110 protein-coding genes, 1 tRNA gene, 1 other RNA gene and 1 pseudogene (1 of these 113 running past the window's edge) are annotated in these 115,343 nt (G+C 46.8%); 78 read left to right on the forward strand and 35 right to left on the reverse strand.

Going from position 1 to position 115,343, the window contains the following annotated elements:
- On the reverse strand, nt 1–197 hold a 197-nt coding region (locus QUB66_RS01330), incomplete at its 3' end, for a hypothetical protein (RefSeq protein WP_332971189.1).
- On the opposite strand from QUB66_RS01330, the gene QUB66_RS01335 reads away from it, so the two are divergent.
- The 12 genes from QUB66_RS01335 to QUB66_RS01390 all read left to right on the forward strand — a co-directional run bounded on the left by QUB66_RS01335 (nt 197) and on the right by QUB66_RS01390 (nt 13,569).
- Nucleotides 197–586 (forward strand): transposase, encoded by a 390-nt coding sequence (locus QUB66_RS01335; protein ID WP_332971191.1) that lies wholly within the window; start codon nt 197–199, stop codon nt 584–586. The two genes, QUB66_RS01330 and QUB66_RS01335, sit on opposite strands and share 1 nt — an antisense overlap.
- Nucleotides 587–1,013: 427 nt before the next feature.
- Nucleotides 1,014–2,087 (forward strand): class 1 fructose-bisphosphatase, encoded by a 1,074-nt coding sequence (gene fbp / locus QUB66_RS01340; protein WP_265238686.1) that lies wholly within the window; start codon nt 1,014–1,016, stop codon nt 2,085–2,087.
- 203 nt (nt 2,088–2,290) lie between these two features.
- On the forward strand, nt 2,291–3,442 hold the full coding sequence (tal, locus tag QUB66_RS01345; protein ID WP_265238688.1) for a transaldolase: 1,152 nt from the start codon (nt 2,291–2,293) through the stop codon (nt 3,440–3,442).
- 471 nt (nt 3,443–3,913) lie between these two features.
- Nucleotides 3,914–4,744 (forward strand): hypothetical protein, encoded by an 831-nt coding sequence (locus QUB66_RS01350; RefSeq protein WP_332970477.1) that lies wholly within the window; start codon nt 3,914–3,916, stop codon nt 4,742–4,744.
- A 3-nt stretch (nt 4,745–4,747) separates the two neighbouring features.
- Nucleotides 4,748–6,277, forward strand: coding sequence for a glucose-6-phosphate dehydrogenase (gene zwf, locus QUB66_RS01355; protein WP_265238692.1), 1,530 nt, complete (start codon nt 4,748–4,750; stop codon nt 6,275–6,277).
- Nucleotides 6,278–6,781: 504 nt separating this feature from the next.
- Nucleotides 6,782–8,146 carry a glucose-6-phosphate dehydrogenase assembly protein OpcA gene (opcA, locus tag QUB66_RS01360; RefSeq protein WP_265238694.1) on the forward strand — a complete coding sequence of 455 codons (1,365 nt, stop codon included), beginning with the start codon at nt 6,782–6,784 and terminating at the stop codon, nt 8,144–8,146.
- A gap of 381 nt (nt 8,147–8,527) precedes the next feature.
- A complete protein-coding gene (locus QUB66_RS01365) occupies nt 8,528–10,045 on the forward strand; it encodes a cobyrinate a,c-diamide synthase (protein ID WP_332970479.1) in 1,518 nt (505 codons plus the stop codon).
- Between the two features lie 217 nt (nt 10,046–10,262).
- Nucleotides 10,263–10,754 carry an ureidoglycolate lyase gene (locus tag QUB66_RS01370; protein ID WP_332970480.1) on the forward strand — a complete coding sequence of 164 codons (492 nt, stop codon included), beginning with the start codon at nt 10,263–10,265 and terminating at the stop codon, nt 10,752–10,754.
- Between the two features lie 40 nt (nt 10,755–10,794).
- Nucleotides 10,795–11,247, forward strand: coding sequence for a hypothetical protein (locus QUB66_RS01375; protein ID WP_332970481.1), 453 nt, complete (start codon nt 10,795–10,797; stop codon nt 11,245–11,247).
- A gap of 96 nt (nt 11,248–11,343) precedes the next feature.
- Nucleotides 11,344–11,796, forward strand: a complete 453-nt coding sequence (locus QUB66_RS01380; protein ID WP_332970482.1) for a KGK domain-containing protein — start codon at nt 11,344–11,346, stop codon at nt 11,794–11,796.
- Nucleotides 11,797–11,915: 119 nt separating this feature from the next.
- Nucleotides 11,916–12,092 (forward strand): DUF4089 domain-containing protein, encoded by a 177-nt coding sequence (locus QUB66_RS01385; protein ID WP_332970491.1) that lies wholly within the window; start codon nt 11,916–11,918, stop codon nt 12,090–12,092.
- Between the two features lie 13 nt (nt 12,093–12,105).
- Nucleotides 12,106–13,569, forward strand: a complete 1,464-nt coding sequence (locus QUB66_RS01390; protein WP_332970483.1) for an AtzE family amidohydrolase — start codon at nt 12,106–12,108, stop codon at nt 13,567–13,569.
- Between the two features lie 8 nt (nt 13,570–13,577).
- Here the strand turns inward: QUB66_RS01390 and rpsU are convergent, their stop codons facing one another.
- The 4 genes from rpsU to QUB66_RS01410 form a co-directional block, all read right to left on the reverse strand.
- Nucleotides 13,578–13,772, reverse strand: coding sequence for a 30S ribosomal protein S21 (gene rpsU / locus QUB66_RS01395; protein WP_006632476.1), 195 nt, complete (start codon nt 13,770–13,772; stop codon nt 13,578–13,580).
- A gap of 189 nt (nt 13,773–13,961) precedes the next feature.
- Nucleotides 13,962–15,081, reverse strand: a protein-coding gene (gene prfB / locus QUB66_RS01400) for a peptide chain release factor 2 (protein ID WP_332970484.1) whose coding sequence is annotated in 2 segments (ribosomal slippage) — nt 13,962–15,008 and nt 15,010–15,081 — 1,119 coding nt in all. Because the reading frame shifts where the segments join, the coding sequence is not laid out codon by codon here.
- A gap of 119 nt (nt 15,082–15,200) precedes the next feature.
- Nucleotides 15,201–16,784 carry a tetratricopeptide repeat protein gene (locus QUB66_RS01405; RefSeq protein WP_332970486.1) on the reverse strand — a complete coding sequence of 528 codons (1,584 nt, stop codon included), beginning with the start codon at nt 16,782–16,784 and terminating at the stop codon, nt 15,201–15,203.
- A gap of 235 nt (nt 16,785–17,019) precedes the next feature.
- Nucleotides 17,020–17,748, reverse strand: coding sequence for a Bax inhibitor-1/YccA family protein (locus QUB66_RS01410; protein WP_265238711.1), 729 nt, complete (start codon nt 17,746–17,748; stop codon nt 17,020–17,022).
- 161 nt (nt 17,749–17,909) lie between these two features.
- Here QUB66_RS01410 and QUB66_RS01415 point away from each other — a divergent pair, with 161 nt between their 5' ends.
- Nucleotides 17,910–18,086 (forward strand): hypothetical protein, encoded by a 177-nt coding sequence (locus QUB66_RS01415; protein ID WP_265238712.1) that lies wholly within the window; start codon nt 17,910–17,912, stop codon nt 18,084–18,086.
- 235 nt (nt 18,087–18,321) lie between these two features.
- Nucleotides 18,322–18,645: a PEP-CTERM sorting domain-containing protein gene (locus tag QUB66_RS01420; RefSeq protein WP_265238713.1), complete on the forward strand. Its 324-nt coding sequence runs from the start codon at nt 18,322–18,324 to the stop codon at nt 18,643–18,645.
- Between the two features lie 167 nt (nt 18,646–18,812).
- Here QUB66_RS01420 and bchD read toward each other — a convergent pair whose 3' ends face one another.
- Nucleotides 18,813–20,984 (reverse strand): magnesium chelatase ATPase subunit D, encoded by a 2,172-nt coding sequence (bchD, locus tag QUB66_RS01425; protein ID WP_265238715.1) that lies wholly within the window; start codon nt 20,982–20,984, stop codon nt 18,813–18,815.
- A 34-nt stretch (nt 20,985–21,018) separates the two neighbouring features.
- Entirely contained in the window at nt 21,019–22,419 is a 1,401-nt protein-coding gene (locus QUB66_RS01430) for a sensor histidine kinase (protein WP_321161642.1), read from the reverse strand.
- Nucleotides 22,420–22,510: 91 nt separating this feature from the next.
- Here QUB66_RS01430 and QUB66_RS01435 point away from each other — a divergent pair, with 91 nt between their 5' ends.
- A complete protein-coding gene (locus QUB66_RS01435) occupies nt 22,511–23,848 on the forward strand; it encodes an ArsB/NhaD family transporter (protein WP_332970490.1) in 1,338 nt (445 codons plus the stop codon).
- A gap of 210 nt (nt 23,849–24,058) precedes the next feature.
- Nucleotides 24,059–24,865 (forward strand): annotated as a pseudogene (locus QUB66_RS01440) (IS5 family transposase); the annotation flags it as partial.
- Nucleotides 24,866–24,907: 42 nt separating this feature from the next.
- Here QUB66_RS01440 and QUB66_RS01445 read toward each other — a convergent pair.
- The 3 genes from QUB66_RS01445 to purD are packed head-to-tail and all read right to left on the reverse strand — an operon-like array spanning nt 24,908 to nt 28,696.
- Nucleotides 24,908–27,079: a HAMP domain-containing sensor histidine kinase gene (locus QUB66_RS01445; protein ID WP_265235250.1), complete on the reverse strand. Its 2,172-nt coding sequence runs from the start codon at nt 27,077–27,079 to the stop codon at nt 24,908–24,910.
- Nucleotides 27,080–27,114: 35 nt separating this feature from the next.
- Complete coding sequence (locus QUB66_RS01450) at nt 27,115–27,357, reverse strand: hypothetical protein (protein WP_332967893.1); 243 nt, start codon at nt 27,355–27,357, stop codon at nt 27,115–27,117.
- 58 nt (nt 27,358–27,415) lie between these two features.
- Nucleotides 27,416–28,696: a phosphoribosylamine--glycine ligase gene (gene purD, locus QUB66_RS01455; RefSeq protein WP_332967891.1), complete on the reverse strand. Its 1,281-nt coding sequence runs from the start codon at nt 28,694–28,696 to the stop codon at nt 27,416–27,418.
- Nucleotides 28,697–29,034: 338 nt separating this feature from the next.
- Here purD and QUB66_RS01460 point away from each other — a divergent pair, with 338 nt between their 5' ends.
- The 3 genes from QUB66_RS01460 to QUB66_RS01470 all read left to right on the forward strand — a co-directional run bounded on the left by QUB66_RS01460 (nt 29,035) and on the right by QUB66_RS01470 (nt 31,214).
- Entirely contained in the window at nt 29,035–30,333 is a 1,299-nt protein-coding gene (locus QUB66_RS01460; RefSeq protein WP_332967889.1) for a 5-(carboxyamino)imidazole ribonucleotide synthase, read from the forward strand.
- Nucleotides 30,334–30,383: 50 nt separating this feature from the next.
- A non-coding RNA gene (gene ssrS, locus QUB66_RS01465) (6S RNA) lies at nt 30,384–30,571 on the forward strand.
- A gap of 460 nt (nt 30,572–31,031) precedes the next feature.
- Nucleotides 31,032–31,214, forward strand: coding sequence for a hypothetical protein (locus tag QUB66_RS01470; RefSeq protein ID WP_265235253.1), 183 nt, complete (start codon nt 31,032–31,034; stop codon nt 31,212–31,214).
- Nucleotides 31,215–31,262: 48 nt separating this feature from the next.
- Here QUB66_RS01470 and QUB66_RS01475 read toward each other — a convergent pair whose 3' ends face one another.
- Nucleotides 31,263–31,469, reverse strand: coding sequence for a hypothetical protein (locus QUB66_RS01475; RefSeq protein ID WP_265235265.1), 207 nt, complete (start codon nt 31,467–31,469; stop codon nt 31,263–31,265).
- Between QUB66_RS01475 and rpmI the strand changes: the two genes are divergently transcribed.
- The 6 genes from rpmI (at nt 31,414) to QUB66_RS01505 (ending at nt 36,264) form a co-directional block, all read left to right on the forward strand.
- Complete coding sequence (gene rpmI / locus QUB66_RS01480) at nt 31,414–31,611, forward strand: 50S ribosomal protein L35 (protein ID WP_096830688.1); 198 nt, start codon at nt 31,414–31,416, stop codon at nt 31,609–31,611. The two genes, QUB66_RS01475 and rpmI, sit on opposite strands and share 56 nt — an antisense overlap.
- Before the next feature lie 19 nt (nt 31,612–31,630).
- Complete coding sequence (rplT, locus tag QUB66_RS01485) at nt 31,631–31,987, forward strand: 50S ribosomal protein L20 (protein WP_265235254.1); 357 nt, start codon at nt 31,631–31,633, stop codon at nt 31,985–31,987.
- Between the two features lie 271 nt (nt 31,988–32,258).
- On the forward strand, nt 32,259–32,789 hold the full coding sequence (locus tag QUB66_RS01490; RefSeq protein ID WP_265235255.1) for a tetratricopeptide repeat protein: 531 nt from the start codon (nt 32,259–32,261) through the stop codon (nt 32,787–32,789).
- A gap of 234 nt (nt 32,790–33,023) precedes the next feature.
- Nucleotides 33,024–33,401, forward strand: a complete 378-nt coding sequence (locus tag QUB66_RS01495) for a response regulator (protein ID WP_265235256.1) — start codon at nt 33,024–33,026, stop codon at nt 33,399–33,401.
- Nucleotides 33,398–34,006, forward strand: coding sequence for a chemotaxis protein CheC (locus tag QUB66_RS01500; RefSeq protein WP_265235257.1), 609 nt, complete (start codon nt 33,398–33,400; stop codon nt 34,004–34,006). The genes QUB66_RS01495 and QUB66_RS01500 overlap by 4 nt, the downstream gene beginning before the upstream one ends.
- Nucleotides 34,003–36,264, forward strand: a complete 2,262-nt coding sequence (locus QUB66_RS01505) for a sensor domain-containing diguanylate cyclase (protein WP_332967885.1) — start codon at nt 34,003–34,005, stop codon at nt 36,262–36,264. Before QUB66_RS01500 ends, QUB66_RS01505 begins: the two co-directional genes overlap by 4 nt.
- Nucleotides 36,265–36,733: 469 nt before the next feature.
- Here the strand turns inward: QUB66_RS01505 and QUB66_RS01510 are convergent, their stop codons facing one another.
- Together QUB66_RS01510 and holA are read right to left on the reverse strand one after the other, a co-directional pair.
- Nucleotides 36,734–37,807, reverse strand: coding sequence for a hypothetical protein (locus tag QUB66_RS01510; protein WP_332967883.1), 1,074 nt, complete (start codon nt 37,805–37,807; stop codon nt 36,734–36,736).
- A gap of 234 nt (nt 37,808–38,041) precedes the next feature.
- Complete coding sequence (gene holA / locus QUB66_RS01515; protein WP_332967882.1) at nt 38,042–39,019, reverse strand: DNA polymerase III subunit delta; 978 nt, start codon at nt 39,017–39,019, stop codon at nt 38,042–38,044.
- A 176-nt stretch (nt 39,020–39,195) separates the two neighbouring features.
- Between holA and QUB66_RS01520 the strand changes: the two genes are divergently transcribed.
- The 3 genes from QUB66_RS01520 to cbiE are packed head-to-tail and all read left to right on the forward strand — an operon-like array spanning nt 39,196 to nt 41,637.
- Entirely contained in the window at nt 39,196–39,936 is a 741-nt protein-coding gene (locus tag QUB66_RS01520; protein WP_265235264.1) for a DUF1868 domain-containing protein, read from the forward strand.
- Nucleotides 39,926–40,321 carry a hypothetical protein gene (locus tag QUB66_RS01525; protein WP_332967880.1) on the forward strand — a complete coding sequence of 132 codons (396 nt, stop codon included), beginning with the start codon at nt 39,926–39,928 and terminating at the stop codon, nt 40,319–40,321. Before QUB66_RS01520 ends, QUB66_RS01525 begins: the two co-directional genes overlap by 11 nt.
- 14 nt (nt 40,322–40,335) lie before the next feature.
- Entirely contained in the window at nt 40,336–41,637 is a 1,302-nt protein-coding gene (gene cbiE / locus QUB66_RS01530) for a precorrin-6y C5,15-methyltransferase (decarboxylating) subunit CbiE (RefSeq protein WP_332967878.1), read from the forward strand.
- Between the two features lie 178 nt (nt 41,638–41,815).
- On the opposite strand, the gene QUB66_RS01535 is transcribed toward cbiE, so the two are convergent.
- The 4 genes from QUB66_RS01535 to QUB66_RS01550 all read right to left on the reverse strand — a co-directional run bounded on the left by QUB66_RS01535 (nt 41,816) and on the right by QUB66_RS01550 (nt 45,953).
- Complete coding sequence (locus tag QUB66_RS01535; RefSeq protein WP_265239973.1) at nt 41,816–42,685, reverse strand: CPBP family intramembrane glutamic endopeptidase; 870 nt, start codon at nt 42,683–42,685, stop codon at nt 41,816–41,818.
- A 110-nt stretch (nt 42,686–42,795) separates the two neighbouring features.
- Entirely contained in the window at nt 42,796–43,836 is a 1,041-nt protein-coding gene (gene lpxD, locus QUB66_RS01540; RefSeq protein WP_332967877.1) for a UDP-3-O-(3-hydroxymyristoyl)glucosamine N-acyltransferase, read from the reverse strand.
- 296 nt (nt 43,837–44,132) lie between these two features.
- Nucleotides 44,133–44,447, reverse strand: coding sequence for a YkvA family protein (locus QUB66_RS01545; protein WP_332967876.1), 315 nt, complete (start codon nt 44,445–44,447; stop codon nt 44,133–44,135).
- Nucleotides 44,448–44,837: 390 nt separating this feature from the next.
- Complete coding sequence (locus QUB66_RS01550; RefSeq protein WP_332967874.1) at nt 44,838–45,953, reverse strand: SPFH domain-containing protein; 1,116 nt, start codon at nt 45,951–45,953, stop codon at nt 44,838–44,840.
- A gap of 275 nt (nt 45,954–46,228) precedes the next feature.
- Between QUB66_RS01550 and QUB66_RS01555 the strand changes: the two genes are divergently transcribed.
- Nucleotides 46,229–46,708, forward strand: a complete 480-nt coding sequence (locus tag QUB66_RS01555; protein ID WP_332967872.1) for a hypothetical protein — start codon at nt 46,229–46,231, stop codon at nt 46,706–46,708.
- 1 nt (nt 46,709) lies between these two features.
- Nucleotides 46,710–47,150 (forward strand): DUF7689 domain-containing protein, encoded by a 441-nt coding sequence (locus QUB66_RS01560; protein WP_332967871.1) that lies wholly within the window; start codon nt 46,710–46,712, stop codon nt 47,148–47,150.
- Nucleotides 47,151–47,242: 92 nt separating this feature from the next.
- On the opposite strand, the gene QUB66_RS01565 is transcribed toward QUB66_RS01560, so the two are convergent.
- Nucleotides 47,243–47,626 (reverse strand): hypothetical protein, encoded by a 384-nt coding sequence (locus tag QUB66_RS01565; protein ID WP_332967870.1) that lies wholly within the window; start codon nt 47,624–47,626, stop codon nt 47,243–47,245.
- Between the two features lie 161 nt (nt 47,627–47,787).
- Between QUB66_RS01565 and QUB66_RS01570 the strand changes: the two genes are divergently transcribed.
- Nucleotides 47,788–51,885, forward strand: coding sequence for an ATP-binding protein (locus tag QUB66_RS01570; RefSeq protein WP_332967869.1), 4,098 nt, complete (start codon nt 47,788–47,790; stop codon nt 51,883–51,885).
- 71 nt (nt 51,886–51,956) lie between these two features.
- Here QUB66_RS01570 and QUB66_RS01575 read toward each other — a convergent pair whose 3' ends face one another.
- Nucleotides 51,957–52,265: a type II toxin-antitoxin system RelE/ParE family toxin gene (locus QUB66_RS01575; RefSeq protein WP_332967867.1), complete on the reverse strand. Its 309-nt coding sequence runs from the start codon at nt 52,263–52,265 to the stop codon at nt 51,957–51,959.
- On the reverse strand, nt 52,262–52,471 hold the full coding sequence (locus tag QUB66_RS01580) for an addiction module protein (protein WP_332967865.1): 210 nt from the start codon (nt 52,469–52,471) through the stop codon (nt 52,262–52,264). The genes QUB66_RS01575 and QUB66_RS01580 overlap by 4 nt, the downstream gene beginning before the upstream one ends.
- A 186-nt stretch (nt 52,472–52,657) precedes the next feature.
- Between QUB66_RS01580 and QUB66_RS01585 the strand changes: the two genes are divergently transcribed.
- Nucleotides 52,658–53,461, forward strand: a complete 804-nt coding sequence (locus QUB66_RS01585) for a DUF4058 family protein (protein WP_332967863.1) — start codon at nt 52,658–52,660, stop codon at nt 53,459–53,461.
- 74 nt (nt 53,462–53,535) lie between these two features.
- On the opposite strand, the gene rlmD is transcribed toward QUB66_RS01585, so the two are convergent.
- Nucleotides 53,536–54,981 carry a 23S rRNA (uracil(1939)-C(5))-methyltransferase RlmD gene (gene rlmD, locus QUB66_RS01590; protein ID WP_332967862.1) on the reverse strand — a complete coding sequence of 482 codons (1,446 nt, stop codon included), beginning with the start codon at nt 54,979–54,981 and terminating at the stop codon, nt 53,536–53,538.
- Nucleotides 54,982–55,426: 445 nt separating this feature from the next.
- Here rlmD and QUB66_RS01595 point away from each other — a divergent pair, with 445 nt between their 5' ends.
- Nucleotides 55,427–55,912, forward strand: a complete 486-nt coding sequence (locus QUB66_RS01595; RefSeq protein ID WP_265239960.1) for an allophycocyanin subunit alpha-B — start codon at nt 55,427–55,429, stop codon at nt 55,910–55,912.
- Between the two features lie 251 nt (nt 55,913–56,163).
- Here QUB66_RS01595 and QUB66_RS01600 read toward each other — a convergent pair whose 3' ends face one another.
- The gene (locus QUB66_RS01600) at nt 56,164–56,565 is read right to left on the reverse strand and encodes a hypothetical protein (protein WP_265239959.1); all 402 of its coding nucleotides are present in this window, start codon (nt 56,563–56,565) and stop codon (nt 56,164–56,166) included.
- A gap of 182 nt (nt 56,566–56,747) precedes the next feature.
- Between QUB66_RS01600 and QUB66_RS01605 the strand changes: the two genes are divergently transcribed.
- Nucleotides 56,748–57,149 carry a helix-turn-helix domain-containing protein gene (locus QUB66_RS01605; protein WP_265239958.1) on the forward strand — a complete coding sequence of 134 codons (402 nt, stop codon included), beginning with the start codon at nt 56,748–56,750 and terminating at the stop codon, nt 57,147–57,149.
- Between the two features lie 33 nt (nt 57,150–57,182).
- Here QUB66_RS01605 and QUB66_RS01610 read toward each other — a convergent pair whose 3' ends face one another.
- The 3 genes from QUB66_RS01610 to QUB66_RS01620 all read right to left on the reverse strand — a co-directional run bounded on the left by QUB66_RS01610 (nt 57,183) and on the right by QUB66_RS01620 (nt 59,510).
- The gene (locus tag QUB66_RS01610; RefSeq protein WP_265239957.1) at nt 57,183–57,995 is read right to left on the reverse strand and encodes a nucleotidyltransferase family protein; all 813 of its coding nucleotides are present in this window, start codon (nt 57,993–57,995) and stop codon (nt 57,183–57,185) included.
- An 87-nt stretch (nt 57,996–58,082) separates the two neighbouring features.
- Entirely contained in the window at nt 58,083–58,913 is an 831-nt protein-coding gene (gene mazG, locus QUB66_RS01615) for a nucleoside triphosphate pyrophosphohydrolase (RefSeq protein WP_332967858.1), read from the reverse strand.
- Between the two features lie 6 nt (nt 58,914–58,919).
- Nucleotides 58,920–59,510 (reverse strand): metal-binding protein, encoded by a 591-nt coding sequence (locus tag QUB66_RS01620; protein WP_265239955.1) that lies wholly within the window; start codon nt 59,508–59,510, stop codon nt 58,920–58,922.
- 71 nt (nt 59,511–59,581) lie between these two features.
- Between QUB66_RS01620 and QUB66_RS01625 the strand changes: the two genes are divergently transcribed.
- The 4 genes from QUB66_RS01625 (at nt 59,582) to ygfZ (ending at nt 61,559) form a co-directional block, all read left to right on the forward strand.
- Nucleotides 59,582–59,653, forward strand: a tRNA-Val gene (locus QUB66_RS01625).
- Nucleotides 59,654–59,764: 111 nt separating this feature from the next.
- On the forward strand, nt 59,765–59,896 hold the full coding sequence (locus tag QUB66_RS01630) for a hypothetical protein (RefSeq protein ID WP_332967856.1): 132 nt from the start codon (nt 59,765–59,767) through the stop codon (nt 59,894–59,896).
- Nucleotides 59,897–59,919: 23 nt separating this feature from the next.
- The gene (locus tag QUB66_RS01635) at nt 59,920–60,303 is read left to right on the forward strand and encodes a hypothetical protein (protein WP_332967855.1); all 384 of its coding nucleotides are present in this window, start codon (nt 59,920–59,922) and stop codon (nt 60,301–60,303) included.
- 203 nt (nt 60,304–60,506) lie between these two features.
- Nucleotides 60,507–61,559: a CAF17-like 4Fe-4S cluster assembly/insertion protein YgfZ gene (ygfZ, locus tag QUB66_RS01640; protein ID WP_332967853.1), complete on the forward strand. Its 1,053-nt coding sequence runs from the start codon at nt 60,507–60,509 to the stop codon at nt 61,557–61,559.
- Nucleotides 61,560–61,838: 279 nt separating this feature from the next.
- Here the strand turns inward: ygfZ and QUB66_RS01645 are convergent, their stop codons facing one another.
- Entirely contained in the window at nt 61,839–62,657 is an 819-nt protein-coding gene (locus tag QUB66_RS01645; RefSeq protein WP_265239951.1) for an FkbM family methyltransferase, read from the reverse strand.
- A 207-nt stretch (nt 62,658–62,864) separates the two neighbouring features.
- Nucleotides 62,865–63,368, reverse strand: a complete 504-nt coding sequence (locus tag QUB66_RS01650) for a hypothetical protein (RefSeq protein ID WP_265239950.1) — start codon at nt 63,366–63,368, stop codon at nt 62,865–62,867.
- 312 nt (nt 63,369–63,680) lie between these two features.
- Between QUB66_RS01650 and QUB66_RS01655 the strand changes: the two genes are divergently transcribed.
- The 5 genes from QUB66_RS01655 (at nt 63,681) to QUB66_RS01675 (ending at nt 69,256) form a co-directional block, all read left to right on the forward strand.
- A complete protein-coding gene (locus tag QUB66_RS01655) occupies nt 63,681–63,923 on the forward strand; it encodes a hypothetical protein (protein WP_265239949.1) in 243 nt (80 codons plus the stop codon).
- 130 nt (nt 63,924–64,053) lie between these two features.
- On the forward strand, nt 64,054–65,136 hold the full coding sequence (locus QUB66_RS01660) for an ATP-dependent 6-phosphofructokinase (protein WP_265239978.1): 1,083 nt from the start codon (nt 64,054–64,056) through the stop codon (nt 65,134–65,136).
- A gap of 251 nt (nt 65,137–65,387) precedes the next feature.
- Nucleotides 65,388–66,836: a YcjF family protein gene (locus QUB66_RS01665; protein WP_265239948.1), complete on the forward strand. Its 1,449-nt coding sequence runs from the start codon at nt 65,388–65,390 to the stop codon at nt 66,834–66,836.
- 321 nt (nt 66,837–67,157) lie between these two features.
- Complete coding sequence (locus QUB66_RS01670) at nt 67,158–68,612, forward strand: GTP-binding protein (RefSeq protein ID WP_332967851.1); 1,455 nt, start codon at nt 67,158–67,160, stop codon at nt 68,610–68,612.
- Complete coding sequence (locus QUB66_RS01675; RefSeq protein ID WP_332967849.1) at nt 68,609–69,256, forward strand: type I restriction endonuclease subunit R; 648 nt, start codon at nt 68,609–68,611, stop codon at nt 69,254–69,256. Before QUB66_RS01670 ends, QUB66_RS01675 begins: the two co-directional genes overlap by 4 nt.
- A gap of 97 nt (nt 69,257–69,353) precedes the next feature.
- Here QUB66_RS01675 and QUB66_RS01680 read toward each other — a convergent pair whose 3' ends face one another.
- Together QUB66_RS01680 and QUB66_RS01685 are read right to left on the reverse strand one after the other, a co-directional pair.
- Nucleotides 69,354–70,043 carry a hypothetical protein gene (locus QUB66_RS01680; protein ID WP_265239945.1) on the reverse strand — a complete coding sequence of 230 codons (690 nt, stop codon included), beginning with the start codon at nt 70,041–70,043 and terminating at the stop codon, nt 69,354–69,356.
- A 142-nt stretch (nt 70,044–70,185) separates the two neighbouring features.
- Entirely contained in the window at nt 70,186–71,049 is an 864-nt protein-coding gene (locus QUB66_RS01685; protein WP_265239944.1) for a TlyA family RNA methyltransferase, read from the reverse strand.
- A gap of 295 nt (nt 71,050–71,344) precedes the next feature.
- Here QUB66_RS01685 and QUB66_RS01690 point away from each other — a divergent pair, with 295 nt between their 5' ends.
- Nucleotides 71,345–71,554, forward strand: coding sequence for a hypothetical protein (locus QUB66_RS01690; protein WP_265239943.1), 210 nt, complete (start codon nt 71,345–71,347; stop codon nt 71,552–71,554).
- Nucleotides 71,555–71,667: 113 nt separating this feature from the next.
- On the opposite strand, the gene apcB is transcribed toward QUB66_RS01690, so the two are convergent.
- Complete coding sequence (apcB, locus tag QUB66_RS01695) at nt 71,668–72,177, reverse strand: allophycocyanin subunit beta (RefSeq protein ID WP_265239942.1); 510 nt, start codon at nt 72,175–72,177, stop codon at nt 71,668–71,670.
- Between the two features lie 357 nt (nt 72,178–72,534).
- Between apcB and glnA the strand changes: the two genes are divergently transcribed.
- The 30 genes from glnA (at nt 72,535) to QUB66_RS01845 (ending at nt 107,328) form a co-directional block, all read left to right on the forward strand.
- Nucleotides 72,535–73,956 carry a type I glutamate--ammonia ligase gene (gene glnA / locus QUB66_RS01700; RefSeq protein WP_265239941.1) on the forward strand — a complete coding sequence of 474 codons (1,422 nt, stop codon included), beginning with the start codon at nt 72,535–72,537 and terminating at the stop codon, nt 73,954–73,956.
- A 1,108-nt stretch (nt 73,957–75,064) separates the two neighbouring features.
- The gene (locus QUB66_RS01705; protein ID WP_332967847.1) at nt 75,065–76,357 is read left to right on the forward strand and encodes a glycosyltransferase family 1 protein; all 1,293 of its coding nucleotides are present in this window, start codon (nt 75,065–75,067) and stop codon (nt 76,355–76,357) included.
- A gap of 106 nt (nt 76,358–76,463) precedes the next feature.
- Complete coding sequence (gene glf / locus QUB66_RS01710) at nt 76,464–77,690, forward strand: UDP-galactopyranose mutase (RefSeq protein WP_265239939.1); 1,227 nt, start codon at nt 76,464–76,466, stop codon at nt 77,688–77,690.
- Between the two features lie 129 nt (nt 77,691–77,819).
- Nucleotides 77,820–78,176, forward strand: a complete 357-nt coding sequence (locus QUB66_RS01715) for an STAS domain-containing protein (RefSeq protein ID WP_332967846.1) — start codon at nt 77,820–77,822, stop codon at nt 78,174–78,176.
- Nucleotides 78,177–78,494: 318 nt separating this feature from the next.
- A complete protein-coding gene (locus QUB66_RS01720) occupies nt 78,495–80,378 on the forward strand; it encodes a glycoside hydrolase family 2 protein (protein ID WP_265239937.1) in 1,884 nt (627 codons plus the stop codon).
- 148 nt (nt 80,379–80,526) lie between these two features.
- A complete protein-coding gene (locus QUB66_RS01725) occupies nt 80,527–81,648 on the forward strand; it encodes a beta-glucosidase (protein WP_332967845.1) in 1,122 nt (373 codons plus the stop codon).
- Nucleotides 81,649–81,787: 139 nt separating this feature from the next.
- Entirely contained in the window at nt 81,788–84,103 is a 2,316-nt protein-coding gene (locus QUB66_RS01730) for an NACHT domain-containing protein (protein ID WP_332967843.1), read from the forward strand.
- Nucleotides 84,104–84,468: 365 nt separating this feature from the next.
- Nucleotides 84,469–84,675, forward strand: a complete 207-nt coding sequence (locus QUB66_RS01735) for a hypothetical protein (RefSeq protein WP_265239934.1) — start codon at nt 84,469–84,471, stop codon at nt 84,673–84,675.
- 55 nt (nt 84,676–84,730) lie between these two features.
- Nucleotides 84,731–85,057, forward strand: a complete 327-nt coding sequence (locus tag QUB66_RS01740; RefSeq protein WP_332967842.1) for a hypothetical protein — start codon at nt 84,731–84,733, stop codon at nt 85,055–85,057.
- 347 nt (nt 85,058–85,404) lie between these two features.
- Complete coding sequence (locus tag QUB66_RS01745; protein ID WP_332967841.1) at nt 85,405–85,995, forward strand: transposase; 591 nt, start codon at nt 85,405–85,407, stop codon at nt 85,993–85,995.
- A gap of 73 nt (nt 85,996–86,068) precedes the next feature.
- A complete protein-coding gene (locus QUB66_RS01750) occupies nt 86,069–86,425 on the forward strand; it encodes a cupin domain-containing protein (RefSeq protein WP_265239931.1) in 357 nt (118 codons plus the stop codon).
- A 116-nt stretch (nt 86,426–86,541) separates the two neighbouring features.
- Nucleotides 86,542–86,994 carry a pyridoxamine 5'-phosphate oxidase family protein gene (locus QUB66_RS01755; protein ID WP_265239930.1) on the forward strand — a complete coding sequence of 151 codons (453 nt, stop codon included), beginning with the start codon at nt 86,542–86,544 and terminating at the stop codon, nt 86,992–86,994.
- A gap of 208 nt (nt 86,995–87,202) precedes the next feature.
- Nucleotides 87,203–87,667 carry a rhodanese-like domain-containing protein gene (locus QUB66_RS01760; protein ID WP_332967839.1) on the forward strand — a complete coding sequence of 155 codons (465 nt, stop codon included), beginning with the start codon at nt 87,203–87,205 and terminating at the stop codon, nt 87,665–87,667.
- An 89-nt stretch (nt 87,668–87,756) separates the two neighbouring features.
- Nucleotides 87,757–88,299, forward strand: a complete 543-nt coding sequence (locus tag QUB66_RS01765) for a DUF3122 domain-containing protein (protein WP_265239928.1) — start codon at nt 87,757–87,759, stop codon at nt 88,297–88,299.
- A 245-nt stretch (nt 88,300–88,544) separates the two neighbouring features.
- Nucleotides 88,545–91,061, forward strand: a complete 2,517-nt coding sequence (mgtA, locus tag QUB66_RS01770) for a magnesium-translocating P-type ATPase (protein ID WP_332967836.1) — start codon at nt 88,545–88,547, stop codon at nt 91,059–91,061.
- Nucleotides 91,062–91,565: 504 nt separating this feature from the next.
- Nucleotides 91,566–91,826 carry a rhodanese-like domain-containing protein gene (locus tag QUB66_RS01775; protein WP_265239977.1) on the forward strand — a complete coding sequence of 87 codons (261 nt, stop codon included), beginning with the start codon at nt 91,566–91,568 and terminating at the stop codon, nt 91,824–91,826.
- A 13-nt stretch (nt 91,827–91,839) separates the two neighbouring features.
- On the forward strand, nt 91,840–94,224 hold the full coding sequence (locus QUB66_RS01780) for a phosphoketolase family protein (protein ID WP_332967835.1): 2,385 nt from the start codon (nt 91,840–91,842) through the stop codon (nt 94,222–94,224).
- Between the two features lie 107 nt (nt 94,225–94,331).
- Nucleotides 94,332–94,805, forward strand: a complete 474-nt coding sequence (locus QUB66_RS01785) for an HPF/RaiA family ribosome-associated protein (RefSeq protein WP_332967834.1) — start codon at nt 94,332–94,334, stop codon at nt 94,803–94,805.
- Between the two features lie 135 nt (nt 94,806–94,940).
- Complete coding sequence (locus QUB66_RS01790; protein ID WP_332967832.1) at nt 94,941–95,345, forward strand: hypothetical protein; 405 nt, start codon at nt 94,941–94,943, stop codon at nt 95,343–95,345.
- Between the two features lie 132 nt (nt 95,346–95,477).
- The gene (locus QUB66_RS01795; protein WP_332967830.1) at nt 95,478–95,840 is read left to right on the forward strand and encodes an STAS/SEC14 domain-containing protein; all 363 of its coding nucleotides are present in this window, start codon (nt 95,478–95,480) and stop codon (nt 95,838–95,840) included.
- A gap of 39 nt (nt 95,841–95,879) precedes the next feature.
- Nucleotides 95,880–96,908: a class I fructose-bisphosphate aldolase gene (locus QUB66_RS01800; RefSeq protein WP_332967829.1), complete on the forward strand. Its 1,029-nt coding sequence runs from the start codon at nt 95,880–95,882 to the stop codon at nt 96,906–96,908.
- Nucleotides 96,905–99,880, forward strand: coding sequence for a beta-phosphoglucomutase (gene pgmB, locus QUB66_RS01805; RefSeq protein WP_332967828.1), 2,976 nt, complete (start codon nt 96,905–96,907; stop codon nt 99,878–99,880). The genes QUB66_RS01800 and pgmB overlap by 4 nt, the downstream gene beginning before the upstream one ends.
- A 71-nt stretch (nt 99,881–99,951) precedes the next feature.
- On the forward strand, nt 99,952–100,479 hold the full coding sequence (locus tag QUB66_RS01810) for a rhodanese-like domain-containing protein (RefSeq protein ID WP_332967827.1): 528 nt from the start codon (nt 99,952–99,954) through the stop codon (nt 100,477–100,479).
- 77 nt (nt 100,480–100,556) lie between these two features.
- The gene (locus tag QUB66_RS01815) at nt 100,557–101,090 is read left to right on the forward strand and encodes a DUF3122 domain-containing protein (protein ID WP_332967825.1); all 534 of its coding nucleotides are present in this window, start codon (nt 100,557–100,559) and stop codon (nt 101,088–101,090) included.
- A gap of 168 nt (nt 101,091–101,258) precedes the next feature.
- On the forward strand, nt 101,259–101,933 hold the full coding sequence (locus tag QUB66_RS01820) for a c-type cytochrome (RefSeq protein WP_332967824.1): 675 nt from the start codon (nt 101,259–101,261) through the stop codon (nt 101,931–101,933).
- Nucleotides 101,934–101,951: 18 nt separating this feature from the next.
- Nucleotides 101,952–102,884: a polyphosphate kinase 2 family protein gene (locus tag QUB66_RS01825; RefSeq protein ID WP_332967823.1), complete on the forward strand. Its 933-nt coding sequence runs from the start codon at nt 101,952–101,954 to the stop codon at nt 102,882–102,884.
- Between the two features lie 291 nt (nt 102,885–103,175).
- Nucleotides 103,176–105,674 carry a plasma-membrane proton-efflux P-type ATPase gene (locus QUB66_RS01830; protein ID WP_332967822.1) on the forward strand — a complete coding sequence of 833 codons (2,499 nt, stop codon included), beginning with the start codon at nt 103,176–103,178 and terminating at the stop codon, nt 105,672–105,674.
- 262 nt (nt 105,675–105,936) lie between these two features.
- A complete protein-coding gene (locus QUB66_RS01835) occupies nt 105,937–106,206 on the forward strand; it encodes a cation transporting ATPase C-terminal domain-containing protein (protein ID WP_332967821.1) in 270 nt (89 codons plus the stop codon).
- A gap of 48 nt (nt 106,207–106,254) precedes the next feature.
- The gene (locus QUB66_RS01840) at nt 106,255–106,926 is read left to right on the forward strand and encodes a glutathione S-transferase (protein ID WP_332967820.1); all 672 of its coding nucleotides are present in this window, start codon (nt 106,255–106,257) and stop codon (nt 106,924–106,926) included.
- Nucleotides 106,927–107,085: 159 nt separating this feature from the next.
- Nucleotides 107,086–107,328 (forward strand): hypothetical protein, encoded by a 243-nt coding sequence (locus QUB66_RS01845; RefSeq protein ID WP_332967819.1) that lies wholly within the window; start codon nt 107,086–107,088, stop codon nt 107,326–107,328.
- Between the two features lie 162 nt (nt 107,329–107,490).
- On the opposite strand, the gene mrdA is transcribed toward QUB66_RS01845, so the two are convergent.
- From mrdA to QUB66_RS01865, 4 genes are all read right to left on the reverse strand, one after another.
- Nucleotides 107,491–109,320: a penicillin-binding protein 2 gene (gene mrdA, locus QUB66_RS01850; protein WP_265233104.1), complete on the reverse strand. Its 1,830-nt coding sequence runs from the start codon at nt 109,318–109,320 to the stop codon at nt 107,491–107,493.
- 275 nt (nt 109,321–109,595) lie between these two features.
- The gene (locus QUB66_RS01855; protein WP_332966336.1) at nt 109,596–110,915 is read right to left on the reverse strand and encodes an RNA-guided endonuclease InsQ/TnpB family protein; all 1,320 of its coding nucleotides are present in this window, start codon (nt 110,913–110,915) and stop codon (nt 109,596–109,598) included.
- Nucleotides 110,916–111,611: 696 nt separating this feature from the next.
- Nucleotides 111,612–111,797, reverse strand: coding sequence for a hypothetical protein (locus QUB66_RS01860; protein ID WP_332966335.1), 186 nt, complete (start codon nt 111,795–111,797; stop codon nt 111,612–111,614).
- A 19-nt stretch (nt 111,798–111,816) separates the two neighbouring features.
- Nucleotides 111,817–112,170 (reverse strand): hypothetical protein, encoded by a 354-nt coding sequence (locus QUB66_RS01865; protein WP_332966333.1) that lies wholly within the window; start codon nt 112,168–112,170, stop codon nt 111,817–111,819.
- A 4-nt stretch (nt 112,171–112,174) separates the two neighbouring features.
- Between QUB66_RS01865 and QUB66_RS01870 the strand changes: the two genes are divergently transcribed.
- Both QUB66_RS01870 and cysE read left to right on the forward strand, forming a co-directional pair.
- Nucleotides 112,175–112,402, forward strand: a complete 228-nt coding sequence (locus QUB66_RS01870) for a hypothetical protein (RefSeq protein ID WP_332966332.1) — start codon at nt 112,175–112,177, stop codon at nt 112,400–112,402.
- 278 nt (nt 112,403–112,680) lie between these two features.
- Complete coding sequence (gene cysE / locus QUB66_RS01875; RefSeq protein WP_265233108.1) at nt 112,681–113,475, forward strand: serine O-acetyltransferase; 795 nt, start codon at nt 112,681–112,683, stop codon at nt 113,473–113,475.
- A 161-nt stretch (nt 113,476–113,636) separates the two neighbouring features.
- On the opposite strand, the gene QUB66_RS01880 is transcribed toward cysE, so the two are convergent.
- Nucleotides 113,637–114,218, reverse strand: a complete 582-nt coding sequence (locus tag QUB66_RS01880; RefSeq protein WP_265233109.1) for an Npun_F5749 family FMN-dependent PPOX-type flavoprotein — start codon at nt 114,216–114,218, stop codon at nt 113,637–113,639.
- On the opposite strand from QUB66_RS01880, the gene QUB66_RS01885 reads away from it, so the two are divergent.
- Both QUB66_RS01885 and QUB66_RS01890 read left to right on the forward strand, forming a co-directional pair.
- Entirely contained in the window at nt 114,169–114,318 is a 150-nt protein-coding gene (locus tag QUB66_RS01885; RefSeq protein WP_332966331.1) for a hypothetical protein, read from the forward strand. The genes QUB66_RS01880 and QUB66_RS01885 overlap by 50 nt on opposite strands.
- Nucleotides 114,319–114,322: 4 nt before the next feature.
- A protein-coding gene (locus QUB66_RS01890; protein ID WP_332966329.1) for a tocopherol cyclase family protein crosses the window boundary here: on the forward strand, nt 114,323–115,343 show its 5' portion. The gene runs 98 nt beyond the window's last position; only the first 1,021 of its 1,119 coding nucleotides appear in the window; its start codon is at nt 114,323–114,325; the stop codon falls past the right edge of the window.

Consider the following 115,343-nt stretch of genomic DNA (forward strand, 5'->3'; position numbering starts at 1 on the left):
CTATTTGGTATTTTATCCATCATTACAACTATGTTTTGAGCCAATGAATATCTAATCACTACATATTTATCACTACCCAAAAATGATTCATGAGGAATTAAATTAGGCGAGAATTGAGCAAAAAAAGGCAGCATCATCGCTAAAAGCGAAAGAAAGAGCAAAATTATTGGATAGTTTAAAAGGAAGTAAATATACATTGTTAAAAGCAGAAAGTGACTTATCTAGCGAACAAGAAATAAAATTAAAACAAGTAAAAGATGCTTCACAAAGAGTAGGAGCTATGCACACTTTAAAAGAAGAGCTTCACTCTTTATTTGAAAATAATAATTTTGCTAACGGGATATTAGAATTAACAGATTGGTTAAAAAAGGCACAACCATACTATAAAAAGAGTGTAGAAACAATCAAAAGATGGTTTGGAGAGATTGTGGGGTATTTTGAAGAAAGAACAACTAATGGGATAGTAGAGGGAATTAATACTAAATTAAAGCTATTAAAAAGGTGTGGCTTTGGATTTAGAAATTTAAGAAGTTTTGAAATACGGGCATTACTTTTTTGGCATTTTCCTGAAAAATTAGCACAATAAGTACGGAAGAGCCGGTTTTTAGACGATTTATTTATTGATCAATAGTTTTAGTTTATTGATAAGAGTTAACGAAAAATCAAGGATTTAAAAAATAAATTTCCATGACTTTCCGTCATTTGATTTCCAACTCGACTTGTGTGTACACGGTAGGTCTAAAGCCAGGGGCCCGGCGGGCTCGTCTTTCGGTCAGAAACTTTTTTTTGCCACTCCAAAACTTTTCAAGGTGTGGTTTGTCCAGATTTATTGGGTTTTGGGTAAGTTTTTCAGAGCGGATCTAAAATTCCCGTAAAGTTCCACCCCCTTTCGCAAAACCCTTCCTAAGATAGAAGTTAGGGACGATCGACCTAAAAGCCGATTCAGGAGCAAGTGTGAAGCACCTGAAAAATCCCAAACGAGCGAGCCACAAGACAGGGAGGACATCAAAATCATGGTAAACGCGCCAACAGGGGAAACCCGTATCGGCCAGACCGAACAGGTACAATCCTTAGACCGCGATTGCACAACTCTATCCCGTCACGTACTCCAGCAACTCAAGAGCTTTTCAGCAGATGCTCAGGATCTCAGCGCTCTGATGAATCGCGTCGGCTTGGCTGCTAAGCTGATCGCGCGCCGACTCAGCAGAGCCGGGTTAATGGCAGATACTTTAGGGTTTACAGGGGCTGTGAACGTGCAGGGAGAATCCGTCAAAAAGATGGATGTCTATGCTAATGAAGTGTTTATCTCGGTATTCCAGCAAAGCGGACTTGTCTGTCGCTTGGCTTCCGAGGAAATGGAAAAACCCTATTACATTCCTGAAAACTGTCCGATCGGACGCTACAGTCTGCTCTACGACCCCATAGATGGTTCTTCCAATCTTGACATCAATCTCGATGTCGGCTCAATATTCAGCATCCGCAAGCAAGAGGGGGACGATGCAGACGGTTCTGCCTCCGACTTGCTGCAACACGGACACAAACAAATCGGCGCCGGCTACGTACTCTACGGCCCCAGTACCATACTGGTTTATTCGATCGGGCAGGGCGTTCATTCCTTTACCCTCGACCCCAGTTTGGGCGAGTTTATTCTAGCCACCGAAAATATACAAGTTCCCTCACGCGGCCCGATTTACAGCGTTAATGAAGGCAACTTCTGGCAGTGGAAGGAATCTTTGAGGGACTACATTCGCTACGTGCACCGCAGCGAAGGTTATACCGCCCGCTACGGCGGGGCTTTGGTGGGAGATTTCCACCGGATTTTATTCCAGGGAGGCGTGTTTTTGTACCCCGGAACGGTGAAACAACCCGAAGGCAAATTGCGTTTGCTCTACGAATCGGCTCCTTTGGCGTTTTTGATCGAGCAAGCCGGCGGGCGCGCCAGTACCGGCACTCAAGACATCTTAGACGTAGTGCCGACCAAACTGCACGAGCGATCGCCCTTGATTATCGGCAGTAAAGAAAATGTCGCGATGGTCGAGTCTTTTATTCAAGATCGATCGCGCAATTCTCGCACAGTCGAATCATAGACTTGCATTGCTTTCAGTCGCCGGATCGTCCAATTATCTGCGTTTATCTGTGTTTAAGTAATCGCACAGAATTAATTACATACAGCTTCTTTACGGAGGAAGGCTTGTAGCCAAAATTTTGTGTAATTAATTGTGTTCCACTACTTATCTGCCTTTAATCTGCGGTTGTCTCAATCAAATATCAAATAGTAGGAGCGAAAGTAATGACGAAAACAACAACGAATCACCTGTTAGAAATCAAAGAAATTGGCCAAAGTATCTGGATGGACAATTTGACTCGCGATCTGATCGAGTCCGGCGAACTCAAACAGATGATTGAAAGTCGGGGACTGCGCGGGATTACATCTAATCCGGCGATTTTCGAGAAAGCGATCGCGGGTAATGTAATTTACGACGCGGATATCGAAGCGGGCATCCGGGCGGGCAAATCTGTGATGGAGATTTACGAATCTCTGGTATTTGAAGATATCCGCAACGCTTGCGACATCTTCGCCCCAGTTTACGCAGAGTCGAAGGGTTTGGACGGTTACATCAGTATTGAAGTGCCACCGACGATCGCCAATGACACAAAAAGCACGATTAGCGAAGCCATGCGCTATTACAAAGCCCTCGGCAAACAAAACGTGATGATCAAGATTCCCGGAACCGCTGAAGGGTTGCCGGCAGTGGAGCGAGTCATCAGCGAAGGGATTAATGTTAACGTGACTTTGCTGTTCTCGGTTGACAGCTACGTCGAAACCTTCTGGGCTTACATTCGCGGTTTGGAAGCGCGGGCGGCTAAAGGTTTGGATGTGAGCAATGTTGCTTCTGTTGCCAGTTTCTTCTTGAGCCGGATCGACAGTAACATTGATGGCAAGATTGACGAGAAACTCAAAAACGTTACCGATATTTCCACCAAAGCCAAACTGGAAGCGGTGAAGGGGAAAGTGGCGATCGCCAATGCGAAGGTAGCTTACCAGAAGTATAAGGAGATCGTCGCGAGCGATCGTTGGCAAGCTTTAGCAGCCAAAGGAGCCAAAGTCCAGCGCTTGCTGTGGGCTTCCACCAGCACCAAAAACCCCAACTACAGCGATGTGATGTATGTCGATGAATTAATCGGCCCCGACACGGTTAACACTTTGCCACCGAACACTGTGGAAGCTTGTTTCGATCACTGCGATGTCGCGCCCAGGATTGAGAACAATGTTGAAGAAGCTTACACCCTGCTCGAAAGTCTCAAAGATCGCGACATCGACATCAACTTGGACGAAGTGATGGCAGACTTGCTCCTGGACGGGATCGAGAAATTTGTCAGCCCCTTCCAATCCCTGATGGATTCCTTGGAAGAGAAAGTGAAGAAGCTCGCACCCGTGTAGTGAGCGGGTTTGTATCGGTGAGGGCAGAAACTCTCAGGAGTTTGAATAGATAATCATTTTGCCTTCTAACTGCTGAGATTTAAATCCTCTCTAGGAAAAATGAGCGCAATTGCGCTCATTTTTCCCCGAAAGAAAAATCTTTCTGTCCTATAGCAGGAATCTCGACAGATATATAACTCGAATTTTCCATCTGCAACCGCTGAGGTATGACTGTGAGGGGAGCGCAAAATTTGTCAGCCAACTCCAATCCTGATGGATTCCTTGGAAGAGAAGGTGCAAAAATTGTCACCAGTCTCCTAGAGACATATCTGTATCCTGAAAGGCAGAAGCATTTAGGAGTCAGAATAGATAATCATTTTACCTCCTGACTGCTGAGATTTAAATCCTCTCTAGGAAAAATCTTTTCTGTCCTTGATCTGGAATTTAGCCAGAGATACAACTCGAATTCTTCATCTCCAACCGCTGAGGCATATGCAGACTACCAATACGCTAATAGAGAGTGAGTATGGAACAGACCAACTTGATGTCGCTGAACGGGCGCGACTTCAAGAACTGGAATCCATTGTAGAAAATGGACTTCAGATATTTTATGAAGTGGGGAAAGCCCTTGACGAGATTCGCGAACTCAAACTCTACAGGGAAACCCACAAAAGTTTTGAGGGTTATTGCCGGGAAAGGTGGGCGATAGCCAGACGGACAGCCGATCAGTTTATTGGTGCGGCCCGGGTTATAGAAAATTTGAGCGCAATTGCGCTCAAAATTCCAACAAAAGAAAATCAAGTGCGTCCCTTGGCGGGACTCCCGCCAGAATTACAAATCCAAATCTGGCAAGAGGCGGTAGAATCATCGCCCAATGGTATGCCAACTGGTGCAGCCGTTAAACGTTTGGTGGAACAGCGATTTCCATCTCTAGGAAGCGATCAAACTCCCAAGGATAGTGCTTCAGAATTGGAGAAATTGCGATCGGACAATCAGCGCCTCAGACAGCAAATCCGAGATCAAAACAAAGAAAGGGATAGGCGTGCTGCTGCGGTGGCTTTAGAGTTGGAGCAATTGCGAGCCGAAAACAGGCAACTAAAAGCTGAACTACGACAACGCGATCGAGATTGGGAAGTCCGACTGGCTACTGAAAGGGTTAAAATTCGGGCGGAAGTTATAGCGGAACTCAGAGAGGAAATCCGGGCGGAAGTCAAAGCCGAATATGAAGGGCAGATTAACTCTCTGACTCAGCAATTAGCAGAAATGACGGCAAACTATCACGCGGTATTGGCAAGATTAACAGCACTAGAACAAGGAAAGTAAATAATGGTAGCGATACTTGAAAATCCACTGCGGGTCGGTTTGCGAAAAGAACGGGTGCCGGAACCACAAATTCTGGTAATCTTCGGAGCTTCTGGGGATCTCACCCAGCGCAAACTGGTACCAGCAATTTATCAGATGAAGCGCGATCGACGTTTACCACCGGAAACTACCGTCGTGGGAGTAGCCCGCCGCCCTTGGAGTCACGATTACTTCCGAGAGCAAATGCGCGAAGGCATTGAAGAATTTGGTGGCGGTATTGGCGATGAGGAATTGTGGCAAGATTTCGCTAAAGGTTTGTACTACTGTCCGGGCGACATTGACAACCCCGAAAGCTATCAAAAACTCAAAACTTTCTTAGCGGAACTCGACGAAGAAAGGAAAACTCGCGGCAATCATATATTTTATCTGTCGGTTTCCCCGAACTTTTTCCCAGAAGCAATTCGACAACTGGGGGAGGCTCAAATGCTGGCCGATCCAGTAAAACACCGCTTGGTAATTGAAAAACCCTTCGGCCGCGACTTGAGTTCGGCAAAAGCTCTCAACCGTGTGGTGCAGAAGGTTTGCCAAGAACAGCAAGTTTACCGGATCGACCACTATTTGGGTAAAGAAACGGTTCAGAATTTAATGGTGTTCCGGTTTGCCAACGCGATTTTTGAACCCCTGTGGAACCGGCAATTTGTCGATCACGTACAAATTACCGTTGCAGAAACAGTGGGCGTAGAAGACCGGGCGGGTTACTACGAATCCTCTGGGGCGTTGCGGGATATGCTGCAAAACCACTTGATGCAGATTTTCTGTTTGACGGCGATGGAACCGCCGAACTCCCTCGATGCTGACAGCATCCGCACCGAAAAAATGAAAGTTCTGCAAGCAACTCGCTTGGCAGATTTGAATAACTTGGAGTTTTCGGCGATTCGCGGTCAATATTCCGCAGGGTGGATGAAAGGCAAACCAGTTCCCGGATATCACGAAGAACCGGGGGTTGCTCCCAATTCGACAACGCCGACTTTTGTGGCGATGAAGTTTATGATTGACAACTGGCGCTGGCAGGGAGTGCCTTTCTACCTGCGTACCGGTAAGCGGTTGCCGAAAAAAGTTAGCGAAATTGCGATTCAGTTTCGGGAAGTGCCACTGTTAATTTTTCAGTCTGCCGCCCAACAAACTGCTCCTAACGTTTTGACGATGCGGGTGCATCCCAACGAGGGAATTTCGCTGAGGTTTGAGGCGAAAATGCCGGGGCCGGATTTGCGGACGCGGACTGTGGATATGGATTTCAGTTACGGTTCTTCCTTTGGGGTGACATCTTCGGATGCTTACGATCGCCTTTTGATTGATTGTATGCTGGGCGACCAAACTTTGTTTACTCGTTCTGATGAAGTAGAAGAAGCTTGGCGGGTGGTAACTCCGGCGCTGATGGCTTGGGAATCGTCCAACGATCAAGGTTTGGTGCCTAAATACGAAGCGGGTACTTGGGAACCGACGGAGGCAGAACTGCTAATTAACAGAGACGGCCGCAAGTGGCGACGACTTTAAGAGTAAGAGTCATTAGTCAGCAGTCATTAGTCATTGGTCAGTTGTCAGTTGTCAGTTGTCATTAGCTAGAAGTAAAGAGTAAGAGTCATTAGTCAGCAGTCAGCAGTCATTAGCTAGGAGTAAAGAGTCATTAGTCAGCAGTCAGTAGTCATTAGTTAGTAATTGGTGATTTAGAATCAATTACTAACTAATAGATCTCTTGCAAAAATCCGAAAATACCCTGAAACCATCTGCGTCAATCGGTGTTTATCTGCCCGATATCTGCGGTTGCTCTATGACTAGAAGATTTTTGCAATCTTGTCTAATGACCAATGACCACCCTTCGGCTTCGCGATCGGGCAAGATGACCAATGACTAATGACCAATGATTAATGACTAATGACCAATGACCAATGACTAATGACCAATGACCAATGACCAATGACCAATGACTAATGACCAATGACCAATGACCAATGACTAATGACCAATGACCAATGACTAATAAGAAAGGAGACAAAATTTATGACGATGACACCGATGAAAGCTCCGCCTTTGGTTTCGCTGCAAAATCCTAAAGATGTGTCGATCGACCAAATAGAGGCAGAACTGAGTCAAATCTGGGAAAGTTACAAAGAAGCTGGGTCAAAGGGCGATTTTCCGATCGCGACTAGGGCAACAACTTTTACTTTTGTAGTCTACGAACCGGAAGAAACTCAGCATTTATTAGCGGATCTAGGATTTTACGAAGGGCCGATTGACGGTATTAGCGGGCCGATGACGGCATCTAGCATCAGGGCTGCTCAAAAATCTTACGGAATGCCGAGAACTGGCAAGCCTAGCGCTGAATTGCTGGCGACTTTGCGGGAAGAAGTGGCTCACAAAAATGCCAAGGGAGAGCTTTTGGGTTCGACTGGCTTGGGTTCGGCGGGTTCGGGGGTTGCGGACGCGATCGTAGCTGCGAATCCCTGCCGGATTATTGCTCTGTGTCCGACGGCGGGGGAAGACACGGGCGTGCAGGCTCAAGTAGCTGCTTATTGTCCGGTTCACAAGCGCGACAGCGGCAATCTGATCTGCTGCGAGTATATTACGCTCCGGGGTACGGAAGCTGCTCTGGAACGGGTGAGCGCGATCGTGACGGCGCTGACGATCTCGGATTTGCCGACGCTGCTGTGGTGGAAAGCTCATCCCGATGCCGATCGAGGTTTGTTCCAGCGGCTGGCGGAAACTAGCAGTTCTGTGATTATCGACTCTAGCAGCTTTGCTGAGGAGGAGGCAGAGTTGCTGTTGATGCAAAGTTTAATAGAGGAAGGAATTCCGATCGCCGATCTGAATTGGCGCAGGCTGGCGGCGTGGCAGGAATTGGCTGCGGAGGCTTTCGATCCGCCGGAACGTCGGGCGGCAATTCAAGAGATCGATCGAGTGACAATCGATTATGAAAAGGGCAATTCTAGTCAAGCACTGATGTATTTGGGCTGGCTGGCGAGCCGGCTTGGGTGGCGTCCGGTTGCTTTCAAACAGGAAGAGGGCGACTATCAAATCAAGCGAATTAAATTTGCGGGTGCCGACGAACGTGTTGTAGAAGCTGAGTTAGCGGCGATTCCAACTGCTGATACAGGCGATGTACCCGGCGATTTGATTGCTCTGCGTCTGAATTCTACGAACGAAAACGCTGACTGCGGTACGGTTCTGTGTTCCGAAACCGGCGGCTGTATGCGGATGGAAACGAAAGGTGGTGCTCAGACCGCTCGATTTAACCAAGTGACTCCTCTGTTTGACCAGGTGACGGAACAGTTGCTCGGCCAGCACTTGAAGAGTTGGGGCCGGGATGTGCTTTATCAGGAAAGTTTGGCGGTGACGGCCCGGATGCTGAAATTGGCTAAGCGGTAAAGAGAAGGAAGAAGGAAGAAGGAAGAAGGAAGAGGGATTGAGTTAATATTCAGTGGGGTAGGCAATGTCTGCCCTACTTTTATTCTTCTCTTTTCTTCCTACCCTACCCTTCGGGAACCCCTGCGGGGAACGGGAACGGCTTCGCCGAACGCGCTCTTCGCGTCTTCGCGGTTCGTTAAATAGTTATTATTTGAGCGGTTCGAGAGCAATACTCATAACTTTATCAACTGTCTATTTTTATGAGGAAAGATTGCATAAATCTTTGATTGATACAGAAACCGCAGATGCAAGGCAGATTAACACAGATAAACGCAGATAATTTTATGATTGAAAAGTGATTTTAGCAATCTTATCTATTATTTATTGTAACTAAGTAGAACTATGAGTTTAGTAATTGCTGGCGAACGCAGCGGTGTGGGAAAGACTACTGTTACGATCGCCATTTTAGCTTATTTAATCCGCCGCGGCTTGAATGTGCAATCTTTTAAGGTGGGCCCGGACTACATCGATCCGATGTTTCATGCTTTTGTGACTGGCCGCCCTTGTCGAAATTTAGACCCGGTTTTAACGTCTGAATCTTATGTGCAACAGTGTTTTTTCCGTCACGTTCAAGATGTCGATTGCGCTTTGGTTGAAGGGGTAATGGGTTTATTTGATGGGGTGTCTCAAAAGAAGGAAGAAGGAAGAGGGAAGAAGGAAGAAGGAAGAGGGAAGATGGAAGAAGAACAAAAATATGCTATTTCTTTTGCTTCTACGGCTCATGTTGCTTGTTTGCTGAATTTGCCGGTATTGTTTGTGATAGATTGCAGCCGGCTGTCTGGTTCTGTGGCTGCGATCGCCCACGGTTTTCGTTCTTTTAACCCAAATCTTAATTTCGCTGGCTTGGTGTTGAATCGGGTGGCTAGCGATCGACATTTGGAGTTGCTTACAGATGCTCTAAAACCGCTCAATTTACCGATTTTAGGGGTTTTGCGTAGGGATGAGGCTGTTACTATTCCCGATCGCCATTTAGGCCTGATTCCGGCTGAGGAGTTGCCGAATCTTCGGGCTGCGATCGATAAATTGGCGGATTTGGCTGCTGTTAGTTTTGACTGGGAGCAACTTTTGCCTTTGTTGGCTGCGACTCCTATCGGGGGGGGTGAGGGGTCTGAGCAACTTTCGGGTAGATACAGTCTCCCTTACGATATTATAACTAAAAAAGATGATGTTGTCAACTGTTTGGGAAAACAATTTGGAGTGAGGATTGCGGTTGCGCGCGATCGGGCTTTTAATTTTTACTATCAGGACAATCTTGATTTATTGGCAGAATTGGGTGCCGAATTGGTCTTTTGGAGTCCGTTGGATGACTCGGTTTTTCCTGACAACGTGCAAGGGTTGTATTTTGGTGGCGGTTTTCCCGAAGTGTTTGCTGAGGAATTGAGCAATAATGTTTTAATTCGGGATGCTGTCAGAAGTGCGATTTTTGCGGGAATGCCGACTTATGCGGAGTGTGGCGGTTTGATGTATTTGTGCGATTCTATTGTAGGCTTCGATGGGAATTCTTGGCAAGGGGTGGGTGTTTTGCCTGCTGCTGCTGCGATGGGAAAGCGGTTGACGCTTGGATACCGAGAAACTGTGGCCGTGAGGGATAGTTCGGCGTTAGTTGTAGGGGATGTGGTTTGGGGACATGAGTTTCATCGATCGCACTTAACTGTAGAACCGACTAATCCAGTTTATCACAGTTGGAGGTACGGCAAGCGGGGGGAAGTTGAGCAGGTTGGTGAGGGTTGGGGGGTTTATCAAGTTCATGCTTCTTATTTGCATTTGCATTGGGGGGCGAGGCCTGATATTCCGGCTCGGTTTTTGCAGCGGTGTGCTGAGTTTGATTGTAATGCTATTTTGGGCGAGAAGGTGAATTAGATTTTTTTAACCACAGAGGGCGCAGAGGGCGCAGAGAGGGGATATAGAGGGGTATTTGTATTATGCTTTTGATGGGATGAGCGAGGTGATGTTGGGATTGTAATGCTATTTTGGGCGAGAAGGCGAATTAGATTTTTAACCACAGAGGGCGCAGAGGGCGCAGAGAGGGGATATAGAGGGGTATTTGTATTATGCTTTTGATGAGATGTTGGGATTTATGACTACATTAGTTTCGGTTAAGCAATTGTCGGCACAATGGATAACATCGGAGAATTTTCGGAGTTATGGTCAAGTTATTTCTGCGAGTTTTGATGGTAAGTTTTTTGATGATGAGGATGCTCGGTTAAATTTAAGCAATGGTATGCCTAGATTTTACATTATGCGGTTGCATGAGAACGGTCGCAAGTTTGGTAAAATTACTCGGCACGTTGAATGTACTCAGTGTTTGGGCGCGCTGGATGGGAAGAGTTGGTTGATGGCTGTTGCGCCTCCTGGGGATAGCGATAAACCGAGTTTGGAGGATATTGTTGCTTTTCGGATTCCGGGTAGTTGTTTTATTAAGTTAGATGTGGGAACTTGGCACGCTGGGCCTTATTTTGATGCGGATTTTGTGGATTTTTATAATCTGGAATTGAGCGATACTAATGTGGTCGATCATTTTAGTTTTGATTTTGTGAAGCATTACAATCTGGAATTTGAGATTGTCTAAATCCCAAAACAGCACCTAAAAATCTTTAGGTAATCAAGTTATGAAAATTCGTTGCATTGCTAAAACGGGTGAATGTCTCCCTGAAAATTATATAGATCCGCCACGCGGCTACACTCCAAAAGTCGAGTTACCACTAACAATAGACAAGGAATATGTTGTTTATGCTATCCGAGAATGGAAAGGAACTGTTTGGTATTATATCTGCGATGGTAATTACAGCTATTATCCCATCCATAATCCTGCACCGATGTTTGAAGTGGTTGACAGCAGAGTTTCTAAGTATTGGCGGTTTGAACTTTCGCCCAATGGATTGTTAATGATAGCGTTTGAAGAGTGGTTGACTGATCCTTATTTTTATGATAAGCTGACGGATCAGGAAGAGGCAGAGGTTGAGATTTTTGATAAGGTTAAGGAATTAATGGATGCTGAAGATTTTGATTTGCCTCCGCTGGATGTCGCTGTTGAGAAGTTGCGGGAAACTGTCAGTGTTTGAGTTGGGCAAAGAGTGCAGGTAAATTTAGTCTTTTTGGCTTGACTCACATACCTTTAAATGGTATCAGATAGGAAGCAGCAGAAATTTGTTTAAAAAATGAACAAAAAACTTGAATCCAATAATAACTATGAGATACTAGACGGCGATGATGTTTTGTTATTCGATAAAGCTACTTTTCTGGTACGCAGGTTTGAAGAGCTAGTCACTAGCCAGTTTATTGAGATACTCGATCTTATTGCAATAAGGGAATCTCGGGGGAAATCAATAATTAATTGGATGAAAGAGCTACGGATCAACGAAGAAATAATAATTAATGCAGGAGATGTAAACTGGAACTCCCCTCAAGAAGGAATAGATTGTCAAGTTCTCAAAATTGGTTATAAGGGTTGGCAAAAAGGAAGGCTTCAAATAAAAGTCAATGAAAATTTTCAGTCTGGGAAAACTCAGGTATGTATAAAGTTTTGTCCTGATGAACCAGCAAAGCAAACATCACCTTTAGATGATATCAGACAATCCGAGGAATACAAAAAACTGAGCAATAATAACTGACTGCCCGATCGCGATTACAATACAATAATCGATCGCACTTATATCTGAAGCTTAGATTTTTAACCGCAGATGAGGGCGGATGTACGCGGATGTACGCTGATGTTTTTTGGGAGGGACTCATGGTAAATATAGAAGAATATGTCGATCGCACATCCGAAATGATAAACTTACCCATCAAACCCGAACATCGGCCTGGTGTTGTGGTAAACTTCGAGAGGATAGCTGCGATCGCCCAACTCGTTACAGAATTTCCTTTACCCCCAGAAATCGAAGCTGCACCAGTGTTTCAACCTTGATTTTTAACCGCAGATGAACGCAGATGAAGCCCAATTTTTAGCAAAAGCGGATGCAGTCGCCACAGCATCGGCGGTTAAAAGTGGTAAAATTACAGCGACAGCGGTTGTGAATGCTGCTTTAGAACGAATTGCCGATCGAGGTAAAACACTCAATTGCTTTACGGCAATTACCGCAGAAAGTGCGATCGCAGCAGCCGAAAAGATAGATAATGCGATCGCACGCCACGAAAACCCAGGCCCCTTAGCAGGCGTTCCCTTCGCAGTCAAAAATTTGTTCGATGTCGGTGGAATTACGACCCTAGCCGGGTCAAAAATCAACGCTGACAACCCTCCCGCTACTCAGGACGCGGCCGCGGTCGCCCGACTCAAACAAGCTGGTGCAATCCTTGTAGGTACGCTCAACATGGATGAGTACGCCTACGGTTTTGTTACCGAAAACAGTCACTACGGCGCGACTCGCAATCCCCGCGATACTGCGCGCATCGCCGGCGGTTCTAGTGGGGGTTCCGCAGCAGCAGTCGCCGCCGGTTTAGTACCTTTCAGCCTCGGTTCTGATACTAATGGTTCCATCCGCGTCCCCGCTGCTTTGTGCGGTGTGTTTGGGTTTAAGCCTACTTACGGCCGTTTATCAAGGGCTGGCACTTATTTGTTTTCGAGTAGTTTGGATTGTGTGGGGCCGTTTGGGCGATCGCTCCGAGACATGGCGCTACTGTACGATATCCTACAAGGCCCGGACGATCGCGATCCTGTTTGCACCCAGCGCCCGCCAGAACTTTGTTCGCCACAGTTAGATATAGGAATTCAAGGATTGCGAATTGCGGTTGCTGATGGGTATTTCGCGACAGGGGCCGAACCGGAAGCTTTGGATGCTGTAGAAATAGTTGCTAAGGCCTTGACAAATGCCTTAAAATGTGGTATGAAAGCAGAAAAAACAACAACAAACCCCCCAAAAATTGGAGGGCTTGCAACTGTCAGCATACCGGAATCCGATCGCGCGAGGGCGGCAGCGTTTATAATTACGGCTTGCGAGGGTGGAAACTTGCATTTAGAGAATTTGCGATCGCGCCCTCAAGACTTTGATCCGGCCACGCGCGATCGTTTTTTGGCTGGAACCCTGATTCCTGGGACGTGGTACGTGCAAGCGCAGAGATTTAGACAGTGGTATCGCGATCGAATTCGCGCCATATTCCAACATACAGATATCATTCTCGCACCCGCAACCCCGATCGCCGCTCCTGAAATTGGTGTCGAGAAAATGGTCATCGCCGGACAAGAAATATTAGTGCGTCCCAATCTAGGACTGTTCACCCAACCCTTATCATTTATAGGCTTACCCGTTCTTTGCGTGCCCGTACAGCGGCCCGGCGCTTTGCCCTTGGGGGTACAAATTATCGGTGCCCCCTACAGCGAAGCGGTGATTCTCCGAGTCGCTGCGGTACTAGAATCGCAAGGCATTATATCTGCCGAATCAATTTAGTGCTATTTCTAGGGTTTGTTGTTGCGGTGGAAGCGTCTCTTAGTCCTTCTGGCTATAGCTTTGCGCTTCTGCTTTTCGAGGGGGGTTTCAAAGTGGCGGTGTTTTCTCATGTCGGGGAAAATTCCCGCTTTGGAAACTTGTCGCTTAAACCGTCGTAGGGCTGACTCAATCCCTTCATTTTCGCCGATTACAACTTGGGTCATTCTTTCTCCTTAATGTTTGTTAGATCAAGTTTTATCATATCAAGCTTTCTGGCAACGCGACCTATTGGATGTCGGGCGATCGACCAAAACCTCAAAATTATACCAAATCCGCTGCTACCGGCACTCTTAATTTTTTAGTCCGCGGAGGCGGACTTGGTATGTGTAGCCGCGAATTCTATTCGCCCGGTTCTAATCGGTTTGGGCGATTAACTGATTTTCCTGCCGCAGGTAAGCTTGAATAAACGAATCTAATTCGCCATTCATCACATCTGCGATAGCGGTGGTTTCCACCCCAGTCCGCAAATCCTTGACCATTTGGTATGGGTGAAACACGTAATTCCGAATTTGCTGGCCCCAAGCCGCCTCTACCATGTCGCCCCGAATCTCGGCAATTTCCGAAGCCCGCTGTTCCTTCGCAATCACCAACAGGCGCGCTTTCAGCAGTGCGAGAGCTTTTTCCTTATTTTGTAACTGACTGCGTTCTTCGGTACAGCGGACAGCCAAGCCTGTCGGAAGGTGAACGATGCGGACAGCCGTTTCTACCTTGTTAACGTTTTGTCCGCCCTTGCCGCCTGCGCGGGAAGTTGTGATTTCTAAGTCTTTTTCTGGGATATCCAATTGTACCGATCGATCGAGCACCGGCATCACTTCCACGCCCGCAAAACTCGTTTGACGCTTATCATTAGCGTTAAACGGCGAAATTCTGACCAAACGGTGAGTGCCTTTTTCCGACCTCATGTAGCCGTAAGCGTAGCGGCCGAGAATTTCCAAAGAAGCAGATTTAACACCTGCTTCCTCTCCCTCAGAAATCTCCATTAAATGCACTTTATAACCTTGACTTTCTCCCCAGCGGGTGTACATCCGCAGCAGCATTTCCGCCCAATCTTGAGCATCCGTGCCGCCCGCCCCGGCGTTAATTGTCAAAACCGCGCCGCCTTCGTCGTAGGGCCCCGATAGCAATTGTTGCAGTTCCCACTGGTCAAGTTCGCGGGTTAACTGAGAAAGACTCGATGAGGCTTCTTGGAACAGGGACTCGTCGGCTTCTAACTCCAGCAGTTCTAAAATAGCTCTAGCGTCTTCTAGGCTAGTCTGCCAGCCGTGATATTGGTCTAAATGAGATTTTAAGTCATTAAGTTCTTGGAGGGTTTCTTGAGCTCGATCTTGGTCGTCCCAAAATGCTGGTTGGGCGCTGATTTGCTCTAAGTCTTGAATTTTGGCTGTGAGTGCGGGGATGTCAAAGATAGTCCTGGGTTGTACCCAGTCGATCGGACAATGTTTGGATATTGTGTTTGATGTCTAGAACTTCCACTGTGAATTTTCCTAGTTGTGGGGTGTTATATTAATTTTAGCTTGCTGCTGACTTGTTGTTGCACAAATACTAAGAAAGATTTTTTGACCGCAGATGAACGCGGATGAACGCGGATCTTTCTAAATATACTGCGAACCTGTGGAATTGAAAGTTTTGCCGCATTCGTGAGCGCATACATCCAACCTTTTGGAACATGAAAAACTTTTTGTGAGGTCTTCGCGAAACCAATCACAGGCGATCGCATCTTTGATAGATTTAGTTCTGAGAGAATTAAATCCATCGCCGTACTTTTCAATTAAAGCCAGCATTTGGGGTCTGTAAGTGTCGTTATAAATAACGTATTTGGTATGGCTGACCCAACAGCAAGGCCAGAGTTCTGCTTCAAAAGAAATAAAAATATCTTTGCTGGCTTGAGTTTGACAGCTAATTTCTACGTTGCGGTAGTAATTGTTTAGGCTACCAAATGTTTCTACAGCTTGGATAAATTGGTCTCCCTGTGGATTTTTATATTGTTCCAATGATGGGGGTTGGAGTTCTTGGCTGGCTGGCTGTGATCGGACAGGAAGAGTTGGTTCTGGTGCTTTAGAGGTTTCGATAGCTATAGCTTGATACCAAGCATAATTTGCTTTTTCTGGTTGCCCCAACTGCGTCAACACTTTAGCTAAATTGCGATAAGCTCCGGCAAAATTGGGTTTAAGCTCGATCGCCTTTTGGTAATAAGCACTAGCTGGCTGCCACTGTTGCTGTTGAGCATAAAGACTGCCTACATTAGCATAAACTTCTGGAAAATTAGGCTGAATTTCGAGTGCCTTGGCGTAACAATCTGCTGCTGCTTGCATCTTCCCCAAACCTTGAAAAGCGTTGCCTAAAGTTTTGCAGGCTGCTGCAAAATTAGGCTGAATTTTTAGGGCTTGTTGGCTGGCTGCGATCGCCTCTGAGAGCTGTCCTTGTCTCAAACAGTCCTCCGCTTGTTGGTGCAAGCCAACAGCGGTCTGTGTTTGATTCTGAGGGGCTGACGCATTAGTTGTTGCTGGTTGGTTGGGGCGATCGCTCTTAGCATCTACCTGAGAGTTTTCTGCCTTCTGAGGCTGTTGATTTGCCGACTCTTTGTCATAAATCTCTTTCGCCACAAAACGAGAGGTAGCTTTTGGTACAAACTCGATAAATCCTAGTTGTTTGGCTAAATCCCTAGCTGCTTCTACTTGGTGCTGGTTGTGTTCAAATATCAAGTAGTGCCAGACTGCTTTTCCGCCAGCTTGGATAAAGGCATTAACAGATTGCATTATCCTGTCCCAGTTGGTATTTTGGCGGTAAATGCTGTTAGTATCAGCCAATCCGTCGATGCTAAAAGTTACGGTATCGTGTTCTCCTGTCATTGTCTGTGCCAGGGTGCGCCACCAGTCTGGGTTACGTCCGCTACCGTTGGTGTACAGACCAATCTGAGGAACTCCCATGCGGTGCCAATATTCGATCGCAGGAATTGTGGTATTGCTAGTCATAGCATCCCCGTAGTTGCCGCACATATATATCAAATCCAATTGAGAGCAAAACTCTTGTGGGAAAATTCTCTCAATATCTTCAATCTTTAATTCTGCTGCGGGCAAAATCGGGTTGTCAGTGCGGGGACACTGCGGGCAAGCTGCATTGCACCGGGAAGTAATTTCTACGCTGACTCTCCTGATATCTTCATATTTTAAGTACATGAGTGTTCTCCTATTGATTTGTGATTAATGTTGAAATTGCGATCGACAGCATGAGATGACAAGATTTTTGAGCGATCGGTTAAAAATTCAAATTATACCTCGATTCATCTGTGGAGTAAATCTAAAATTGAAAATCTCAAATCGACTGACGGCTATCTTGGTTGTAAATCTTAATCAAAAACCGCAGCCGGATGTCGATCGCGCTACGGTTTTTTTTAAGCTAAACCTTCAATGATTAATCGCGGCCGTTGATAGCAATCATCAGGCGCAGAATGAAGATGAACAAGTTGATGTAAGTCAAGTACATCGACAAAGCGGCTGGCAAATATTGGTCATCGCGGTAACTGCGGGGCAGAATGTAAAAGTCTACAATCGCAGCGCCAGCAAATATAAACACGCCGATGCCAGAAATGCCAATTTCCAACCAGGTTGGGGTGTAGACACCGAAAAACGACAGCAAAAATTGACCGCCAACGACGACTAACAAAGCAATCACACCTAAACTGATGGTTTTGGTGATGGCCATGCCGTCTGTTTCCGACAAGTTAGAGCCAATTTGGCGGGCGGCGATAAAGGTAATGCCACATCCGAGGGCTGCAAAACCGATGCCAGCAATGCCGACTCCTTCGTTTCTGAGTGCTACAGACACCAATCCGCTGAGGGTGTAGCCGGTAAGCAGGCTGTAGGTTACTAGGAGGGGTAAGGCGGTGCTATTGTTACCTTTTTCGGCGACACCGCGAACGACAAAGAACAGAATTAATTGTAGGACGATCGCGCCAATAAACGTGGGAAAGAAGATTCCGGGATAGTTGCGGATGACTCCGAGGCCACCGTAGGCGCCGACAGCGGTTAAGACAAGTCCGCCACCGACGAAGGGGAGGGCGTTGGAGATGACGTTGGGGCCAACCAGCGCGTGGTTTTTGGCCTCGCGCACGGCTTCGCGGAAGTTGCTGGTGTTACTCACGAGGATTTACCTAATTTTGGCTGAGATTTGCTATCTATATTTTGACAGCTTTATAGCCGGTTGACAAAACCTGGAATAGTTTAAAGATTTGATAAAGAATGGGTGAGATCACTTCCAGGTAGGAAGTAATTGTTTATAATCAGCGGCGTACAAGTAAGTCTGTGCCGTGTCTTCGTTATCTGGGGACGATCTCTGACACGGTTGTCGATCGTCTTAGAGCTATAATTGAGGTTAAAGTGTCGGCGCTATCTGCGGCGATGGGCAAGCTGAAAGTCGATCGAATTGCAGGTAGCACAGGTCAATCAATTTGGAATTTGGGATTTACCATTTGGGATTGATGACTGTATGCTCGAAGCAGGGGCCGCAGTGGATTTGAGGTTTTTGATTGGCGACGCGAGTTGAAACTAGGGACAGGAAAGCCCAATAATCTAAAATCTAAAATCTAAAATCTAAAATCTAAAATCTAAAATCGATTCGGTTAGTTGCTCGCAGTAGCTCACACAGGGAATTTCCAAAAAAATAACGATCGAGAGATTGAGTTCGATCGACAAAATGCTAAATAGGTAATGTCCAATGCCCACATTTTTTGCTCACAAATTATTGCCACCTGCCGCCGGAATTCTATTGGCTGCAACCGCCGTTATTTCCGGGGGTCAAGCTGCCGTTGCAGCTAATGTCCGAGCCGTTTATACCGCTACTTCAGGGCCTGGTTCAGAAAATTTGCTGCTGGCTCAGACAGGTCAATCCCCCCAAGGTATCATTTCTCCAAGCCCCAGCCCGGTAACGGTAAACCGGGCGGCTCTGCCCGTGAGAATTCCTGAGCCTTCAATGCTGGCGGGGTTGGGTTTAGTTGCCGGTTCGCTGGCGGTGACTCGCCGGAGAGTCAGTCGATTTTAGATTTTAGATTGAAGAATTTTAGATTGACTCCACAGATGAATCTGGGAGCTTGAACTTTGGTCTAAAATTGGGATCTCCACTTAGGAGCGTCGGGGGAAGAGCCGAGGGGAACACAGGCGGGATGCCCGTGCCCTCAAAAATGCGGATGAAATCTCTATTTAAGAATTTTAGCCGATCGCGTCGCGGAGAGCATTTTTAGTCATCGCTGCGATCGACTGTTCAGAAGCCTTCGGCAAATGATAGTATTTTCCGCCAGAAGTCTTAGCCAACTCCTTCGCAAAACCAGTCGAAATAAACTTACTCTCAGTATCAATCACCAGCAACTGCATTCCCAACCCGCGAATTTTGGCAGCAATTTCCAACAATTCCTTCTTAATATCCGGCTTTTCGCCATCTAAAATCGGTTCACCCAAAGAACGAGCCAAAGGAATATTACCGCGTCCGTCAGTAATCGCAACAATCGCCACTTGACCAATATCTCCAGACTGCCGCGCGTTAACTCCCACGCGCACCGCCTGCGTCAAACCGTGGGCGAGGGGCGAACCACCGCCGCAGGGCAACCGCTCCAAACGCTTGCGGGCTAAGGCTATCGAGCGAGTCGGCGGTAGCAATACCTCTGCTTGTTCTCCACGAAACGGAATCAGCGCAACTTGGTCACGACTTTGATAAGCTTCCGTGAGTAACTGCATGACTGCACCTTTCGCCGACTGCATCCGATTGAGAGCCATCGAACCCGAAGCATCCACGACAAAGACGACTAAAGCTCCAGCTTTTCTCGCCAAGCGCTTCGCCCGAATATCTCCCTGTTCCACAAATACGCGCTTTTCTCGATTTGGGCTGGAACTCGCCGTGGGTTCCTGGTCTGAATTCCTTTGGCGGCGGGCTTTTTGGTAGGGTGCGGCGGCGCGGAGAGTCGCGTCAACGGCGATGCGCCGGACGGGGCCTTTGGGCAACATTGGCTTGACGTAACGGCCTCTATCTTCGGAGAAAATGGTGCTTCGGCTGCCGGATTTGCCTTGGCGGTTGGCGGATTGGGCGAAGAATAGCACGTCGGGGTCGAGAATTACGCCTTCGGGGTCGAACAGAAATTCTTCGGGAATGGTATCTTTTTCTGGTTCTTCTTCAGGCTCCGGTTTGTCTTCATCCTCTTGGTCTTCTTCGTCTTCTTGTTCGTTTTCGGGTTCGTCTTGTTCTTGTTCTGACTGCTTTTGTGGCGGTGGCGGCGGGGGAGGAGGAGGTGAGTTTTCGTCTGGGGGAGTTTGGATGACGGTGGCGCGGGGTACGATGACTAATTCTACGGCGCGGCGCAGGTCTTCGGCGTTAACTTCTGTGCGTCCCTCAATGGCGGCGCAGGCTTTGGCGACGCGGACTGCGAATATTTCGGCGCGGTGTCCCTGAACTACGCCACGGATAGCTTCTTCGACTAGGTAGGCAATTTGTTCGCGGCTGATGGTGACATCTTTGAGCCATTCTCTGGCGAGGATGATTTGGGTTTTGAGGTTGTCGGTATCTTCGCTGTATTGGTTGAGGAATTCTTGGGGGGAGCTGGAGTAGGATAAAGCTTGTTCTACTGCATAGACTCTTTCTTCTAGTTGGAGTGCTGCGTCGGCGGAAAGGACGATCGCGATGCGATCGAGTAAATGTTCTCTCAACGGCCCTTCTTCAGGGTTGTAGGTGGCGATGAATAGAGGTTTGCAAGGGTGTTGGAAGCTGATGCCTTCGCGCTCTATTTGGTTGCGCCCTTCGGTTAATACTGTGAGTAATTGGTTGGAAATATTGTCATCAAGGAGGTTAATTTCGTCTACATAAAGTACGCCTCGATTTGCTTGGGCTAAGAGTCCTGCTTGAAATACAGTTTGACCAAATCTTACAGATTGTTCGACATCGACGGAACCTAAGAGTCTGTCTTCGGTGACACCCAAAGGAATTTGAATGAATGGTGTGGGAATTATTTCTGTATTTGGGGAATTAGTATCGGTGTGGGCATCTTGCCCGCTTGCTTCTGCTAACTCTTGCCCGCTTGTTTCTGCTAACTCTTGCCCGCTTGTTTCTGCTAACTCTTGCCCGCTTTCTTCTAATAAAGAAGATGTGTTTTCTACAAAAATTTCATCTGGTTCGGCGTTGCAAAAAGAGTCTTTAACAATTTCAATTGGTGGGAGTAGGGAATGCAAGGCGCGGGCCATTACTGATTTTGCTGTACCGCGGCGGCCTGCGATCGCAACTCCTCCCAATCCGGGATCGACTGCTGCTAATAGTAGGGCTAATTTGATGGCTTCTTGCCCGACTACGGCGGTGAGGGGAAAGGCTGTGGTGGAAGGGCTAAGGTTGGCTGCGGGCATAGGATTTTGGGCTGTAAAAATTTGAACTTAATGTTTAGTTTACTGGTTGAAGGATTTTGACTTCTAGGGGCAGAATCACGGTAAAAGTTGAGCCGACTCCGATTTCTGATTCTAGCTCGATTTTGCCTTGTAGCAGTGTCACGAGCCGCGATACTATGGCTAATCCCAGGCCGGTGCTCTCGGTAGGAAATTTGTGTCTGCTAGGTTCTCCTGCTTGAAAGAAGGCGTCAAAGATGCGATTTTGATCTGTGGGGGCAATGCCAATACCAGTATCTGTAATTGCGATCGCCCAATGTTCTGCCCCAGCTTGACGGCAGTGTAATTCGATGCTACCGGATTCTGTATAGCGAATGGCATTACTCAGCAGGTTGGTGACAATTTGTTGCAGCCGCTGTCCGTCGGCGACTACTTGTTTTGGGGCGCAGTCGCTGGTAACTGCGAGCTTTAGTCCTTTAGCATCAGCCATTGGCTGCATCATTTCTACTACGGTGTTAATTATAGATTGTACATTAGTTTGCCGCAGGTTAAGTTTAATTTTTCCGGCGTCGGCGCGAGAAAGTTCTAGGGCGTCGTTAATCAGGCGCAGCAACTGTCTGCCGTTGCGCAATACTCGCTCGATGTGTTCGATGCCGGGGAGGGTATCTTTGATTTCCGATTGCCATTTTTCTTGGCGCAAAAACAGTTCGGAATAACCGATAATTGAGTTGAGGGGAGTTTTGAGTTCGTGAGCTAAATGGTAGACGTTTTCTTGATTGACGCTGACGAGGCGATTCAGTTCTTGATTTGTGAGTTGTAACTGAGTTTGGATTTGTTGAAGTTCCCGCAGCCTCTGAGCGACGTAGCTATTCAAACACTGAGCAATTGCTTCATCTACTACGGCATCTATGAGCCGAAAAGCTCTGAATACTTCGGCGGTGGTTCCTGCTAGCAATTCTGCTTCTAATTGGGAGAATATTACTTGACGCAATAAGTGGTATTCCCGGGCTACTTCTGCAGCGTCGTAGCCTTGTTCTGCTCTGAGAAATCCGTGATCTAAACTGGCTTCAATTATTACTATTATTTCGCTGTTTTGATATTGGGAAAGCACTGTGGCCATCGCGGCCAACAGGTGAGGTATGTGATCCTCTATTGCTGAGTGCGTTAAGGCGTCAGCACTTTCAATTTTTCTGTCCTGACGTACTGCTGCAATCCAGTTTTTGACGATAGTATCGGTTTTGTCGGCGAGCACTTGGCTGTAGTCCATGATGTCTGCGTGGGGGTTGAGTTTGGCAGATGTTGCCCATGCTTCATTGTAGTTGAGCGATCGCCCGATCGACATACCAAACTTCGGGCGATCGCAACCCTGCCAAAAGAAGTAGTTTTGAGGTAATTTTTTCAGGAGTGCCGGATCTCTGTCGAGCGGTTGATCCCAGCTTGTCAATGCCAAAAATAGCACTTAAACTTATTGACATAATAGCCATAAAGTAGTATAATCCCTCAAACCGAGAGTTGGGAATTTTTAAGTTTTAATTTTGTCAGGGGACTCAATGGAAAACGTGCAAGCTGCGATCGCTGTGGCAACATTTATCGGTGTAGTTTTCTTAATAATTACAGAATGGATACACCTCACAATTGCGGCATTCCTGGGAGCGCTGATTCTGGTGTTTACCCACGTGATGACGTTAAAGGATGCGATCGAATATATCGATCGCAGTCACGGAACGCTGGGCTTATTTTTCGGAGTGATGGTCATGGTGAGAGCCTTTGAGCCGACCAAAGTATTCGATTATTTGGCAACTAAAATGGTGTTGTTGGCTAAAGGCAAAGGCAAAAATCTCTTGCTGGGAATTGTCGCAATTACAACACCTATTTGTGCAGTTTTACCCAATGCCACAACAGTCATGTTGCTAGCACCGTTAATTCCGCCAATAGCTCAAGAAATCGGGGTAGATTTTGTACCATTACTGATTTTAATGGTATTTGTAGCTAACAGTTCTGGATTGCTGACGATCGTGGGAGATCCGGCGACATTCATTGTCGGCGATGCGATTAACATGAGTTTTGCAGATTACCTAACTCAATTAAGTTTGGGCGGGGCGATATCAGTAGCAGCTTTAGTAGCTATATTACCTTGGCTGTTTCCCGAAATTTGGCGAAAAAAATTAGACAATTTGAATAATTTGCCACAGCCAACAATCAATCACCCGCGAATTTTAGTAGTGGGCGGCTTAATCACAGCTTTCGTGCTGGTATTTTTTGTAGTAGGAGAGTCTCTGCCAATACCAATTTCACCGGCGGCGGTTGCTTTGTTGGGCGCTGGTTTGGCAATGCTTTTAGCTCACCATTCCAAAATAGATACTGTTAACAATATTTTGCGGGATTTAGATTGGAGCACGCTGTTATTTTTTATGTCGTTTTTTGTGCTAATTGGCGGTTTAGAAAAAACCGGAGTCATTGGCAGTATGTCAGGATTTTTAGCAGTTGTTTTAGGTAAAAATATTTTTCTGGGTTCTTTAGGTTTGTTATTTTTTGTGGGTTTGATGTCAAGCGTAGTGCCAAATATTCCGTTGGTAGTGGCGATGGTGCCACTGTTAAAACAGTATGTGGTGAATGTCGGCCTCGCACCGACAGAAGTGCTGAATCCAGATTTTGCAGGCCAGTTTCCACCTGCTGTACTACCGCTGTTTTATGCGATGATGTACGGGGCAAATTTAGGCGGAAACGGCACTTTGATAGGAGCTTCTTCTAATGTAGTGGCTGCGGGAATTTCGGAGCAGTACGGACGGCGGATTTCTTTTCAAACTTTTCTGCGTTACGGGCTTCCGGTGATGGCGGTGCAATTGGTGGTGGCTGCTGTTTATGTAACTATTCGGTTTTTGATTTGAAGAAGTCATTAGTCATTAGTCATTAGACCTCTTGCAAAATAATTTTATGATATAATGGAAAGTTTTGCTTTACTGGATTGAATCCAAAGTCTTAACTTATTTTTACTCTTGCCTTGCTAGAAACAGGATAAAATAGTAGAAACTTATATTGGTTGTTGCACAATCAGTAAATCATGAAAAATCAATCTTATCTAAAGAGAGACATCTCATCAATTTAAACGTAGATTTGGTGTCAAAATTCAAACCTTAAAAGTAATGGTTAAAGCCTTGGAAGAATTCAGGTCAGAAAATCATAAAGACAGAAGAGGGCGTGGGACTATCCTAACTCTTGAAGAACAGGTCTTAGTCGCATTGGAATATTGGCGAGAATATCGAACATATTTTCATATTGCGACAAATTGGGGAGTATCTGAATCAACTATTTGCCGAATTGTAATTGACATCGAATCAACTTTAATGAAAACGGGAAAATTCCGTCTGACTGGGAAAAAAGCATTACTCAAAAACTCTGATTATCCAGCAGTCGTGGCGATCGATGTCACAGAAACAGCTATTGAACGACCAAAAAAAAAACAGAAAAAATATTATTCAGGCAAGAAGAAATGTCATACCCTCAAAACTCAATTGGTCATTAATCAAGAGACAGGAGCAATTATTTGCACTGCTTTTGGGCAAGGACATTGCCACGATTTTAGCTTGTTTAAAAAAAGTAAAATTCATTTTCATCCCGAAACAGATAGCTTACAAGATAGTGGGTATCAAGGCATAAAAGATGATCATTCCAATAGTTATATTCCTAGAAAGAAACCTAAAAATGGAAAACTTTCTCTCTTAGAAAAAGACTACAATCGAGTTCTAGCACAAGAAAGAATTGTTATTGAACACGTTAACCGGAGTCTGAAAATTTTTAAAATCTTGTCGAGTCGTTATCGGAATCGTCGTCGCCGCTATGGTCTGCGTTGTAATTTGTTATCAGCAATTTATAATTATGAGTTAGCTCTAGGGGGATTAAATTGAAAACCTTGTATTATAGCATAGATTTTTTTTGCAAGAGGTCTATTAAACAGTTTTAGCTGGGGTCGAACTTGTTTCAGTCTCTACCTTTGCTTCCACCGGCCAAGCATTTTCCATATCTAGTGATTGTTTATGCTGATAAACTGGTAAGTCAAACCAGAAAGTTGTACCCACATTAACTTCGCTAACTAAATTGATTTTAGTGTGGTGCTTGTCAATAATGTTTCTGACAATCGAAAGACCTAATCCGGTGCCTTCTAGAGTGTGAACTCGGTTTTCTACTCGGAAAAAGCGATCAAAAATTGCTTGTTGGTCTTCGGGATCTATGCCAATCCCAGTATCAGAAATTTCGATCCGCACTATCGGAAAATCTCTGGTATTCGGTGACAAATTGTGGTTCCCGGATGCGCTGTCTTTGTCGGCCACCACGTCCGAATCTACCAAATACGCTCGAATTCCGACCTTGCCGCCGGACTCCGTAAATTTTAAGGCATTTCCTACTAAATTCCCAAATACTTGCAGCAGCAAATCGTAATGACCTAAAGCTGGTGGCAACAATGGGTCAACGTCTTGCTCTAATTGAATTCCTTTATCCTTTGCATTTAACTGATAAGTCCGCAGGGTTTGTTCGACAGCTTGCGGGAGGTCAACTGCGTCTAGTTGATAGATTCGGCAGGATTCTAGGCGTGACAAGTCTAACACGTCGTTGACTAAACGGGTGAGGCGATCGGTTTCTCGATTGGCAATTTCTAGGAATTCCCGGCGCTCGCTTTCTTGAAGGTCTTCTCCGTACTCCTGGAGAGTCTCGATAAAAGATTTGATATTAAATAAAGGCGTTCTCAATTCGTGAGAAACATTGCTGATAAAATTGCTTTTAGCCTCATTTAGTTCTACTTCGCGGGTGATGTCTTGTACTGTCATTGCAATGCCTTTGAGACTTTCGCGGTACTGTCCAGAACCTTGATGTTTGGAGGTTTCTTCGTAGAAAGTACACTCTATTGCCTTCGGGCGTTCCGACTCGGTACAGGTATTTTCCTCATCGCGGACGCAGCTTTTGCACAGTGGTTCGGAGTCGGATGCTTTGTGCAGAATGACAGTAGTTAAAACAATCCGTATGGTACGGTTGACTGGTTCGCTGATTGAGATGCGAAATTCGCCGCCTTCGCGATCGCCCGCAGCTATTTCCTGCAGGGGTCTTGCTAGCTCGCGCTGCACTTCTGAAGGTAAAATATTTACGACGTTAATGCCGATCGCATTTTTACCTTCCCATCCAAAAATCCGCCTCCCCGTTGGGTTAACTAAAATCACCTGCAAATTCGCATCCAGCAACAGCGCCCCGTCAGCAATAGTTGAAACCAAAGTTTCCAACTTCGCTTTTTCCGCTGTCAACTCTTCAATATTTTGTTCTTCATAACTTTCTAATTTCTCGGCCATCTCGTTAAAACTGCCAATCAACTCGCCCAATTCTCCCCCCAAAGGCAGGTCAACTCGCTGCTTAAAATTCCCGCCCGCGATATTTTTTACCCCAAATACTAATTGTTTGATCGGGTGAGTAATTGTCAGGGCATTAAATACAGCGCCCAAAATAACCATCACCCAAATGGTGACAAATACTGCTAAAGTGACATCCCTAGTCAGATTTGAAGAGATCACTGCTGCGGGATTTGGGTTAATGCCGATCGCCAAAACGCCTAAATATTTATCTTCGTGAATTAGCGGTACAAATACATCAGTCACTTCTCCGTCTGGCGTTAAGTGCTGCCGCACCAAAGGCAAAGAAGTCAAATTTCTCGCCTCAATGTCGGCGATAAAATTATCCGGGAGTTTAATTTGGCGGCGCAGCGTCAGGGAAGTGCGCACCTCCGATTCCGAGAAAGGTATTCCCAGAAAAATATCCCCTGCTTCGTCGGCGTACAGCATATAGCGGACGCTGGAGGTGCTGCTGTAAAATTGGCGGGAAAAACGGGCAACTTCTGAGCGATCGTTTTTCGCAATCAGTGGCGCCACATTTGCCGATAACAGCAAACCGAGGTCGCGGCCGTAGCGAGTATCGTTAAGTCTGGCATCTTGCTGGATAGTATTCACGGCCCAGAAAGTCAGGGCGCTCATAATTAACGAAACTACGAGGGTAGCACCGGCCATCAGGCGAGTCTGGAGGGTAAAATCCGACCACCAGCGGGCAATAATTTCTCCGATTTTGTTTAGTATGGCCAGCATTTTACCAGTTCACCAGTTTAATATTAAAAGCAAGATTAAGTAGAAGGAAGAAGGAAGAAGGAAGACGGAAGACGGAAGACGGAAGAAGGAAGACGGAAGACGGAAGACGGAAGAAGGAAGACGGAAGAAGGAAGACGGAAGAAGATATACACAGCAATCTTTTTAGCGATCGATATTTTACGTTTAATTAGGTAGATTTGCTTAATAGAGTTTTTGGTCGATCGAATTTTCAGCAGCGACCAGTCCGCTACCGCCACCGCAGAGATACCAAACTTCATTGTTACACTTCTACTTTGAGAATGCTTGGCTTGCCGATGGCGGTCGATGTCGCAATTCCTAATTTTGATCGCCCAACGCTCGACGGCCGATGTCCCGGCGACAGTAGACCCCTTCAAATTCAATACAATCTACTGCTGTGTAAGCTTTGTTTATAGCTTGTTCCAAAGTTTCCCCCGTCGCAGTCACACCCAAAACGCGGCCGCCCTCGGTAACTAACTGCTGCTTCAACTGAGTGCCGGCGTGAAACACTTCTGCACCTTTGGCTTCAGCTTCCTCAATACCTGTAATAATTTTGCCTTTTTGGTAATTTCCAGGATAGCCCCCCGAAGCCAAAACTACGCACACAGCAGCCCCCGACTTCCAGCGAATGTTGGAATATTCACCGAGACGCTGCTGACAACAAGCCAGCACCAAATCTTCCAGAGGAGTCTCCAGCAGGGACAAAACCGCTTGAGTTTCGGGATCTCCGAAACGACAGTTGAATTCTAAGACTTTGGGTTCTCCTTCCGCTGTAATCATTAAACCTGCGTAGAGGACGCCCCGGTAGTCGATGTTGCGTTTTTGCAGCGCGGCGAGGGTGGGTTCCAGAATTTCTGTTTGAATCCTCTCCATGAGCTCTGGGGTGACAATGGGCGCTGGGGCGTAGGCTCCCATACCGCCGGTGTTGGCTCCCTTGTCGCCTTCGCCGATCGCTTTGTGGTCTTGGGCCGGCAGCAGCGGTTCCACCGTGATACCGTCGGTAAGGGCGAGAATCGAAACTTCTTGACCAGTTACATATTCTTCGATGACGACTCGGATGTTGTCGGTGCCGAATTCACCTCGAAAAATGGTGTTGATGGCGCTGTGAGCCATTTTGACGGTGGTGGCAACGGTGACTCCTTTGCCTGATGCGAGTCCGTCTGCTTTGATGACTATGGGAATTCCTTGCTCCACAACGTAGGCTTTGGCTGCTTCTGCGTTTGTAAATACGGCAGCTTTGGGTGTTGGGATGCCTGAAGAGAGCATCAATTCTTTGGCCCAGGATTTGCTCGATTCAATTTGGGCGCCGGCTTTGGTGGGGCCGAAAATCATCAGTTTTCGCTGTTGGAAGTAGTCAACGATGCCTAGCGATAGGGGCAATTCTGGGCCCACGATGACGAGTCCGATGTTGTTCACCATCACAAAGCGTTCGATGCCTTGGAAGTCGTCGATGTTGAGCGACAGATTTTGACAGCCTTTGGTGGTAGCTGTGCCGCCGTTGCCCGGTACGCAGAAGACTTGTTTAATCCGCGTAGATTCTAGCAGTTTTTTCGCGATCGCGTGTTCGCGACCTCCATTCCCCACAACCAAAACTTTCACAGCATCCTCACCTATAAATTTTGTTCTCTGAATGTTTGATTTTCAGTGTTTGCACCTGTCTATCTGCTTTTTGCAGTGCTGTCAATTATGCCATGCTTGGCGCGAAGGAATTGCTAGATGTGGCACTTTTCTGGAGGAGTGGGACTGGAGCGCTGTTTACCAAAACCTGGGATCGTTCAAGAATCAAAGACTTTCGCCTCCAAATTTTTCTGGGTACTGCCTCGATTCAATCATGCAATTTGAAAAAAGAACCTGGCTTTTAAATATTCAATTACTCTCATTCATCCTGGTACAAATAGCGATAAAATAGACAGGTTGACACCAGGAATTTTACTCACATGAAATCAAATCAAACCGCTGCGAGTTCGTCTGCCAAATTGAAGCGGGTGGGCGTTGTCGGCGGCGGCCAGCTAGCTTCGATGATGGGAGATGCTGCTAGCGCGCTGGGTATTGAATTGGTAGTGCAAACTCCTAATGCTACTGACCCGGCAGTTTCGGTTGCGGCGGGTGCTGTTTTCGCTGCTGTTGATGATGTTTTGGCTACGGATCAATTGGCGGAGGGCTGCGATGTTATTACTTTTGAAAATGAGTTTGTAGATTTGGATGGTTTGCGGGTATTGGAACAGCAAGGTGTGTTATTTCGACCGAGTTTGTCGTCGCTTTCTCCGTTGTTGGATAAGTACGTACAACGCTGTTATTTAAAAGATTTAGGTTTGCCAACTCCGAGGTTTTGGGCGCTGAATGATCTGGCAGATTTGCGCCTGGATTTGTTGCTGGAACCGCAGGGTGTGGAGGATGATCCCATCGTTAATGAAGTTGCGATCGACAATTTAGCAATTTCTGTTTCCGACAGCGCACAGATGGAACAAGACTCGCAATCTGGGGCGATCGACTTTCCGTTTGTCGTCAAAGTTCGCCGCCACGGTTATGACGGCCAAGGTACTTTTATTGTTAAAGAACGGGCAAGTTTTGAGTTAATTAGTGCTAAACTTAAAGGTCAGTCTTTGCTGGTAGAAGAGTTTGTGCCGTTCGATCGCGAATTAGCAGTGATTGCGGCTCGATCGCCAACTGGGGAAATTGCGATTTACCCGATCGTCGAAACTCAACAGCAAAATCAGGTTTGCCGCCTGGTGATTGCACCCGCCGATATTAGTTTAGATGTCAAAACCGCAGCTTGTGCGATCGCCCGCACTCTCCTCAATGACTTGGAAGCTGTCGGCATATTCGGCATTGAATTATTTTTAACCGCCGACAATAAGCTGTTTGTCAATGAAATTGCCCCCCGCACCCACAACTCAGGACATTTTACTATCGATGCTTGCGAAACTTCACAATTTGAACAGCATTTGCGCGCAGTTTGTCAACTGCCTTTAGGCAATTGCGATCTGAAATGTGCAGGTGCTGTGATGGTAAATTTGCTAGGCTACGAGTCTGCCGAGTCGGATTATTTAGAGAAACGAAAAGAACTGGCACAAATCAGTGGCGCTTTTGTGCATTGGTATGGTAAAAAAGAATCGCGTCCGGGTCGCAAACTCGGTCACGTTACTGTTCTGTTCGACGGGGACTTGGGGGGGAATGGGGGAAAGTCAGCTAGTGCGATCGCTCAAACCGTAGAATCCATCTGGTATGCAAGTTAAATTGCTCAAAGCTTGCCAAAATCTGGTTAGTTGCTGTATATTAAATAAAGGTTCTACTGCGACGTTGGTGACTGCCAATAATGTTTTTTTGATCTATAACTCTTAACTCTAGGGAATCAAGATGTTTGGACAGCAGTAAACTGGGCTTGTACCCAGAAACTTTAAGTCCGAGCCAACGGTGCCCACCTGGTAAAATACCAGGTCAAAAGCTGAGGTAAGACGGCGTTGCGGTGAACCATCATAATTTTGATTGAGATAGGCGCTGTGAAATATGGCTAGCCTATTTTTTTTTGATATATGGGAATTGAGAATTGGCAATCTTTAGGTTGATTTCATAATTTTTTGATTGATAGGAAAACCGCAGATTAAGGCGGATAAACGCAGATGCGGATTTGGCTTTTTCTGTTTATAAAACCCATTTGAGATATATTCTGCGTAAATCTCAGAAACCGGGTTTATTTCTATATTTCTCGTCACCCAACCCAAAAACTCGTAGAAACCCGGTTTCTCACCACTCGCTGTAAATCTCAGAAACCGGGTTTATTTCTATATTTCTCGTCACCCAACCCAAAAACTCATTTTGCGAAAAAGCAATTTCTTAACAGTGCGAGCTTAAGAGATCGCGAGTGTTGAATAGAGCGCGAGTTCTTAAGCTCGCACGCTCAAAATTGCAACTGAGATGCTCCCTGAAAGTAGGTTTGAGACAGTGTGCGGCCGAAATGGTGGCGGCTCAAAAGTTTAATGAAATTAACAATATCCCGATCGCCACAATTTATGGCAGCGTCACCAGCGGTACTGTTTGGAGATTTTTGAAGTTGGAGGCAAAAACTCTGACAATTGACCTCAATGACTATGCTGTGCCTCCTGTGGCGCACTTTTGAGGCGGTTGGTTTGGATGGTGCGCGACGGTTAGCTCGATCGACCTTCAGCTAAAATTCTACAATCTGGGGTTGCGCGAAACCAATGTGATCGCGCGATCGCCCTCCGACGCTCTCCCTAAATCGCAACCCGCAAATCTCCCTTGCAGAAAGTACCAAAAACGTGATACCGTTAGAGCTTGTGTCCAAATAACACCATCCCATGCCAAAACTCAAAACTCGCAAAGCAGCCGCAAAGCGCTTTAGAGCGACCGGCACCGGTAAAATTGTGCGCCGCAAAGCTTACAAAAGCCACTTGCTTTCACACAAAAGTTCAGCTCGCAAAAGCCGTCTCTCTAAGCTGGTCGTCATCGATGAGACCAATGATGCTAACGTGCGGTTAATGCTTCCATACTTGTAAAGTTTAACGGAAATTAAAGATGACACGGGTAAAACGCGGTAATGTCGCCAGAGCGCGCCGCAAAAAAATTCTCAAATTAGCTAAGGGTTTCCGAGGCGCACAGTCCAAACAGTTCCGCACAGCTAACCAACGGGTGATGCAAGCCCTGCGTAACGGTTATCGCGATCGCAAAAAACGCAAACGCGATTTCCGCCGCCTGTGGATTGCTCGGATCAATGCTGCATCTCGCCTACACGGTACGAGCTACAGCAGACTGATCGGCAACATGAAGAAAGCCAATATCGAAATCAACCGCAAAATGCTGGCACAAATGGCAATCATTGACCCTGCAACATTCGGTAAAGTCGTGGAAATGGCAAACCGAGCCGGAGCGTGAAAGCTCGATCGGTTTTGAGAAGGAAGAAAGCAGAAGTAAGAAAGATTTAGCTATCTGCCAGAGAAGGAAAACTCCTGATAAATTTAGGAGATTGAGACCAATTTTCCTTCTTTGTTCTTACTTCTGGATTCTTGCTTTTTGTGAAATCGCGATCGGGCTAGTCGATCGCCGTTTTCGTGTTTTTTATACAGTTGCAGAGGCAAATCTCTGAGATTAGCTGAATTAAAATAAATAAAACCTTCCACTGAATCTACCTAATTTTAAGAAAAACATGGACAGTAATTTGCTAATTGTTTACGTGTCTGTTTTGCTGATTATACTCGGCAGCAGTGCCTGGTTTATTGTGCGCCAGATTTTCAAAACTCGGAGGCTGGAAATGTCCTTGGAACGCTTAGAAAACAAGCTGACCCTAGAAAAAGGAACAGCACAGGAATACTATGAGTTGGGAAGTATTTATGTAGATAAAAAACTTTACTCCCAGGCGATCGTACTGTTTCAAAAAGCCCTGAAAACCCAAGACGTAGAAGGCGAAGCAGATCTGGCGTTTCTTTACAACGCCCTAGGTTTTGCGCACTTCGGCCAAGAACAGTACGACATCGCAATCCGCCAGTACAAAGAAGCCCTGAAGTTGCAACCAGAATACGTTACATCTCTCAACAATCTGGGTCACGCCTACGAGCGCAAGAAATTAATAGCTCAAGCCTTGGAAATGTACGAACAAGCCCTCGCCTACGATCCAGAGAATGCCACGGCTAAAAAGCGAGTAGATTCCCTCAGGAAGCGTTTAGTAATCTATAATTGATCGCCGGTGTTACAAGCAATACAGATCCCGCCAACCTGGTTTCATTCCGAAACCGGGTTTTTTGTTCCCATAATCAAAGAGACTCAACTATCGAACACCTTAATGCGTTAGTTTTTAAGAACAGCAATTCAGCCACTGCGATCGCACACCATCCCAACAGTTTAAACTACTGTCAAGATCAAAGCAGTACCTGCAACGCCGGTCAGTCCTAAACAATTGAAGGAGGAGAACGTAGTGACATCAATTCTCGTTGTCGAAGATTCGTGGTTGACTCGCAGGGTAATCTGCAAAATCCTGCGAGCAGAAGGATACGAGACTTGGGAAGCAGCGAGCGGCCCCGAAGCTCTAGAGCTGTTGGCGACTAAAACCCCAAACTGTATGCTCTTAGATCTGCTGATGCCGGAAATGGAAGGTCGGGAAGTCCTGCAAGCCATGCGCGAGAGAGGATATAAAATTCCAGTCATCGTCATTACCGCAGACATTCAAGCGACCACCAAATCCGAGTGCATGGAACTCGGAGCCCTGGCAGTCATTCACAAAATGCCGAACTCAGACGAACTGATCGGGTGGATCAATAAAGCTCTCAGTGCCAGCGAGGAGATCACCCCATGAAATTAAGCGCTCGACAGCTCGATGCTTTGCAGGAACTCGTCAACATCGGGATCGGTCAAGCAGCAGGGATTTTGAACGACATGATCGAATCTCCCATTCGCTTGCAAATCCCTTACCTCCAAGTCTTGTCTCCTGCAGACGTGCAAGCACAATTAGAGCAGCATCTCAACGGCGAACAAATCGCTGCCGTCCAGCTTAAATTCACTGGTTCCTTTGGAGGTATTGCCCAGTTAGTCTTTCCCACCAACAGCGCGGCAATGCTCGTGACGATGCTGACAGGGGAAGAAGTTGGAACTCACGACCTAGATTCAGTCAAAATTGGTACGCTGAGTGAAGTCGGAAATATTGTGATCAATGGGGTAATGGGTGCAATCAGCAACGTACTTCAGCAGCGCCTGAACTACTCAATTCCCAATTACACGGAAGGGACGATCGCTACTTTGCTGACATCTGGCGGTGTGGGTACTGATACAGTTGTTTTATTAGCCCAGACCCGTTTCATTATTGAAAAGCTTCACATTGAAGGAGATATCATCCTCATTTTCAATGTCAGTTCCTTTGACACCTTGTTGGTTGCGATCAATCAACTTGCCGGGGGTCTATGATCGAGGAGAGCAAAACTATTAAGGAAAAGTTTGGTGTTCTCGACAGCGTACCAGTCGGCGCATGCTTGCTGCAAGATGATTTTGTGGTGCTGTTTTGGAATGCCTGTCTCGAAGACTGGACAAAAATTCCCCGCAGCCAAATATTGGGAACAAAGATCACAACCCATTTTCCTCACCTGAGTCAGCTAAAGTACGCCACTCGCTTCAAGCAAATCTTTGCAGGAGGCCCGCCAACAATTTTTTCTTCTCAAATTCACAAGCACCTGATTCCGGCAATTTGGCAAGACGGCCAGCAGCGCATCCAGCAAACTACTGTGAATGCTGTGCCGGCCTTGGAGGCTGGCATAGAAGAACAGGAGATTAGAGACTGGGTTCTCCATACTCTTGAGTTGCAATCAGACGGTACTCTCGGAGTCGGATCACCAAGAAGTGCTTTTTTGTCTAGAAAATCTCCACCCTCAGCTTCGTCATCAATATGGCCGGGGGTCAATTGCCCATCGTTTTACGCACTGTTGGTGATTCAAGACGTGACCGACCTCACCCACCGCATCCAAGCTTACCGCACAATGCGGGATCAAGCTGTGGAAGAAGTGAAAGTGCGCCAGCGGATCGAGGAAGAATTGCGCGAGAGCCAGCATTTCATCCAGCAGATTGCTGACACGGCGCCTTATTTGCTTTACATCTACGATGTGACAGAACAGCGCAACGTCTACGTCAATGGTCAGGCTTTTAATTTGCTCGGCTACCATCCCGAAGAAATTTTACAGATGGAAACGGCTTTGTTTTCCAGTTTGGTGTACCCAGAAGATTTGGAGAAGGTTTCCGCGCACCTGCAAAAATTTCCCAAGGCCCAAGACGGCAGGATTTTGGAGTTGGAGTACCGACTGAAACATCGATCGGGCGAATGGCGCTGGTTCCGCTGTCGCGATCAAGTGTTCGCCCGCACAGCAGAGGGCGAGCCCAAACAAATTTTCGGCACTGCTCAAGATATTACCGAGTACAAGCGGGCAGAAGAGGCACTGCGGCAGCAAAACGAACGGGAAAAATTGATGGGGACGATTACTCAGCACATCCGTCAGTCTCTGGATTTGGGCGAAGTGCTCAGCACGACAGTGACAGAAGTGCGCCAGTTCCTAAATGCCGATCGAGTGATGATCGTCCGCTTCAACCCCTGTAGCGGCGGCAGTCTCTGCCCTGGACCCGCCACGGGGTCGGTAACAGTGGAATCTGTAGCACCCAACTGTCGGCCGATGCTGGGAGAAACCCTGGAAAAGTTTTGTTTTGACGAATTCTATCTCGAAGCGTATCAACATCGGGCGATCCGACCAATCGCCGATGTCTCGGCCGCCAATTTGCCCCAAAATCAAATTGACTTGCTCGCACAATTTGACGTGAAAGCTTATTTGGTGGTACCGCTAGTGCAAGGGGAGGAGTTGTGGGGGCTGTTGATGGCTCACCAGTGCAGTCCCAGACAGTGGATGCAGTTGGAAGTCGAGTTGCTGTCGAATCTGGCCGCCCAGTTGGCGATCGCGATCAAACAAGCAGAACTCTATCAGCAGTTGCAAGCAGCCAACCTCAAGTTAGAGCGTTTAGCAACTTTAGACGAACTGACGCAGCTAGCAAACCGCCGCCGCTTCGATCAGTATTTAGACAGGGAGTGGCGCCGACAAGAGCGGGAACAAATGCCTCTGTCCCTAATTTTGTGCGATATTGATTCTTTTAAAAGTTACAACGATACCTACGGACATCCAAGGGGAGACGACTGTTTGCGGCAAGTCGCCCAGGCGATCGGCAATGCAGTCGATCGCCCCGCCGATTTAGTAGCTCGCTACGGAGGCGAAGAATTTGCCGTTATTTTGCCGAATACGGCGAGTGAAGGGGCCACGCTGGTAGCCCAACACATACAGCTCAAAATCGCAGCTTTACAGATTCCTCACGCTGGTTCTCAGGTGAGCCTGTACGTCACTGTCAGTCTGGGGATAGCGACTATAGTTCCTGGATCTGAATCCCAAGCCTCTATTTTGGTTGACGCAGCCGACTCAGCAGCGAGTATGGTTCCTGCATCTAAATCCCCAGCCTCGATTTTGATTGATGCAGCCGACGCAGCGCTGTACCAAGCCAAAGACGCAGGGCGCGATCGCCTCCAAGTTTACCAGGCAGAGTCTGCCACAGCCAAGACCAACGGCACTGCCGCTCCCGATCGCCCGATCGACTGTTCCCGACTCAATACTAATTTCCCCTCACCCACAAGCGCTTGACTGCTGCCAATATTTTTGAATTCGGAATAGATACTAACCATAATCCGGCATTAACGATTAGAGATTAAAGATTAAAGAATTGAATAATTGAATAATTGAATAATTGGCAAAGACTTATAGCCATTCTCAAGAGCGGTGAGGTACATCAGGTAATGGGTAATGGGGGAAAAAGTCATTAGAAAAAAGGCAAGAAAGAATGGATCGCGCTTGACAAAACTCACACTTTTTTGCGCTATATGACTATCAGGGTTTCGATCGCGAGTCTACAGTTGCATTCTTTTTTTTTACTGCATCCCATCTTTTTGTATAACAACGAAGCGAGGGGACAGCAGCTAAATTATTGGGATTTTTTAGTCAAATTGAAAAAAGTCAAAAGTAACAAAGCTTTAGTAAAAACAGGATTTTTGACTTTTGACTTTTGACTTTTGACTTTTTAAAGATCGAGTATTCAACTCAAAACTCAAAACTCTTAAGGCGCTGCCGCCGCCCTGCGGTTGGCAACAATCAGATTAGCCTGATACTCTGCCGCTTTTTGCTGGGCTTTTTGATGGTTCGGGCTAGTTGACGGTACTGTTTTCATAAGCTGAACCGCTTTCTGCCACTCGCTTGCTACTGCAATCCACTCAGTTTGAGATTGAGCCGTCTGGGCCAAAACTGCTGCCTTCTGAGCGTTGTTAACGCCTTCTCTCCAAAAGTCAGGCTTAGGTGCGGCGGCTTTTGGTGCAGGAGATGTTGCCTTGGGCGCGGGAGATGCAGGAGAAGCTGCCTTGGGCACCGGAGATGCCGATGCAGCTTTGGGTGCTGGAGTTGTCGGAGGTGGGCTGGCTGGCGCAGCAGGAGTGGGAGCGGCTTTTGGTGCAGGAGAGGCTGCTTGTGGGGGCGCCCCAGATGGGGTGGGAGAGGATGTGGCGGGTTTAGACGCGCCAGATGAGGCTTTCGGGGAGGGGGAAGCTGCTTCGGGAGCACTCGGTTCTGGGTTTGAGCCACCGCCGAAGGGTAAATTGTTGGTCAAGTAAAGCCCTGCGATCGCCCCCAGAGGCACTAAAATACCCACAGGTATTAGCCATTTGGGGAATTGTTTTTTGGGAGGCGGAGCTACATCTTCGTCTTCGTCTTCCTCATTGTCGTCTTCGTCATCTCGATCGAATTCTCCCTCTTCATAGTAGTCTTCGCTATCGGGCTCGACATCATCTAAACCTATAGAGTCGTCAGGCATTCCAGTATCCGAGGCATAAAGCATTGGCTCTGCGGGCATCAGATCTATTTCATCTTCCCACGCAGGCGATCCGTCACCTGTGCGACGCCCGTAAACCTTGACAGTGTGAATTGATTCTACTCCCAAATTCGTCATCCCGCTGCGGATGAAATCGACCAATGCCGTTTGATTCGGTACTTTGTCTGACTCCAGAATTATGTGGAGGCAGCCGTTGTCCCGCGTCACATCGGCGTTGATGCCTTTGGGTTTGAGTGTACGGTTGATGCTAGATGCGATCGCTTTTGGATCGCCCTGCTTCAGAAGTTCTCGCAGGTTCTGTTGTGTCATGGGTAGCGCTCTTTTTTTTGGGGGGGGTGGAGAGCCGGCAAATAATATTAATCGATCGGCGTTCGGCGGCGGACAATATTTATTTACCACATTAACTTCTACTGTGGCATTCTGAGACTATTTCTTCTATCTATTGAGCTTTTTGCCAGATATCGGGCATCAAGGATCTATCCGATCGCGCAATTTGTTGTAAAAATTTACACTGACGAGCCACTCCTGCTGCGCTGTCTCTCGTCAGCGAAACAAGCTAGAAAGTTCTATCACCTTGGTTTGCAAGGTGGAGATTTCTTCCCGGCCCCGCTTTAAAGAAGCTTCTAACTCTAGCAGCAAAGGCAAGCTTTTTTGCAGTTTTTCTAAGCTGGCGTTCTTGACTTCTTGGCGAAAATAGTATACTCGTTTCGGATTGCCGAGGTCTAGAGCTTGAGCAATTTTATCATCGCGATCGCCCGCTTGGATCATCGCCTTCACCCACAGCCAAATCCGAAACTTACCAGTCAAGCCAGCCACAATCCTCAAACCAGGCTCACTCCGGGCCGTTAAGCCCGCCAATAGCTCCAAAGCGGAGGAGGTATTGCCCTCGCGGATCGCATCGGCTAGCTGGAAGGTATTCTGGGCGTGACAGTGCACCAGTGCGGCGACTTCCTCCGGGTTGAGAGGTTGGCTGCGGTTGCCGGCAAACAACAGCAATTTTTCGAGTTCGCTGTATAGCTGACGGGTATCGCTGCCGATGGATGTGGCCAAAAGTTCGATCGCCGTGGCGGTCAATTTGACATTCATTTCGGCGGCGACTTGGCGGACTCGCTGGGCTAATTCTTTGTCATTCCAAGGCGGAATCGGTGAAAATTCTCGAAATTCGGCGGACTTAGCGAGTAACTTAGTAGACTTGAGCCTGCTGTCTGGTTTTTTGACGGATGTCAGCAGTAACACCGTGGTAGAGGGAATTACTGGCAGCGTCCGTTCAAATTGGGCTAACAATTCCGCAGAGCACTGCTGCGTGACAGTCGTATTTGCTAGCCAGACAAAACGGCTGCCGGTACCGAAGGGTGGCGTTAAAGCTCGATCGAGTCCTTCAACCACAGCGTCGGCTCGATCGGCAATAATCTTGTCATAGTTAAAACTAGCCCAATTGGGGTCGAGGACTGTTTGGCGCAAACTTGTGACTGCTTGCGCGATCGCAAAGTCATCTTCCCCCCAAAACAGGTAAATTTGCATTATTAACGCTCAGTAGCCGAAAAAATTAGAGTTGCAGGCGCAGCCAGTCCAACATATCCTGAATCGGAGTGATGGAAGCCCGCAGCATAATATAAAATTTGGTGTGGGAGTATTTCACCGCGAGGAAATCAAGATTGGATGATACTTATCAAGCTTACGTAAATCGGGTGGCGCGAATGACGCTGCTGGACTCCTACAAGTCCCAGGTGGAACACATTCAGGAATCTCCAAAATTTAAGCCCGACGAAGCCGGTCGGAGAACTCCTGTACCTTTTCCAGGTTATTCGGTGATTACGCCACCTGCGGGGGAAGATGCAGAAAATACTGCACTTTATAGTAATTTAAACTCAGTCCAACAACGGCTATTGCAGGAAATCGCGGACGGTGCGCTTGTGGCACTGCCTCCTGATAGCTTCCATTTAACCCTGGCTGATGTGATTTGGAGCAGCGCTTTTCGAGATGCCTCTGATAAAAATCCAGAATTTGAGGGGCAACTCCGCGATCGCATGAAAGATCGTTTTGCCGCCTGCAAACCCCTAGCGGGCGGCCCTCCCATACGCTGGACGGTGCTGGGGTTGATGGTGATGACTAGAGCTGTGGGTGTCTGTTTGGCACCAACGGACGAAAACTCTTACAAGCAAATTCTGGAGTTTCGTCGATCGATCTATCAAAATCCCGATTTAATGGCTTTGGGAATTGAACAGCAATATCATTTTACGGCACACATTACTCTGGCTTATTTTGGGGACATCGGGCCGAACCTAGACCGCGCTCGTTTGTGCACCCTGATGTCTGAGTTAAACGACCAATGGCTCGACACGCCCCAGGAACTGTGCGTGCACCGAGCCGAACTGCGGAAGTTTGACGACATGACTAGCTATGTTCGGCAACCGGATTGGCCTGTTTTTGAATTTTAAGGAAGGAAGAAGGAAGAAGGAAGAAGGAAGAGGGAAGAAGGAAGAGGGAAGAAGGAAGAAGGAAGAGGAAAGAGGGAAGTTCGGCAACGAGCCAGGTAGGGAATTTAACGGATACAAGTCAGAATTCAGAGGACTCAATCAAGGAATATTTTCCCAATTCTCCCAATTCTCTCAATTCTCCCCCTCTCCCCCTCTCCCCCTCTCCCCCTCTCCCCTCTCCCATTCTCCCCCTCTCCCCCTCTCCCCCTCTCCCCCCTCTCCCATCTCCTCTGTTTCAAGAGTCAGGATATTGCCGATTAAATGCTTTAATTATTCTGGCTTGGTAACAAAATCAAGCAAAAAATTTATGATAAACCAGGAAAAATCAGTAATTCTGGTTTTTTAATTTTTGATGAAAAAGTGACTGTACACGTTGTTGGTATTGGTTTAGATGGAGCTGCTGGGCTGAGTTCCTCGGCGCGGCAGGTTGTAGAAATGGCGGCTCTGCTGATCGGGAGCGATCGGCATTTGAGCTATTTTCCGCAGCACAGCGGAGAGCGCTGGGCGTTGGAAGATTTAACCGAAGCAATTCTCGAAATTCGGCGTTGGTTGGCTACTGAGCCGCAGTTAGAGCCGAATGCGGAGACGGTGGAAAGGGGGCGAGGGTCGATCGTACTTTTAGTAGCCGGCGACCCGCTGTTCCACGGCTGGGGAAAGTTGCTAATTGCCCAAATTCCGGCAGATAAATTGACATTTCACCCCCATGTGAGCTCAGTGCAGTTGGCTTTTAACCGCTTGCACATCCCCTGGCAGGATGCTCATTTTGTGGGTTCCCAGGGACGTTTTTTTGAGGAACTGACGGCAAAACTCAAGCTGGGTGTCGAGAAGATTGCGGTACTCGCGGACGAAACTCGGACTCCGGCGACTATAGCAAGTTTAGTAAAAGCTCTAGATTTGCCCACACGCTACCAGTTTTGGGTTTGCGAAAATTTGGGTTCTGCCGAGGAGACGGTGGGTTGCAGGTCTCTGTCAGCTTTGCTGGGAGAGTCTTTTGCCGCTTTGAGCGTGGTGGTGATGCTGCGGCAGTCTCCACCGACAGAAGCTTTGGATTTGGGAAAGTTGCCTTTGTTGGGGATTCCCGATGCAGCTTTTATCGGTTGTGGCGATAGGCCTGGTTTGACAGTTGAACGGGAGGTGCGGGTGTTGGTACTGGCACAATTGGCTTTGCAACCGGAACAAGTTGTCTGGGATGTGGGTGCTGGTAACGGTTCTGTGTCGATCGAGATTGCTCGTTTATTCCCGCAGTCTGAAGTATATGCGATCGAGCAAACGGTTTCTGGTACTTCTGCGATCGAACTCAATTGTGGCCGTTTTGGGCTGCAAAATGTGTTCTCAATTCACGGAACCGCCCCGGAAATCTTGCATCGCTTGCATCCCCCGCACCGGATTTTTATCGGTGGCAGCGGTGGAGGGTTGACTAAAATTTTGGGTGTTTGCGCGCTGCGGCTGCTCGCTGGAGGCTCGATCGTGCTGGCTTTGGATGCTTTTGAGGATATTGCTACTGTTTTGAGCTGGATTGGCGATCGGGTGCGCCGGGAACCGCACTGGAGTTACCGAATTGTGCAGGTGCAGTTATCACGTTCTGTTTCTGCGGGGAGTTTGACTCGTTTTGATGCGTTGAATCCAATTTCGATTGTGACGATCGATCGACATTTGAATTAATTTTAGACTTTTAACCGGAGATGAAGGCTGGTTGATGGCTCTGTTATCTGTGTTTTTTTGTGGTTTTAGTTTCGGAGTGATTGAATCTAATCTTTTTTTTTACCGCAGAGGGCGCAGAGGGCGCGGAGGAAGAGAGGAAGAGAATAGCTAATTTTAAAGGGGTTTGGGGTGTTAGGTTTTAATTTTTAATTAACAAAACTACGGCTGCTGTTGCTAGCAGTAACAGGATTCCGGCTGCACCTGCTAGGGGTTTTGCTGCTATTCCTGTAATCCATTCGGGTACATTTTGGGTAGGTTTAATTGCGCCTTCTGTATCTACGGTAGTTATACCCCAAATCCACCCGGCGTGAAGTCCGATCGCCAATCCTAAACTGCCGTTGTCGGCGATGCGGGCTAAGGTTAAAACCATGCCCATCAGCCACAATCCTGGGAGTTGCGGTAGAGTTTCTTTGGCGGCCCAAATTAGGTGGGCGATCGCGAAAATGAAACTGGCGATCGCACCTGCGGTTAATATTGAGTAATCTTGCTGGAGTAGATTTTGCAAACAGCCGCGAAAGATTAACTCTTCTGTAGCGCTAATCCACACTGCTAATAACAGAGTCAGCAGAGTGGAAGGCTTCAGGATTGCAGCCGCAGGATTAATGATTGTTTCGCCTATTTCGGTTTGAACTGTGCTACTTTGCAGTTCGATCCAACCGGCGGTTAATTGCACGCCGAACAAAATTGCTAAGCTGACTACTGCTAATGTTAATCCTAGCAGCGAGGATATCAAAGTTGCGGGTTGCCAATCCCAACCCCAGTCGGTAAAAGATGTGCCTTCGATCCAAGTTGTCGCCCACAAAATGAAGGGAACAATTAAGTAGAGGGAGGCGAGTAAAGGTAGTTTTTTGTTGCCTAAAGGTTGGGGCGGATGCCATTTGAGGGCGATCGCCAGCACAATCGCTACAGGTAGCCACACCACAATCCAAGTCGAGAAAAACAAGATTATTTTGACAATTGCTGGTATTGACGGCGACATTAGTCGCAGGTTAGTTATACTATTCCACATTTAAGGGGTTGCAACTATAATACTGTTGACTGTTAACTGTTGGCTGTTAACTGTTGACTTTTGACTGTTAACTGTTAACTGACTACTGCCAACTGCCAACTGCCAATTGACTACCGATCGATCCGGCGCTGAATTTGCCTCAAAGATTGGTACATTTCCGGTAAGCGATTGTAAACAGCAGCGGCTTTGAGAAATAGTTTGTGGGGAATTGCTGGAACCCCCGTCACGATCGCACCTGCGGGCACATCGCTGTGAATTCCGGCTTTGGCTGTGGCGATCGCCCCATCTCCAATTTTAGCTTGATTAGCAATGCCCACTTGACCTGCCAAAATTACATTGTTACCAATTATTACTCCGCCCGCTAAGCCAACATGGGCGGCAAAAACGCAATTTTTCCCGATTTGACAGCCGTGACCTACGTGTACTAAATTGTCGATTTTGGTATTGTGGCCGATGCGGGTTTCTCCGACAGCGGGCCTGTCGATCGCGCTATTGCAGCCAACCTCAACGCCCTCTTCTAATACAGTGCATCCAGACTGCTCCATTTTCACCCATCCTGTGGCTGTCGGCACGAACCCAAAACCTTCGGAACCGATCGCCGCACCGCTGTGAATCACGCAATTTGCCCCGATGCGAGTACGTTCGTGAATCACACAGTTAGCGTGTAAAACCGTACCTTCACCAATTACCGCATCTGGGTAAATTACGACATTTGGATGAATGCAAACGTTATTGCCGATTTTGACTTTTGCTTGAATAACGACGTGGGGGCCAATATAGACATTTTCACCAATTTCTGCTGAGGGGTGAACGACGGCTGAGGGATGAATTTCGGATGCAGGGCGAAACGGTTGATAGAAAATGGCGATGGTTTGAGCAAATAACAATCGGGGATCGGGTGCGGCTATCCAAGCGATGTTGCGATCGGTACATTGAGCTTGCAGGCTTTCGTCTAAGGGTAAAATTAAAGCCGAAGCATTTGTAGTGGCTGTATGAGCGGCAAATTTAGCACCTTCTATATAACTGATTGTACCCGATGCAGCTTCATCGACTGGGGCGGGGCCTGTAATTTCTCGATCGTCCGCGCTGGAGGCCTTTAGGCTGTGGCTGTTGGCTAAAGTAAGTTTTTCTACTATTTCGCTAAACTGCATAAATAAAAATTTGCTGTTAACACATATTCCTCAAGGTGAAAATCATATCATGTTCGATTGATCGACAGTCATAAAAAAAATTGTAGGAATCCAAGAAGACTGGGCGGTTGAAACCGCGTTTATACAAACAAAACCCACTCCAAGCGGGTTGAAGACTGGGCGGTTAAATTACGTTATCCTTACAAAAAAAACCCGACGGGAGCGGGTTCAAGACTGGGCGATTAAATTACGTTATCCTCTTCAGTCCGCGGAGGCGGACATTGTTTGTGTAGACGCGGTTTCAACCGCCGTCCGATCTATTGAACGGAAACCGCATCGACATCAACGGTGCTCGCTGTAGTGTCCGAGGGGCTACCGGTGGCTTGGGAGGCTGATGCTGTCTCTGTTTGGCGGGATTTAAAATATTCGGTAGCCATTTGCGAGACTTCCGAAATCAGCAATACTGCGATCGCCAAGTCGTCAATTTGTCCGATTACGGGGAGAAAATCAGGCGCAATGTCGATCGGGCTTACCAGATATGCCAACGTTCCCAGAATAATCCACCAGCGGTACTTGGGGTTGCGGAGCGTGTCGCGATACCAGTTGTAAACAGATTGTATAGAAAAGTTCATGGGTTGTCCTCTCGTTATATTTTCCATCTTGACAAATTCTGGATCGAAACGCTTGTCGAGATATCCCCCCTAGGGTTGGGAAGAGAATTCTACTCGGAGGTATTTGGAATTGGGGAGGGAGAAGTTGTCAAGCTGTGTCGGAAGGGCGGGGACTCTTGACAACGCCCCTACAAAAACCTGACAGATGAAAGCCGATCGAATTAATCTGCGTTGATCTGCGTTGATCTGCGGTTTTAAACCATCTTGATCTATTACGTGTATGTAGTGATTAAATCAAGTTACTTAGATTGGGATTTTTTAACCGCAGATATCAGCAGATAAACACAGATGAACGCTGATGGGATTTATCTGTGTTTATCGGGTGTTTCAAATAATCTTCATATCTCTCATTCACCCGTCTTGAAACACCCATTTTTGGTCGCCGATCGCAATTTCGCAACCATTCGCCAACCAAAAAGGCTCGTTAGCAGCCAGTCTCTGTCCGCCCACAAAAGTGCCGTTGGAACTGCCACAATCGACAAGTTGATATCGCTGTTTGCCAACTTCGTCAGTGGCCCGGCGGATCTGGGCGTGGTAGCGCGAACTTTGCGGATCTTGTAACACTAAACTGTTGGTGGGTTCCCGTCCAATTGTAAAAGGATTCGCCGTTAAACCGATCGCCTGTCCCGAAAACTTGTAGATTAAATATGCGGTGTTTTTGCGATCGCTACTTGCCAATATCGTCGGTGCAAGTTGCGGGCGATTCAGGGCTGGTGGGAGACTGTTTTGAGCAAGTTTTTCTGTCAGTTGTTGCAAATCGCGATCGAATGATGCTGCTGTTTCAGAAGCTGGAAGACTCGCCGGAGAATGACCTGAAATTAAGTTTAACTGCTGGATGGGGGCTTGAGGTGCGATCGGGCGGCCCGCTTCAGCAATTCTCATTTGCAGGGCGGCGGAATTTTCTGCTTCCTGTCGTGCACTCATTCCCTCAACTTGGCGAATCACTCCGTTGGTTTCGGGAAAGCTGACATCGCCAATTCGCACGTCTTCTAAGGTAAAACCTAGGGTATAAAAATCTTGGACGCGATCGAGCAAATTTTGGCGCAGCAACAGCCGGCCTTGGGTGATAAGCTGTTGTAAGGAAAATTGCCCGATCGCCATTCCCATACAATCCTTAACTGCACTTGCTAAAGCTGCGATCGGATCGGACAATTCCAAAGCTACCCGTTTCGGATCTATAACTTGATAAATAACCGTCAGAGTCGCATCAATTAAAAATCTATCCTTAGACAAGAAATCTCCGTGGGATTGCACGTCCAAATTGCGGAGTTTGGTGTCTACGAGGACAATTTGACACTGTTCCAGCAGGGGAAGGGCGAAGCTGAAATGCCGCCCGGATTTCAGGGTACGCACGGCGCGGCCGTTTTTGACCAACAGCCCCGTGTAACCCGCCCCGATAAAGTCCATACTAAACCCGGCCCAGCGTTCTGGGGTGACGGTTTGAATTAGGGGAGAGGCGTTGTTCATGGGATGCAGTGGAGGGAGGTTTGATTCTACTTTTAGGGTAACAAATTGCTGGGGGGCGATCCTCTTCGAGGGCTTCGCTAACGGGCGATCGGTGTGCCGGTTCCGCAACTTCTATACTTTACGCCTCCACGAGTCCCGATTCAGCACGTACTGGCTCTAGTTTGGATCTAGAATTTATTGGCTACACTTTACGAAGTTATCGCTCAAAATTTGATTCTTATAGCAACTATAATTTATTTGCTACACTTAAGAAATCATCCTAGTTTGTAAGCGAGATGAACACCATCACGATCGCCATTTCAGATGAGCGCCTGCTGAAACTACAAAAAGTCGCTGCCGATCTGAATGTATCAATAGAAGAGTTAGTCTTAATGGGTTTGGAAAACTTGCTTGCAAAACGAGAATTTTCCTCTCCACATACTGCCACAGATATCCTCAATAAAAATGCTGAATTAGACTCAGTGGTAGTTGACAAATTTTATCACCTTGCCGATCTGTGGCAAAGTGAAGTTGCGGGACTTTCTTCAACTGCCCAAATGTCTCAGCATCCTGCATATCAGGAAATTATTAATATGGGAAATCCAATTATACCGCTACTGCTATCAGAACTGAAAAAAAATCCCCTTTACTGGTTAGCAGCATTGAATGCAATTACAGGTACAAATCCCATCAAAGCAGAACAAAAAGGAAGAGTCAAACAAATGGCATCAGCTTGGATCGAGTGGGGTAAAAATCAAGGCTACGCGATTGAATAAAATGTATAGAAGACCTGAGCTTGAAATTAAATGGCCGAATTTGTCTCAGACTGATTATCAAGTTACCAGCCTAAAATCAGAGGAATATAACTGCTTTGCTTGGGCTGCTGGCGAAGATGATCGATGGTGGCAACCCATACCTGGAGAGCAATTTTATTGGCCAGAAGGCGTGCCACAAGAGGAGACGCTAGAAGCATATATTCTAGCTTATAAAACGCTGAAATATGAAATTTGTAATTGCAACACATTAGAACCTGGATCTGAAAAAATAGCACTATATATTGACTCTAGCGGTATCCCAACTCATGCAGCAAGACAATTACCTAATGGTAAGTGGACAAGTAAGCTGGGCTGGTTGGAAGATATTGAACACGAACTCGATGGATTGGTTGGCGATAGGTACGGAGTTGTCGGTCAAATTCTTAAACGTGCGGTAAATTAGGGAAGAGCGATCGCACTTTTTGACTTAGAATGAGAAATGGGAGGGCAATCGCATTTAAGTAAAACAACCTTGCCCACCCATCATGTAGCACTCTAATCTTCCATCTTGCCGTACTTCCGCTTTAAGTAATCTGGCATAATTGTCGGAATATAGATAGTCTGTTCCCATTTACGATATTTTCCGAGCTCATCAAAGTGATAAGTTTTGGGGTTGCAGTGGCGCCCATCTGGGAATTTGTACGTGCATTTTCCCGCATCATGGGTGGCCCAAGGCTTGTTTTTGCGGTATTCAGACCAACACCGTCCCACACTCCCGTCCAGCAAGTCGGTTTCACCTACAGGCATTTTTAGCACTGATTGTACATGAATGAGCTGGTGACTTGATTCGGAAAGGACGCACCAATGATCTTCTGGAATACCTGACAAGCTACCTGATAGCTGTTCAATCCGCTTGATGTAGCCAGTAATTTCGCTCATTTGATTTCTCCTCTGTGGTTTTTTGAACAAAGGAGAAGTTCGTTGGCCAACGTGCTTCTCACACATCCATAATCGTGAGTTAGCAAAGGTTTCGCACGATCGCATTTAGATCGGAGTTCAAATGATCTAAAATTGATCTTGACATCTTATAAATTATGTGTATGGCTCCGACACTCAAAGCTTCTGAAGAAGGAAAAACGAAAATTGACATCGCCTTAAGATACAAGGGATGGAATAAAGGGCCGCTTAGTGAAGCTATTCCAGCAGCGAGTCTCTTGCTCGTGCTGCCATACCTTCGTGAAAAAAACTGGACGGGCGAGAAACCATTAGATCGCCAAAAACTAAAAAGCTCACAGCTTTTTACAAAAAATTCTCTCGATAAAATATTTTATGCTTATCAAGTTACGAATTATACAAAAATTGAATCGGACATCCAATGTGGAGAATTAACAGCAAAGGGAATTTCCTATGGAACTTGGAATAGCTTTTTATATAAAAAACCTATAAACACAAAAGCATTTAAGGCTTACTGCAAAGTCTTAGGACTGAATTGGGAAGAGATTAAAGAAGATCCACCACAGTCCGATCGCAAAAAGCCTATTAAGACTGAGACGCAATCTTATAGAGGCTCGGAAGTGAGCGATCGCACCTTGGCACTCGTCGAGGAATACACCCAGCTATTTGTTGGGCGCGAGGATGTTCTATCAGAATTAGATAAGTTGCTTACCCAAACTGATAAAAGATATCTGACGATTACCGCTCCTGCTGGATTTGGTAAAACAGCACTGCTAGCAAACTGGGTAAAATCACGGCAGGGAAACGATTATTTTATTGCCTGTCACTTCTTCCGCCAGCGCGATGAAATTACCTGTTCTGTCGCTAATGCCTATCGTAATTTGCTCCAACAAATTTACAATTACTGCGAATCGAGTAAAGCGTTGCCCTATGATGAAAATCAGTTGCGGCAGGATCTTTATGACATGGTTAAAGCCTGGGCAAGCAAACCTTTAGTGATTATCATAGATGGCTTAGATGAAGCCGAAGGTCTTTTCTCGCCACCTTTTCCTACTCCTTTGCCACCGAATGTATTTGTAATTGCCTCAGCGAGAAAGTTTGAAGAGGAAGAGCAAAATTACTTGTCCGGTTGGACAAATAATGAGGAACCGATCTGGCTCAATCACTTGACAAAAGAAGCGATCGCAGACTGGTTACGAGAAACGGGTAAGTGTGAGTTAGTAAGTTTGGCACAGGACGAAAGTTTTGTGGCGCAGGTGTGCGATCGTACAGAAGGAATACCACTCTTCCTCAAATACTTGATCGATGAGTTGGTAGAAGTAGCACAACAGGGTGAGGAAAGTGCAATCCGTAAAACACTTGAAGCAACACCCAAAGGTTTTCCTGAGTACATTCATCAGCAGTACCAAGCTTTAGATCGATTAAAAGATTGGCATTCTCGCCCAGAGCTGCGAAAGATATTCTATTTTCTGACTATTGCCAAAGGAGAGCTATCTTCCGACGATTTAGTAGAACTCATGGAAGAAAGTCCAGTTGGACTGCCGTGGCGGGTGAGTCGATGGTTCAAAATTCGTCGGTTAGAGGACTGTCTCGTATACTCTTTTGCTCATTCGACGTTAGCCGAACAATTTGCTATCCTGCCTGAAATCAAAGCGAATACCAAAAAATCTCAGAAAAAACTGATTCAATATTGCGCCCAGTGGGAGGAATATCAGAGCCATTATGCGTTGCGGCATTATGCAGAACATTTAACCCAGACAGAGAAGTGGGATGAGTTGTATGAGTTAGCACGTAATAAAACCTTTGCCGCTACTCAACAAAAACACTTACCTGATGAGCCTAATTTATCCCTGAAGACTGTGCAGACAGCATTGCTGGGTGCTGCTGAAACAGATAATGTGACTGGAATGGCAGAGTTTATGCTGGTACACGCACGGCGGCTGGTGCAGACAACTGAGCAAGATTCACCACTGGATGCACTGCGGAAAGGCTATTTAGAACGAGCTTGGAGACTGACAGATTTATATGAAATTGAGCGGCGTATATTGTGGTATTTATTGCTGGCGTGGGAGTTGAAAGATACAGGCAGATTTGAGGAAGCAGAGGAAACACTGAAGCAATTGCAGCAGCAGGAATTACCTCGTTTATCAACTTATCCAGATATAAAGTGGCACAGCCAGTATGCTACTTACCTACTCGCCCATGTTTTTGAAGTGAGTGAGAATATCTGTACTTCTTTAGAGCAAAAGCTTTTAGATGATCGCTACCGCTGTATTTTGTGCGCGCATCTTAGGAATTTTGGTAACTTTATTGCTGCCCTGAAAACTGTGGAGAGTATTAGACCGGAGTCAACGCAAGTATTACATCTAATAAATATAGCAAAAGCGCAGGCGCAGAAAGGAGATATAGAATATTCTGCTACCTTTACCAACGCTCTTGAGATTGTAAACACACTTGTTTCAACCTTAAACTGGAAAAGATTGATAGAGGAGATAGCAAAAGCCCAAATAGAAGTTGGCGACAGGGCATCAGCACAAGCCACTTTGACTGAAGCTCTTGAAACAGCAGATAATAAGATAGACAACCCATTACATCAAGTAAATGCGTTTGTTTATCTAGCAAATGTTCAGGCAGAGGTAGGAATGGTTGAAGAAGCGAGCGCCACTCTACAAAAAATTAACGATCGACCAGGAATTGAAAAACTTTTTATAAGTATAGGTATAGCTAAAGGGGGGTTGTACATAGGGAAGAAAGCCAAGGTTAAAGCCATTTATGCCAAACATTTATCAAGAGCAAGTGGTATTGCGAATGAATATAAACAAACTGATTTTTTACAAAAATTTGTAATAGAACAAGCTGAAGCAAGAGAGTTTGCCGATGCCCGTAAAACGGCTAAAAAAATTGACTGTTCAGACAGACCAGATGCCTTAATCAGAATAGCAGAGGCATACGCAAAAGCCGAAGACTTTACTACCGCTTTAGAAATAGCTACAGAAATAGATATTCAATTAATGCGAGCGAAAACTCTAGGAGTAATAGGAGAGATACAGGTACAAACTGGACAAACTGAAGCAGCACGAGCTACTTTTGCTAATGTCCTTAAAATTGAAAAACCCCTTGAAGCTTCAATCTCCTTTATCAGGTTATTAGCCCTAGCAAGGGTAGCAGAAGTACAGGTAAAAAATGCTCAAAAAGAAGTAGGACTGACTACCGCTAGTATTGCCTGCGAAATCGCACAAAGTATGGAGAATCCGATGGAAACAGCAAACGTACTAGCAGGAATATTAGTACAAATACTCATTGAAGCAGAAAAAATACAAGAAGCGAAAATTATCTGCGATCGCGCTTATCAAATTGCACAACAGATTAGTGATAACGAAGAATACCAACGCTCGAAAACTTTTGGATTCGTAGCAGAAGCACAGGCAAGGTTAGGAGAGTTTGACGTTGCTCTTAGAACTTTGGAAACAATCCGTATGCCATACTCTTACGTTAATGCACTCAGAAGTATAGTACAGTTGCAGATAGAGGCAAAGCCACAGCAAATAGAGAAATACAAGATAGTTCTGAATAAAGCTGATGAATACTATAAAAATGCAGATTCTATCTCTCTGATTTTGGCAAACAAGGTTCAGCTTTTGACTATTATAGCAGTGGCACGATCAACTATAGGAGAAACCGAAGCAGCCTTAGCCACGTTTGCCGACCTTCTTGAAGCTGCAAAAACAAAAGAACAACGGGAACGTGATGAAGATTTCTCTATAATAGCCATAGGATATGTAGAAGTAGGCGAATTTTCGACTGCTATTAAAATTAGCAAAGATCTTGAAGATGGAGAGCAGAAAATAAGCATATTTTTGGCAATTGCCTGCGAGCAGTTCAAAAAAAGACAACAAGTTACAACTCTTGACATTGCCCTTGCAGCTAAAGAAAAAATTGAGGATGCACAAAAACGCTTGGAAGCGCTCAAGAGCATTGCTCAAATACAAGCAATAGCAGGAAACGGTGAGGAGGCTCTAAGAATATTAGAGGCGATGCTTAACGACCGTAACACGCACTTACGTGACATTGCCTTATTGTTCGCTGAAACAGGTGATAGAGTAAATTTTAAACGCTTGTTAATTCCCTGTGCATACTACTTAGATACTGCCTATCAAATGTGTGGATATTTAGCGCGGCTGTATCCAGAGCAAGCATCAGCAGTGGCAAAAGTTTTGAGCGAATTGAATGAAGGGGAGCGGTAGTTTACGATCGCCCTTCCACCGACAAATATAGCTAAAGTGCGATATTCTAATTCTATCCATGCGTTATCAACTTAATCTGGTGGTTGCTCTATCACTCGATCTTTCCAGTATCCTGGTTCTCGATTGCAGTGCATTACTGCCAGAATTAAAATAAAATCATCCTCTATTGTGTAGAGAATTCCATAAGGAAACTTTCGCGTTAAGCAACGGCGAATATCTTCATCAACAATCGGCCAACGAGTTGGAGATTCCACTATACGGAAGATAGCATCTTCAACGGCGTTAATAAAAGCTTGCGCTAACTCAACTCGACGCTTTGTATAAAATTGGACAGCTTCAGCATATTCAGTTAATGCTGCCGGGTGAAAAACGTACCTCATTGTGCTACAATTCGCCTAATTTGAGCTAAAGCTTCTTCTCCTGCAATGGGCTCGATCGTACCGCTGCGGATTTCGTCTCGACGCTGCTTAGCTTCCGCCGTCCACAACTTTTGCACTGTTCCGTCTATATCAAATTCAAGACTCTCAACTAGCCTCTCTGCTAACTGCGCTCTCAACGCATTTGGCAAAGATAAAGCTTCTTTCATTAGTTGCTCAATTGATAGCATGATCGTACTCTAAAGGAGCTTACCAAAAATATTATAGCACTCAACCAAAATGCCATTAATTAAATAAGCGCGTACAGCGAAGCTATCCCCTAGGCGATCGCCCTTGTCGCAAAATTAACCCAGTGCTAAAATGATTATAAAATCAACAAATCCCAATAAAGTCCTATGCCCTCACCCTTTCCCGGAATGGACCCCTACTTAGAACACCCCGATTTCTGGCAGGAAACTCACCATTGGTTAATTTCCCTGATTGCAGAATCTTTAGTCCCCCAAATTCGCCCCAAATATGAAATCGCCATTGAAAAACGCATCTATCAAATTAATGATACCAATGACAATAACGAGGACTCGCTTTTAGTCGGCATCCCCGATGTAGCCATCAAACGTCAACCCAATACCCCCGATATTCCTACCGGTTCAGTTCCCACTGCAACCCTCACAATTCCCACTACCGTCAAAGTGCCAGCCCCCGAAAAAATTAAACAGACTTACCTAGAAGTACGAGAAATGGCAACTAGACAAGTTGTCACCGCAATTGAAATTCTTTCTCCAGTAAACAAACGCAGTGGAGATGGCAGAATTACTTACCTCAAAAAACGCCAAAATATTTTAGGTAGTCTAACCCATTTAGTTGAAATCGACTTGCTGCGAAAAGGGGAACCTATGCCCGTACTTAACAATTCTATTCAAAGCGATTACCGCGTTTTAGTCAGTCGCAGCGATCGCCGTCCTATGGCAGAACTTTATGCCTTTAATCTGAGCGATTCTCTACCTGTATTTCTACTTCCCTTGCGCGAGGAAGATGTAGAACCTATTGTTAATTTACCAGAATTGTTCGCAGGTGTTTACGATCGCGCGGGCTATGATTATCGAATTGATTACGATCGAGACCCGATACCGTCCCTGTCAGAACAAAATCTGGTTTGGGCAAGCCAACTTTTACAAGAAGCTGGACTGCGAGATAATTAATTCTATTTAACCCGAACGATCGGCGTAAAAAACTGACCTCCTCTTAGTCTGCGAAGGCAGACTTCATTTGACGCTTACGCGATTTCAATCGCCGAATCATCAGCAAGTACCTTCACCAAAAACGCCGCACACTCCACATGAGAAGTCTGAGGAAAGAAATCCGCCGGCTGCACCCGCGCTAACTTATAATCTCCATTTTCGCACAAAATCTTCAAGTCGCGAGCCAAAGTAGCAGGCTTGCAGCTAACATAAACAATCCGATTTGGCTTAATTTCCTTGATAGCTTCCAACACCGCGCGATCGCACCCTTTTCTCGGAGGATCTAGCAATACAATATCCGGTGTCAATCCCAAAGTAGGCAGCAAATCCTCTACAGTTCCCACCTGAAAATCGACATTTCTCAAATCATTTAATTCAGCATTTAATCGGGCCTGCTCGATCGCCACAGGTTGCACTTCTAAACCGATCGCAATTTTAACTTGTTTTGCCAGCGGCAAAGTAAAAGTCCCAATGCCGCAGTAAGCATCAACCAAAACCTCATTTCCCTGCAAATTCAATTCCCCGACAATCACCTGCAACAGCCCTTCGGCGGCTTCAGTATTTACCTGGAAAAAAGTATCTGCTCTTAACTGAAAGTTCAAACCAGCAAATTTTTCTCGCAGATAAGACTGGCCAGCAATGCAGCGAGTTTCTGAACCAAAAATTACATTGGTTTGAGCTGAATTCACATTCAAACAAACACCTACAAGTTGAGGATACTGTTTCAGCCACTCAGATGCTTGCTCTTCGATTCCCGGCAAGTCTCCAGTGCGAACTATTAAAGTTAGCAGCATCTCCCCCGTGCGCCGTCCGATTCGTAAGGACAAATGACGCAATTCTCCTGTATGTTTCTTTTCGTCGTAGACTGGCCAATCTCTCCAGTGTATGTCTTCTTTGATTTCTTTTAATAACGGATTGAGGCGCGGGTCTTGCACCGGACATTGATTGAGATTGACTAATTTGTGGGTGCTTTTTTGATAGTAACCGGCTTGGACTTGACCTGTGGCAGAAATTGCCACGGGATAAGTCGCTTTGTTACGATATCCCAAAAATTGGGGAAATCCCTCGATTTTCCCCGTTAATATTTCATCGACTTGCAAATCGTTAAATCCGCCAATCCTTTCTAAGGCTTGAATGACTTGATTTTTCTTGGCTGCAAGCTGATATTCATAGTCTACGTGCTGCCACTGACAGCCGCCGCACTTATCGGCGACAATACAGTTGGGTCGGATGCGGTGTTCTGATGCTTCGAGAAGTGTGTCCAGCTTGCCTGTAGCATAGCCTGGTTTGACTTGCACGAGGCGGGCCAGGATGCGATCGCCCGGAACGGTATCGGACACAAACACTACAACCTGCTCAAAACGACCAACTCCGTCGCCGGTGTCTGCCAAGTCGGTAATCTCAAGCTCAATCAGTTGACCTTGCTGGCAAGGGTTTGCCACTTTCGTCGAGTTTCGGGTGGGGAATTTAGATTTGGTCACAAGTAGTCGTGGTAGGATTTAATATGGTAATGCAATATCGTTCTCTCTTTCGAGAGATAAGTAGATCGCACTTAAGCTCAAGCGCAGCCTGTCTTCCTGCGGCTGAACGTCTTGCTGCTACAGCCAAGCTTTAACCGGGGAGATTGTACTCGATCGAGCCTGTGCGATATGCTATTGGGGCCAAGCAGTCCAAACTCGTCAAACAGTCTCAATGTCTGCCGACATCCAAACTCTTGCATCGCAGTTTTTGAATTTTCCCCCCAGTACCTTGGGACACAAGGAAACTGGCTTAGTCACTAAGCATAACGCTTGCGGAGATTTACTATCTACTTCTAAGATTGATTAATGTTAGCAGCAAGGTAAGTCGCCCAAGCAGGAATCTCATCTTTAAGAGATGGGAATGTCAATTAATCTTTTCCTCAAATATCCTCAAATTTGAATAACAATGAGCGTAGTTAGCCAATTTATTCTCCAAGCCGATGACGAACTTCGTTATCCCAGTACCGGCGAACTCCAAAGCATCAATGATTTTTTTAAGACGGGAGAACAGCGGGTGCGTATTGCTACTGCGCTGTCTGACAGTGAGAAAAAAATTGTTGAAGAAGCTAGCAAAAAACTCTGGAAAAAACGCCCTGATTTTATCTCCCCTGGAGGCAATGCTTACGGCCAGCGCGAACGGGCTTTGTGTCTGCGCGACTACGGCTGGTATTTGCGTCTGATTACCTACGGTATCTTGGCCGGTGACAAAGAGCCGATCGAAAGCATCGGTTTGATTGGTGTTCGGGAAATGTACAATTCTCTGGGCGTTCCTGTTCCTGGCATGGTGGAAGCTATTCGCTGTTTGAAGGAAGCTTCTTTGGCTTTGCTCAATCAGGATGATGCTCAGGAAGCTGCTCCTTATTTTGATTATATCGCTCAAGCAATGTCTTAATTGAAGAGGCGATCGCTTTTGTGGATGTGGCGGAGCATTCGCGGGTGATTTTTGGGGTGATTTTATCTCGCCATTGCTCGCAAATGTTTCGCTTCTGTTGACAGTTGACAGTTGACAGTTGACAGTTGACAGTTGGCAGTTGGCAGTTGGCAGTTGACAGTTGATAGAATCTAAGGCAATGGTTTGAGCAATTAACAGCGTTCTCACCGTTGGGTGCGGTTGTTAGATTTAGGGAATCTGCCTGATTTCTGCTACGAAGCTATGCAGTTTGAGCTTTCCCAGATTTCGAGAATGTCCTGTCTTTCAATGCACATTTGAATCAAAAAGTCAAGCGTTTTTTGTAAGTATTGTTTTTTGAATTTCCTGGTGTCGCGCTGAATTGATGTTTTGAGCTGCGAGAGTTCTCTCAGGGTGGGGCAAGTTTGAATTTGGTGGGCGATCCTCTTCGAGGGCTTCGCTAACGCATTTTGCCATTCTTCCAGCCTGCGGTACGAGATAAATTGTCCGCCTCTGTGATGGTGCACAAACACTACGCCAGCCCAGCACTCCACTCGCTTAATTAAATTTTGGCTGATTTTGAGGAATTGGGCGATCAACCGGGCGGTGATACGGAGCTTTTTCGAGGGCTGGATACGGCGAAAAAGTGCTGTCATGGCTGAGTCACTCCTGAAATTGGGGCTTGAGTTAGTTTGTGTCTGATTTCCACCTTATAACATTCTACACGAATGCAGACAAATTGCAACTATGTTTGTGAATGTGTAATGCTCAAATCTTGTATGCTGCCTTTCGTAGAGCAAAAGTAAAGCTCGCTTAAGGGTTAAATTAGGTCTGTAAAATGCCGGGATTTCTTGACTTTAAGGCTGTAGTCGAGCAGGAAAGGCTGCGTCCTGTGCGATTTACTGATACGGGACGCGGTAGATTGGGAAAGCTTCTGAAAGCAGGTAGAGAGCTTCGAGGTTGGTCAATTATTGAAACAGAAATGGTGACAAAAGAATATGAGGCGGCTTTGTTTCGGACAGCGGGAGAACCCGTACCCAAAGATGTCGGTATCAGTAATGCAACTGTCAGCCGCTACGAACGGGGCAAATTAGAAAGCTTGGATTGGCGATCGCTCTCCCTGTTATGCTTTGTCCTGAAGCCGATCGATCCCATAACAAATCAACCCCTCGAACCCACAAACGCCCTTTACATCGCCTGCGAACATCCGCCGTACAACGACGCGAAGCTTTACGAGTAGATTACCTGGCATTAGTTGCGAGTACAACAAAGTTTACTCTTCGGCCTGACTTTCCAGCCACTCATTAAAAACCGTCACCGCAGCGCGCACCCTCACCAACAAGGGCTGCATATTCTGCGCCAACTCTAACACGCGATCGCCCTGCAAATCGACCTTATATCTGTGCACTACTAAATGACGAAATTTTCGGTAATCATCAAGTTCCAACAATATAGAACCCTGCCATAGCGGAGGACGGTTTTTGCCACCCGCTTCCGCGACTTGGCGCAACAACTCCTGATGCCAATTCTCGCCGCGGGGCATACCTCCATCCAAGACAACAGCCACTCGCTCGCTAATTCTTTCAAATCCTGCATACAAATCACTGACGTAACTAGCCAAACTAGGAGTTAGAACTATTTCTGGTAGAGTCTCAGCTTGTGCCAAAATTGTTTCCACAACCGCCCAAGTTTGGTCGATTCTAATCATCTCATCTTCAATGCGAGTTTTTAGAGCTAAATACATATTATTTGGCATGGGTTTTTCTTTGAGAATCCGACAGCGCAACTGAGGTGAAGCATCTTCCAACTGTACCAAATCTACTTTCAGCCAACCCGGACACAAAGATTCTAATTCGCCGTAAGCCTTCCACCATTGAGCGTTTGAGATACCTACGACGGCCAAATCTATATCCGAGGCCCAGTGCCAAGGACTATCACCAGCCAAGGAACCAAATAAAATTACCTCTTTTGCTGCGTAGTTTTTCTTGAGCAATTGGATACATTCTTTCGCTACAGATAGAGCAATTTTTTTCCTAATTTCCAGGGATTCAGGCTCAATTGTTTCACAAACTCTTTGGTAATTCATATTCAAATTTGACCTCTTGCATACATATTTGAATGGTACATAAACCGCAGATTATGGCTGATAAACACAGAGAAACGCAGATAATTTTTAGAGGGTTTTAGACTTTTGCTTCGCCAGCAAAGCCTTAGCTTGCTGCCACAAAGCCTCTAACTCTTCGGGCGGATAATCCGATAAAGGCCGATCGCACGCAGCCTCAACTTTAGCAAACCGCTGTACAAAGCGATCGTTCGTTCCCTGCAAAGCAGCCGACGGATCTAAATCGTACCAGCGAGCTAATTGAATCAACACAAACATAATATCTCCCAATTCCGACTCCTGCGCCGCCTTGTCCTCGTGTTTGAGAGCGTGTTCAAATTCTGCTACTTCTTCGTCAAATTTATCCCAAACGCCGTCTACACTGTCCCAGTCAAAACTCACTTCCGCAGCTTTTTGAGAGATTTTTACCGCTGCGGTGATTGGGGGCAAAGTGCTAGCATAACGGTTCATTTTCGAGGCTAAAGTTGGCGGCTTTTCCGAATTTGTGCCTTTTTCTGCTGCTTTGATTTTTTCCCAGTTTTCGTTAACTTCATCCACGCTGTTGACTTCTACATCCCCGAAAACGTGGGGATGTCGCCGAATCAGTTTTTCGGTAATCCCCGCAGCGATTTCGGCGAAGCTAAATTGATGGGATTCGCTGGCAATTTGTGCTTGCAAAATTACTTGTAATAGTAAGTCGCCCAATTCTTCAACGATCGCACTTTTGTCTCCTTTGCGAATCGCATCGGCGGTTTCATAGGCTTCTTCGATGATGTGCGGAATCAGAGTTTGGGGAGTTTGGGCTAAATCCCAAGGACATCCGCCGTCGGGCGATCGCAATTTAGCTACAACTTCTATCAGATTTTCGAGTGCTACGAGCGATCGACTGTGAGAATTTGACATCGGAATTCACCTATTAGATTTGTTAGACGTGCGGCGGGGAGCTTTGATTTTGCGCCTCTTAATTGTCTGAGGAGGGCGCAACCCGCTAAATCCTTTCTTTTTGAATCTTTTGTAAGCCGAGCCGCCCCAATCGCTCAGATAGTGGCTCATCGCGCCCAATTCAAGACCGATGTAAATGGCTATAAATTCGATATAGTGTTCGGAGATCGATCGACCCAAACCGAAAACCGCTTCTTGCCAATTTCCGGCTAAGTTGCCAATTTTTTCGGCGATCGTCAATCCCAACAGTCCCACAACCGCGATCCAGATCGCGAGGTACAAAATTCGCAAAGCAGTGCCGATCAGAGGCCCGTGGGACAAAAAAGAGCGGTGGCGCAAGCTTTTTTGGTAGGGTAGCCAAATAAATTTGAACCATCCCCAGCGCTGATACTGACAGGAGTAGATATCTAAATCCGGGCCAAACATCAGTCCGCCGACTAAGAAGCTGCCGGAAACGAGCAACGTCAGGTTGCTGCTTTGAGTATGGCCAAAGGTGAGGCCTGCCACCAAGGGCAAACTCCATAGGGTTATTTGATCGTGCGTGCGGCCAGAGGGCATTAAAAGTTTATGATTTTTTTAGTTGATCTTTCTGGGATACTGTGATATGATAAATCCCTGTAAGCGCAATTGGGCGATTAGCTCAGTGGTAGAGCGCCTGCTTTACACGCAGGATGCCGTAGGTTCAAATCCTACATCGCCCATACCCAATTGAAAAGCTGTGTGCAAGAGCTTGAAGTTTTAACCCCTTGGCTATCTGCTATTTCTTCGGAACAGGCAAGATGCCTGTTCCACAAGCAGAAATTTAATGTCTTGTGGAACAGGTATCTTGCCTGTTCTTAAAAAACTTATTGGCAACGGTGCAAGATGTGCGATCGGCTAAATTTAACATTTTGCGGCGGATGTCTCACAAGTTGGTACCCGATGCAGGAAAATTAATTAATTGATTTTCCTTTTTAGAACCTTGTATATGAAGCCGAAGATAACTAGCCCGATCGCCTGGAAACAAGCTGAACTGCTGATGCAGCCCGCGATGATCCGAGTGCTCGACAACATCCGCAAACAACTAGAGGAGTCTGTGTGGACGGGAACTTATCAAGAAGTGCAGGTTCCGATTCCCGGCTATCAACTAATTTTAGAGCATCAAGGCGAGCACAGATCCGTCGATATTTGGGAACTTTGCTATCGAGTCTGCTTTGTCAACTACCAGCCCGCCCACACTCAAATGCAAAGCCAAGAAGTCATAATTGACACTCTTTTAATTGACGAGGACACTGGCGATGTAGATTGGAATCGTCTTGATCTCAAAGCTAGTCAATTAATCCAAGAAGTCTTTACTAATTTGAATCATTAGTCAGTTGTCAGTTGACAGTTGACAGTTGACAGTTGACAGTTGACAGTTATCAGAAACTGGCTTGTTTTTTCAGAAGAATACTTGGTTACAGCCTGGAGATTCTGTAAAAAACTCGGTTTCTTGAGATCTGAGTGCGATCGCCAACTCAAACTCTGCATAAATCATTCAATACACGATCGCTAAGATCTTAAATCTCAAATCCTATGCTAATTCAAGAATTGCACGACATTCAAGCCGCAGCCGGCGCTACTTTTACAGAGTTAGCAACCACAGAAACAGTCCCCGTTAGTTTTGGTAACGACAGCGCCGCCATCGCAGCAACGAAACAAGGTGCGGCTTTGTGCGATCGCACTCACTGGGGACGCATTCAAATCTCCGATAGCGATCGCCTGCGGTTCCTGCACAATCAAAGCACCAACAACTTTAATATACTCAAACCCGGTCAAGGTTGCGACACCGTTTTCGTCACATCTACCGCCCGGACGATCGACCTCGCCACCGCCTATGCTACAGAAGATGCTGTAATATTGCTAGTTTCACCCAACCGCCGCCTCCAATTGCTCGAATTGCTCGATCGCTACATTTTCCCAATGGATCGCGTAGAATTAACAGATCTAACCGATACAACAGTTGCTTTCAGTCTCCTCGGCCCGGAAAGCAGTAGCTTACTAGAAAAACTCGGAGTTACCGAACTTGAAAATCAACCCTACGCTACTCATAAATCGATCGACTTTGCAGGTATAGAAGTCAGAGTTGCGGTTGGTAGCGGTTTAGCCACTCCTGGATACACCTTAATTGCCGCAGCCAGCGATGCAGCCCGCCTGTGGACTGAGTTAGTCAAAGCTGGGGCCGTACCGATGGGCGATCGAATTTGGGAACAACTACGCATCGAACAAGGCCGCCCCGCCACAGATTTTGAACTCACCGACGATTACAACCCCCTAGAAGCGCGCCTGTTAAACACAATTACCTACGACAAAGGCTGCTACATCGGCCAAGAAACAATTGCCAGATTAAACACCTACCAAGGAGTCAAACAGCAACTTTGGGGCGTGCAATTGAGCGGCGCCGTTGCACCCGGAACAGTCATCACCATCGGAGAAGAAAAAATAGGAAAACTCACCAGTTTTACCAAAACAGAATCCGGCTTTTTTGGTCTTGCTTACATCCGCACCAAAGCCGGAGGCGAAGGACTGAAAGTGCAGCTAGGAGAAATTGCCGGAGAAGTAGTAAACCTGCCTTTTTTAAATTTGTAACTATTTTTGTGGAACGGGCATCTTGCCAGTTCCAAAATTCAATCAAAAGAACTTGTGTAAGAGATATTATAGATTCGTAGTGAGGAATTCAGTCCGCATAAATCATAGGACTGAAGTCCTTACTACAAACCCAAACTATTTTACATATAGCGGTTTTCAAGCGTGGTGAAGTATGCCCTATGCCCATAGCCCATAGCCCATAGCCCTATGCCCATAGCCCTATGCCCATAGCCCTATACCAGAAGCGTACCTGATCTTTCTGAGAAAGGCTATAACATATCAAATGATAACATAATCATCGCTCAAAACCGCTTTACTCACCTGCGGTTCCGGCTCTACGGGGTCGCTGTAATAAGCATCAATGTGTTTGATAAAACTTTCCCGATAAGTTTTCAAATGCGAGTTAAGTGCTTCGATATCCTGCTCTTTTTTCGCGTAACTGCTATCTCTTCTAAATTGACCAGATTCCTTAACAAAAGCCATATCAATTTGCCACAAAGCTGCATCAATCGGGCGATAGGCTAAATCAACAATATCGTAAGCTGCAAATCCTTGGGACTTCATAAAACTCATTACTTCATACATCTGACCAAACAAAGTAACTTCTACAATTACATATTCAGTCTGCTGCAAAATCTCAGTTGCTCCCGCTAAAACATCTAATTCCTTGCCGTCTACATCAACTTTAATTAAATACGGGCCCGGCAAATTTCTTTCCCTGCATATACCATCCAGTGTAATAGCTGGAATGTTTCTCAAATAAGGATTGCTGCTATCAGTAATCGGATTTTCCGAAATTGAAGAATGTAACATACCTGGACTGACACTGAGAGTGCAAACTCCCGATTCTTTGGCCGCCGCAGCAATAATGTATTCTCCACTTTTGAGCTTGCGGCAAATTTTGGCGAGGTAAGGTTCATTTTCGGCGATGGGTTCAATTAGCAAATGTCGCGCATTGGGGAAAGTTTCGTAAAGGTTAAATGTTCCCAATGCCGCGCCGACATCAATCACGGTTTTTGGCTCAAAACCTAATTTTTTCGCCAGCATTAAGCTGCCTGTCATGGTGTTTCTGAGAATTCCTGTTTGTTGTTCGCTCACAATTTTTATCCTGATTTTAATAAGATGGACTAACTTAATATTACGTCTAGTCGCAAAATTATTATATGTCATTGCGAGGAACGAAGCAATCGCAATCATCTGCGATTACTTCGTTCCTCGCAATGACGGATGAAGCAGCGATACAATAAATGAAATGTGTTAGAGATTGGGCGAACGGTAGGGTTTATTTCTCAACCTACCCTGCTATTATTTCGCCGACTTCTGCGCCTTTTTTTCCGATTCTACTGATTGCAAAGCTTCGTCAAGAATTGCCCGTGCTTCTTCAGCTTTTCCCCTAGCTTCTCGATAGCGGACATTAGCTTGAGCGAAATTTTTGAGAACCTTGAAACCGTCTTTGAGACGACCAATTTCCTCGGCAGTTACAGGCTCATCTGTAAACAAAATATCGATCGCCTCCCGGATTTTTAGGGCTTCTTCGCGGGATTCCATCACCTTCAATTTGAGACTTGCCAAATTGCTCAAAATCTGCACTGCTTCAGTAATTGCGTCCTCACCGTCAGACACAGAAGCATCTTCGATCACTTCAACAAACTGCTTGGGCCCAAATCCTTCTGCGAGCTCTGTAGGTAGCTTACCTTCATCCATCAGCAGCATCAGCCGATCCATCGCTTCTTCGCGGGCTTTCGCTGAATCTTTCCCTTTGACAGTTAAAATAATTTCGGGGCTTTGAGGAAGTGTATAACGAACCATATTTTGACCACAAGTATGCGAAAACAATTGAATGATATTTTATCTTGATTCGATCGCCTGTTGCAGCTATCCATCCGCCCCATTACCAGAAAGAATTGGTTTAAAGCCTGAACCCTTGTAGGGAGAGATTAAAATCAGACTATTGATTACTCCAATCCTCGGACTTCTTTTGTCAAGTGCTGTCAACCCAACGACTGGCTCCCCTCGGCTTCGCTCAAGCCAAGCTGTCAACTGTCAACTGTCAACTGTCAACTGAATGAACAACCGCTTGCCAAAACTCGACAAATATACACTCAAAAGGAACCCTCGACCATGAAAGATAAAATTCTTAACTTCCTCAACTTGATTCTAGTAGCGGATGTATTTTTCGTCTTTGCTATTTTTGCGTGGTTTGTGATCGCCGTAGCAGGGCGATCGACCGGGGTGAATCTCGGTTTCGATTTATGGTACAGTCTGTGGCAGCCCGTATTTAATCCCGCTCTCGGCATTCTCATGGGCGGTGCAATTCTCAGCGGCATCATTAACCAAGTTTCTAAACGCCTCAATCCCAAGTAAAATTTATGTTGTATTTGAGACGGTGATTTGGGACTTTTGAGCCACTAAATTAGGTCGAAAATCAGGATTGAACGAATCGGGATCTAAAAATATCAACTCATGTTCTGAGCAACAAAAGTCTGGCTTAATTATGGGAGAACAAAAACGTATCGGCATTCTCACCAGCGGGGGTGACTGTGCCGGCTTAAACGCAGTGATTCGAGCCGTTGTTTACCGCGCCACGGAAACTTACAATTGGCAAGTGATGGGTATTCGTCAAGCCACCAAAGGGTTGATGAGTCGTCCTCCCGAAGCAATTGCGTTGAATGTGGAAAAAGTAGACTCCTGGCTGACCATTGGCGGTACGATGCTAGGGACTACAAACGAGGGCAACCCTTTCGCCTTCCCGATGCCTGATGGGACTGTGCGCGATCGCTCTGATGACATTATCGAAGGCTATCATCAACTAGGTTTGGATGCCTTAATTGTCATAGGTGGCGATGGCAGTCTAGCCATTCTCAGGAAGATTGCCAAACAAGGCAATTTGAATTTAGTTGCTATTCCTAAAACTATTGATAATGATGTCGGAATTACCGAGCGATCGATCGGTTTTGATACTGCTGTCAATATTGCCACAGAAGCACTAGACCGCTTACATTTTACCGCAGCAAGTCACAGCCGCGTGATCATTGTTGAAGTCATGGGACGCGATGCCGGACATATTGCAATTAGTGCCGGAATAGCTGGGGGAGCTGATATAATTCTGATTCCCGAAATTCCTTACAAAATTTCCCAAATTTGTGCCAAAATCAAAGAACGCCAAGACCGTGGAAAAACCTACTGTTTAATTGTAGTAGCGGAGGCAGTTCGCACAGAAGCAGGCGAATTAGTAATGCACACAAATCGCTTAGGTCAAAGTCGATTAGGCGGAATCGGTCAGTATTTAGCTGATACAATTTCTGAATGTAGCGGTGCAGAAACCCGCGTCACCGTTTTGGGACACACTCAACGCGGGGGAACACCTTCTTCGCTAGAAAGATTAATTGCTTCTGCTTTTGGCGTCGCAGCAGTTGATTTAATTGCCGAAGAGAAATTTGACCGCATGGTATCTTGGCAACAACGAGAAGTTGTGAGTGTTCCGCTGGAAGATGCGATCGCCAAATACAGACCCGTAGACTTCGATGGTACTCTGGTTAAAACGGCGCGCGGTTTGGGAATTTGTTTGGGAGATTAGACAATTACCCGTCCGATTTCTCAAAGATTAACAGTTTGTAGTAATGACTTCACTTTTTTCTTGCTTAACTCAACTGCAAGGACTGAAGTCCTTACTACAAAAATTTTGCACTTGTCCAAAAACTTTAGGGTGTAATCCGCACGGGTAGCCCGATCGCCAGTTTGGATGCCGCAGAGTTACCATAGAAGATAGTCCGGGATGCCAAGCCCGGTAAGGTTAAGCTTGGCGATAATACCCACAGGAAGGGAAAAATGACACTTAACTTGCGGCGACCGATTTTGATAGGCGGAATAGGACTTTCAGCAGCGCTGTGGCTGTTGGAAACTCTCCAGCATTCGGGTTCAGAAATGGGCGAAACGGCACTCATCGGCTTGGCGGCAGCCGGCGCAGGGTATTGGTGGTGGAAACAACAATCCCCCAAACTCGAACTCGCACTCCCGCAACCCCTGGCCAACCGGGAAGCAGCCGAAAAAGCGATCGCGACTGCCGAAGCAGCAATTAAACTACTCGCCTTGGAAGCTCAAAACTCGGCAAATCCTGCTCATCTAACAGCAAAGCTCGATCGACTCAAAGCCGAATTAGACCGACAAGACTTGCGGATTACCGTCACAGGCGGCAAAGCAGTCGGTAAAACTGCCTTAATTCAAGTTCTAAACTCTAATTGGGCATCTCAACAGCCACAAAAGCAGATTTTCTCAGAAACAGCAGCGCTGTTTGCCAATACAACAAATATCGATACCAAAATCGGCGGTGATTTAGTGCTGTTTGTGACAGCGGGCGACATCACCGATTCCGAGTTTAAAACATTATCTCAACTAGCGTCCGCAGGTCAGCGCGTGCTGCTAGTCTGGAACAAACTAGACCAATATTTGCCAGCGCAGCAGTCGCAGGTTTTGAACTCTTTGCAGCAGAAAATGCAAGGAATATTGGGGACAGAAGATATAATTGCGATCGCAGCTTCTCCCAATTCGATTAAAGTTCGTCAGCACCAAGCGGACGGCACATTTAAAGAACGCATCGAAAATCAAGTCTCTCAACTTGAGTCGCTGACAGCAAGATTGACTCAAATTTTAGCTCAAGAAGGGCAACAGTTGGTCTGGGCGAGTGCCGTGCGCGAGGCTGCAAGTATCAAATTAGAGGCAAAAACCTTATTAAATGTCGTTCGGCGCGATCGGGCAATGCCCATCATCGAACAATATCAGTATATCGCCGCCGCCGCCGTTTTTGCTAACCCAGTTCCCGCCTTAGACTTGTTAGCAACAACCGCCATCAGCACCCAACTCGTAATCGACCTCGGCGCTATCTACCAGCAAAAGTTTTCCTTAGACCAAGCTAAAACAGTAGCGGGAACTTTAGCAACCCAAATGTTCAAACTGGGATTAGTAGAACTGTCTACCCAAACTATTACGGGACTGCTGAAAAGCAATGCCGTTACCTATGCAGCAGGAGGCGCGGTGCAGGGAATTAGTGCAGCATATTTTACCAGAATAGCTGGACTGAGTTTGATTGAATATTTCTCAACTCAAGAATTGGAAAATGCTAAAGGCATCTTCAATCTTACGGAACTGACGAAAACTTTGCAAGCAGTATTTATGCAAAATCAGCAAGTTTCCTTCTTGCAAGCTTTCATCAACCAAGTTGCAAGTCGTCTCTCGCCTCAGACATCTGGGCCCCAGGTTGTTAATTCGGCCGCCAATTAAATAGTCCTGGAGGCAAGGGCGGCCAGGAACCTTGTCTGTCTGACGATTAGGGCCAGATCCCCCCTAACCCCCCTTGCAAAAGGGGGGGACAAGAGCATTCTCAAAGTCCCCCTTCTTAAGGGGGATTTAGGGGGATCTGGCCTCGGCAGTAAACGAGATATACAAAGGGTTTGACGTGGTTGTTAACAGGCCTTGACAGTTCCGTGTCCCTACATAACTCCCAAATAAACAGCTAGAAATTTATCAAAAATTGTATTAAAATAAGAAATAGAATGTTATATTTCCACGCTCAATTACATTGCTTAAAAAAGCCGATCGCCAATGGCTGACAATTCCCTTCAAGAAAATCGCCTATCCCTAGCCCGCGCCAGTTTGCGCCAAGCCCTCGCGCGCTACTCCCACCTGCGCCAAGGCAAAAAAAACTCAAATAATACAGAATTAGAAGCCGCGCTGCAAACTCAGTTAGATATTTTAACTTCTACCTCGGAAAAACTCGATCATAATGTCATTCGCATTGCTACCTTTGGTCTTGTCAGTCGCGGCAAATCAGCCGTATTAAACGCACTTTTAGGTCAAAAAATCCTGCAAACAGGCCCTCTCAACGGCGTGACTCAGTGGCCGCGTTCCGTGCGCTGGACAATTCCCTCTATTCCCACCGCTGAAGGTACAGAAAAAATCCAAGTAGAATTAATTGATACTCCCGGAATTGATGAAGTTGGCGGCGAAGTGCGCGGCGAAATGGCCAAACAAGTAACTCGCCAATCTGACTTAATTCTGTTTGTTGTAGCGGGCGATATCACTCGCACTGAATATCAAGCTTTGTGCGAATTGCAAACAGCTCAAAAACCGCTGATTTTAGTTTTTAATAAAATTGACCTGTACCCAGAATTAGACAGAAAAGCTATTTACCAAAGTTTGCAAGCGCTGGGAAATTCTGAACAGTTAGCAGCCGATGCGGTAACAGATGCAACAGATAAAGGAGATTTGGACGATCGACCAAACAACATCCCTCCTGATAAATCTACAGCAAAATCACCCGCTAAAATTGCCAAATCCTTAGAAATAGTCATGGTAGCCGCCGAACCCGCACCGGTGCAAGTGCGCGTCGAATGGTCAGATGGAAGTGTTACTAACGAATGGGAGTCGCCTCCCCCCCAGATAGACCAACTCAAACACAAGATTTTGACAATTCTTAACAGAGAAGGGCGATCGCTCCTCGCACTCAATGCTTTAGTAGAAGCTAGGGATGCCGAAGCAAATATTGCCCATCAAGTTCTCAAATTGCGGCAAACAGAAGCCGACGATTTAATCTGGCAATTTGCAAAATATAAAGCCTTAGCGGTAGGCTTAAATCCCGTTGCTTTCCTCGATGTAATGGGAGCAACAGTCGCAGATTTAGCCTTAATTCGCTCTTTATCCAGACTTTACGGTTTACCCATGACTGGTTACGAAGCCGGGAAACTTTGGCAAACTATTTTCTCCAGCGCAGGCGGCGTACTTTTGGGAGAATTAGGTAGCAGTTTCCTCTTGGGATTTGGTAAAAGTGCAGCGGCTGTCGCCCCGCAAATCGGCTTTTCTACGTTCGCCGGAGTTGCTGTCACTCAAGCTAGTTTAGCAGCTTACGGAACCTATGCTGTCGGTCGCGCCGCCCAAGTTTATTTAGAAAAAGGCTGCACCTGGGGCCCGATGGGACAAGATACCGTCATTCAAGAAATTCTAGCTACCATCGAGCGTAATACAATTATCGATCGCTTGCAGCAAGAATTTAAAATATGACACAAACAACAGCCATTACTGAAATTATTGCAACTTTAGCAGATGTTGAATCTCGATTCAGGATTACGCGCACTGAATTCGAGGGATTTTTCCCCGAATGGTATGCAGATTTGCCCGAAATTACAGAAGCTGATAAAAGTGCTCTCAATTTAATTCGGCGGCGATATCTCTATCATCTCAATGATGGAAATCTGACAGAAGGAACTGTCACCCTAATCATGGGTTCGCCTCTATTGGAACGAGCAGGTTTTTACGATTCACCTTTTAAAATGACTGCTGAAAAATCTGTAAGAATTGTTTTAGAGGAGGAGGATGAGGAAGTAGAAACTCTCAAGGGACGGATTGATGTTTTAGTGATGCAAAATCAGTTTTGGGTGACACTCTTAGAGTCGAAGCGCACCACTATTTCAGTCATGTCTGCACTTCCTCAAACACTAGCATACATGACCGCCAATCCCCGTAAGGATAGACCTAGTTTTGCTGCGATGACAAATGGCAGTGAAATTGTATTCGTCAAGCTAGACTTTCAGAATCCACCTCAATATGACTTATCAAGAATATTTTCACCGCTTCCTTTAATGAATGAACTTTATACGGTTCTTCAAGTCTTAAAAAAAATTGGTCAACTGATTACTGAGTCCTAAAAATTGCAGAAGACTCGGCGGTTTCAACCGCCGAGTCTTCTCTTCAGTCCGCGGAGGCAGACTTCGTTTGTATAGTCGCGGTTTCAACCGCCGAGTCTTATCTTCCCGCGATTCTCACGCCTTCCCTAAAATGAACAATCGTCGCAATTACCGCGATAGAAAAATAAAATAGTCTAATCAGCCAAAAACAAACCCGCATTGACCAAGAAACAATCGTCGGAGCCACACCCGTTAACTGCACAAATCTGGAATTAACTTTTTTTTCAAAGCTGTCGAGGTCTTTCATTTCAGATTGTTTGGTCGGAATCACCGGAAACTGACCAGTGTATACGTAATAACCGAGAAAACCCTGCAATCCTACCTTTCTCTGCAAAAATGAGTTAGTTAATGTTGCAGTATCCGCAGGCAATAAGTTATCTGATTCCCCTACTTTTTCCAGCCAAGCATTATATCTAATAGCTGGCGTACTCATAAAAACCAAGGGAACTATAACTATCAACAAAGCCGCACTAATTTGCCGTCCATATTGAGGAATCAAAAGTTTTGTAGCCACGCCAAATCCCATGCCGATAAAAGCAAATATTAAGATATTTAACAGTTCAATAATTTCGATGCCCCTCAACAAATCACCGATAATTAGAATTGTATATAATAATTTGTCTGCCAGCAGCAGAGCTGCGAATTTGATCAGAATTGAAACGCCTACAATAGTAGCTGCAATCGCTAAATACCCGATGCCACCTAGGATGTACAGGAAAATCGAACCGGCTTGTTTTAATGGCTGCATGGAATTATTCACTAAGTGAAAGTTTAGGAGTCTGATTGACAAAACAATTTGAAATTTTAGATAAATCTGGAGTTCTAAATTTGAATTGTAAAATTGATTAGCTCGATCGGTTGCAGTCAATCTCAAATCTCAAATCTCAAATTTACAATCGATTGACAAGTTCCCGCGCGGCCGCTTTGGCGACTTCTGATATCCGTTCCTTCACAACACCTTCTTCGTTAGCGCAGCCCTCGAAGAGGATCGCACTTTCGTCTGGTTCCGGTTCGCGATCGATCCCCAACCATAAAAGATACTCGATATTACCAGCCGGGCCAAGTAAAGGCGACCACGTTAAGCCTTTTTCCTGCCATCCTAAAGCTGTAGCTGCCTTCCACACTTGAAAAATCGCATCGGCTTGAGTTGCTGAGTCTCTGACTACGCCTTTTTTCCCGACGCGATCGCGCCCAACCTCAAATTGCGGCTTTACCAACAATACCGCTTCTCGCGGCGGTGCCAACAATTCCCACAGCGCCGGTAAAACCTTATCGAGGGAAATAAACGACACATCCACTACCGCCAAATCTGCTCGCCCAGACTCCCCATAAAGTTCTGTAGCCGTCATGTACCGCAAATTGGTGCGTTCTTTCAAAATTACCCTCGGATCGTTACGCAAGCGCCAATCTGCTTGACCGTAGCCCACATCTACGCCGTAGACTAGAGTCGCGCCGGCTTGTAGCAGACAGTCGGTAAAACCGCCTGTGGAAATGCCGCCGTCGAGACAAATTCTGCCCGCGACGGGAATCGCAAAAACTTCTAAAGCTTTGGCTAATTTGTCGCCACCTCTGGAAACGTAGCGCGATCGCTCTTTAATCTGAATATTTGCTGCAATATCAACCTCAGTCCCTGGTTTGTCAATTACCTGCTGGTTGATGGAGACTTTCCCAGTCCGAATCAAGGCCTGAGCTTGTTGTCGGGAAGTGCACAAATCTAGGTCTACCAATAAAGTGTCTATTCGTTGTTTAGCCAAGGTTTTTAATCTGTACGGATCGGGTTTAGGACAGTATCAGATTAGCACTTACGCACAAGCCCGACTGCTGATTTTTGGCTACCATCTGGTTTTCCCAGTAGAAGCTGGCCTTCTTCGCCCACCGCCATTTTTTCCGGGTTTTCCAGATCTGGTGGGCGATCGCCCTCACCTCACATTATGTGACTGAGAACGCTCTCCGTGTTGAGTTCAATCACAGACAAACATTCGTAGAATCACACAAAAACTTTGGCGAATAGCGGATTATGTAGCTACAGGTCAAACGGTTACAAATAAAATGCGATCGATCATAAAAAACTTTAACTTTCCAATCAGAAATCCGGGCTTTTGTCAAGAAAATCCCCTGGCCTTCGTCAGCGGTAACATCATCCACATCCTTTACGCAAACGGCGAAGTAGAAGCCACAACCGCCGAACAAGTCGATCGCGGCCAAACTAAAAATCCCCTTGATAAATGCCTCGTCTGGGGATGTATCGGCGATTTTTAACCCATAAAAAAGATCGCTTGGAGGCACGGATGCCCAAAAAAGCGATCGATCCAACGGCTCCTAACTGCAAGCCACAAATACAATTTGCTGCTAAAAGAACCAGCTTGCTTGACTTAAATATCTTGTTCGCTCAATTCGCGAATCATGTAATCAAAAGGCTGTTCCAGAAAAGGCCCCACAGACAAGCCGGCAGCTTCCACCTGAGCCTTAACCATCTCCTTCATAATGCCGATCCCCATCACAGTCGGGCCAATGGGAACGCTCAGAGAATTGTAAGTTTCCCGCAAACCTTGCAGCACGCGCTCGTCCAGCACATCGGTACTTCCAGCCACCAGGGCGTAAGTAGCGTAGCGCAAGTAGTAGTCCATATCCCGCAAACAAGCCGCGTAGCGACGAGTCGTGTAGGCATTTCCACCGGGACGGATCAGTTCGGGCTGTTCAGCAAATAGCTGAATACCAGCTTGCTTGACAATTTCCGCAGCATTGCTGTTAATCGCAGCCGCCGCCTGTACCCGTGCTGTGCCCGTTGCAAAATAAGATTTCAACCGATCGATACCATCTCGGTCTAAATACCTACCAGCAACATCATAATTTTCAATCAGGCTCGTCACTGCATCGCGCATAAGTTTCTCTCCCAAAAATCTTTATCAATACTTTTCTATCTGAGATAGACCGCCTATTGTAGACTACTACAAATCGGCCTTTGATTAAGATTTGAGATAGGATTTGCACAGAGGGTAGTCCCTCCCCAGCAACTGACCGCAAAGTTCAGCCTTTTGCCTTAGATCAACAGCCGAAACATAGACCAGGCAAGAATCACGAACTGCCCGCCCGCACTGGGCGCACTTTGAATATTTTGTATCTTTTGCTACAAAAACGTGGTTACTGAAAGCCTACGATCGCCCAAACAGTCTAAAATCTGCCGTTAGCGAAGCCCTCGAAGAGGATCGCCAAGACACAACTAACATCAGGAGTAAGTCATGTTCCAGACACCCCAAGAAGCCCTAAACTACATAAAAGAAAATAAAATCCTGATCGTTGACCTAAAATTCATCGATATGCCGGGGATCTGGCAACACCTTTCCCTGTACCACGACCAAATCGACGAAACCGCCTTCACAGACGGCGTACCCTTCGACGGTTCCAGCATTCGCGGCTGGAAAGCCATCAACGAATCAGACATGACAATGGTCATCGATCCTACCACCGCGTGGATTGACCCCTTCATGGCAGAACCCACCATCAGCTTCATTTGCAGCATCAAAGAACCCCGCACCGGCGAACCATACGGTCGCTGTCCCCGCACGATCGCCCAAAAAGCCATAGACTACTTAAATACCACCGGCATCGGCGATACAGCATTCTTTGGCCCGGAAGCAGAATTTTTCATTTTTGACGACGTTCGCTTCGACCAAACCCAAAATTCCGGGTACTATTACGTAGACTCGATCGAAGGTCGCTGGAATTCCGGCAAAGAAGAAGCAGGCGGCAACCTCGGTTACAAACCACGTTACAAAGAAGGTTATTTCCCAGTAGCACCAACCGATACCTCTCAAGACATGAGAACGGAAATGCTGCTGACAATGGCAAAATGCGGCGTACCAATCGAAAAGCACCACCACGAAGTCGCCACCGGCGGTCAATGCGAACTCGGTTTCCGCTTTGCAACATTAGTCCAAGCCGCTGACTACTTAATGACATACAAATACGTCATCAAAAACGTCGGCAAAAAATACGGCAAAACCATCACCTTCATGCCCAAACCGCTGTTTAACGACAACGGTTCCGGGATGCACGTTCACCAGTCGATTTGGCAAGACGGCAAACCGTTATTTGCAGGCGATCAATATGCAGGTTTCAGTCAAATGGGACTGCATTACATCGGCGGCATTCTCAAGCACGCGCCGGCACTTTTGGCACTCACCAACCCGACGACTAATTCCTACAAGCGTTTAGTTCCGGGCTTTGAAGCTCCTGTAAACTTAGCTTATTCTCAAGGAAATCGATCGGCATCAGTGCGGATTCCGTTGTCTGGTACCAACCCCAAAGCCAAGCGGTTAGAATTCCGCTGTCCCGATGCCACATCCAACCCCTATTTAGCCTTTGCAGCTATGCTGTGCGCCGGCCTAGATGGCATCAAGAATCAAATCGATCCGGGCGAACCTTTGGACGTGGATATCTACGACCTTTCCCCTGAAGAATTGAGCAAAATTCCTTCAACTCCCGCTTCCTTGGAAGCCGCTTTAGAAGCTTTAGAACAAGACCACGCTTTCTTAACAGAAACAGGCGTCTTTACCGAAGACTTCATCCAAACCTGGATTTCCTACAAACTCGACAACGAAGTCAACCCGATGCGGTTACGTCCTCATCCCTACGAGTTTGCTCTCTACTACGATTGTTAGGAAATTAAGCATTAAAAATGGCATAATTCCCATTTATAATTCTTAATTAAAAAGAACGCCGCCCTGAAAAGCGGCGTTTTTTTGGAGTTTATATCAATTATGAAAAATTGCCACATAGAAATTATAGGCGATAATTTGTAGGGAAACGGCACGATGGAATGTCCGGCGGGTAATCATACAAATGACAGATAATTTATATAGAATTAATAATTCTAGCAAGACTTTTCAGCAAGACTTTTCAAAGTGGTATCTTTGAGTCGCGGGTTGGCAGCGATATTTGGTGGGGGAATTGCATATATTGAGGAACCCTCCCTAAGACGGATGATTGAAATTGGTGCTCTGCGCATGACTTTAACCTCGCACCCAGAGCACCAATATCGTCATCTTGGTTTCTTGCCACTGAATCGAGTAAAATCCTAGGTTTCTCGTGGCTTTTACCAGATTTCTCCGGTATGATTGACAATGGTATAAGATGTCGGTTTAAGGCGAATACATAAACTATCAATTCTTAATCTATCGGAAGTCATAAATCTAGGCAGAGAACTTGTATATTAAGATACAAAATTGGCCAACCTGCGATCGGATAAGTTTAAAAAAGGCGACTTTTCTGAAATCACAGGGCAACAAAAACTCGTGAAACGAAGCTGTCCCGGAATCCCAAATTTTATCTGTTTTACCAAATAAATCCATAAAACTCGCTAGTTTTTAACCCGTACCTGCCAATTAAGAGTCATTTCACAAGAGCGATCGGTATTTTAACCGCTTTTGAACCAAGAGTGCAAGCTAGGCGCGCCCTGAGATCGAAGTCATCCTTCAGATAGAAGTAATAGCAGTAAAATTGAGTTAGATTTAGCAGCAATAGCAAGTTTAACAAAATTAACTTATCTCCAAGTTTCACTCCTGAAAAAAGCAGATAAGCGTGTTTTTACGCAGCTAAGCAGTTGCCTTGTTTGGTCTAATAAATGCGCCGCTTGTTCGCCAATAAAAATTCTCTGATTAATGCTTGCGACTTTCAGTAAGACACTGCCAAGCAAGATATCTTATTGACAATTTTTCATTACTAAATTTTCCTGGAAAAAATTTCATCAACCAATTATCGAGGCTAATTATGTCCCCGCCAGAAAGCTCAATAAACAATAATTATAGCAATAAAGGTCGAGCATGGGAGATCCGATTTACCTGGATAGATCCAGCAAAATCTCCCTCTCAATTCGCTCCCTCCCCAGCCAACTTATCAAAAGCTGCTGCTTTAGATGCACCGGATTTAGTTTGTTTGTCTCATTTGCGGTGGAATTTCGTCTATCAGCGTCCGCAACATCTCTTAGGCCGCTGTGCCAAAAATCGCCGCGTATTCTTTATAGAAGAACCTGTTTTCAACGCGGCAACTGATTGGTGGCTTGATGTCAGCATTCACGAAACCGGAGTCTGGGTAATAGTACCGCACCTGAGCGAAGGAATCAGCGAACAAACAGTGCAAACTGCTCAGCAAGCCATGCTCGATGATTTGTTTCAATCAGCAGAAATTAGCCAGTACATTCTCTGGTATTACACACCAATGGCTGTCAGTTTTACCAACCACTTAAAACCGCTAGCTGTAGTCTACGACTGCATGGATGAACTGTCAGCATTCCAAGGCGCACACCCGGATTTAAAAGCAAATGAAACCCAACTATTAAAGCGCGCCAACGTCGTATTTACAGGCGGACACAGCCTCTACGAAGCAAAGCAGCACCAGCACCCAAACATTCATGCTTTCCCTAGCAGCATCGAAAAAGAACACTTTGCCGCAGCTAGGAATTTTTCAGAAGCACCTGCGGATCAAAAAGACATTCCTCACCCGCGTTTGGGATTTTTTGGCGTCATAGACGAACGCATGGATATCGAACTGCTGGGCGGCATTGCGGAAGCGAGACCGGACTGGCATTTAGTCATCATTGGCCCGGTGGTGAAAATCGACCAGGCAACTCTACCAACTCACCCAAATATCCACTATCTCGGCGGCAAATCTTATCAAGAACTGCCAGCGTATCTTGGCGGGTGGGATATAGCAATGCTGCCTTTTGCGATTAACGAATCGACTAAATTTATTAGTCCGACGAAAACTCCCGAATACCTCGCTGCCGGCAAACCGGTGATTTCTACTCCGATCCGCGACGTGGTGCGGCCCTACGGAGAAAACGGCTTGGTTCGGATTGCGAGCAATGTTGAAGAATTCGTTGCTGCTGCTGAAGCAATCCTGGGCGAAAGTTCGGAAGTTCGCGCCAAGTGGCTGGGCGAAGTGGATGCCTTTTTAGCAGACAATTCTTGGGACAATACCTGGGGTGAAATGCTGGAATTGATCGAAAGTGCGATCGAAGGCAGAAAGGCAAAAGCAGATGACAGGCTAAAAGTTTTAAGTTAGAAATATCGAGGTTTAACACTCAACCATACTAGCTTACCAATTACCAATTACCGATTACAAATTACCGATTACAGATTACAAATTACCAAACAATAGAGGTACTTTAATGTTTGACTATTTAATTGTCGGAGCCGGATTTGCAGGTAGCGTCATTGCCGAAAGACTAGCAACTCAGGCGGGCAAAACAGTCTTGATAATTGATACCCGCAATCACATCGGTGGCAACGCCTACGACCACTACGACAACCACGGCATCCTCGTTCACAAATACGGCCCCCACATTTTTCACACTAATTCGCGCCCTGTTTTCGAGTACCTTTCGCAGTTCACCGATTGGCGGCCCTACGAACATCGCGTCCTCGCCAGCGTGGACGGTCAACTGTTGCCAATTCCGATCAATCTCAACACTGTAAATAAACTTTATGGGCTGAATCTGACATCATTTGAAGTCGAAGATTTCTTCGCGAAAGTAGCCGAACCAAAAGATTATATTCGCACTTCCGAAGATGTCGTTGTCAGCAAAGTCGGCCGCGAACTTTACGATAAATTCTTCCGCAACTATAGCCGCAAACAGTGGGGAATAGACCCGTCAGAACTTGACAAATCAGTGATTGCGCGCGTACCCACCCGCACTAACAGGGACGATCGCTATTTCACCGATACCTATCAAGCAATGCCCCTGCACGGCTACACTCGGATGTTTGAAAAGATGCTGTCTCACCCAAACATCAAGGTGATGCTGAATACCGACTACCGGGAGATTGAAGGTTTTATTCCTTACGGGGAAATGATTTATACCGGCCCTGTGGATTCCTATTTCAATTATTGCTATGGCAAACTGCCTTACCGTTCCTTAGAATTCAAGCACGAGACGCTGAACGTACCCGTACACCAAGCAGCACCCGTGGTAAATTACCCGAACGAGCATTTATATACTCGCTGCACGGAGTTTAAATACCTCACCGGACAGGAGCATCTCAAAACGAGCATTGTCTACGAATATCCCCAAGCTGAGGGAGACCCTTATTACCCGGTGCCTCGTCCGGAAAATGCCGAAATATACAAGAAATATAAGGCTTTGGCTGATGCCACTCCGGGAGTTTCTTTTGTGGGGAGGCTGGCGACTTACAGGTATTATAACATGGATCAAGTTGTCGCTCAAGCTTTGACAACTTATACTCAGATTACAGCCAAGCCGATGATTGAAATGGTGGGCAATCTTAACGCTTCTGCCTCTAATTTAAGCTCGTCGAACGCAGTTGCCGAACTCCCAGCCGCTGTTTCTCTAGAAGTCGTTGCTGTCAATGGCAACGGCAAATCTGCTAGCAAATAGCTGTAAGCTGTGATTTTGTAAGGGGGAAAAGTCTACGGCGATAGTTGAAAATGTAAGGTGCGCAGTGCGCACCCTACTTGGTTTCCCTCAAAATTTTTTTTAACAATTCAAACAAGGATTGAGGTAAAAATGAGCGTGATCGTGAAAATAATTTTGTCTCATGAGGTTTTGGAAAAATCTCAATTTTTTTATTTTCAAAAAGAAATAAAGCGCCTAATTGAAAGCGACGGCAAAATTCTGATGCTGGATTTCTCAAATATAAAATTCTTGAAAAATTCGGAGTTAATGGCTGTAGTGGCGATCGTGAAATTAGTTAGAGACAGCGCCTGTATACTTTTGATATCTGCTATGAGCGAACAAGTTAGAATGCTATTTGAACTCACGGGATTAGAACAGATATTTCAGTATTTGCCACATCCCGAAGAAGTTCCTCTCACAAGTGACCTAACTGAACCTTTAGGAGGTTTGCAAAGTGTTGCCAGCTAAAGGGAGAGGGGAGAGGGGGAGAGTTGGAGAGTGGGAGAGGGGGAGAGTTGGAGAGTGGGAGAGTGGGAGAGGGGGAGAGTGGGAGAGGGGGAGAGTGGGAAAAATCTTCCTTCCTTCTTCCTTCTTCCTTCTTCCTTCTTCCTTCTGACTAAGGACTAAGGACTAAGGACTAATGACTCATGACTAATGACTTCAGCATAAGCCTTCAGATGAGGCTGTTTTAAGGTGCAGAACTTTTGCAAATTAATCAGCAAAAAACTTGTGAAAGTCGGGGGAATTGTCGCTAACCTATAAATATAACTTTGGGTAGATGTGCCGATGAGTTGGTTAGGTAGAGAAGTAGAAAATTGCGATATTGAAGAGTCTTCCACTCTAGACAATAAGGTGACTGTTCAAGGGCGCAAAACAGGTTATCCGCGCCCGCAATTGCGCCGCAGCAACTGGATTTGTCTTAACGGTCAGTGGAGGTTTGCTTACGACGATGCGGGACGCTGTGTGCAGCCGATCGACATTACCGACTGGAGTCACACTATAGAAGTGCCATTTGCTCCCGAATCGGCAAAAAGCGGGATTGGTGACACGAATTTTCACGCCAACTGCTGGTACGATCGCGAATTTGACTTACCCCACACAGAAAGCAGAGTTCTCCTCCACTTCGGCGCCGTAGACTACCGCGCCCGCGTCTGGGTAAACGGTCACTTTGTCATCGAACACGAAGGCGGACACACTCCTTTCTCGGCAGACATTACAGCAGTTCTTAACCCCATCGGCCCGCAGCGGGTGACAGTCTGGGCCCAGGACGATCCGCAAGATTTGGCAAAACCGCGCGGCAAGCAAGATTGGCAAGTGCAACCGCACAGCATCTGGTATCCGCGCACGACCGGCATTTGGCAGACAGTCTGGGTAGAATTGGTGCCTCACACTTATATCGAGCGCATCCGCTGGACTCCGCAGTTTGAACGCTGGGAAATCGGTTTTGAAGCGTTTGTGGCGGGCGATCGCCAATCCGGGATTCAAATTAAAGTTAAACTGTCGATCGGCTGTTTGCTGCTGGTTAACGACACCTACGAAGTGATCAACGGCGAAATCCACCGCCGCATCGCCCTTTCAGATCCGGGGATCGACGACTACCGCAACGAACTGCTGTGGAGTCCCGAAAAACCGACATTAATTAACGCACAAGTGGAGTTGTGGGCGGACGGCAAACTGCTCGACGAAATTAAATCCTACACCGCGATGCGGACTGTCAGCATCCAGCGCGATCGCTTCATGCTGAACGGCCGCCCCTACTACCTGAGACTGGTGCTCGATCAAGGTTACTGGCCTGACACCCTGATGACTGCCCCCTCCGACGAAGCTTTGCGCCACGATGTCGAATTAGTCAAAGCAATGGGCTTCAACGGCGTTCGCAAACACCAAAAAATCGAAGATCCGCGCTTTTTGTACTGGGCCGACGTGCTGGGGCTGCTAGTTTGGGAAGAAATGCCCAGCGCCTACCGCTTTACTCGCAAAGCCGTTGACAGGCTGACGCGGGAATGGACGGAAGTGATCGATCGCGACTCCAGCCATCCCTGTATCGTAGTCTGGGTGCCCTTCAACGAATCTTGGGGAGTTCCCAATTTAGTCGAAGCGCCAGCCCACCGCCACTACGTCCAAGCGCTGTATTTCCTGACCAAAACCCTCGATCCGACTCGCCCGGTAATTAGCAACGACGGCTGGGAAAGCACAGATACCGATATCCTGGCGATTCACGACTACGACAACAACCCGCAAACTGTGGCCAAGCGCTACGGGCCCGAAGTCCAGTTAGCGGATTTGTTCAATCGCGGGCGTCCGGGAGGGCGAGTCCTCACCCTCGACGGCCACCCGCACCAAGGACAGCCGGTGATGCTGACCGAATTCGGCGGTATCGCTTGCGCTGGTCGCGAAAACCCCGATTTTCACAGGGTTTGGGGCTACGTGCGCGCGTCGGACACGCAGGAACTGCAAAGGCGCTATACGGCGCTGTTGCAGGTGGTAAACCGGGTGGAAATGTTTAGCGGATTTTGTTACACGCAGTTGACTGATACTTTCCAAGAAGCTAACGGTTTGCTTTATGCCGATCGCACTCCCAAATTTCCCATAGAGGCGATCGCGGCGGCAACTCTCGGCTGGGATATTCCCGAAGAAAGTTCGCTGTCGCAAGCTATTACTCAGTGCTAAATACACTACAAACCAAAATCTCGTTTGTAGTGAGGAATGCAAGTCCTTTTTTAGGAATATTTAAGGACTAAACTCCCTACTACGAACCTTAAAACCTCGCTGTCAACTGTCAACTGTCAACTGTCAACTGTCAACTGTCAACTGTTTAATGATGTTTCAAAGTTTTTTCATGGGCGGTTTTGAATGTTCCACACACAAATTGCGATCGGGAAAACGCCTCGATGTCACAGCCGCTACCGGCCACGATAAATTCGCAGTCGCCGACTACCAACGCTTGCAACAGCAAGGCATTTACACAGTCCGCGAAGGCCTCCGCTGGCACTTAATTGAACAGTCGCCGGAACAATACGATTTTTCCAGCGCCCTGCCAATAATTCGCGCCGCCCGCGATACAAAAATGCAGGTAATTTGGGATTTGTTTCACTACGGCTGGCCGGATGATATTGATATTTTTAGTCCCGAATTCGTGTCCAGATTTGCCAAGATGGTGCGCGCTTTTATGCAAGTGCTGACTGACGAAACCGACCAAATACCATTTGTGACACCTGTCAATGAAATTTCATTTATTGCCTGGGCTGGCGGCGATGTCGCGTACATCAATCCCTTTGCGGAGGGGCGGGGAGACGAGCTCAAAATTCAGTTAGTCAAAGCTGCGATCGCAGGGATAGAATCAGTTTGGGAAATCAATCCCCACAGCCGCATCGTTCAGATTGACCCGGTAATTAACATTATTGCCGATCCTGACAAACCGGAGGATAAAGACGCGGCGGAAGGTTATCGTTTATCTCAATATCAAGCATGGGATATGTTGGCGGGACGCTTTCGCCCCGAACTTGGCGGCCAGGAAAAATATCTCGATATTATTGGGGTGAATTATTACGATCGCAATCAGTGGATTCACAATCAAGATCCGATGAAATACACCGATCGGCTGTACCGCCCGTTTAGCGAGATGCTGCAAGAAGTGTTCGATCGCTACGGCCGCCCCTTATTTGTAGCAGAAACAGGCACTGAAGACGATTTTAGACCTGTCTGGTTTAATTATGTGTGCAATCAGGTAGCGGCGGCGCTGAAAGCAGGAGTTCCGGTAGAGGGAGTCTGTTTGTATCCGATCGTCAACCATCCGGGTTGGGACGACGACAGGCACTGTTACAATGGTTTGTGGGATTATTGCAATGAATTGGGCGATCGAGAAATTTATCAGCCTTTGGCGGATGAATTGCAGTATCAAAGACAGCAGATTGAACCGTTGCTCAAGTCAAAAAACTAACAGTTTTAAGACTGGCGTTCTAACTCTAATGTAGGGTGCGCACTGCGCACCTTATATGCTGGGACTAACAAATTATTATAAAAATGCTCGATCTTAAAAAAATTTTGAATTTTGAGTCTTAACATGAGGTTGTTATTTTATGGTAAAACGATCGCTCCAAGCATCCACTTCTGGAATTCAACGGGCGAAAGCAGCGTTTGCCATCAAGGGCTGGACTCAGGACAATCTAGCCGGAGAAGTCAACTTAAAGACTCGTCAGCCAATTGGGCGATTTTTTACAGGCCAACGGGTCGATCGCCAGAATTTTTTAGCCATTTGTACAATACTAGATTTAGATTGGCGAGACATTGCCGACCATCCGGCTGCGGAATTTCCAGAACCCGGAGACGCCGCCGAGACTGCCTCTGGGAATATTGACAGTTTAGTGCAAGTTGTGCGATCGCAATATCGCGACACAATTCAAAACCAATGCGGCATCTTGCAATTACTCGACATCAGCCGTCCAGTCAGCATTGATGACATCTACGTCGATGTCAACATTTTAGAAGAAATAGCCAGCCAACAGTGCTTTGAAATTGCCGACCTGCAAAACTTAGAGCCCGCCGAATTCGATCGCGTCGGCTTAGGCGCAGTTGACCAAAAACAAATACCAGGAATGCAAGCCGTCGAAACCTACTCCAAACTCAGAGTATTAGGTAAACCAGGAGTCGGCAAAACCACCTTTTTGAAACATCTTGCCATTCTGTGCAACCGGGGCAAATTTGCCGCCCATCAAGTGCCAGTTTTCATCGCCCTGAGAGATTTTGCCGAAGAATCCAGAGATGATGGCAACTTTAGCATCCTAAATTACATTCATCAGGCATTTCTCACATCAGGTATTCCCAATCCGTCTGTAATTGAAACTTTACTCAAAGCCGGTAGAGTTTTGCTGTTGCTAGATGGCATGGATGAAGTGCTCAACCAGGACATTACAGTAGTTCTGAAAGAGATGCGCAAATTCTCAGAAAAATATCACAAAAACCAGTTCGTCGGCACCTGCCGCACCGCCGCCCAAAAACTGCAACTGCAAGGCTTTACCGATGTGGAAATTGCCCCCTTAACCGAGGCTCAAATCACCACCTTCGCGGAAAAGTGGTTTGTAGAATTTGCCAAAAACAACTCTCAATCTGGGAAAGCACAGTCTATGCAGTTTATGCGGAAATTGGACTTGTCGGAAAACTGGCAGTTTCGCCAACTGGTAGTCACGCCACTGTTTCTGCATCTTGCTTGCTGGGTGTTTCACGGTCAAGACAAATTTCCGACTAAACGCACGGAGTTTTACAAGCAAGGACTGGATTTGCTGCTGGGGAAATGGGATGAAGCTAAAGGAGTCGAACGCGATGACGTGTACCGAGGGTTTTTATTACCTCAAAAACTCAGGTTGCTGAGTCAGTTGGCGGCAGTCACCTTTGAAGACGGACAGTATTTTTTTGAGCAACGGATCATCGAACAATACATTGGGGATTATTTGCGGAATTTGCCAGGTGCGACATTATTAGAACCAGAGGAACTCCAACTCGAAAGCGAAGCCATACTTAAATCAATCGAGGCTCAACATGGGTTACTTACAGAACGAGCGCGAGGAATTTTTTCGTTTTCCTATTTAGCATTTCAAGAATACTTCACGGCTCGAAAAATTGTTGCCAGTCACAATCTGGGAGGATTAGAGCAAGCGCTGTCCGGGTTGGTGAGTCACATAACTGACCCGCACTGGCGCGAAGTTTTCTTGTTAACAACTGCGATGTTGCGGAGTGCAGATTCGCTGGTGCAGTTGATGAAGCAGCAGATTGATGTATTAGTGGCTCAAGACCCTTATCTGCAAGAATTTTTGCTGTGGGCTAGTCAAAAATCGCAGATGATTCCCAAAGAGCCCAAAGTTGCCACTTCACGAGCGTTTTACTTGGCGCTTGCCCAAAGCCCTCATACAGCGGCTCACTTTGCGTTAGCGTGCACCCTGGATCAAGGGATGTTTTTAGATGCGGCCTTAGATAATTTGCTGCTGGAATGTGCGGTTAATCAAAGTCAGGATTTTGCTTGTGCCAATGCTTGCAGTGAGGCGCTCAACAATATTCTGGTGACGGTTCTGGATGCTGGATTTTATAAGTCTTTGCAACAATTGAGAGACGAATTGCCATCTGCGAGTCAAAACCGAGAATGGCTTGATGACTGGTGGCAGAAACACTATTCTGCTTGGATGGAAGAGTTGAGGGAGACGATCGCCCATTACCGCAATATTAACCATACTTGGGAGTTTAGTCCAGCTCAACAGCAAGTGCTGCAATCCTACTACAATGCCAATCAACTTCTGCTCGATTGTCTGCACAGCAATTGTGAAGTGACAGCCGCCATCCGACAGGAAATCGAAGCGACTTTATTGCTGCCTCAGCAGGAACTGGAAGCTAGGGAATGGCAATAAATTCTGAATTGATACATATTTATGTAAAGAATTATCAAGTATTCACTCAATTAATACAAATCAAACATCTGTTAATACTCGACTTGAAACGTCAAGTGCCTATAATTTTTATAAGATAACTCACTCTTAGCTCAATACGGTTCACTTAGGACTGCTCCCCCCTAGCCCCCCTTAAAAAGGGGGGACAAGAAAGTTCTCAAAGTCCCCCTTAAAAAGGGGAGGACAAGAAAGTTCTCAAAGTCCCCCTTCTTAAGGGGGATTTAGGGGGATCTCCGGGCAATAAACAGCGCTAACCCAAGCGTATTGATCTGTAAAAGCTTTGTGGAAAAAAACGGCACGTTAACTCGATCGACTCAGGATATGAGATGAACACTTTATTGACTAATGCAATCCCATTGTCAAGGAACTTAAAACCCGATCGCACCCAGCAGGTTTTAGACACACCAGCGATCGACGGCTGCATGAGCAGCCGTCATACTTGTCTGTGCTGTTCTACTGTTTTAGTCCGACATATGCGATCGGGAAGGATTTACTGGCGTTGTGGCTGTTGTCATACAGATATGCCCGCTTAGTCAACGCCGACAAGCAATCGTTTTCGGACTCAGCAATTTTAAATTAGAGGTACAAATGTCATTCGAGCTAATCAATTTAACATTGCCAACCGTACTGCGAGAAATTGGCGAAGTCTTAGATGACTACCCAGAACATCCCTATCACTCAGCTTTTGCGATTCATGAATTTCGGCAAAAGCTGATTGCTCACGTTCTGAGCCAACTTCCCAACCATTACGCGATCGCCGGAGAACCAGCACCGACGAGAAAAATCAGCGCTCCACATCGTTCTGCTTTAGCTGAGCGAATGTACCGAGAAACGGTGATTCGAGGGGGCATTCTGCACATTTTGAGAGAAAATGCCGATCGATTGAGTCATATTTTTCAGCAACAAAGCGCTTAGAGTTTACTGCTGATAGTGAAACTGGGAGCAGATATTTCGGAGTGTCATACCATTTCTAAAAATTTTGCTATGACAGAATTTTTGGGTGTGTTTACTCAACTATTTTGTCCGGTGCGTCGCTGTGAGATTGTCGATTTTTCTTTGGGATTTTCTTTCTTCGACGCACCGTACGGCTACTCATTTAGAAAATCTGACTTTTACCAAAATGTTTTTTCTTACGTTTGTTACGTAGTGAATCAACTCATTCAATTCATTCAAAAAACAACCCAACAGCTTGTCAGAATCAGAGTAAATACCAGAGTTTTTAATTCGGATCCGGCAAGCAGTCTTAACATTTAATAACGCAGATGATGAGCTTAAAAAATCGAGCCAAGGCAACCGCCAAAAATATTGAAGGTAAAGTTCAAGAAGGAGTGGGCGATTCCCTACGGGATAGCTACGCCGCGCGTACTAAAGATGGCAACACTCAAGCGATCGCCACGGCATATAGAGTCGAAGTCCTCGCCAAACTCTACCTAGAAAGCGCCCCGGCTGAAATTTCTGATACAACGATCGCCCAATTGTGCGATTGGCTGTGGAGTGAGTTTCAGAATACCCCGCTAAATATAGAATTCTCATGGTATGAGCGTTACAACAGTCCCGCAGAGATGTTTGCCGATATCCAGCAAAATCATCTGTGGGTATCTGCCGAAAATTACGACACAACCCTGGGTATTAATCCCATCTATAACTTCATCTTCCAGGCAGTGCACGACGATGACCACTACCGCACTGATAGCGATTTTAATCTGGAAGGCGAAATCGCGACTTACAATGCCACCGCCAAACGTGCACCAAGTCTAGAAATCCAAAAGATTATCTATTCCGAAAGTGTGTTGCGATCGGCGGCCAACCTTTTCCTGGGACATCCGCCGATCGCCAAAATTGTCTTTCCGTGAATTACAGATACTCAATCCACGAGTGTCCTTGTGCTTCACCTTAATCACCTCTCTACAATCAAGAGCCAATCCCATGACTGCAACCATAATCTCATCGAAAAATACCACAATTCATTGGGCGGATGTCATTGAGTATTCCCAGACTCAAGTCAAGAGCAAGATTCTGCTAGAAGATAGAAACTGCCGATATTCCCTGATGTCGATCGCGGTGGGAATGCACATCGCAGAACATTCTTCGAGTCGCAATGCCACAGTGAATGTGATTGAAGGACAAGGCGTGCTGACGCTGGAAGGCACAGAAATTGTCCTTCAATCGGGAGTGTTTGTTTTTGTACCTGCTACCGCACGCCATGCTATTAAAGCAGTGACAAACCTCGCCTTTTTATTAACACTCTCTGAACAGGTTGGTGACTCCAATCATTCTTCTTGAAATTGTCTGCCTTCATCTCCGTGAATCTGCCTTATATCTGTGGTTGATCTATCAATCAAAAATTTAGGTAATCTGGTATAATAAAATCAATTGAGTAAATCGTGAAAAGGAGAATAATGATGTTAGATATTGATGAAATGGGACAAAAAGAAATTCAGGAGTTTCTACAACAAGTAGGATACGGTCATCTTGGCTACATACACGAAGGAAAACCCTACGTGATGCCAATGCACTATTATTTCAAAGATTCTGATATCTACCTGTTTACAACCGAAGGTATGAAGACTCATGACATAAACGTGAATCCAGAAGTCTGCTTACAGGTAGAAGAAATTCACGATCCGCTGCATTGGCGCAGCGTGATTGTGAGTGGCAGAGCCGATCGCCTAACCGAGCAGCAAGACATCGATCTAGCGATGGAATTAGTCAAAGGGCAAAATCCCACACTTTCGCCTGCGATCAATCGAACTTGGATCGACTCTTGGGGACGTGCAGAGGTAATAGCAATCTACCGCATTTCTCACGGCGAGATGACCGGACGCACGACTGATGGACCAAGCAGTCATTAGCGCTCCTGATTAATCAATCCGTTCAATTTATTTAGGAAATAACCCAAACGAAACAGCCCTGCTTAAGAAGGAAGGGATAGGATATTCTTAAAATCCTCTTCTTAAGAGGGATGCGATAGGATATAGATTCGGTTATAAACAAGACATAACAAAGGTTTTTAGGTTTAAGTTAAAAAATATTAGTGAGATCAAGGAGAAAAAAAAGAATATGAGGAAATTTCTTTTAACATTATTGGTGGGAACGCTATCATGTATTTGTTTTTTGGCGATCGCACCAATGCCAGTCATAGCGGCTAGTTCAATGCCCCAAGCTCAATTGTCAGAAACCATCGATAATTTTTTGACTTCTCTTCCTCGCGATTATTACACGATTAAAAATACAGAAGCTCTCAAAAGTATTGTCAAAAATGATCATGCTTCATTAATTGATGTCAGACAACCTTCTGAATATACCTCCGGTCACATTCCAAGCGCTATTAATATACCCTTGGAAACTTTAATGGCAAATCTTGATAAAATTCCCAGAAATCACCCTGTAATTCTCTATTGCACAACTGGTTATAGAAGCGCAATGGGAGTTATGACTTTGCAAATGTTAGGATATGCTAACGTGAGGGGTTTTCCTCCTAGTATTCAAGGTTGGAAAGCGGCAGGAGAACCTTTAGAAAAGTAGGATGTAAGTATTTATGATACTCAACCTAATCCAGCATAACTAGCTAGGAAAAAGACGATTCACTCAGTTTTTTAAAGAGGGCAATATTTATGTTCGGACGTTTTGTTGGAAAAATAATTTCCCAGTTACTATTACTGGGAGCCTTGGTTTTAACTGTAGTTCTGGGGTTGGGAATATTTACTAATGCCCAGGCACTTGCAGAAATTACAGAACTGGAGGAAGCACCAAGCCAAATGGTTTACCAATCTCGGCAGAACCTCAAAGATCAGCATGGCAATAGCTGGCAGGCGATCGCTTTTAAAAGGATTTCTCCTAATGGCCAAATGACTTTTGAACTGCGTTTAGTAGGTTTCCCAGGTGTGGCAAAAATTGACCGTAGTAAACCCTTATTGTTGACTAATTCAATGGGTAAAACACTGAGTGCTAATGATACCTCCAGCCTTATTTTTACTGATTTGTCTGCTCCCGAATCTAATGTAGGTCAGTATGATATTCAGCCGTTGTTACCGGAGTTACAGCCAGAAAACCCCCTAAAGTTGACGCTATCAGCGATGGACGGTGAAGCGATTAATCTATCAGTTCCACCACTTTTTCTGCAAGAGTGGCAAACCATTTTTTCTTCAGGAAATTAGGTTCGGTTGATAAGTTGCTGGCAAAGTTGAAGTAGCCGTAGGGTGCGTCGCCGTTGACAATCCCTAAGTTTCACAAACAATCTCACAGATCCGCACCTGATCAACAGGGCCCAGATAGGGAGCATCTCACTGTAAAAAAATACTTTTTTTTACAGTGCGAGCGTCCAGATACAGCCCTCGGTTTCACTTCGCCCAACACTTTTTTTGTAGCAAGAATTTGTATAAATCATATTAAATAACAAATAATGAATTCACAACTTTCGATGTTTTGGAGCTTACCTGCCGATCGGGTGCTGGCTCAGGTGAAGTCTACAACCGCAGGTTTAAGCAGCCAGGATGCTAAACAACACCTGAGCGAATACGGCGCGAACAGCCTGAAACAGAAACAGCAATCGAACTCACTGACGCTGTTGCTCAACCAGTTCAAAAGTCCGATTATTTTGATTCTGATTTTTGCCGCTGTGCTGTCGATATTTCTGAAAGATGCGGCAGATGCGATCATTATTTTGGCGATCGTCCTAATTAGCGGCTTACTAGGATTTTGGCAAGAAAGGGGAGCGACAAATGCTGTTGAGAAACTACTGGCATTGGTGCAAGTAAAAGCCACGGTGTTGCGGGATGGTAAATCTCAAGAAATCCCCAATGAGGAAGTGGTTCCGGGTGACATTGTGTTGCTTAATGCTGGCGATAGTATTCCCGGTGACTGCCTGATTTTAGAGTCAAAAGATTTGTCGGTGAATGAAGCGGCGCTGACTGGAGAAACTTACCCGGCTGACAAACTCAGCGGCGTTTTGCCCGCTGAAACCGATTTGGGTAAGCGCACTAACATCCTTTATATGGGAACTAATGTTATTAGCGGTACTGGCAAAGCAGTGGTGGTGCATACCGGAAAGGAAACTGAGTTTGGTAAGGTATCGGAACGATTGAAACTTAGGCCGCCGGAAACCGAATTTGAACAGGGACTCAGCAAGTTTGGTTACTTTCTGATGGAGGTGACGCTGATTCTGGTTGTCCTAATCTTTGCCGCCAATGTTTACCTGAAACGCCCGGTTTTGGAATCATTTCTATTTTCCCTAGCGCTGGCGGTTGGCCTGACTCCTCAACTTCTGCCCGCCATTGTCAGCCTCAATTTGTCTCGCGGCGCTAAGCAAATGGCTAACAAGCAGGTGATTGTAAAGCGGTTGGCTGCGATCGAGAATTTTGGCAGTATGAACGTGTTTTGTACGGATAAGACGGGTACGCTGACGGAAGGGGAGGTGAAAATTCACTCGGCGGTTGATGTGGATGGCAAGGAGAGCGATCGGGTTTTGCTCTACGCTTATTTGAATGCTGCATCTGAATCGGGCTATGTCAATCCGATCGACCAAGCCATCCGCCAACACAAGACATTCGACATCTCTGGCTATCAAAAGCTCGATGAAGTTCCCTACGATTTCAACCGCAAACGCTTAAGCATCCTGTTTAAACAACAGAATACGCATCTAATTGTCACCAAAGGAGCGCTTAAGACGATTCTGGATGTCTGCTCAAAGGTAGAGACTGGTGACGGAATTGCGATCGACATTGCGCCGCAGCAGGACAAGATTCAACAACGCGCTGAAGAATTGGGCAGCAAAGGATTTCGAGTATTGGGAGTTGCTTACCGCAATTTCGATCGCGATTCCTTCAGCAAAGACGATGAAACGAACATGACATTTATGGGCTATCTGGCGCTGTTCGATCCGCCGAAACCAGGCATTGCTGACACCCTCAAAGATTTGGTAGCCCTGGGAATCACCCCTAAGATGATTACCGGCGATAGTCGGGCTGTGGCGATCAGTATCATTCAACAGGTAGGACTACCCGAACCAAAGGTTTTGACTGGTTCCCAACTGCAAAAACTCAGTGATGAAGCGCTACTGCACCGTGTTGGGGAAACAAATGTCTTTGCTGAAGTTGAGCCGAATCAAAAAGAGCGGATCATCATCGCGCTGAAAAAAGCGGGGAATGTGGTGGGCTATCTCGGAGACGGCATTAACGATGCCTCGGCGCTTCATGCTGCCGATGTGGGCATTTCCGTTGAAAGTGCGGTTGATGTGGCGAAGGAAGCAGCCGACATTGTGCTGATGGAAAAAGACTTAAATGTTTTGGTTGAGGGTGTGAAGGAAGGACGGGTGACGTTTGCTAATACGCTTAAATACGTGTTTATGGCAACGAGCGCTAATTTCGGCAATATGTTCAGCATGGCAGGTATTTCTCTGTTTTTACCGTTTTTGCCGCTACTGCCCAGTCAGATTTTACTCACAAATCTATTGACTGATTTCCCTGAAATGACGATCGCCACCGATCGCGTAGACAGGGAATTGGTAAACAAACCCCGCCGCATGGATATCAAGTTTATCCGCAAATTTATGTTGGTGTTTGGTTTACTCAGTTCAGTCTTTGATTATCTGACGTTTGCAGCATTGATATTTCTGCTGCACGCCAACCCCGCGCAATTTAGAACTGGTTGGTTTATGGAATCGGTGATTTCTGCATCCATTATTGTGCTGGTGATTCGGACGCGGCAGTCGATTCTCACAAGCAAGCCGGGAAAGTATTTGTTGATGTCAACGATCGCGATCGTCATGATCGCACTATTTCTTCCCTATACTCCGGTTGCAAGTTTACTAGGATTCCAATCCTTGCCGCTCGAATTCCTGTTGGTGCTGGCGGCAATTGTCGGACTTTACATTCTCTCGGCAGAAACTGTGAAACGAGTTTTCTATCAACACGTACAATAGACTTGGATTGCATATTTTTTTGATTGATAGATCGATCGCATATAAAAGGCATATCAACACAGATTAACCTGCATCACAGGGGATTTAAGCCCCCACCTTTAGGTGGATTGTTTTTAGGCAGGGGATTTAAGCCCCTGCCTAAAAACTTCGCACTCAACTGTCAACCGTCAACTGTCAACTGTCAACTGTTAACTGACTGCTGAGACACAATTTATGTCAACTAAACCTGAAAGATAGTAACAGTATACTGTTGGAGGATTCCCCTCGATAATTCTCTCTAATTTCCCTTAAAAATGGAGGGATTCGAGTATTTTTAAAGTCCACTTCTTTAGGAGGATACGAGGGGATTGGGACTCAGTTATAAAAGAGAGATATAACAACCACTAAGGTATTTATTACCTAATGTCTTTAATAAGCTGCAAGAAATAAATTTAGACAATATTTTGGGGATTTTTACTAAGTCTTTGTGTTTTATTTACCCTGGGGCAAAACTAAGTTTTGGCAGTGCCTTTCGCCAAAACTGGCGTGATTGCTCAAGAGAGTCCAGCAATCTCTGAAGTCGCTGTGAATCTGGAATCGGAGGTCGATCGCTTTCTCACGTCGCTTCCACCAGGCTATTTCACGATCGCCAATGTTGCAAGATTGAAAATCCGATTAAAAAATCCTCAAACCGTATTGGTAGATGTGCGAGAACCCTCTGAATATAAGTCGGGACATATCCCTAACGCGCTCCATTGTCCGTATCCTCAATCTCGGTTCACATAAGAACCTTTAAACCATGACACTCAAAATGCTTTCCCGCACACTTTCCCCGACATTACTTCATAACATTGATGCTTACTGGCGCGCCGCTAACTATTTGTCTGTTGGACAGATCTACCTCTACGACAACCCGCTGCTAAAGGAGCCGCTGAAACTTTCCCACGTCAAACCGCTAGTCGTCGGACACTGGGGTACAACACCGGGGCAGAACTTCATCTATGTGCATTTGAATCGGGTGATTAAGAAGTATGACTTGGATATGTTCTACATTGCCGGGCCCGGTCACGGTGGCCCTGCGATCGTAGGCAATGTTTACCTCGAAGGCACCTGGAGCGAGATTTATCCGAACATTACCCAGGATGAAGCGGGTCTGAAAAAACTGTTCCAACAATTCTCGTTTCCTGGCGGGATTTCCAGCCATGTAGCACCCACAACGCCAGGGTCAATTCACGAAGGCGGTGAACTGGGGTATTCCCTCAGCCATGCCTTCGGAGCAGCCTTCGATAATCCCGGTCTAATTGTTGCCTGCGTCATTGGCGATGGTGAAGCGGAGACGGGGCCTCTGGCGACCGCTTGGCAATCCAACAAGTTGCTCAACCCAATTACTGACGGTGCCGTGCTGCCGATCCTGCACTTGAATGGCTATAAGATTAACAACCCGACCGTCCTCGCTCGCATTGAGCCTGAAGAATTGGAGCAATTTCTCCGAGGCTGTGGCTGGACACCCTACTTTGTGGAAGGCGACGAGCCGGAAAAGATGCACGAACTGATGGCTAGCACGTTAGATCGCGCGATCGAGGATATCCGGCAAAATCAAAGCAATGCGCGAAACCAGAACAACGCAACTCGACCACGCTGGCCGGTGATCGTCCTCAAGTCTCCCAAGGGTTGGACGGGACCGAAAGTCGTCGATGGCTTGCAAATCGAGGGCACATCGCGATCGCATCAAGTGCCATTACTGGTGAATTCCGAGCATCCCGATCATGTCCAACTGCTAGAAAGCTGGATGAAAAGCTACAAAGCAGAAGAACTGTTCGACGAAAAAGGATGCCTCCTCCCAGAATTGGCAGAGTTGGCTCCGAAAGGCGATCGACGAATGGGCGCAAATCCTCACGCTAACGGTGGTTTGCTGCTGCGTGACCTGCATCTGCCAGACTTCCGCAACTACGCGGTGACAGTGCCAGCGCCTGGTGCTGTTGACGGTCAGGATACGCTCGTGCTCGGCAAGTTCTTGCGAGATGTAGCCAAGCTGAATCAGGAACAGCGGAATTTTCGCATCTTCGGGCCTGATGAAACGCTCTCGAATCTTTTGGGTGCAGTGTTTGAAGTTACGAATCGACAGTGGGACGCACGAGAACAACGCAATGATGAGTTTCTCGCGCCCGATGGACGGGTGCTGGACTCAATGCTGAGTGAGCATCAGTGCGAGGGTTGGTTAGAAGGCTATCTGCTGACCGGGCGGCACGGGCTATTCAATAGCTATGAAGCGTTCATTCGCATTGTGGATTCAATGTTTAGCCAGCACGCCAAATGGCTGAAGGTCACGTCAGAACTCCCCTGGAGACGACCGATCGCATCGCTCAACTATCTACTCGCCTCCCATGTCTGGCAACAGGATCACAACGGCTTCACGCACCAAGACCCCGGTTTTATCGACCATGTAATCAACAAGAAAGCCGATATCGTGCGGGTGTATCTGCCAGCCGATGGCAACTGTTTGCTGTCAGTCTTCGATCACTGCTTGCGGAGTCGTCATTACGTGAATGTGGTGGTAGCTGGTAAACACGCCCTGCCGCAATGGCTGACGATGGACGAAGCGGTTATCCATTGCACCGAAGGCATCGGGATTTGGCAATGGGCTAGCAATGACCAGGACTCTGAACCGGACGTAGTGATGGCTTGCTGTGGCGATACGCCGACGCTAGAGATTTTGGCGGCGGTTTCGATTCTGCGCGAACATCTCCCCGATCTGAAAATCCGGGTTGTTAATGTGGTCGATCTGATGAAGTTGCAGTCTGCCAGCGAACACCCCCACGGACTGAATGAAGCGGACTACGACTCGCTTTTTACAACAGACAAACACATCATCTTTGGCTTTCATGGCTACCCCTGGCTGGTACACCGACTAACCTACCGCCGTACCAATCACAACCTCCACGTCCGGGGCTACAAGGAAGAGGGCACGATCACGACACCCTTTGATATGCGGGTGCAAAATGACCTCGATCGCTTTCATCTCGTGCAAGACGCGATCGATCGTCTGCCACATTTGGGTGCTAAGGGAGCTTACCTGAAGCAGATGATGCAGGACAAGCTGATTGAGCACAAGCTGTACATTAACCAGCATGGCCAGGATCTGCCGGAAATCCGTGACTGGAAATGGAGTGCAGGTGCAACGTAGAAAGGGAAATTGCTGATGGAAAAAACGCCTGTACCTAATTGAAACGAGGCTGCATGAGTCCCAAATGCCCATTCAATTCAAAGAAGAAAACGGCGGGAAGATTCTGCTTGTTCACGCAAGCGGCAATCCGATACTTCGATCGCACCAACACTCGCTCTTGGCGCGGCAGTAGTTGGACGAACCACAGAAAGATGAAGAAGGCCAATCACCCTCACACTCTTAAGAGCACTATGCAAGTCCAAATCAGAACTGACCACAACATCGAAGGTCATGAGGCACTAGCCGATCGGATCAGTAGCGTCATCAAGGATGCTCTGAACCGAGTCAGCGATCGCATCACTTCCGTCGATGTTCACCTAAGTAATCAGAACAGCGATCGTCACGAAGATGGCAATGACAGTATGCGCTGCATGATCGAAGCCCGCCTCGAAGGACATCAACCCCTTGCAGTCACCGATCAAGCCGCCACACTTGACCAAGCCGTTGACGGTGCTACCGACAAACTGACCCACCTGATCGATCGCACTCTGGGACGGCTAGAGCATCAACAAAGTCACCGGACTGACCCACCTCTATCGTGAGCGTCCTAGTCCTGAATTAAGCCTACTCTTAGCATTACCAGCCTCGAATTATCCAGGCTTTCAGTGATTCAAAATGGCTTATTTCAGTGACACTCAGCTTTTTAGATGACTTGAATAAACAAAGGAGAATGATTAATGAGTACACAAGTAGGACTGTGGATTGACCATCGCAAGGCTGCGATCGTATCTTTGACCGAGAAAGGAGAAGAGACTAGCGAGATCCTCTCGGAAGTAGAAAAACAACTACGACGATCGGGCGATTCACCCATGAAAGGATCTTATGAAGCACAGAAGGTACCCGCCGACAATAGCCGTCAGCGGGCACGTACAGGAGAACTCAATACTTACTATGACGAGGTTATTTCTCATGTTCGCGATGCCGACTCGATTCTGATAATGGGGCCCGGTGCCGCCAAGAATGAACTGCAAAAGCGGATGGAAGAAAATCGGCTTGGTGCCAAGGTGGTCGGGGTTGAAACGGTTGATAATCTGACCGAACCTCAGCTCGTAGCCAAGGTTCGACAGCACTTTAACGCATAGCTTGCAGGAAAGCCGAGTTAAGTAGTTGTGCAAAATTAATTACACAGGATTTCGCCTGAAACCCTTACAAGCATAAAGAGTCTTTATGTAATTAATTTTGTTCGGTTACTTAGGCGCACAAAGGAGTCCCAAATGCCCATTCAATTCAAAGAAGAAAATGGCGGAAAACTGCTCGTTGTTCACGTTAACGGAAAGCTAATTAAGGCAGATTACGAGCACTTTGTGCCCGAGTTCGATCGCCTCATCCAGAAGCATGGAAAGTTGCGCCTGTTATTCGATATGACCGACTTCCACGGCTGGGAAGCCAGTGCCATGTGGGAAGACCTCAAATTCGGCATTCAACACTTCGCCGACATCGAGCGGCTGGCGATGGTTGGGGTAACCAAATGGCAGCAAGGTATGGCAACGTTCTGCAAGCCGTTTACAAAAGCGACGATCCACTACTTCGATCGCACCAACTCGCTCTTGGCGCGGCAGTGGTTGGACGAAGCATAGCGACGGGAAATCCGCAACTGGAGATGGAGTAAATCCCAAATGAATGTCCAAAAGCTTATAGACACTGCCAAAATGCTAGTCGCCAATGACAAGGGACTGCTAGCAATGGATGAGAGCAATCCCACCTGCAACAAACGCTTTGCCAAATTGGGTATTCCGCAAACAGAGGAATACCGACGCGCCTATCGGGAGTTGATTGTCACTACGCCCAGTCTTGGTGAGTCCATTAGTGGCGTAATCTTCTACGACGAGACGATCCGGCAACAGACGCAAGCTGGTACTCCCCTAGTGCAAGTTATCACTCAAGCGGGAATCATTCCTGGTATCAAAGTTGACACGGGTGCTAAGGATATGGCGGGTCATCCGGGCGAAAAAATCACTGAAGGGCTGGATGGATTGCGCGATCGCCTCCAGGAATATGCTCAAATGGGCGCTCGTTTTGCGAAGTGGCGGGCGGTGCTGACGATCGGCACGGACATTCCCAGCCAAGGCTGCATCGAAGCAAACGCACAGGCATTAGCTCGCTATGCGGCGTTGTGCCAGGAAGCTGGACTGGTTCCCATTGTGGAGCCAGAGGTATTGATGGCGGGTGATCATACCCGATCGCAATGCGGCGAAGTGACGGCGAAAGTCCTGCAAACGGTCTTCCAACATCTTTACACCCAACGGGTGATGCTAGAGGGCATGATCCTCAAACCCAACATGGTGCTGCCGGGATTGACCTGTCCCCAGCAAGCATCGGTGGAGGAAGTTGCGGAGGACACGGTGCAGTGTTTGTTGCGATCGGTTCCCGCTGCTGTTCCGGGGATTGCATTCCTGTCGGGCGGTCAATCCTGTGAACTGGCATCGGCTCGTTTGAATGCCATGAATCTGAAATTCAAAGTGCGATCGCCTTGGGCATTGACGTTTTCCTATGCCCGCGCCATCCAGCAGCCCGCGTTGGAACTTTGGCACGGCAAGGAGTCCAACGTGTTGGCGGCACAACAGGCACTGCTGCATCGAGCCAAGTGTAATGGGGCGGCGCGTCAGGGCGAATACAAGGCAGCGATGGAAAGGACGGCAGCATGAAACCAAACCCCCTGCGCCATTTCGGGATCGTTGCCCCCATGTTCAGCCAACCTCACTCCCTAACAAACATGAAAATTCTAGAAGACTCTCGTGATTTGATTTACACAGATTGGACGTTGAGCGAAGCGAACTTCGATCCAGAGCATTTGGCTGCTAGAGAAACCGTCTTTACGATCGGCAACGGTTGTTTAGGGACGCGGGGCAGTTTTGAGGAAGGCTTCCCAGAGGCGTTGCCAGCCACCTTAATTCATGGAGTTTATGACGATGTGCCCGTGATCTATACCGAGTTGGCAAACTGTCCTGACTGGCTATCCTTGATGATTTCTGTGGACGGAGAACGGTTTCGGCTCGATCGCGGCGAAATCCTTCACTACGAGCGGCAGCTTGACTTACATCATGGGCTTTTGAGCCGATCAGTGCGCTGGCGTAGTCCCACTGGCAAGACGTTGGATTTAAAGTTTGAGCGCTTTGCTAGTCTGGACGATCACCACGTATTAGGACTGTGCTGTCAAATCACACCGATCGACTTTAGCGGCACGATCGAGGTACAGTCCAGCCTCAATGGTTATCCTGACACCCAAGGCTTTAACCACTGGGAGCAGATCGATTCGGGACAGATCGAACAAGGGACAGGGCGGGGCGTTTGGCTACAGGTACGCACCCGCAGGTCTCACATTGATCTCAGTATGGCGTTCAAACTAGCGGTGATCGGGGCTGATGCCTCTTTTCAGGTGACAAATGCTCGCGGTGACTCTACCGTATTGAGCGTCTTCAGTGCGATCGCGGGACAGACTATCAGCATTGAAAAGGTCGCGACAGTGTTTACGTCCCAGGATGTTGAGATCCCACTGCAAGCAGCCCAGGACAAACTGGCGAATCTGCCAGCATACAGGGTGCTCCTTGATGCTCATCGGCGGGCGTGGGATGCCGTTTGGGAACACAGCGATATTGAGATCGAGGGCGATCGCACGGCTCAGTTGGCAGTGCGCTACAACATATTTCAACTCCTGATCAGCGCCTCCTCTCACAACGATCGAGTCAGCGTTCCGGCTAAAACGCTGTCTGGGTTTGGCTACCGAGGGCATATTTTTTGGGATACCGAAATTTTCATCCTGCCCTTTTTTACTTTTACGCAGCCTGCGATCGCCCGCAACTTGCTCACCTACCGATATCACACCCTGGAGGGCGCACGTCGCAAAGCCGCCCATAGTGGCTACAAGGGCGCAATGTTTGCCTGGGAAAGTGCCACCACTGGCGATGAGGTAACGCCCCAAACGTCGATATCGACCGACCCCTATGCAGAAGTAGTCCGCATCTGGTGTCGCGATCGCGAAATTCATCTGAGTGCTGACATTGCATTAGCTGTCTGGCACTACTGGCAGGCAACGGGCGACGATAACTGGCTGCGCGACTATGGCGCTGAAATCATCCTCGACACGGCGCTGTTCTGGATGAGCCGGCTGGAGTGGCACGCCGAGCAGGAACGGTATGAACTGTGCGGGGTGATTGGAGCGGATGAATACCATGAGCGAGTCAATAACAATGCCTTCACCAATCGGATGGTGCAGTGGCATCTCGAAAAGGCTATAGCTGTCTACGACTGGCTACAACAGACGTTTCCAGATCGGGCAACTGCACTGGCACAAGAACTGCAACTCACCGCAGAGCAGCGGCGGCTGTGGCAGACAATGATTGACAAGCTGTATATTCCTCACGATGCCGAAACAGGTCTAATCGAGCAGTTTGAGGGGTTTTTCAAGCTTCAAGATATCGATTTGAGCAAGTACGAGCCCCGCGATCGCTCGATGCAAGCAATTCTCGGTATTGACGCCACAAATCAGCGGCAGGTACTCAAGCAGCCCGATGTGTTGATGCTCCTCTACTTGATGCGAGACACGCAAGCTCTCCCGGATTATTGTAATGTGCTGCAAAAAAACTGGGACTACTACGCGCCCCGCACAGACAGCACCTACGGATCGTCCCTGACACCCGCCATTCACGCGAGCCTCGCCGCCAATTTAGGTGACGTAGAAGAAGCCTACAAGCATTTGATGCAGGCTGCGATGGTCGATCTTGATGATAATCGCGGCAATACCATAGATGGTATTCATGGGGCTTCCGCAGGCGGAGTTTGGCAAGCTGTGGTGTTTGGCTTTGGCGGCATTCAACTGAAAGACAGTGGCCCCGTTGCCACTCCCCACCTCCCTCCCACCTGGACTCGTCTCAAATTCAAGCTGAACTGGCGCGGCACTTGGCACTGCTTCGATCTAGTGCCGTCGCAGGCTCACGCGACTGACGCTCACGCGACTGACATTCAGGGGTTCATTTTCGACCTTGACGGGGTTCTCACAGACACGGCTGAATTTCATTACCGTGCTTGGCAGAAACTGGCTGACGAAGAGCATCTGCCCTTTAACCGAAAGGCAAATGAGGCACTGCGAGGTGTCGCTAGACGCAAATCTTTGATGCTGATTGTGGGCGATCGCCCGTACTCAGAAGCCCAGATCCAGGAAATGATGGAGCGCAAAAATCGCTACTATGTGGCATCGATTCAAAGCATCACACCGCAGAATCTTTTGCCAGGAGCGATCGCGCTTTTGGACGAACTGAGGCAAGCGGGTATGAAAATTGCGATCGGCTCTGCCAGCAAGAATGCCAAAGCTGTGATTGAGAAGTTGGGGATTGCCGCTCATGTGGATGCGATCGCAGATGGCTACAGCGTCGATCGTCCTAAGCCAGCCCCTGACATTTTTCTGTACGCCGCAACTCAGTTAGGACTTGCTCCAGCTCACTGTGTGGTGGTGGAAGATGCCCCGGTTGGTGTTGCCGCCGCGATCGCTGCTGGTATGGGGTCGATCGGCATCGGTTCTCCCAGTCGTGTTGGTGCTGCCAATCTCGTTCTACCCAACCTGATCGGGGTTCACCTGACCGAACTGCAAACCAAATTAGATCATAGAGCGTTAAAAGTATGACAAAACGCTGCAAGAAATGGTTGACGAAGCGCAATGAACGCTCATCAAGTTCTTAAAGATGGGGTCAGAGAATGTTTTTAATAAGCTGCAAGAAATCAATTCAGACAATATTTTGGGGATTTTTACTAGGTATTTGTGTTTTATTTACCCTTGGTCAAAACTCAGTTCTGGCGGGGTCTTTGGCCGAAACTGGCGTGATTGCTCAAGAGAGTCCAGCAATCTCTGAAGTCGCTGTGAATCTGGAATCGGAGGTCGATCGCTTTCTCACTTCAATTCCATCAGGCTATTTCACGATCGCCAATGTTGCAGGATTGAAAACCCGATTAAAAAATCCTCAAACCGTGTTGGTAGATGTGCGAGAACCCTCTGAGTATAAGTCGGGACATATCCCTAACGCGATCAATATTCCGCTTCGCACACTGGCTCAAACCTTGAATGAAATCCCGCGCGATCGCCCGGTGGTGTTGTACTGTTCAACGGGCTATCGCTCGGCAATGGGAGTCATGACTTTATACCTATTGGGCTATGAGAATGTACAGGGATTTCCCCCTAGCTTTGCAGGCTGGAAGGCTTTAGGAGAGCGTATTGCCTCCAATTAATTCACAAAAATAATTGGATTAAACCTCCAATCTTTTACACTGAAACTACCAAAAACTTGAAACTCATGAGGACTTTTATGATCAACTTAATCAGCTTTAATCGATTTAAAATCTCCCCTTGGCGCTGGCTGCTAACCGTTTGCATTTGCGGCTTACTGCTCGTCGGGAGTTCCTTACCCGCTTTTGCGGTTGTGACGCAAATCGAAGAGTATCCAGGGCAGATGCTTTACCAATCTCGGCAAAGCCTGCAAGATCAGACTGGAAAGATGTGGCAGGCGATCGCATTTAAGCGCGTCCATCCCGAAGGAAGTGCGATCGTCTCCCTGCGACTCATCAGCTTTCCCGGTGGGGCGGAGCTCGATCGCACTCAACCGCTCACCCTAACCACATCCCTGGGACAAACACTGACTGCTAAGGATATTTCTAGCAACATTTCTCAGGACACAGCCACTCCAGCAAATGTTGGGGAATATGACATTAAGCTTGCCCTATCGCAGTTGCAGGCAGAAATTCCCTTGCAATTGACAGTACCAACCCTCGACGGGAAATCTGTCCGATTATCGGTTCCTACTGCTGCAATTCAGGAATGGCAAACCCTTACCAGCCCTTGAGTAAACGCTTTACATCAGGCGGACAGCAACAATGGGCAATCTGAAATCACTGTCAGCCTGCTAATGCCTTTTCTCTAAGCCATCACAGTAGACAGCGCCAGTGGAAGCAGCATTTTCCCCGCCGCAAACACGATCAAAGGAGAACAAACCATGAACCGGAAAATCAAAATGATTGCGAATGGCTTGCTAGCCATGATGGTAGCGCTGCTACTCGTGACCTGTACATCACACCCACACATGATGATCGCGGCAAAGGGAACTGACCGGGGAACAGAGACTTTGCCCTCAAACAGTGGTGCATTCCCACAGCCGATCAGGGCGAATGGAACTAACCGAGGGACACAATCCTTTCGCTCAAACGGTGAACGCATCTATTTCACCTCCACCAGCGATCGGGGTACAAACATTACTTCTACTGGCGTACCATCAGCGGGTGTGATGAATGGTAGCTCATCAGGCGGAATGATGGGGAATGGCTCATCAGGCGGAATGATGGGGAATGGCTCATCAGGCGGAATGATGGGGAATGGCTCATCAGGCGGAATGATGGGGAATGGCTCATCAGGAGGAATGGTGGGGAATGGCAACCTGACCTGTGCGTCCTGTCATGGAGCCGATGGACGAGGCGGTGTCCACACCATGATGGGAATGCAAACCATGAAAGCACCCGACATTCGCTGGTCAACCTTGAAAAGCGAATTTGATGCTAAAAAGTTCCGTTTAGCCGTGACACAAGGACAAGATCCCGACGGCAAAAAACAGTTGAATCAAGATATGCCCCGCTGGAACATTGGTAATGATGATCTGGCTGACTTGAGCGCATATCTCAAGACCTTACCTTGACCGGAGAGGCTCAAAAAGATGACCAAACACCATGACCAGAAAGATTCATCGTTAAATCTATTCGACACCAAAAGTCATGCGGAATTTATGCGTCCCTTGATTGTGCCGCCAGGGAAGAAAATTTCCCTTGCCAAAGACTACGACCCGGATTACAAAGCCCATTATCTGAAGAAATCGGACTCTAAAAGTGACTTGCGGGAAGTGATTGAGGCTTTAAAACATTACCAAGATATGCTTTATGCCCAAAATACTTACTCGTTGCTGATCATTTTTCAAGCGATGGATGCGGCGGGTAAAGATAGCACTATCAAGCACGTCATGTCCGGCATCAATCCCCAGGGATGTCAAGTGCATAGCTTCAAAGCTCCGTCTACAGAAGAGTTGGATCACGACTATCTATGGCGATGTTCCAAAGCGCTACCGGAACGAGGAAAGATTGGCATTTTTAACCGCTCTTATTACGAGGAAATTTTAGTAACACGAGTCCATCCAGAAATCATAGAGCAACGGCAACTTCCGCCTAGCCTAATCGACAAACACCTTTGGAAGCAGCGTTTTGAGGAAATCAATAACTTCGAGAACTATCTCGTCAAGAACGGGACAGTGATCCTGAAATTTTTCCTGAATGTCTCCAAAAAAGAACAAAAGAAACGCTTTTTAGAACGAATCGATCGCCCTGAGAAAAATTGGAAATTCTCCACCAATGATGCTAAGGAGCGTGCTTTTTGGGATGACTACATGACTGTTTACGAAGATATGTTCAATCACACCAGCACAGAATGGGCACCTTGGCACATCATCTCAGCCGATCATAAATGGTTTACGCGCCTTGCTGTAGCAGGAATCATTTATTCCCAATTAAAGGAACTCAATCTTCACTATCCCAAGGTCAGTGAGGCACAACACCAGGAACTTTTGCAAGCGAAGATAATGCTTGAGAGCGAAAGCTGAAGACGGCAATCCTTTCACTACAACTCACGATATTCAGTTGACAGTTGACAGTTGACAGCTACTTCTACCTAGAAGGAAGAGGATTGGAGTAATATACCTCTTGCAAAAATCCGAAAATACCCTGAAACAATCTGCGTCAATCGGTGTTGCATCTGCCCGATATCTGCGATTGCTCTATGACTCGAAGATTTCTACAAGAGGTCTAATGAATAGTCTGATTTTAATTTCTCGCCTTTAGGGGAAAGGCTTTAAACCAATTTTTTCTGGTAAAAACAATAAGGAATATACATCATGAAACCCAGTACCAAAGCTCCTAAAGCGCCCAAAGATCCCAAATCGCAGCCCGATGCCAAAGACGATTTGAAAACTCTGCCACTACCAGAAGTGCAGAAAAGATTAAAGTCGTCACCAGATGGTCTCCAGAAAGCCGAGGCAAAAAAGCGCTTGACTGAAAATGGGCCGAATGAGATTGAGGAAAAGAAGACTAACCCACTCTTGAAATTCCTCAGCTATTTTTGGGGCCCGATTCCGTGGATGATCGAAGTGGCAGTGATTTTGTCAGCCGTGGTGCGACACTGGCCAGATTTTTTCATCATTCTCTTTTTACTGTTGACCAATGCGGTGGTCGGTTTCTGGGAGGAACGTCAGGCGGGCAATGCGATCGCGGCTTTGAAGGCTAAACTTGCGACTCAGACTCAGGCGAAACGTGATGGGCAATGGGTGACATTACCAGCGCGCGAACTGGTTCCGGGCGATGTCATTCGGCTTCGCTTGGGTAACATTGTGCCAGCCGATGCCCGCTTGCTGGATGGTGATTCAATGTCGATCGATCAGTCCACACTGACGGGCGAATCTCTACCCGCTACACGCAACTCTGGCGACGCGGTATTCTCTGGCTCGATCGTGCGTCGGGGTGAGAGTAACGCGCTGGTTTATGCCACAGGTAGCAAAACCTATTTCGGCAAGACGGCGCAACTGGTGCAGGAAGCTCATACAGACAGCCATTTTCAAAAGGCAGTGCTCAAGATTGGCAATTACCTGATCGTCCTCGCGCTTGTATTGGTGACGTTGATTATTACTGTTGCGCTGTTCCGTCATGACCCTATCCTCGAAACGTTACAGTTTGCTTTGGTGCTGACTGTTGCCTCGATTCCTGTGGCGATGCCAACGGTGTTATCCGTGACGATGGCAGTTGGTGCACGGAAACTTTCTCAGAAAAAAGCGATCGTTAGTCGGTTGGTGGCGATCGAGGAATTGGCTGGTGTGGACGTTTTATGCGCGGATAAAACTGGCACTCTGACCCAGAACAAGCTGACTTTGGGCGATCCATTCAGCGTCAACAATATCCCCGCCGATCAAGTGATTTTTAATGGCGCACTGGCATCAAGTGCAGACAATAACGACACGATCGATCTCGCTGTTCTAGACGGACTCAAAGATCAGGATTCATTAAAGACTTACAAGACTGTTCACTTCACCCCCTTCGACCCGGTTCACAAGCGCACCGAGGCAACGGTGAAAGGCGCGGACGGCAAAACGTTCAAAGTGACCAAAGGCGCGCCACAGGTGATTCTAGCACTGTCAAAGAATGCTGACCAGGTGAAGCCTGATGTTGATAAGGCGGTCAACGACTTTGCAAAACGCGGCTTTCGCTCATTAGGTGTGGCGCGATCGGAGAATGATGATCAATGGCAATTTATGGGGGTGTTACCGCTGTTTGATCCGCCTTGGGATGATGCTGAATCAACGATCGCCAGTGCAGGCAAGATGGGCATCAAAATCAAGATGGTGACAGGCGATGCCATTGCGATCGCGCAAGAAACCGCTAAGAAACTGGGACTTGGTACAAATATTCTCGATGCGAGTGGGCTAGGCGATTCAAAGCAGCAAGAAACTGCGGCAGTCACGCAGTCGATCGAACAAGCGGATGGTTTCGCCCAGGTGTTCCCCGAACATAAGTTCCACATTGTCGATGTGCTACAGAAACAGAATCACATTGTGGGCATGACGGGCGATGGAGTCAATGATGCCCCTGCATTGAAGAAGGCTGACTGCGGCATAGCTGTTTCGGGTGCAACAGACGCGGCGCGTGCAGCGGCTTCGATTGTGCTGACAACGCCCGGACTGTCAGTGATTATTGATGCGATCAAGGAGAGTCGCCGCATTTTCCAGCGGATGAACAGCTACGCCATCTATCGCATCGCTGAGACGCTGCGTGTATTGTTGCTGATGACGCTGGCGATTTTGGTGTTTAACTTTTACCCACTCACCGCAGTCATGATCGTGATTCTGGCATTGCTTAACGATGGTGCTATTTTGTCGATCGCCTATGACAATGTGCAATACCGCAATCAGCCTGAAGCTTGGGATATGCGCTTGGTGTTAGGGATTTCTACAGTGCTGGGTGTGATCGGGGTTATCTCCGCGTTCGGCTTGTTTTATCTTGGGGAGCGTGTCTTTCATCTCGATCGCGATCACATTCAAACCTTGATGTATTTGAAGCTATCTGTAGCGGGACATCTGACGATCTTCCTCACGCGCACACGCGGCCCATTTTGGTCGATTCGTCCTGCACGCATTTTATTGATGGCAGTATTCGGGACGCAAGCTGTGGCGACGGTAATCGCAGTTTATGGGCTATTTATGACACCCCTTGGCTGGGGTTGGGCAATGTTTGTTTGGGGCTATGCGCTGGCATGGTTTATCGTGAATGACTGCGTGAAACTGCTCGCGTATCGGCTTTTAATGCCACGGAGATCGAGCCAAACAAATTCTATCAGAACCGCTTGAGCCTGCGAAATCGACTGCTAAATTCACTGGCAGAGGCGGTAGAAACCAAACAATACCCAGTTGATCTATACAGCTATTTTCACAAGCATCAAAGCACAGGGGATTTAAGCCCCCACCTTTAGGTGGATTGTTTTTAGGCAGGGGATTTAAGCCCCTGCCTAAAAACTTCGCTGTCAACTGTCAACTGTCAACTGTCAACTGTTAAAAATACAGGTGAGTCAGATGTGGATTCAGTGGACTGCAACGATCAGTTTTTTAATCTATGGAATCGGTGATTTCTGCATCCATTATTGTGCTGGTGATTCGGACGCGGCAATCGATTCTCACGAGCAAGCCGGGAAAGTATTTGTTGATGTCAACGATCGCGATCGTCATGATCGCACTATTTCTTCCCTATACTCCGCTTGCAAGTTTACTGGGATTCCAATCCTTGCCGCTCGAATTCCTGTTAGTGCTGGCAGCAATTGTCGGACTTTACATCCTCTGTGCAGAAACTGTTAAACGAGTTTTCTATCAACACATCCACTCTTGACCATTCACAATTCACCGCATCAATCTCTTGTAAGCTGAGAAGAAAAACATGATTACTGTCCACCACTTGAACAACTCTCGCTCCCAGCGAGTGCTCTGGCTGCTAGAAGAACTCGACCTAGAGTATGAAGTCAAGCGCTACGAGCGCGATCCGAAAACAATGCTCGCTCCCGCGTCGCTGCGTGCAGTGCATCCATTGGGTAAGTCTCCGGTGATTACCGATGGTGGGCTGACTCTGGCTGAATCCGGTGCGATCGTCGAATACTTAGTTGACCGTTACGGTGGCGGACGACTCGCTCCAGAGCTTGGCACGCCGGAACGGTTGCGATACATCTACTGGCTGCATTATGCTGAAGGCTCTGCGATGCCGCCGCTAGTGTTGAAGCTAGTCTTTAACCAAGTTGAAACAAGTCCGATGCCGTTTTTCGCTCGACCGATCGCGCGGTCAATTGTGGCTCGCGTCAATAAATCGTTCATTGATCCTCAAATCGCACTGCATCTGGGTTATCTAGAAGCAGAACTTGAGAAAAGCTTATGGTTTGTTGGTAGTGAGTTCACCGCAGCCGATATTCAGATGAGCTTTCCATTGGAGGCGGCGGCTGCACAGGTAGGGTTGGACAGCAGCCGACCGAAACTGATGGGCTTTCTCGATCGCATTCACGGGCGTCCCGCATACCGCCGTGCATTAGAACGTGGCGGGGCATACGAGCTGCTGAATTAAGTGGAAATCCTTTCATAAACTGAGGTGAAGCGTTCAGCCCGAAACCATTGTTAATAATGCTGGAAAGTCTGTGATGCCTTTGACATCATCACACCCTCTATTGGTGAGGCGATCGCAAGGTGCAATTGACGATCGCTGAACGCTTGAAGTTACCCATCAATGCCATTAAAGTTGCGATCGATGCTCAGCGCGATCGCCGACGTGGAAGAGAATTCCAGCGGTCAACGCAAGCCGGAACTCAAACCCTTCTACCAAGGAGTAGCACAGACGTTGAGCGGTGCAGAAAAGATTCTGATTTTTGGTAGCTCGACCGGAGCCAGCAGCGCGATGGACTATCTGCTGGCCGAACTGAAAAAACATCACCCGGATCTCAATACCTCTCGGTTAAGGAACTTTGGTTAACAATCCTTAACGAGTTTACAAGCATTTCAGGAGATTAAATCCTACAATTTTGTGCTTAACCGAGAGGTATTGCACCTTACTCTACTTGTCAACTAATGCCCAATGCCCAATGCCCAATGCCCAATGCCCAATGCCCAATACCCAATGACAACTGACTAATTACTACTCAGGGTTTACTACTATTGGGTTGACTGGTGTTTTTGGTTTGCCAAAATAAGCTTGAAATACCTCTTTGGCGATCGGGGCGGCGGCAACAGCACCAAAACCGGCATTTTCCACAATCACGGCGATCGCAATTTCTGGCTTTTCAGCAGGCCCGAATGCCACATATAGCGAGTGATCCTCCTGTCCGATGACCTCCGAAGTCCCTGTTTTGCCCGCAGTCAGCGGAATCGAACCGTCATTGAGTCCCTGTCCCGTACCCTCGGAAACTACTGCGATCAATCCTTCCTTAACCACCTGAACTGTCGAAGGTTTGATCCCGATCTTTACCCGTTGAGTCTCTGGAGTGCCAGTCATAGAAGTCAAAAGATGGGGCTTGACTCGATAGCCGCCGTTAGCGATCGAACTCACCATTACCGCCTCCTCCAAAGGAGTCACCAACACCAACCCCTGACCGATCGACATCGTTACCGTATCGCCCTCATACCAAGGTTCTTTATAGATTTTCTCCTTCTCGGCCGGTGTCGGAATTTGACCGTGACTGCCCCCGCCTAGCCCCAAAAGATTCAAATTCGTATCCTTGCCAATTCCCAAGCGGTGTCCCCACTTAGAAATTTCCTCTGGCCCGGTACTCATCCCCACTTGATAAAAAAACGTATTGCTGCTGAAAGCCAAAGCATCCCGAAAGCCGATGTCGCCGTAACCGCCGCTGTGTTCATTAAAATTAATTCCGCCCACAGTAATGTAAGACGAAGTACCCAAAATTGAGTCTGGCGAAAACTTGCCTGACTCGATACCGGCGACAGAAGTCACAATTTTAAAAGTGCTGCCTGGGGGGTAGCCTTGCATCGCTCGATTCAAAAATGGATCTTCCTGGTCTTGAAGAGTTGCCCAGTCATCCTTAGTAATTTTTCGCGTAAACAGATTGGGGTCAAAAGTCGGGTGGCTGGCGAGAACTAATACCGCGCCGGTTTTGACATCCAGGGCGACGACTGCTCCCCGGCGGTTCCCCAGGGCTGTTTCCGCTGCTTTTTGCATGGACAAGTCGATGGTTAGCTGCACTGCCTCGCCCGGTTTCGGGGGTGTTTCTCCCATGAGCCGCAATTCTTGATTTTGGGCATTTACCTCGATCAGCCGATCGCCCCAAACTCCCGCAATCTCCTTGTTAGAACTCGCTTCTATGCCCATCTGACCGACAATCATCCCCATCGGATATTCCGGGTGAGCTTTCAAATCTTCTGCGGTAGCTTCGCCAATATATCCCAAAACATGAGCCGCCAAACTGCCTTCGGGATAGTAGCGGTTTGCTTCGGGCCGCACTTCCACTCCCCGCATTTGTCCCACCTGTTCTGCTAGCGGTACAAACACCTCTGGCGGCATCGCTTGCTTGATCCGCACGGGTCTGTAGGATAGAGGATCGACCTTTTTTAATTTCTCTAATATTTCTTTAGCCGGGATTTTCAGCAGCGGACTCAACTTGTCTGCTGTCACTTTCCACTGTTCCGGCGTTTGTTCTTTCGGCCACAAATAGACCGATCGAGCTAAATTGTTTCCCGCTAGCAGCTTGCCTTTGCGATCGACAATATGTCCGCGATTTGCCGGCATTGGCACTAGGCGAACCCGATTGTTTTCGGCCCGTTCCCGGTTTTGCTTACCTTGTACCAGTTGCAATTCCACCAGCCGACTAGCGTGCAGGCCCAGCAAACCGGTTGCCACCAGCATTAATACGATCGCCCGATGTATCGGACGCGACTGTTTCTTAGGAGTTTCCCCCAGAGTTTTGTCTGAAGAGCGAAATTCTGAGAGCGAATAAATTTGTCGTTGCATCATTCTATAGGTAGATGTCAAATCCTAGATCTTAGATTTCTGATTCTCAAGTTTGCAGTATACAGCATCAGACCGGGGCGATCGGCTTTCACTGTTAGGCGCAGCGGAACGATCGATAATAACTCATGACTAATAACTCATCACTATTGACACTCTCAGCGAAGACAGCGACTGAGATTCTTAAGATTTTGCAACCTTAATATCCTGATTGCTCAGGTTCCCAAACTCACCGCGTTTGCTCGCGTGAGCGCAGTGATACCTTTTGGGCGTTTAGATGGCTAGCACCAAGTTTCGCGTCCTGGCCCGCGTACTATTGTCAAAACTCGATCTCGAATAGTTTTTGCAGCGCCAATATCAGCGTGTTCGTGATAGCCACATTCGACACACATGAACTTTTCACCATCTCTATTCGACTTGTCGATATGACCGCAATTCCTGCATTCTTGGCTAGAGTGTTTAGGATTGATTTTAATTGTGATTTTTCCTTGCTTCACAGCAAGATACTCAATCTTCAAAATCAATTCACCCCAACCTGCATCAGAGATAGAACGATTCAAACCTTTTTTTCTGGATTGTCCATTCCTAAGAAACCTCCCAGCTTTTTTGTCAGTTGTCACCTTGCATCGGCGCATCATCCTAGAGATGTTTAAATCTTCTAGGGCAATCACATCGACGTTGCGAGACACAATCTTGTTAGCAACTTTCCATTGATGCGATTGGCGTTTATTACCAATCTTTTGATGAAATCGCCCAACTCTGATAGCCGCTTTTTTGCGGTTTTTGCTACCTTTGACCTTACGGCTAACTCGCCTTTGTCTAATTTTCAGAGTCCGCTTAGCTTTTTTGTTGGTTGCAAACTTGGGATTCTCGATTTGATATCCATCAGAAAGGTGAACCAACTTAGTTATTCCTAAATCGCACCCTATTACTTTGGGATTATTACGCCTGAGTTTAGCGCTGTATTCAGGTACAGATTTATCCTCTATTCTGAGGGAAATATACCAACCATTTTGACGTTTTCTAACCGTGCAAGCCTTGATGGTAAACCCATCTGGGATTGAGCGAGAGTTATGAAATCGCATCTGGCCCAGTTTAGGGAGATAGATTTTATTGCCCTTTAGTTTTACGCCCATCACATAAGTAAAAGACGTAAAGTTGCTACGGTTTTTGAACCTGGGAAATCCTCTCCCTTCAAAGAAATTCTTGTAAGCAGTGTCTAAGCGTTTAACATTCTGTTGTAGAACTGTTGAATCTATTTGAGCATACCAATGTCTAGCAATTTTCAATTCTGGCAATGCTGTAATTTGAATGTCCGCCGCACTTCTACGGGGATTTCTAGCCTTACCTTCTCGATCAAACTTATAGTCTTTCCAGGGATTTCCAGTTGCGCCACTTTTGCTAACGAAACAGGTTAACGGTGAAATTTCGCCATAAGTTCTAATATCGCAGTAGTCGCCTTGGACAAACTGTTGGCTGTATTGGTTAATCCTGTCATTTAGACACCAGTTGTAATGACTTCTAAGCATATTTACCCAAGCCGACATCTTTAAGACTTGCGTTTGATTGGGGCGCAATTTGTAAATATAGTTTGTTAGCAATCTCACTCACCTCCTTGTTCATATCTTAATATAGCAGGCGCCTTTTAAATATTAAGAATCAAGAAAGATTCACGGCGGTTAAAACCGCCCGTGCCGCTTACATCTCATGGCTAAAGCCGATGAGTTTTCCGCTTGCCGAACTTTTTTTATAACTCATGACTGCTGACTAATCGTCCAAGCACCAAGAAATAGCCAGCACAATTAAGATCAGGCTCAGCCAATTAGGAAAGTGAAGCCAGCCGAAGATCTCTACAGGTAACATTATTAAACCCCATGTCAATAGGGCACCGATCGTCAACAGCAAAGCCAAAATTATCATAAAAAAACTCGGTAAGTGGGAAACTCAGTGGCTTTAGCCTCGGAGAGGGAAACGACACGGGTGGTTTTAACCACCGTGAATCTTTCCATCACCGCCTTGGGATTGCTTGGCTAGGTGTACTTTTGTAATGTACTCTCAATGGGAAAATTACCATTTCAAGCTTCACAATCTTGTACATAATGGTTGCCTTTGTTGGGCCTCCCTTACGGGGTAATGTTAGCTTGTCGGTCAATGTTATCAGGGCTTGCGCAGGGCTAGCAGCACTGTAAAGCGTGACTTTAGAACTTGTTTAACCACTAGCGACAGAGCAGGGGACTAGCTTCGCATCCACAGGGTGTCGTGACCTAAATAACGTAGTCAGTTAAAACTATAGCTGGTCAGAATAGCTTGTGAGTAATTTCTCGCGACCAAGCGAGCGTGTCTTTAGACCTGAGTTCCTGACATCGAGCATCTTGAGAGCGTATAATTTCGGATGTGAGCCGATCGCGTGTGGCAGAACTCGGAGTGGCACGATCGAGGGCGATCGCACAGGTCAGGGTTCCGATGATAGAAATCAGGAACAAAAGCCAGAAGGTTTTTCACTCAATTAAACAAAAATTGTTCTTCCTCTCCAAGTTCCGATTCTTGGGACTCAGACGAGTATATTCTGAGTTGTAATTTTAAGTTGTGACACAGGAGTATTGCCATGTGGTTCCATCTGCCAGTCCATTTCAAAAACAGTGCGCTCTTAGCTGCTACCTGTGCGATCGCCGCCCTACCAGTTTTAGCAGAAACAGCCAACTTCGGCACTTTAACTTTATCGCGAGGTTTTGACTCCCCAACAGCAATGTTGAGAGGTTCCACAGGCGGATCGTACTCTCTCTCTGCCATTGCTAACACCGATCGCCACAAAAACAAATGTTTGGGCTTTGCCACTCCTACTCCAGACCACATCATAATCTTGCAGCAAAACTTTTCAAAACTCGCAATCCAAGTCAACAGCGGAGGGAAGGACACAACCTTAGTCGTACAAGGCCCCGGTAACAGCGTGCGCTGCGGAGACGATACAGGTCAGAATAAAGATGCCAGCATTGTAGATTCAGACTGGCAAGCAGGCTCTTACAGGATTTGGGTCGGTACTCTCGAAGCCGGAGCCAAGTCTAACTATACAATCTCACTACAGGAATAGAACGCAGCCACGCTGTGGGATGGACACGCTAAAATATTCTACATCCTCAAATTTTTCTCCCAATCGCCCGATCGCCCGATCGACCACTAATATCATGTCCGTTCGATTAGATTGGATCGCGCGTGCGGACTTAAGTCCGCAACCGAACAAGCGGACTTAAGTCCGCGCTACGAACCGTTTATGTTGTGACAATCGACCGAACACGATCTAACTTCCGCGATCGAGTAAAATTGTAAAATTGAAAGTGGCGTGTTTAACCAAAATTGGGAACTCCGAAAGTGCTTCATACCCTTAAAGCTGACTTCAGTATAATTTTCGATCGCGACCCAGCCGCTCGCAACTGGCTGGAAGTATTGTTTTGTTACCCAGGTCTTCAGGCCCTAGTGCTGCACCGCCTCGCACACTGGCTTTATTTACTGGGACTTCCCTTCATTCCCCGCTTGATTTCCCACATTGCTCGGTTTTTGACAGGAATAGAAATTCACCCAGGTGCAACGATCGGCAAAAGCGTCTTCATCGACCACGGTATGGGGGTTGTCATCGGCGAAACAGCAATAATCGGCGATTTTGCCCTAATTTACCAAGGTGTCACCCTCGGAGGCACAGGCAAAGAAAGTGGCAAGCGTCACCCTACCGTCGGCGAAAATGTAGTTGTCGGTGCGGGGGCCAAGGTACTAGGAAACCTGCTAATTGGCAACAACGTTCGCATCGGCGCAGGTTCCGTCGTCCTGCGCGATGTACCGTCAGACTGCACGGTAGTAGGGATTCCCGGCCGCATCGTGTATCGATCGGGAGTCCGCGTCAATCCCCTAGAACACGGCAGTTTGCCGGATTCGGAAGCTGTGGTAATTCGCTCTTTGCTCGATCGCATCGAATCCCTCGAACAGCAAGTAAAAAGTTTGGTTCCTCAAGCATCTGTCTCCTTAACTTCTGTTCCCAATTCCTATTCAGCATTTCCACATTTAAACCAAACCAACAATGTAGCCCTAGCTGAAAAAACCGAAGTTGTTGCCGCCGCTTGTCAGTTAAAAGATAAAGCAATTCAAGAATTTTTCGACGGCACCGGCATCTAAAATTTGAATTGGCCAAACAGGGCATTGGGCGAAGCGAAGCGGAGGGATTGGCCAAACAGGGCATTGGGCATTGGAACTGACAACAAATAACCAATAACCAATAACGAATAACCAATAACCAATAACCAATAACTAATGACTACTGACTACTGACTTCTTTTTCAAGGATTGACCGATCGCACAAACCAATTTCCATCTGCATCGCGTCCGTAAAGCGATCGGTTCTGCGGTTCCCCCCGCAACTCCAAAAAATCCACCGTTTCGGGTTCCAACAACAGCAAACAAAAATTCGACAGCGGCTCGTGAGCATCTGGGGAAGCAGAATCAAAAGCACCAAAATCCGCCTTATCTTCCCCCGGTGCAGGCCAAGCAAACTGCGATCGAGCAGCCTCAGAAAGCTCCTGCCAAGCTGTGCGGCGCGCTGTAAACAACTCGGAATCTGCATCGGATTGCCGCACCAAAATCAGTTGTCCGGCAATCCGAAATTGTTCGCGAGTTTTAGGGAAATACCAGCAAATCTCCCCCCAAGGATAGAGGTCAATTTCCTCGGTCTTCTGACTGCGAATATCAGTAATAAACTTCAACTGATTAGTATCTCCTAAAAAACCTCGAAAAACCACAGTGCGGTTAGCCGGACGCCCAGTGGCGCGAACGGTTGCTAATTGCAAGTAGCGGGCAAAAGCAAGACTGCGGTTGCGGTGCAGAGCTCGCGCCAAGGGCGATCGCCAAAGTGCTAAACACATAAAGGAAGGAAGAAGGAAGAAGGAAGAAGGAAGAAGGAAGAAGGAAGAAGGAAGAAGGAAGAAACAGTTATCCGTCAATTCCCTGTCATACTATTGGTAATTTTATGTCAAATACACACTCAAAACTCACAAATATTGAAACTCCCCACAGCGGCTACCACTGGGACGGCAGTTCCCGGCGCTTTTTTGAAGGCTGGTACTACCGAATAACATTACCAATTCACGGACAATCCTTTGCCTTCATGTATTCCATCGAAGATCCTAGAGGCGGTCAACCTTACAGCGGCGGTGCAGCTCAAATTTACGGCCCTAAAGATAGCTATTTATGCCGCACCTTCCCCGACGTAAATAAATTTTGGGCGCACCGAGAAAGCTTGGGTTTAGGACATTGGGGCAAAACAAATTTACAAATTAAACCCGCATATTTAGAGCCGCAAATATTCGACAGCCACATCGAAGAAGGCTATCAAGCTACTGCTACCTTAAATCAAGGTTATCTGCATGATCCCGGAAGTGGCAGTCACTGTTATTGGGAGTACGAAATTAAACCAATTTACGGCTGGGGAAACTCTGCTGAACTCCAAAAATCTACGGCGGGAATGCTATCTTTTCTGCCCGTATTTGAGCCTGGATGGCAAATTTTAATGGCTCACGGTTTAGCCACAGGATGGATCGATTGGAACGGCGAACGCTACGAATTTACAGATGCTCCCGCTTACAGCGAAAAAAACTGGGGCGGTGCTTTTCCGCACAAGTGGTTTTGGATTAATTGCAATTGTTTTCAAGGCGAAAGTGATTTAGCTTTAACTGCTGGCGGCGGCAGGCGAGGCGTGCTGTGGTGGATGGAATCGGTAGCAATGATTGGCATCCATTACCGAGGCAAATTTTACGAATTTGTGCCTTGGAATTCGCAAATTAGTTGGAATATTGAACCTTGGGGAAGCTGGAAAATCCAGGCGAGAAACAGTCAGTTTGAAGTTGAGTTAATTGGGACTACAAACAGTTCTGGTACTTATGTGCGAACTCCTACAGCCGAGGGTCTGGCTTTTTGTTGCCGGGATACGACGCACGGCGAATTACGCTTGCAACTGCGAGAATTATTGGGCCCAAATGTTGAAAAAAATG

The sequence above is a fragment of the Microcoleus sp. A2-C3 genome, assembly GCF_036706065.1.
GTDB lineage: Bacteria > Cyanobacteriota > Cyanobacteriia > Cyanobacteriales > Microcoleaceae > Microcoleus.

Coding starts and splice junctions, on each gene's coding strand:
- QUB66_RS01600 (WP_265239959.1), bottom strand. CDS start 56,565: ATGACAGCACTTTTTCGCCGTATCCAGCCCTCGAAAAAGCTCCGTATC.
- rplT (WP_265235254.1), top strand. CDS start 31,631: ATGACACGGGTAAAACGCGGTAATGTCGCCAGAGCGCGCCGCAAAAAA.
- QUB66_RS01735 (WP_265239934.1), top strand. CDS start 84,469: ATGAACACTTTATTGACTAATGCAATCCCATTGTCAAGGAACTTAAAA.
- QUB66_RS01660 (WP_265239978.1), top strand. CDS start 64,054: ATGGGAGAACAAAAACGTATCGGCATTCTCACCAGCGGGGGTGACTGT.
- QUB66_RS01745 (WP_332967841.1), top strand. CDS start 85,405: ATGATGAGCTTAAAAAATCGAGCCAAGGCAACCGCCAAAAATATTGAA.
- QUB66_RS01580 (WP_332967865.1), bottom strand. CDS start 52,471: ATGAAAGAAGCTTTATCTTTGCCAAATGCGTTGAGAGCGCAGTTAGCA.
- zwf (WP_265238692.1), top strand. CDS start 4,748: ATGGTAGCGATACTTGAAAATCCACTGCGGGTCGGTTTGCGAAAAGAA.
- QUB66_RS01830 (WP_332967822.1), top strand. CDS start 103,176: ATGAAACCCAGTACCAAAGCTCCTAAAGCGCCCAAAGATCCCAAATCG.
- QUB66_RS01725 (WP_332967845.1), top strand. CDS start 80,527: ATGATGTTTCAAAGTTTTTTCATGGGCGGTTTTGAATGTTCCACACAC.
- QUB66_RS01800 (WP_332967829.1), top strand. CDS start 95,880: ATGAATGTCCAAAAGCTTATAGACACTGCCAAAATGCTAGTCGCCAAT.
- ygfZ (WP_332967853.1), top strand. CDS start 60,507: ATGCTAATTCAAGAATTGCACGACATTCAAGCCGCAGCCGGCGCTACT.
- QUB66_RS01595 (WP_265239960.1), top strand. CDS start 55,427: ATGAGCGTAGTTAGCCAATTTATTCTCCAAGCCGATGACGAACTTCGT.
- QUB66_RS01570 (WP_332967869.1), top strand. CDS start 47,788: ATGGCTCCGACACTCAAAGCTTCTGAAGAAGGAAAAACGAAAATTGAC.
- QUB66_RS01730 (WP_332967843.1), top strand. CDS start 81,788: ATGGTAAAACGATCGCTCCAAGCATCCACTTCTGGAATTCAACGGGCG.
- QUB66_RS01810 (WP_332967827.1), top strand. CDS start 99,952: ATGTTTTTAATAAGCTGCAAGAAATCAATTCAGACAATATTTTGGGGA.
- mgtA (WP_332967836.1), top strand. CDS start 88,545: ATGAATTCACAACTTTCGATGTTTTGGAGCTTACCTGCCGATCGGGTG.
- QUB66_RS01635 (WP_332967855.1), top strand. CDS start 59,920: ATGAAGCCGAAGATAACTAGCCCGATCGCCTGGAAACAAGCTGAACTG.
- QUB66_RS01535 (WP_265239973.1), bottom strand. CDS start 42,685: ATGTGGAATAGTATAACTAACCTGCGACTAATGTCGCCGTCAATACCA.
- QUB66_RS01705 (WP_332967847.1), top strand. CDS start 75,065: ATGTCCCCGCCAGAAAGCTCAATAAACAATAATTATAGCAATAAAGGT.
- QUB66_RS01445 (WP_265235250.1), bottom strand. CDS start 27,079: ATGCTGGCCATACTAAACAAAATCGGAGAAATTATTGCCCGCTGGTGG.
- QUB66_RS01835 (WP_332967821.1), top strand. CDS start 105,937: ATGGAATCGGTGATTTCTGCATCCATTATTGTGCTGGTGATTCGGACG.
- QUB66_RS01880 (WP_265233109.1), bottom strand. CDS start 114,218: ATGTGTTTAGCACTTTGGCGATCGCCCTTGGCGCGAGCTCTGCACCGC.
- QUB66_RS01435 (WP_332970490.1), top strand. CDS start 22,511: ATGGAAAACGTGCAAGCTGCGATCGCTGTGGCAACATTTATCGGTGTA.
- QUB66_RS01815 (WP_332967825.1), top strand. CDS start 100,557: ATGATCAACTTAATCAGCTTTAATCGATTTAAAATCTCCCCTTGGCGC.
- QUB66_RS01795 (WP_332967830.1), top strand. CDS start 95,478: ATGCCCATTCAATTCAAAGAAGAAAATGGCGGAAAACTGCTCGTTGTT.
- fbp (WP_265238686.1), top strand. CDS start 1,014: ATGGTAAACGCGCCAACAGGGGAAACCCGTATCGGCCAGACCGAACAG.
- QUB66_RS01790 (WP_332967832.1), top strand. CDS start 94,941: ATGAGTACACAAGTAGGACTGTGGATTGACCATCGCAAGGCTGCGATC.
- QUB66_RS01865 (WP_332966333.1), bottom strand. CDS start 112,170: ATGATGTGGTCTGGAGTAGGAGTGGCAAAGCCCAAACATTTGTTTTTG.
- QUB66_RS01650 (WP_265239950.1), bottom strand. CDS start 63,368: ATGGTTCGTTATACACTTCCTCAAAGCCCCGAAATTATTTTAACTGTC.
- QUB66_RS01450 (WP_332967893.1), bottom strand. CDS start 27,357: ATGAAGTTTGGTATCTCTGCGGTGGCGGTAGCGGACTGGTCGCTGCTG.
- QUB66_RS01375 (WP_332970481.1), top strand. CDS start 10,795: ATGAAAATTCGTTGCATTGCTAAAACGGGTGAATGTCTCCCTGAAAAT.
- QUB66_RS01665 (WP_265239948.1), top strand. CDS start 65,388: ATGACACTTAACTTGCGGCGACCGATTTTGATAGGCGGAATAGGACTT.
- QUB66_RS01545 (WP_332967876.1), bottom strand. CDS start 44,447: ATGAACTTTTCTATACAATCTGTTTACAACTGGTATCGCGACACGCTC.
- QUB66_RS01765 (WP_265239928.1), top strand. CDS start 87,757: ATGTTCGGACGTTTTGTTGGAAAAATAATTTCCCAGTTACTATTACTG.
- QUB66_RS01380 (WP_332970482.1), top strand. CDS start 11,344: ATGAACAAAAAACTTGAATCCAATAATAACTATGAGATACTAGACGGC.
- rpmI (WP_096830688.1), top strand. CDS start 31,414: ATGCCAAAACTCAAAACTCGCAAAGCAGCCGCAAAGCGCTTTAGAGCG.
- QUB66_RS01510 (WP_332967883.1), bottom strand. CDS start 37,807: ATGACACAACAGAACCTGCGAGAACTTCTGAAGCAGGGCGATCCAAAA.
- QUB66_RS01655 (WP_265239949.1), top strand. CDS start 63,681: ATGAAAGATAAAATTCTTAACTTCCTCAACTTGATTCTAGTAGCGGAT.
- apcB (WP_265239942.1), bottom strand. CDS start 72,177: ATGCGCGATGCAGTGACGAGCCTGATTGAAAATTATGATGTTGCTGGT.
- QUB66_RS01385 (WP_332970491.1), top strand. CDS start 11,916: ATGGTAAATATAGAAGAATATGTCGATCGCACATCCGAAATGATAAAC.
- opcA (WP_265238694.1), top strand. CDS start 6,782: ATGACGATGACACCGATGAAAGCTCCGCCTTTGGTTTCGCTGCAAAAT.
- glnA (WP_265239941.1), top strand. CDS start 72,535: ATGTTCCAGACACCCCAAGAAGCCCTAAACTACATAAAAGAAAATAAA.
- QUB66_RS01825 (WP_332967823.1), top strand. CDS start 101,952: ATGACCAAACACCATGACCAGAAAGATTCATCGTTAAATCTATTCGAC.
- mazG (WP_332967858.1), bottom strand. CDS start 58,913: ATGTCAAATTCTCACAGTCGATCGCTCGTAGCACTCGAAAATCTGATA.
- pgmB (WP_332967828.1), top strand. CDS start 96,905: ATGAAACCAAACCCCCTGCGCCATTTCGGGATCGTTGCCCCCATGTTC.
- QUB66_RS01680 (WP_265239945.1), bottom strand. CDS start 70,043: ATGCAGCCATTAAAACAAGCCGGTTCGATTTTCCTGTACATCCTAGGT.
- holA (WP_332967882.1), bottom strand. CDS start 39,019: ATGCAAATTTACCTGTTTTGGGGGGAAGATGACTTTGCGATCGCGCAA.
- tal (WP_265238688.1), top strand. CDS start 2,291: ATGACGAAAACAACAACGAATCACCTGTTAGAAATCAAAGAAATTGGC.
- QUB66_RS01755 (WP_265239930.1), top strand. CDS start 86,542: ATGATGTTAGATATTGATGAAATGGGACAAAAAGAAATTCAGGAGTTT.
- QUB66_RS01760 (WP_332967839.1), top strand. CDS start 87,203: ATGAGGAAATTTCTTTTAACATTATTGGTGGGAACGCTATCATGTATT.
- QUB66_RS01350 (WP_332970477.1), top strand. CDS start 3,914: ATGCAGACTACCAATACGCTAATAGAGAGTGAGTATGGAACAGACCAA.
- QUB66_RS01550 (WP_332967874.1), bottom strand. CDS start 45,953: ATGAACAACGCCTCTCCCCTAATTCAAACCGTCACCCCAGAACGCTGG.
- QUB66_RS01460 (WP_332967889.1), top strand. CDS start 29,035: ATGAAATCAAATCAAACCGCTGCGAGTTCGTCTGCCAAATTGAAGCGG.
- QUB66_RS01690 (WP_265239943.1), top strand. CDS start 71,345: ATGCGATCGATCATAAAAAACTTTAACTTTCCAATCAGAAATCCGGGC.
- QUB66_RS01565 (WP_332967870.1), bottom strand. CDS start 47,626: ATGAGCGAAATTACTGGCTACATCAAGCGGATTGAACAGCTATCAGGT.
- QUB66_RS01675 (WP_332967849.1), top strand. CDS start 68,609: ATGACACAAACAACAGCCATTACTGAAATTATTGCAACTTTAGCAGAT.
- QUB66_RS01610 (WP_265239957.1), bottom strand. CDS start 57,995: ATGAATTACCAAAGAGTTTGTGAAACAATTGAGCCTGAATCCCTGGAA.
- QUB66_RS01720 (WP_265239937.1), top strand. CDS start 78,495: ATGAGTTGGTTAGGTAGAGAAGTAGAAAATTGCGATATTGAAGAGTCT.
- QUB66_RS01845 (WP_332967819.1), top strand. CDS start 107,086: ATGCCATTAAAGTTGCGATCGATGCTCAGCGCGATCGCCGACGTGGAA.
- QUB66_RS01820 (WP_332967824.1), top strand. CDS start 101,259: ATGATTGCGAATGGCTTGCTAGCCATGATGGTAGCGCTGCTACTCGTG.
- QUB66_RS01420 (WP_265238713.1), top strand. CDS start 18,322: ATGCCCACATTTTTTGCTCACAAATTATTGCCACCTGCCGCCGGAATT.
- QUB66_RS01740 (WP_332967842.1), top strand. CDS start 84,731: ATGTCATTCGAGCTAATCAATTTAACATTGCCAACCGTACTGCGAGAA.
- lpxD (WP_332967877.1), bottom strand. CDS start 43,836: ATGCAGTTTAGCGAAATAGTAGAAAAACTTACTTTAGCCAACAGCCAC.
- QUB66_RS01620 (WP_265239955.1), bottom strand. CDS start 59,510: ATGCCCTCTGGCCGCACGCACGATCAAATAACCCTATGGAGTTTGCCC.
- QUB66_RS01840 (WP_332967820.1), top strand. CDS start 106,255: ATGATTACTGTCCACCACTTGAACAACTCTCGCTCCCAGCGAGTGCTC.
- glf (WP_265239939.1), top strand. CDS start 76,464: ATGTTTGACTATTTAATTGTCGGAGCCGGATTTGCAGGTAGCGTCATT.
- QUB66_RS01715 (WP_332967846.1), top strand. CDS start 77,820: ATGAGCGTGATCGTGAAAATAATTTTGTCTCATGAGGTTTTGGAAAAA.
- QUB66_RS01555 (WP_332967872.1), top strand. CDS start 46,229: ATGAACACCATCACGATCGCCATTTCAGATGAGCGCCTGCTGAAACTA.
- QUB66_RS01520 (WP_265235264.1), top strand. CDS start 39,196: ATGACGCTGCTGGACTCCTACAAGTCCCAGGTGGAACACATTCAGGAA.
- QUB66_RS01365 (WP_332970479.1), top strand. CDS start 8,528: ATGAGTTTAGTAATTGCTGGCGAACGCAGCGGTGTGGGAAAGACTACT.
- rpsU (WP_006632476.1), bottom strand. CDS start 13,772: ATGACCCAAGTTGTAATCGGCGAAAATGAAGGGATTGAGTCAGCCCTA.
- QUB66_RS01560 (WP_332967871.1), top strand. CDS start 46,710: ATGTATAGAAGACCTGAGCTTGAAATTAAATGGCCGAATTTGTCTCAG.
- QUB66_RS01670 (WP_332967851.1), top strand. CDS start 67,158: ATGGCTGACAATTCCCTTCAAGAAAATCGCCTATCCCTAGCCCGCGCC.
- QUB66_RS01505 (WP_332967885.1), top strand. CDS start 34,003: ATGATCGAGGAGAGCAAAACTATTAAGGAAAAGTTTGGTGTTCTCGAC.
- QUB66_RS01585 (WP_332967863.1), top strand. CDS start 52,658: ATGCCCTCACCCTTTCCCGGAATGGACCCCTACTTAGAACACCCCGAT.
- QUB66_RS01605 (WP_265239958.1), top strand. CDS start 56,748: ATGCCGGGATTTCTTGACTTTAAGGCTGTAGTCGAGCAGGAAAGGCTG.
- QUB66_RS01390 (WP_332970483.1), top strand. CDS start 12,106: ATGAACGCAGATGAAGCCCAATTTTTAGCAAAAGCGGATGCAGTCGCC.
- QUB66_RS01370 (WP_332970480.1), top strand. CDS start 10,263: ATGACTACATTAGTTTCGGTTAAGCAATTGTCGGCACAATGGATAACA.
- QUB66_RS01780 (WP_332967835.1), top strand. CDS start 91,840: ATGACACTCAAAATGCTTTCCCGCACACTTTCCCCGACATTACTTCAT.
- bchD (WP_265238715.1), bottom strand. CDS start 20,984: ATGCCCGCAGCCAACCTTAGCCCTTCCACCACAGCCTTTCCCCTCACC.
- QUB66_RS01750 (WP_265239931.1), top strand. CDS start 86,069: ATGACTGCAACCATAATCTCATCGAAAAATACCACAATTCATTGGGCG.
- mrdA (WP_265233104.1), bottom strand. CDS start 109,320: ATGATGCAACGACAAATTTATTCGCTCTCAGAATTTCGCTCTTCAGAC.
- QUB66_RS01575 (WP_332967867.1), bottom strand. CDS start 52,265: ATGAGGTACGTTTTTCACCCGGCAGCATTAACTGAATATGCTGAAGCT.
- QUB66_RS01405 (WP_332970486.1), bottom strand. CDS start 16,784: ATGTACTTAAAATATGAAGATATCAGGAGAGTCAGCGTAGAAATTACT.
- QUB66_RS01490 (WP_265235255.1), top strand. CDS start 32,259: ATGGACAGTAATTTGCTAATTGTTTACGTGTCTGTTTTGCTGATTATA.
- QUB66_RS01500 (WP_265235257.1), top strand. CDS start 33,398: ATGAAATTAAGCGCTCGACAGCTCGATGCTTTGCAGGAACTCGTCAAC.